Genomic DNA, 115,343 nt, shown 5'->3' on the forward strand with positions numbered 1-115,343 from the left:
TTGTCGGGGGCAATTTGTTGGCAGGTTCACCCTGTACCCAACGGCAGCTTTTAGACTTAGCGATCGCCATAGAAGGACATCCTGATAATGTGGCTGCGGCAATGTTGGGGGGATGTCAGTTATCGGCAACAAGATTAGATGGTAGTTGGGAGATTTGTGCTATTGCTTGGCATCCAGAGGTGGCGATCGCTGTGGCAATTCCCAATTTTGAACTATCGACATCCGAGGCTAGAGCCGTTTTACCTCAAACAGTACCCATGGCTGATGCGATTTTTAATGCTTCCCATTTAGCTTTTCTAACTCAAGCCTTAACTAAGGGTAATCCCCAGTGGTTACAGACTGCGCTACAGGATCGCCTCCATCAGCCCTATCGCGAAAGTTTAATTGTGGGCTTAAAAGAGGTTGAAAAAGCAGCGATCGCCTTTGGAGCTTACGGCATGGTAGTTAGTGGGGCAGGACCAACCCTATTGGCAATTGGTCATCCGCGTAATATTGAAGGAATTGCAAATGGCATGGTTAAAGCTTGGCAATCAGTAAATATTGTAGCCACCAAAAAAGTGTTATCCATTGCCACCAGTGGCACTACTTGTACTGTAAATTAGCTGTAAATTAATAGTCCTGAGTTAAAATCTAATTAACAACACTTCATAAATTATCTATGACCAAGCTCCAGTTCCTTCTGGTTACAAGTCTGATCACCTCTGTTATATTACTGTTGGCTGGTAATCGAGACACTAATACCATTTTCCCCATTGCGATCGTGATTGCACTTTCTAGTCTTGCCAATCGCTATATCTCTGAAAATCTTTGGGATAAGGTAGCTGTATGGGCAAATAATGTTACAGGTCGAAAAATTTTTCGGACAAAGCTAAAACGACTACCTCCTTCAAAATCTAGGCGGCTACGTTAAAAGATATATAAATTAAAAAATGGAGCGCTGCCCTTCGGGGCTAATCCCAATAATAGTTAGCTGACAGTCTAAAACCTTATAGCCATACTTTTCGGCAACTTTTTGGCTGATTTCTAAGATTTTGTCGTTCTTAAACTCAATTACAGCATTAGTCTTAACACAGACGAGGTGATGATGGTGATGGGGACGAGGTTGATTGATTTCATAATGCTTATGATCCTCAGTAAGTTCTAGTTCCCGCAAAATTCCCATCCTTGCCATCATTTTGACAGTACGGTAAATCGTCGAGAGGCTAATATCTTCTCCTTGGTCTTTGAGACGATTATATAGATCTTCTGCACTTAGATGTTGTCCTTCAGGTAGGTTTTTAAATGTATTTAAGATTACTTCTCGTTGTGGAGTCATTCGCCAACCTTTAGCATTAAGTTCAGCCCTAAGAATTTCAGGAGTGTAATCTGTGGTGGCAGAAGTCATACCGTTCTCAATAACAAGTTCTTCTTGATAATAGCTGATTTTTTCTTGTTTTGGCACAAAAAAACCGCCCATTGAGATAGCTAAAAAGGCGGCTAAAAAATATAATTCTGAAATTTTTAATTCCTTAACTTTTAACAATCATAATAAAGAGCGAATTCATAGGGATGGGGACGAATACTCATACCTACTGCTTCACTCCGTTTATAAGAAATCCAGTTCTGGATGAAGTCCTCAGTAAATACGCCACCTGCTAGTAAAAACTCGTGATCATCTTCTAAGTTAGATAGAGCTTCACTCAATGAGCCAGGAGTTGAAGGAATCTTGGCTAGTTCTTCAGGTGATAGTTCATAAATATCCACATCCAGAGAATTACCAGGATCAATTTGATTCTTGATTCCATCAATTCCAGCTAGGAGCATAGCCGAAAATGCTAAGTATGGATTACTGGTAGCATCGGGGCATCGGAATTCTAAACGCTTGGCTTTAGGGTTGGTTCCTGATAGGGGTATCCGAATGGAAGCCGAACGATTACCTTGGGAATACGCAAGGTTCACTGGTGCCTCAAAGCCCGGAACCAGACGTTTGTAAGAATTAGTTGTAGGGTTGGTGATGGCTAATAGAGCGGGTGCATGTTTTAGCAGTCCTCCAATGTAATGGAGAGCCATTTGACTAAGATTAGCGTAACCATCTCCCCAGAAAAGTGGGTTGCCACCTTGCCAAATTGATTGGTGAGTATGCATTCCAGAACCGTTATCACCAAATAGAGGCTTAGGCATAAAAGTTACAGTTTTGTTGTATCTTTTAGCTACATTTTTAATGACATATTTATAGGTCATTAGATAGTCTGCTGCCTGAATCATACTGGCAAATCGGAAGCCGAGTTCTGCTTGCCCCCCTGTTGCCACTTCGTGGTGGTGTTTTTCAATGGGAACACCGCATTTTGCCATAGTTAGCAACATTTCTGTGCGAATGTCTTGAAAAGAATCCGATGGGGAAACAGGAAAATAACCTTGTTTGCCTCGAATTTTATGACCGAGATTACCGCCAGGTTCTTGTCTACCAGTATTCCATGAACCTTCGCTAGATTCTACTTCATAGTAACCAGAGTTAATAGTTTGGTCATAGGTGACGCTATCAAACATAAAAAATTCTGCCTCAGGACCAAAATAGGCAGTATCACCAATGCCAGTACTAGAGAGATAGTCTAGGGCTTTTTTGGCAATGTTACGGGGGCAGCGATTGTAGTCTGCTCCAGTACGAGGTTCTTTGATACTACAAATCATGCTGAGAGTTGGTTCTTCCATAAATGGATCAATCCATGCTGTTGTAGGATCGGGAACCATCGCCATATCAGATTCGTTGATAGCTTTCCAGCCACGAATACTAGAACCATCGAAGGGAACTCCATCGGTGAAAGAGCTTTCATCAATTTGGTTATAGTAAAAAGAACAATGCTGCCATGTACCTGGCATATCAATAAATTTGAGATCAATAATCTTAATGTCTTGCTCTTGAATTAATGTCAAGACTTCTTGGGGAGTCTGAGCCATGCTATTTCCTTGGAATGATTGGTTAATTACCAGTCTTCATAGTATGGAGGATAAATTAAGGTTTTTGTATTTGTTTATACAATTTTATCTAAGGAGGAGGATACTTAAAGTTTAAAGACTATGTAATTTCGGCTTAAATCATTGCTATTACTGCATATCAATTTTTATGGATTGCTTAAAATTTATGAAAAGATTTATCAAAACTAGCTAAATTGCAAGAAGATTGATCAAAATTAAAAAATAATAAACACAAAGATGCACCACCTTAGCAGTTGCAGTGAGTTTATAATAGGTAGTCTTCAGAATGTCATCTTCAGCAAAGAAAATCTCTTTTTGTACCAAAATATTGCCAGTATCGATTCCATAATCTACACAATGAATTCTTACGCCTTTCCGGGTATTTTCCAAGAAGCTCCACAAGCTTGGATTTGCTCCTCTATTTTAAGGTATAAATTATATATTATATATGTATATTAATTATCTGGTGTTGCATAATGAAGAATGGGTTCAAGCAAGAGAGATGCAATGTCCAAAGTGTGGGTCTGAACAAATACGCAAAAATGGAATTAAGCAAGGCAAGCGATGCTGCACATTTGTAGCTGAATGTGGTCGCCAGTTTACAAATCCCACAGAACAAACAAAAGCATACCCAGAAACTACAAAACAAACATGCCTGAAGATGTATCTCAATGGGATAGGGGTATTGAAAGAGTTATGGGAGTACATCACACCACAGTAATTAATTGGGTTAGACAAAAAGGAGAAAAGTTACCCGATTCTATCACTCCTGAAAACTTGCCAGATGTCGGTGAATTAGATGAACTTGAAACTTTTGTTGGTTTAAAAAAACAAGATCTGGCTATGGACAGCAGTAGACCATTTTTGTAAAGGTATCCTTGCATTGACAGTAGGTGATCGCAGTGCTAAAACTTTTGAGCCATTATGGGCAATCGTGGCAGCATGGCAATGTTATTTCTACGTCACTGATGGTTGGACTGTATATCCAAGTTTTATCCCTAACGGCGATCAAATTATTCGCAAGATGTACATGACCAGAGTTGAGGGTGAAAATTCTCGGCTACGCCACTATCTTGCAAGATTGCATCGTAAAACCTTCTGTTATTCTAAGTCTTTGGATATGTTGCGTTACTGCTGATTCACTATCTTAATGACCCTTCTATCTGATTCATATTTTTGTCTGCAACGCCCATATTTAGTTGCACAATACTTTATATATGCAACTAAATTGTACGTATAAAGTATTGACTTGATCTGTTAATAAATAGCTAACTAATTCTTGCTTCAATTTTACGGAAACCACTGAGAAAGTCCTGTAAACCTGAAGTTTCACCGAACTTACGCACAATTAAAATCGAAGCCTGACATTTCAATGCCAACTCATCGCCGTAGATGCCTAAGGTCTGACGTTCTTGCCCTTCAAGGGTAATTCCCGTAATTGTTAGATCAAAATTGCTACAGGCAGATACTACTTCATTAATATCAGCTTCAGTCTCAGAGTTAGTAACCACAATGCGATCGCCTAAGGATTGAGGTAGTTGAGCCAAAATTGTCGAGATTTGTGTATCTAAACTAGGATTAATCACCATAATTTCCATACTGGCATGGCTAAGGTTGCCAAGAATTCTGATTCCCAGTTCCAAAGCTAGATCATCGTGAATATCTCCACCATAGGGAACAAGTAAACTGTGCAAATTGCCGCGATCGCTATCTAAAAATACAGCTATATCTACTGGGGCTGTGCGTAATATTTCTCCAACTTTACCGCCCAAACGATTATTACTAAATACAGGTTTATGCCAACCCATCACAATTAAATTCATATCTGCGGCAACTTTTACGGTTTCCAGTGCCACATCTTGGCAAATTTGCGCTATAGGATTTAAATACTGGCGAATTGAAGGAGGTTCAATCGTAGAAATCACCTGAGTCAGGTGATCACGGCGCAGTCGTAGATTATTCTCGGTTTCCGTGGGCATATTTTGGAATAAGTTATCAGCATCAACCTGTACCAAACTAAAAGGATAAACCCTATGATTTTTTTGTTGAGGATGTAAAGCGATCGCTGTGGCAATGGCAATTAAGCCTCTTTCGGTATTAGGATTTGTTACAGGCACTAAAACCTGATAGTTAGGGTCAATATTTAATTCTTGCGCTAATTCATCACCTAATTCATCAATATGAGGCTTGCTATGGATAAAGTCTAAGAGGGGTGAAGTCATAAAAGTTGTAACCAAAGCCATAATCACCAACATCGTGAATAACACAGGTGAAATCACTTTTAAGTTCAAGCCAATATTCAAGACAATTAGTTCTGTTAATCCCCTAGTATTCATTAACCAGCCCAAAATCGTAGCCTCATGTTTGGGAACTTGACACATCCGAGCAGCCACATAGGTCCCAAAGAATTTCCCCGCGATCGCCACTACTAAAATCAACCCACAGATTAGCCATAGTTGCGGAGTATTCAATAAACCAATTTGTGTTCGCAGCCCGCTATAGGCAAAGAAAATGGGCAGGAGAAAAATTAGGACAAACTCTTCGGTTTTTAAAGATAACTCATGCATTAAACCTTCGTTTTTAGGCATAATCACTCCCAGTAAAAATGCGCCAAAAATTAAGTGAATCCCAATCAATTCCGTAATTAGGGCGGAAATTAAAACCCCCATATAAATTACTGCTAATAACGACTGACTGATCCGCTTAGTCCGTTCATAGTGAGCATCTAATCGGGATAAAAACTTTCTGCCAACGGTCAGCATCAAGGTAATATAAGCCACAGCCAAAACAATCGTGGAAATGGCACCCGTTACCGTATTTGTTGTCGCCACAGCGATCGCCATCGCCAATAGGCACCAGGCTGTAACATCATCAACTGCTGCACAGGTTAGAGCCAAATTACCAAGGGGAGTATTCTGAAGATTTTTCTCGGTAATAATTCTTGCCAATACAGGAAAAGCCGTAATCGACATTGCCGATCCCATAAATAGACAAAAAGCTGCAAAGTTTACCCCAGATTCAGAGAGTAAAGGATATAAAAATACTGAAAGCAAACTACCCAGTAAAAATGGCAACAAAATACTGAAGTTGGATATGAGCACAGCAACTTTACCTTGTCCCCTCAAATACTTAGGATTTAACTCCAAGCCAATTAAGAACATGAAAAAAATTAAGCCTACTTGTGCCAAAACATTCAAAAATGGAATTGAAGATGTAGGAAATAGCCAACTCTCAACTTTAGGATTAATTAATCCCAATAATGAAGGCCCTAATAAAATTCCTGCCACGATCTCGCCAATGACCAAGGGCTGCTTGATCAGCCTAAATCCTAGCCCTACCAATCGCGAAAGCCCAATAATGATCAGAATTTCAAAGAGAACTAATACCACTGCTTCCATCGCAAGAATTTAGTAAAGATTATGAAATAGTAGGGCTGTTTTAGTCTTCCCTAACCCACATCCTCAACCAGACGAGACCCTGAATACACCACACCCTTTTTAATATCAACAGTTAAGGGTTCCCCATCTCTAATTTTGTGGGTGGCATCCTTAACACCAATCAAGATGGGAATTCCTAACTTGCGACCTATGACCACGGCATGGGAGTCCAAACTAGAAACCTCTGTGATTATTGCCGAAGCTTTACGAATGACTTCAATATAATCTGAGGTAGTTGCCTCAACCACGAGAATTTCACCCAGATTAAAATCCTTAACATCTAGGTAATTATGAGCTACCCTAGCCCGACCCGTAGCAAGACCAGAGCCAACCCCTAAGCCTCTACCCACAACCGCGGATACAAACTCAACTTTAATTAAGTCCGTTGACCCAGATACCCCTTGGAGCGTACCAGCAGTCATAACCACTAGATCGCCCGCCCTTACCAATTGCTGTTCCTGTGCCAAATTTAAAGCAGCCTCAAAGTTCTGCCTTGCGGAGGGTAAAGATAACACCATAAGCGGATGCACACCCCAAACCAGTTGTAACTGTCTCGCCACATCAACCTGAGAGGTAATTGCTAAAATGGGAATGGGTGGACGAAATTTACTAACGTTGCGGGCTGTGGCTCCAGATTTGGTTAAGGTTAAAATTGCTGATGCCTCTAATTGGCTAGCAATATGGCTTACAGCCTGGCTAATGGCATTCGGTACGGACTTACCAAAGGTTTCAATAGAAGTAAACTTAAATTCTCGTTCAGTTCGCACCGCAATCCTTGCCATAGTTTCCACAGCTTGAATGGGGTAATTACCTGTGGCAGTTTCGTTAGAGAGCATAACCGCATCGGTACCATCGATAATGGCATTGGCAACATCAGAGATTTCCGCACGGGTGGGACGAGGATTGTTATACATGCTATCTAGCATTTGAGTGGCGGTGATTACGGGAATACCTAAGAGATTGGCGGTTTTGATCAGACGTTTTTGCAAAATCGGCACATCCTCGGCAGGCACCTCCACCCCCAAATCACCCCTAGCTACCATTACGCCATCACAGACTGCCAAAATTTCCTGCATCTGGGCGATCGCCTCATGTTTTTCGATCTTGGCAATGACTTTGACATTTCTACCACTTTTAGCAATTAAATCTTTTAACTCCAAAACATCCTCTGGGCTACAGACAAAGCTTAATGCTACCCAATCCACACCCTCTGCTAAGCCAAAAGTTAGGTCAGCCCGATCTTTATCGGTCATAGCTTTTACAGACAGATGAACATTGGGAAAATTTACCCCTTTATTATTGGATAAGACCCCAGGAATCACGACCGAACAGCGTAGCTCTCCCGCTTCGGGATCAACTTCATCTACTTTGAGTTCGACTTTACCATCATCTAATAAAATTACCGCCCCCACGGGAACTTCCTGTGCCAAATTATCGTAGGTAACTGAGCTAATCGTTTGAGTACCAGGAATAATGCGGTTAGTCAGGATGAATTTATCACCTTTTTTGAGAGTAATCGAGCCATCGGCAAACTTTCCCAACCGAATTTTAGGTCCTTGCAGGTCTTGAAGAATAGCAACGGGTTGATTTAGCTCTACCGAAACCTGGCGGATATTACAGATACTACGGTGATGATCGGCATGGCTACCGTGGGAAAAGTTAAGCCTTAGTGTGGTTGCCCCCGCTTCAATTAAGGCACGAATCATTTCAGGGCTACTGGTAGCAGGTCCAATAGTAGCAACAATTTTAGTACGGCGGATTTGTTCTTTGGCTAGCATGTAGATATTACGTGGTTGTTAAGACTAAGGGCTTATTCTTCAATGATTAAACATAGCAAGAAATGTTTGCTAATTACTTTATTAATTCTGATTTTAGGTAGCTAAAGTAACTATAATTCCCTAAGCCGCAGCCAAGGGTAAAATCAAACGACTGAGAATGCGGTTGTCTTCTAGTTTATATAGGGATAAATCCCCTCCAGCTTCGTGCATCAGGCTTTGACAAATTGCTAAATGTAATCCTGGCGGTTGATCTAATACTGAAGGAGCCAGAACATCAGGAGATCGTCCCTCATGCATTTCCATTAATAAGCTTGGATCGATTTCGCCATTATCTGTAATTGAAACTTCTAGCGATCGCTCATCAATTTGACGACACCATATATCTACCCTCCCCCCAACTGCCGACCGTCCACAGGCAAACAGCAGTAATTCATGGATAATCATTTCAATTTTGGCAATGTCTCCAGCAATCACCACACTAGCTTGATTATGCACCTGTGACCACATTTGGCGTTGTTTAATAATGGCATCTACCCGTTCCAGTGACCGCTTTAAAAGACCAGCTAAAGGCGCAGTTTCATAGTTGGGGCGTAACCGCCATTGTTCTTTACGGATAATTTGGGGAAGGGGAGATAAAGAGGCTTGTAGTTGCTTAAGAGAATGTTGGAGGCGCAAATTACCAACGGCATCAGCGCCATCGGTGCGGGTTTCCAGTTCTAGGAGTCTTTGTACTCCACTTCCAACGGAGCGATAAATATCCTCAATCCGCCTTTGTTTGTACCAATTTAGTCGCTCTAGTTCGGTGCGCTGGTGCTGTAAAGTTTCAACAATTACTAGGTGTCGCCGTGACCATGCCAACTGATTGGTAAGCATACTATAAGCCTGTAATTGCCGATCTAGCCATCTACGTCCGGGTTTATCTGCTACCAACAGCATACCCGTGGGCTGATGTTCAGGGGTAGTGCGGAGGGCGATCGCCAAGATTTGACCAATACCACGAGCATTTAACCACTGTAGGGTTGGAGGCAAGAGATCATGAACGGATAAGGGCAAAATTCCATCGGTCTGAATTGTCCACTGCACTAGGGGATCGCTTTCTATGGGTAGTAGGGTTTCATTAATATTTAAGCGAAAATCCTCATGACTGGCAAAACTAGCAGCGATTTGCCCTCCGATTCGTCCAGGTAGCCAAGTGATTAGAACTGATAAGGGAGCCTGCATGACCTGAGCCAATAACTGAGCGGCGGCGGGATGGAGCTTTTCTAAGGTATTCGCCTGTTGTAAAGTCACTAGCCCAAACTGGACGGCTTGGTGGAGTTTTTGGCGATCGTCGGCTTGTCTTTGTATATAACCTTGATGGAGGATTAATCCCACTTGCTGGGCAACGGCTTGGACAATTTCCCGTTCTGGTTTTGACCAAGTGCGTGCTGACTCATGCCCCACAGCCAAAATACTCTCAAGGGGTTTACCTAAAGCGGTGTTACTAAGTAAGAGCGATCGCACCTCCATGTCCATTAAAGTAGATCGCCAAGACACAAATCTGTAGTCAGTTTCAAAGTTCTCAATCGAAATTGTTTCCGATGACTGCTCCATCATGTGCCAATCTACGGCTGATAGCTCCGCAAAAGCCTTGGGCATTGGTCTTCGGTTTTTAGGATGATGCTGAAAATAAACTTCAAAGCTACCCGTATCTTTATTGTGTAAAACTACCCAAAATCTTTCGGCACTTAAGCGTTGACACAACTGTTCCGCTGCCATTTGCAAAGACTCTTGCCAGTCAGCATCCGTATAAATTGCCTTCGCAATCCCCGACGTTAACACCTGATCAGAGGCAATGCGTTGTACCATCGACTCCATCTCTTCCAAGGGTGCTGTTAGGGCAATTAATTGAGACGCGCCTTTAAGATAATTTTTTTCAATGTCTGTCCACAATCTTGGTTCATCGTTTTCAATACTAATAAAACCAATTAATTCAGTTTGAAAAATAATTGGAGCGGCAATCAACGACTCTGCCCCAAACTGCTCCATTACTCTGGTACTGATGTCGCCTTTAGTCATGTTGCGAGCATCTACGACCACCACCAATTGATCCTTAACCAGAGCCTTGTATAAATCGGGAGCTTCTTGCACAGTGATGCCTGCTGTATTTTCGTTGCGGTTACCAGCAGCTAGGTTTTTTTGTTTATTAACAGTACGCCGCCAAAAATATTGATGTTCCCGCTCAAACCAATACACATGGGTACGAGACGGCATAATAAAGTTATGGGTTTTTTGGACAACTTCCTCTAGTCTTTCATTGAGACTGTGGAGCGATCGCAATTTATCTAGTAGGGAAAGAATTGGCTCATCTGGACGTTTAACCTGTTGATAATGTACATCTGACTCAAGACGTGACAGAGTGGAACCAAGGGTACCTAATAATATTGATAGGCGGGCTCTCTCTTCTGTACGAGAAGAAACATTCCATAGCCTAGAACCTAATAAAACTAGTCCACAGGAAACATCTTTGTGATAAATCGGAAATAGCAGGGTACCTTGAATATCAAACTTAATCGCTAATTTTTGCCATTCCCCACTACGTTTCTCCTGTCTTAAATCAGTAATAGGGATCGCTTTTTTCATGACTATAACTTGATCCAGTAAGTCACCGGGTTCAAGCACAAATCTTTCTTTTAAAAACTTAATTTCCCCTGCGGGGGTAACTCCACCCTTACCCACAAGTCGATGATTGGAGCGATCATAGAGGGCAATCCAAATTAGCTGATGATCAAATGTATCTTTTATATAGTCAAGAGTTGTGGCAATCAGGGCATCCACATTATCTTCCTCTCGAAGACTTCTGAGTACCCGTCCCAAGTTTATAAGCTGCTGATCCCAGGCACTGGATCCAATTTGAGTCATATAATTATGCCCTAAACTCTTCTACATGGCAGACAGTTCAATTTCCAGACTTTAGACCTTATTTAAACTAACTAAAAAATCAGCTTAAGATAAAAATGTAGACTGTACTTAATACATACTAAAACACATACAGGCTGATAATGCTATAAGCCATCAACATAACTCTATTTTTTATCTGTTTTTGAGCTAAGTTTGATCTAAGGTGTGACGACATGGGTAAGAAATTAGGTGAATTGGACAATGATGCATCAAATATATGTGGTGAGTTTTTTGGGCAAGTGTTAATGAACTAAGTTGACATCATCAAGACTGGATGTAACATTGGTTTAGTCTCTACAGCATTTCTTAGTAACTTTCAAAATTGAATTCCCAAATAAATCGCTAAACTCACGCTAAATCCATGATGTGGTCACGTCGCCAAATTATTCAAACCCTACCCCTATTCTGCTTAGGAGCCTGTGTCAGCACCCAGACTAGTCAAGTTACACCATCGGGTAAAACCAAGATTATATTTTGGACAATGCAGTTAAAGCCAACTTTTAATGACTACATGGCAGCATTAATTAGTGAATTTGGCAAAGTCAACCCTAATGCTGAAGTGGAATGGGTGGATGTACCTTGGGCGGATATGGAGCAGAAAATTTTAAGTGCGATCGCCTCTGGCACTGCTCCCGATGTTGCTAACCTTAACCCTCAATTTGCTACCAAGTTAGCAGAAAAAAATGCCCTTGTGGATATGCAAACTGCCATTCCTACTCAAGCTCAGGCTTTATATTTCCCAAATATTTGGAAGGCTAATCAATTAGGTGCTATTACCTTTGGACTACCTTGGTATGTCTCAACGGACGTAACTATCTATAATCGTGATTTATTTACTAAGGCGGGTTTAACCCAACCTCCCCAAACCTATGCCCAACTGGTGATTGCTGCCCAACAGATCAAAGCTAAAACGGGGAAATATGCCTTTATGCTGACTATGGATGGGACTCAGGTACTAGAATCGATGGTACAAATGGGGATGGAATTACTCACTCCCGATCGCAAAGCAGGATTTAATACCGATGTAGGCAAAAGTGCCTTTAAGTATTGGGTAAATCTGTTTGAGCAGAAATTAATTCCCCGTGAAGTTTTAACGGAAGGACATCGAAAGGCGATCGAGCTATATCAGGCAGGAGAGTTGGCAGTTTTAATTACTGGTCCACAATTTTTAAAGCTAGTTGCGGAAAATGCTCCAAATATTGCCAAGGTTTCCGATGTGGCTGTGCAAATTTCTGGGGATACAGGCAAAAAAAGCGCGGCGGTCATGAATGTAGTGGTGCCAAAAAGTTCTCAATCTCAGGATTTAGCATTAAAGTTTGCCACATTTTTAACTAATGATGCTAATCAACTTAGTTTTTCTAAGGTTGAAAACTCTCTACCTTCGACAATTCAAGCGGCGGCTGATCCTTACTTCTCCCAATTACCCAAGGATTCATCACCATTTACCAAAGCTCGCATTATTAGCGCATCTCAATTAAAACAATCAGAAGTATTAATTCCCCCTGTTAAAAATTTAGAGAATCTGCGTAAAATTATTTATGAAGAATTACAGTTAGCTATGCTAAAACAAAAAAGTAGTGATGAAGCGATCGCCACGGCAGCAGAACGTTGGGATCAGCTAGTCTAGATTTATTATGTTATATATTATTTAGTTCACCAAGTCTTAACAGGTCTTAACTAGTATTGGCAAAAGGATAAACTTAAAATGCGGCTATAGAGGTAAAAACGGTGTTCAAGCAAATACGATTATTCAAGATTAACCGAGGGCTTTATACTCATAAAGTAACCGATCACTATGCTGTTCTAGGGCTACCTTTAACAACAACTGACAGCGAGACCTTTCGTAATAAGTATTTGCAATTAGCTAAGCAGCTCCATCCCGATTTAGCTCCACCTAACTCTCCTGATACTGAAATTGCTGAGAAGTATTTGGCAAAACTAGTTAATCCCGCCTATAAAGTCTTGTATAGCGATCGCGATCGCAAAGAACACCTTGCTACCCTAAGATTGCTAGGACAGAGACTCAAACTTAAAGGAGAGCAGCCTGAACTGCACTGTGAACTTGCCAAAAAGTTACTGAAATATTCCCATGAACAAACCTACGTTAAATATTTTGAGGAAATTGCCAGCCGTCAGTATGAGTCTTTAGACCAAGTTTTAGATCGGATTGCGGATTTGAGTGAACTTAACTTGGTGTATGTAATGACTCAAGAATTAAGCTTTATAGATGATTATGTGAATATACCTCAACCTGAACCCGAAGCACCTAAGGTCTCACCCGCCTATCGTAATTTGCAGCTAGCAGAGTTATTTATTAGTAAACGGCAGTGGGCAGAGGCATTGAAAGAGCTAAAAAATGGGGAAAAGCTTGATCCCAATAATGCTAACCTCCAAGCTCAGCTAGGCTTTGTGTATATGAATCAAAATATTACGCTCATGGCTAAAAATAGCTTCCAGAAAGCCTTAAAACTTGATCCCAAGGAACCAACTGCCCTCAAATACATAAAGCAAGTTTCTGGCACTACTCAGCCTGCAAAAAAAGATGAAAAAAAGGGTGGATTCTTTGGTTGGGGGAAAAAATAATTAATTAGCTTAACCTCTAAACTTTAATGTAACTTCGCAAATATAGCCATATTGCTTTATGATAGATAGTAATTGAAAGGGAGTAGCTACTAGCACAAAAGCTAGACCACTTGGATCAACATACTGGCGATCGCCTGGTTCAAGTGACAAGTTTAATTTCTCAAGACTTGGCAGCGAGACTTTCACTGAGTTCCACACCTGATGTGGGCTTGGTGAGGTCTTGGTTATCTCTTCAAGCTCAGTCAGGAGTTTTTGAAAACCTGAAGGAGTTTGCAAGGGTGTTAACAGCTTTCACAGCAAGTTTATTACTAATCACTATTTCTGAATTGGGTGATAAAACTTTTTTTATTGCCGTGATTTTGGCTATGCGCCATCCCCGTCGGACGGTGTTTTCCGCAGTGCTGGCAGCGCTTGCTTTGATGACCGTACTTTCGGTTTTATTGGGACAGGTCTTAACACTTTTTCCTAAACTATACGTTCACTATGCCGAGATCGCCTTATTTGTGATTGTTGGCGTAAAGTTACTTTATGATGCCACACAGATGACAGCGCAAGCGGAGCAGGAAGTAATCCAAGAAGCGGAAGAGGTGGTGGATATTCAAGATTCTCCTAAATCGGTAGCTACAATTCCTATCTTTGGTAGGTTTTTGGGTAATATTTTAGCCCGCTATACTTGGTTAGGTGTTTGGGCGCAGGCGTTTGTGATGACATTTATTGGTGAATGGGGCGATCGCACCCAAGTAAGCACGATCGCTTTAGCCGCCGCATATAATCCGTTTTTTGTTACCTTTGGTGCCATTTTAGGACATGCCATTTGTACAGCGATCGCTGTAATTGGAGGTGGTTTAATAGCTGGCAGAATTTCGGAACGAGTAATTACAGGAGTTGGAGGCATACTATTTTTAATTTTTGGGGCGATCACCTATTTACAGGGAGTTTAGTATGTTAGATTTTGCTAACAAGGCAATATTTTCTGATTCATGCAGCAGCTAATTTATTTAGAAATTCCTAATCCTGGTACTAATTCTGTTAAGAAATGGCTTCAATCTAGCTTTATTCCCCTATCTGGCAACAAGGTCTTAACTCCTGATGGGTTTTTAATTGCATCTGGTGATGCTGAGGTATGCGTATTTGTCTGGTCTTTACAGCGCACTACTTACCTGAAGGCTTTTCGCTGGACAGAGGCAGCTTTAGCAGATGAACAGAACATTCTTAAAGACCTTACCAATCGAATTCGCCTAGCATTTCCGTCTCAATATCCTGCACCGAGGGCAGCGATCGCCCAAGAATTAGCTAATGGGGTATCAATTTTTACCGCTTTAGAGTCAGACTATCCCCTCACGGTGAAATATTTTCAGAAACTCCCCAATGGAGAATACGATCTAAATCGGGTGTACTGGTGGGAAAAGCGGTGGCGAGATAGTGTCTGTAATCCCCAAAAGCCGAATCAGGTGATTTTCCGTAATACTGAATCCAACTCAGTTCAAGAGCCTGAATATGACTTGATCTATATTGGTGGGGCATTAGGCATAATTCACGCCACAATGATGGCAAAACTGGGCTATAAAGTCTGCTTGATCGAACGCCTGCCCTTTGGGCGCATGAATCGGGAATGGAATATCTCTAGGGCTGAGTTTCAAGGGTTGGTAGATTTTGGACTATTTACCCAAGCGGAATTTGAAAGCATTATTCTGAGGGAATATGTGGATGGGTTTAATAAGTTTTTTGATGGTAATAATCCTAGTAATGCTAAAGCGGCAGTATTGCATACACCCACGGTTCTAAATGTGGCGATCGCTTCTGAAAAATTACTAAAAATTTGTGGGGACAAGTTAAAAGAATTTGGCGGTAAGATTTTTGAGCAAACAGAATTTGATCAAGCTGTAGTTAGTAATTCTGGGGTTACAGTTAAAGCTCATAATTTGCTCACCCAAGCAAGCTTGGAACTTACAGGACGGTTACTCATTGATGCTATGGGTTCTGCCAGTGCGATCGCCCAACAGATTAATAACGGCAGAGCGTTTGATAGTGTGTGTCCCACCGTAGGCGCAGTGCTGGAGGGCATAGACCCCAGTGTATGGGATCAAAAATATGGCGATGTCCTCTTCAGTCATGGGGATATTTCCCGTGGGCGGCAACTAATTTGGGAGTTATTTCCCGGTGCTAATAATGAAATTGCCATTTATCTATTTCACTATCATCAGGTCAATCCTGCAAACCCCGGCTCATTGTTGGAAATGTATGAGGATTTCTTTGCTATTCTGCCTGAATATCGGCGGTGTGATATGGAGCAGCTAGTTTGGAAAAAGGCAACTTTTGGGTATATCCCCGGACATTTTAGTCTTGGTGCCAATGCCCGACAGGTATCTTTTGATCGGCTATTAGCGATCGGGGACGCTGCCTCTTTGCAATCTCCATTGGTATTTACAGGATTTGGGTCTCTAGTCCGCAATCTGCCCCGTTTAACCGATTTACTGGATACTGCCCTTAAGCATGATCTACTGTCCGCCGATCAGTTGCAGCATATTACCGCCTATCAAAGTAACGTAGCCGTGACATGGTTATTTTCTAAGGGCATGATGGTACCTACGGGTAGAAATTTACCCCCAGAGCGAATTAACTCCATGCTCAATTCATTTTTTGGAGTAATGGCAGATCAAGAAGGTAGTGTGAGCGATCGCTTTATTAAAGATCGATTAGGCTGGGGTATGTTTAATCGCTTGGCAATAATTGCTGCTTTTAAAAATCCTAAAATTATCACTTGGATTTGGGATATGGCAGGAGCGCAGGATATGGCAAGGTGGTTAGTTAGCTACTTTTGGTTCACTATTGATGCTCTGATGCACTTTTTGCTGGCTAAATCGCTGCCTAAATATCTCAGTCAAAATCAAGGATGGCTAGAGTCCAAATATCCTAAACTTTGGCTTAAGTTGCTCAGTTGGAGCTATGGCATTAACTATTCCATTGGCAATCCCACAATCAAATCTTAGAATCGACTCAGCATCTGTTAGTTTTTTATTTTAGGTTTTTATTTCTATCAGCAAATTAAGTAAATTATGAGTGAAGCAGTAACTTGGTCAACAGAGGCAGAAGCTAAATTACAAGAAGTTCCCTTTTGGGGCAGATTTTTGGTGCGAAGGGAAGTGGAAAAATTTGCGCGAGGCTTGAATAAAAATGAAGTATCAATAGATGTATATAATCTGGCAAATCAAAAATGGCAGCGAGAAAAACCTAAGGATTAGGACTCTGGTACTTTCGTTAATTTACAGTCTAAATATCTCGCAATAAACGAATTTGTGCCAAGGTAAAAATTACGGGAATAATTCGCGCATAATTGGTAGCGATCGCCCGCCAGCCTAAATCCGCAAAAAATACCCCCCATAAAGCGGGAGTAATAAAAGAAAAAGCAGTTCTAGCTACAGCATACTTAGCCGCAGTTGATGCCATTCCATACTTGGCAATATTAGTCGAGATATAAACCTGTAATTTATTAGCGATCGCTGTACCACCTAATTTAATCGCCTCTTGACCCACTTGATAGGTTGCTAAATGAATGGCAAATTGTCTAGCTAGAAAACTCATCACGGCTGGTTGAATCACTGTACTAAGAGCGATCGCCCCCGAACCCTTAAGTACTAACCCTAGGGGATCATTATGGAGGTGCTTAGGCAAACTTTTTTGTAAATCTGACTCTGTTAAAGCTAACTGCATAGAATCATTTAAGCGTTTACGTTCCCGAGGTGATAGCTTCTGCCAAGACTTTTGAATTAACCCCAGAAACAACTCTGCTTCAATTTCTGCCACAGTTTGAGACTTAGAATAGGTAACAGCTAAGTGCTGACACACCATCTCTAGGACTTGACGGTAGCTAACTTGGTTAGTTTTACCTTTTAAGACCGTAAGCCCGTCAGCCGCTAAGAACTTAAACCTCTTGGCGATCGCCTCAATTAAATCTAGCCTATCTCTACTTTTGAGCTCATTTACCTTGGGCGTAGCCACATAATCAAGGGGATTAAACTTGCGCCTGAATAAAATATCCGCACAGTAATGCAGTTCCTCGTCTGTTGCTAACTCTAAAGCCTCAGTTAACTCATCCATAGATATACCCAATATACCTGTGGGGAAATACATCCCCCTTGCCAACACTACTTTTTCGTTGCCACAATTACTAAAATTACAAGTAGTAATACCACAGCTACACCAACTCCTCCTAAAATCAGAGAAATCAGAGATTGCTGCTTGCGTTCTAGGTTTCTAATTTTTTGACGATGTTCGTTATCGATCGCCTGCTGTTCTTGTCTTAATTCTTGGGTAACACGATTAATAATCTGCTGCACATCCCCACTAACCAATGCCACCGCCGATTGTCCCAATTCAGGTTGAACCCCAGTAACCAAGTTATTAACTGCTTGTAGTCGTTCTTGGATCAGTGTTAGCTTCTCATCGATATGACGAGCCTCCGATTGCAGTTGGGCAAATTGGTAACTTTGTGCCTTAACCTCTTCAAGGGTACTTAATAGGGTTTTATGCTCTTTTTGTAAAGCTTCCAAGGCATCTAGCCCACCCAACTCACCAACGGTACTACCGACAACACTAGCAATTTGCTCAATATCCGCTTGCACCTCAACTACTTCATAAGCTTTGCGCTCTGTATGCAGGGTTAACTGGGAGACCAATTTAGTATCCTTCTGAAATTGTGCTACCGAACCTTCTACAGACTTAAACTCTGCTTCTAAGGTTTGCAGTCTTTCTTCAATTTGCGGATTCAAGTCAGAACCTACTGATGCCTTAGCATCTTCTAGCTTCTGTTGTAGAGCATTAATAGTTTCCTGTCCGCCAATCTCTTGCACAGCAGCTAAAATCGCCTCACGATGTTGGGAAACCTCTGCTTCAACTTGCAGCGATCGCGCCAGAATCTCCTCAGTTTTATTAATGCCACTGGCAATTGTTTCTAAGAGTTCTTGCAGTTTTTCTGTACTATCTGAATTTATAGGTTCTGTCACTGACTAATCTCCACATTCAACAAAGTTTGCAACCCGAAGCACGAATGGCATAATACCAAATCTTGCCTAGTAATTTAGCGCATATATCCCTCAATTAGCTAGACCTTTTACACTTAGAGTCATAATTTTTATAATTACTCCACAGAGAATTCATAACATCAACTTATTTTTACCAACCAAATCACAGTAAATAATACGACTGCGTAATTAATATTTACATTTTGTTACAAATACTGTAATATTTTAGATGTGTATAAACGGTAAAAAATATGACTACGAACAAAATTAATTTTGCAAATACCAATGTCAATCCAACTGGTCAAGGCGTATTTGGATTTAGCAATTTTGCCGAGCTTTGGAATGGTCGCATGGCAATGATCGGATTTGTGGCAGCTTTAGCAGGGGAAGTAACCACAGGGAAAGGTATTTTAGGGCAAATTGGCATTAATACTAGCGGTGGTGATGTTCTTGTTGCTCTTTTTCTCGCAGGATTCACAGCCGCAGCAATTATTGGTTATTACGCCGTCAAACTCAGTAATGTTCAAGCCATAGCCTCTGAAAATAGCTAGATTTTAGCCCCGTTGAAAACTCAAAGCCTCTCTGTGCCAAAGCTAAAGCTGTACTAAAGAGAGGTTTTTTATTTTTCTATTCTTTCTCGATACGGTTTAGAATTGAATATAAGTGATTTTGAGGGTAGATATTGTGCTTACACTGCGAAAATCCGAAGAAAGAGGATTTGCTAATCATGGCTGGTTAAAGAGTTACCATACTTTCTCTTTTGCTAACTATTACGATCCTGCTCATATCGCATTTCGGTCTTTAAGGGTAATTAATGAAGACTTTATTCAGCAGGGAATGGGATTTGGTACCCACTCGCACAAAGATATGGAAATCATTACCTATGTGCTAGAAGGTGCCTTAGAGCATAAAGATAGCATGGGTAATAGTTCGGTAATTTATCCCGGTGAAGTACAGAGATTAAGTGCTGGTAAAGGCATTACTCACAGCGAGTATAACCATTCTCAAACTGAACTTGCTCACATTTTGCAAATCTGGATTCTACCCGATCGCAATGGGATCGAACCTAGCTATGAACAAAAAACCTTTACCACCGAGGAAAAGCAGGATCAATTAAGACTAGTCGTTTCCAAAGATGGTCGAGACAACTCAGTTACAGCACAACAGGATTTAAATATCTATGCCACAGTCTTGAGTCCCAATTCTAAAATTGCCTATACAGTTCCCGAAAATCGCTATGGCTGGCTGCATATTGCTAGGGGTAAAGTCAGTATTAACGATCTGCTTTTGAGTGCAGGGGATGCCGTAGCAGTAGAAACTCCTCAAACCCTAAATATAGTTGCTGAAGCCGAAGCCGAAGTCTTAATTTTTGATTTAGCGTAAGGAATTTGCTTATTGAATTCAAATTTTATTCATTAGTATCTGTGACTCTCCAACTAAGTTTAAGATTAATCCAAAAGTTCCAGACTGTTACTACGGCGATCGCCAGTAAGTTAGCTGCTAGATAATGAATATGCAGAATATTAAAAAATAAATTTAGTAACAGCACATTTAGCCCCAGTCCAATTAAGCAGACAATATTAAACTTGATAAATCGCTTAGCCTTAAACTTCCATGCAGTTTGGCGTGAGCTTAAGTCTTTAAATGTCCAAGCGTCATTCCACAAGAAATTATTAATAATTGCCACTTCTCCAGCCATAAATTTACTTCTGGTCAGTCCCCATCCTAAAGAAGATGGATCATGCAACAGGTACAGCACTGCCATATCCACAAATACGCCGCTAAAACCCACCAAACCAAATTGGAGAAATCGCCTAAACTCGCCTAGAGAAAAACGTAACCGTAATAGGTGGCTAATATATTCTAGGTATTGCTTCCAGGTTACTTTGCTTGTGCCTTCCTGCCGTTCTTGGAATACATAACCCACCTCCGTAACTTTAGAAATGTCTCCTCGTGCTAGCACCTCAATTAAAATTTTGTAACCAATGGGACTGAGTTGGCGATCGCAAACTGAATGCCGCCGCACCACAAAATATCCACTCATGGGGTCTGAGACTCGACCAATGACTCCGGGTAAAATTACTAAACCCAATAACTGCGCTCCCCGTGACAAAAATCTCCGTACCAAGCTCCAATTGCTCACTCCGCCTGTATCAACATGACGACTGGCAACAGCCAAATCCGCACCACTTTTGATCGCATCTAGTAATTTTATTAATCGTTCTGGGGGATGTTGAAGATCGCCATCAATTACTCCCAAAACTTGCCCTTGGGCATTTTGCCAACCTCGAATTACAGCCGTAGATAGACCTCTTTCACCGATCCGCCGTAAAACCTGAAGTTGGGGATAATCACTGGTCAAAGCTTCAGCCACTTCCCATGTGCGATCGGGACTGTCATCATCTACTACTATTAGCTCGTAATTATTGGGCAAAAATTTATCTAGTAACTCTGTTAAAACTGGTACTAGGTCTTTAATATTCTGAGATTCATTAAAAGTAGGAATTACTAAAGAAAAGTAGAGCGATCGCCCATTCACATTGGATGAATTAGGAATTAGTAAAGAGGAGGATAGATTACTGGACATGGGAGGGTGATTTTTATTGCAGAGCAACCGCCATACGACATTAACTTATTTTTAGACTGGATTGCCTTGACTAGAATTAATTTTGGTTCAACAAACTTGTTCTACTACTTCTACTCACAATTTATCAGAGCCTCAATATCTACAGAGACGATCTTATCCAAATTGCGTGTAATCTTTGCGATCTCCCAATTCCACCAAGCTATTTCAAGTAGCGATTGGATTACTTGATCATCAAAGCGTTGACGGATACACCTAGCTGGATTACCACCAAAAATCGTATAAGGTGGAATATTACTTGCTACTACTGATTTTGCTGCAATGATTGCTCCATCTCCTACCTGTACTCCTGTCATGATTACTGATTCATAACCCATCCACACATCGTTCCCAATGACTGTATTACCTCTGTATGGTAGGTCTTCAGACTGAGGCTCAACTTTTTCCCAACCGTTACCAAAAATCTGAAACGGATAGGTCGAGAATTTGCCCCATTCATAATGAACTTTATGCTTCTTGCCAAAGCGCAAAATTTTCCAATGATTAACTGATCGCCAACAAATGGGAAGTGGTATAGGACGTTACGCTCAAAATCTTCCGAGTCTTCTGGGTCATCGTAATAGGTGTAATCACCAATAATGATATTGGGATTCGATACAGTGTTCTGAATGAAGCAGATTTGCGGAAATCCCTTCATAGGATGTTTATCTTTCGGATTAGCTCCGTACAAAATATTTTCCAAATTTTAGAAATACCTTAATTCTCACTAACAACCCAAATTTACTGCTTCAAGCTGTAATCCAAAGTACTATAACTAAAAATTTAGCCCAAATCAAAAAACACTTAAAATTTCAGCTAATAGATGATAGTATTAAATACAGCTTGTTGTTTTTGTTACATAAAAAGTGAATAAAAAGATTATCACAGTTTCTTGTGGCTGGCATCTAGACATCAAGTTAGATGAAAAAAGACAGTCTGATCCTGCTCTATCTTGGGATGACACCTGCGAAGGACCCAGTATGGTCTGATCGACCTGATAACTATAAGGGTTGTTTTACAAAAAAGTTTTAAACAAAACTACAACGCAACCTTGGTCGATCGCTTCTTGAGATAGAAGAAAAGCTAAAGCTAAATATTTTTCCAAATCCCAAATCGAATAATCTGTAATTGCACTTGATTAGGTTACTAGTTTTTCGATGCAGTTACTAGGCAGTTAATGATTTTATCGTTTCTGTCGTTATAGATTTATGCCGATTTTGTGCCGACTGGATGTAATTATCTCCAGCAATTATCCCCCAAAATTTACCAACCAACAGGAAAATAACCATGAAACGTGAACAATTACTGAACGAAACCGTAGAGCATATTGATATTAAAGCTTTTGATGTCGTGGGCTTAGTCGATGCCATGGGACAAACTGCTTTTCAAGGTAGAAATCTTGGTCGTGCGGCTCGTATTTATGACACCATGATCGCTGATCCAGACTGTGCCATTATTTTATGTCTTGCTGGTTCATTGTTTAGCGCAGGCTTAAAGGGTGTGGTCTATGATCTAATCGCTAATAATATGGTTGATGCGATCGTCTCCACTGGTGCCAATATTGTCGATCAAGATTTCTTTGAGGCACTAGGTTTCCGCCACTATGTAGGCGATCCTTTAGCTGATGATACCGTACTCAGAGAGGCACATGTTGATCGCATTTATGATACCTACATTGATGAAGATCAGTTGCGGGTTTGTGATATGACGATCGCCGAAATTGCTGCGGCTTTACCCCCTCGTCCCCATTCTTCCCGTGAATTTATCCATGCTATGGGTGCATACTTAGATTCGAATGCTCGTAATCGTCACTCTGTAGTACTTGCTGCCTATCAAAATCAAGTTCCAATTTTTGTGCCAGCATTCAGTGATTGCTCCGCAGGCTTTGGCTTAGTTCACCACCAGTGGTATTCCCCTGAATCTCATCTAACCATTGATTCTGTTAAAGACTTCCGTGAATTAACTCAGTGCAAGTTGGCTTCTGCTCACACTGGTTTGTTTATGATTGGAGGCGGCGTACCTAAAAACTTTGCCCAAGATACCGTTGTGGCGGCGGAATTGCTCGGCTTTGAAACTGCTATGCACAAATATGCGGTTCAAGTCACTGTTGCGGATGAACGGGATGGTGCCTTGTCTGGCTCTACCTTACGAGAAGCTCATTCTTGGGGGAAAGTAGATATTGCCACGGAGCAAATGGTATTTTCTGAAGCCACCTTAGCAATGCCTTTAATTGCTGGGTATGCCTACGGTAAAGGTAACTGGCGTGAACGTTCTCCTCGTAACTTTGCAAAATTATTCCAGCAACCTCAAGTCCTTGCTGTGGTGTAGTTAAGCTTAGTTTTATTCCTAGGAGCTAAATGCTATTTTTCTGCCCTTGGCTCCTAATTAATATCTTTTGCTAGAGCTTTCCGTGTGATCGACCATGACCATAGCCCTAAACCTAAAACGATCGCGCTACAAATAAACATTACCAACTGTAGTCCTTTCACCTCTCCAAGTGCTGAAATAGAAGCATCTAGGGTGACAGCAGCGATCGCTAGGGGTAGGCTAACAGCAATATTTTCCGCATTATTCAGGAGTCCGAATACTTTTCCACGCATATTTTCTGGTGTATATTTTTGAATCACGGTGAGCATTGGCACTCCTACCAGTGAGCCGTTAAATCCGAGAATGACCGCTAAAATTAACGCCAACCACAGGTCTTTAACTAGGGCAAAAAAAATCAGCATTAATGCCATCCCAATGAAGCCCACTAAAGGTAAGGGTCGGTGAGCAAAGCGATCGCCAAAATGCCCTAAAATTAAAGCCCCGATCGCTAAACCAACTCCAGCAGCAGCTAACAGAAAGCCAAAATCCGTACGGTTGTTAGTAATAATTTCACTGAGGTTAATGGATAGCTTCAGCATTGCGGCAAACACGCCATAGAAAATGACTAACTGCAAAATCGCACCGCTAATTAGGGGATTGTGACGCAGATACTTTAACCCATCTTTCAGGTCTTGCCACACATTATGTAAATGGTCACGTTTGGGAATGACTTCATTTTTAGGCAGAAAAAATAATACTAATCCTGCCATGAGATACATCCCTCCCACCAAAAGCTCCTGACCAAACCTAATCCCTGCAAACAGGTGTAATAAGGGAGAGCCAATGGCAAAACCGATAATCATTGCGCCCATCATCGTTAAGGTAAACAGGGCATTAGCAGACATTAAACAGGACTCTGGTACCAACAATGGAATGGCGGACTGCTCTGCGGGTGCAAATAATTGGGTAAAGATGGAAATGATAAAAGTTACGGTTAACAGTAAAATCAACATCTTGGGCAGAAAGGGAATGATTAACACCAAAAGTCCGCGCAAAATATTGCAGACAATCATGACCATGCGCTTAGGATATAAATCAACGTAAATACCCGCAATGGAACCGAATAGGATTGCTGGCACCGTTGAAGCAATCATAATCATGGACTCACGACTATTAACTGGTACCGAGTAGCTAACGTAAGCCTCGGAAGTAGCGATCGCAATTAAGAGAATTAATAAAACCTTATCCGCCAACTGAGAAATTAACTGCGCCGACCATAGATATAAAAACTGGCGATCGCCCAGCAACTGCAAAAATCCATTATTAGAAATCATATTTCAGAGATCGAGGATTCACGGACTTAGCACCAGAATTTGTCATGTTACCTAAAATTACCAAAATTAACCTACTTAACCGCCGAAAGCTGTCGTTTTTTCTTCCTCGATTCTAACTCAGGCGATACCCTCGGACGCAAAAGCACAATCTGAGACATCTCTCGTCCACAGCGAATTAATAGTCCTGCTACAAATAAATTAGAAATCATAGAACTGCCACCGTAGGTCATAAATGGAAACGGCAGCCCCGTAGTTGGTAAAACTCCTGTAGCTACACCAATATTAATAAATGATTGCCCGACCAATAAAAATGTCGTTCCTATGGCAACTAGTCTAATGGTGGGATTTTGGCACTTCAAAGCCACCAGTGTGCCTAATGTGGCATACACAATCAACATGAGGATTAACAGCACACAGCCAACCAAGCCAAATTCTTCTGCAAAGATCGCAAAGATAAAATCCGTATATTGAAATGGTAAAAACAGCTTTTGCCGTGACATCCCAAACCCAGTTCCCCAAATACTACCCGAACCAATTGCCATCAAACTTTGAGTTAACTGAAAACCATCGCCCTGCTGTGACTGCCAGGGGTCTAAAAAAGATAAAACTCGCCGCCGTTGATAGTCTTTAAAACTGACGCTGAGGGTTGCCACCATAACCCCCAAACCCATAGTGCCTAATAGCTGTCCCGTTGGGAAATTAGCAGCAAGGGCAATAATCCAGAGCGTAATTCCACACAGAGCCGTCATACTCAAGTTTGGTTGCAGCAGAATCCCTGCCAAAGTCATCGCAAATACTCCCAGCCAAGCCACCTTAGCTTTAGTTGTAACTTGGTGCCATTGGGAAAATAATTGAGCAGCCTTGAGTACTAAAAACGGCTTAATTAATTCTGACGGCTGAATTGTCGATTCTCCTAGAGCCAGCCAACGGGTAGAACCATTACCAGTTGCACCAATGCCACTAATATGGGTAGCAAATAAGAGGACTAGACCAATACCTAAGCCCAGATTTACGAGGCGGAATGTAATTTTTAAGGGTAAATGAATTACCACATTAAATGCCACTAGACCAATGGCTCCCCACAGTAGCTGCATCTTAAAGAAGCGGGTAGGATCACCGTTATTGACAATATCGGAATAGGCATAGGACGCCGAAAATAGCATTGCTAAACCAATAAATAGCCAAATGAAGGTTAACCAGCGCAACAGGCGAGCCTCGATCGCCCAATCATGGACAGATTTATCAAAAAAGGGAAATAAACGCACGGCAAACTAAATAAAGATAGCTATAGCTTTGGGATTGTTGGCGAATTTGTCAAGGGATTATCTAAAGTTTCTATGTAAATAGCTGAAGAATTATGTTGACAACTTCCTTGTTCCAATTGTTTGGGTTATGTTTGTATAATCAATCACTTATATCATAGATGTCTTACCCCATAGACGTAAACATCCGCACCGAAAATTCTATGCCTAAACCATCAGAAATTTCTAACTTGGTAATTATTGGCTCCGGTCCTGCTGGATATACAGCGGCAATTTATGCAGGACGCGCCCGCCTTAATCCCATAGTTTTTGAAGGTTTGAAGATGGGCTTACCAGGTGGACAGTTAATGACTACCACAGGTATAGAGAACTTCCCTGGATTTCCCACGGGGATTATGGGACCAGAGCTGATGCGTTTAATGAAAGCCCAAGCTCAAAACTCTGGAGCAAGACTATGGATGGAAGATGTGATCTCCGTGGATTTTAAGCAGCGTCCATTTACGGTACGATCGGCTGAACGAGAAACTTTAGCCCACAGTATCATTATTGCGACAGGTGCCACTGCCCAACGCTTACATTTACCCAGTGAAGACCAATTTTGGAATAAAGGGATTTCCGCCTGTGCGATTTGTGATGGGGGGATTCCCAGATTCAAGGATGTGGAATTGGCAGTGGTTGGTGGTGGAGATACGGCAGCCGAGGAGTCAATTTTTTTAACTAAGTATGCTTCTAAGGTGCATTTATTAGTGCGAAGCGATCGCCTCAGAGCCAGTAAAGTTATGCAGGAAAGAGTACTTAACCATCCTAAAATTCAAGTGCATTGGCAAACCGTACCCACCGATGTTTATGGCAATGACTGGGTTCAAGGCTTAAAACTTAAAAATACTGTTAGTAGTGTGGAGCAAGATTTAACAGTGGGTGGATTATTTTATGCGATCGGGCATAAACCCAATACAGCCCTATTTATTGATGCGATCGAGCTTGATCCTACTGGTTATATTGTCACCAAGGGTAAATCTACGGCTACTAATGTTGAAGGAGTCTATGCTTGTGGAGATGTGCAGGATCATGAATATCGTCAAGCAATTTCTGCCGCAGGAACTGGCTGTATGGCAGCTTTAGAAGCAGAACGTTGGCTTTCTGGCACAGGCTTACTGCAAGAGTTTCTACCAGTATCCACACCCGAAGAAACCATAGAAAATGATGTTATTGAATTTAGTTTAGGATGACTGAGCCTAATTATTTTTCGGGCAGCGTAAATTGCAACTTTGATTGATTTTCTCAATGATTTATTTCGTTAAATGTGATCGCAAAGGTTTTAATTTCAAAAGGTGTAAAAGTACAACTAAATTGAGCCTGATTGTGAGAGATTTCCGATAACGGATGTTCCAACAAATCACACTCACATACAGATTGGATTGATTTAGCAAAAGTAATAGATTCATTAACAGTTTCTCCGCAGGATTCATAAAATCTCACGATCCAATTCAACCCGATTTTAGATCGCAAGTCAGATTGCTTAAAGGCAGAGAGAATAATATTACTTGAGGTGTTTTTGATAAAACTAGATATATGAAAAGAGTTATTTTGAATCACTAAAGGATTATTTAATTCATAGCCCAATTGATGAATCTTAGCAGCTTGAATATTGCCTTGATGGGGAACTAACCTATAGATAAATTCATGAACTCCTCGATCAGAATTGGGACAGGGAAAATTAGGACTACGCAATAAAGATAACCTGATTTGATTGTGCTTAGCATCATAGCCATACTTACAATTATTTAATAGACTTAATCCAACGCCATCCGTACTTATATCTCCCCAAAAATGAGCAGGAACCTCAAATTTAGTCTTATCTTTTGTACTGCGGGCGATCGCTCCCATTGGAATATGATAGGTGGCAAAATCAGAGCTAAAACTTAATGGAATAGTTGCCTTGACTAAAATATGTTCTTCTTGCCAATCCACCCAATTTCTAATCGTAATATAGGGATTAAAGGCATCCAATTGAATTTCTTGAATAAACGTAGAATTTTGAAATTTCTTAATAATTTGCCAAGATACCCTAAGATTTCCCGATTCATAGATACTGATTGCTTCAAATTTTAGTCCACTTAATTTTTTATCCTCATAATTAGGATCAATATTCCACGCATCCCAATACTGTCCTTTATCTTCAAAAAATTCCAATTCACAGTTATTACTTAAAAGATTATTATTAAACCTCTTATCATAAATCTGAGATATTTCACCTGTTTTAATATCTAAATCAACTTTAATATATTTGTTTTCGATAGTTGAGTTTGTAATTACTAAATCAGGATTGATAGTTTGACTAGAACCATCATCTTTAACTAACCTAAACTGAGAACTTCCTAATCCTTCTATATCATTACAGTTAAATATCAGTCCATTTTTAGTTTTTTGTGTCAATAATAAATCTAAGTTATTATGCTGTTGAATCAAGTAATTATCTGAGCTATCGATTTTTATTTCTATAATTTCACTTCTTACCCAATTACAAAAATTCCAAATATACAAATCATCATTTTGATTAACCACTTTTGAAATATTAAAAAATTCATTACTTATATTATTAACTTGACCCCAAGTTTGATTGGCATCTATAAATACTTCATGGATAGAAGTTCCGGGTAAAATATCATGAAATTGATTAAGTAATAAACCTTTCCATGCCTGATCTAATTTAAGTTTAGGGTATTTTTTATTTTTAACTAAAGTAGCGATCGCTAAATATTTCTCTAGATTACCTAATAAAATTTCTGATTGGCGACATTGCAGTTTTTGATCAGATTTTGAAGTATATGTACCACGATGAAATTCTAAATATAACTCATCATGCCAAGTGGGAATATCAGGATTAGATTGCTTTAACTGCTCAATAAAATCACTAAATTTAGTAGGAATTAATTTGTAGAATAACTCAGACTCAGACCATTCTCGCCCAAGATTTAACATATCCGCAGTTGGTCCACCACCATGATCTCCAACCCCATAAAGCCAAAGATGATCTTTAATATGATGTTTAGCTTCAATATTAGTTGCATAATTAGCGATCGCCACAGGCTCAATGCCTAAACCCAATTCATTACAAAAATAAGTAAAAATTTTACTACCATCCAATCCCTGCCACCAAAATACTTGATGCGGAAATTTATTAGTATCATTCCATGTTAATTTTTGGGTAATAAAAGCTGCAAATCCACTTTTTAGTAATATTTGGGGAAGCTGAAAATTAAAACCAAAAGTATCGGGTAAGAAGGCAATTTTTACATCTTGATTAAATTTATCCAAAAAATATTGTTTGCCATAAATAATCTGTCGGATTAAAGATTCTCCGCTAGGTAAATTACAATCTGGTTCAACCCACATTCCACCTGTCAGTTCCCATTGATTCTTCCGAACATGATCTTGAATTTGGATAAATAATTCTGGATATTCTTGTTCGATCCATTCATAAAATAAGGCTGTAGTTTGATTAAAAATCAATTCTGGATAATGTTTTTGCAAATCTATAACCGAATTAAATGTGCGGTTTATAACTTCTTTAGTTTCTGCGATCGCCCACAACCAAGCCACATCAATATGAGCATTTCCTAGAATATAAATTTTTCGATCTTGAAAGAACTTTGATAATAATTTAACTAGTGATCTCCTAATATTTGCTAGCTGATTAAATATCTGATTATTGATTACACTTGAAAAAATTAACTCTAATTCTGATACTATTTGATCTAACTCGAGTTCATACTCAGTAAGTAATGGCAGGTACGCAGAAATTACCCCTAATTCTTCCGATAACTTATAGGGATCACAGGGTTGATGCGGATATGAAATCACTAGCTCCGACTTCTGTAAGGCTCCTCGATCATGTTTTGGGCTAATTAACCTAATTTCCAGCTTAAAGTTTTGATCTTCTTGGACATTTTCTGCAAGTAAAAGTCGGCATTTTTGATCAAATAAATCCCCTTCTTGAACCTTAGCTCCATTAATAAATATTTCTACTAAGGATGCCCACCATATTAGTTTTAATCTGATCGTTGTTCCTGTTATATCTAAATTATTGAAATATTTAGGAACTCTCCATGTTTGGGTTAAATGAATTACAGCATCACTTTGTTTGAAAATCAGGCTATCTTTTTCACCTATAGGAACTACTTCCTCCCTTAGGTCTTGATGCCAGTTACCAATTAAATTAATCTTTGATAATTCCTCAAGCTGACTAATAAGCTTCCCCAGTCTTATGAAAATACTCACGGTAATTACAGCCTAGTAGCAATACTAAAACCGTGGGAATCGGTGCCGCAGGTGTGGAGAAGTTCGTAGCGATCGCCTAATTGTTTAACCTGTTGAGTTTGACGTACACTAGGCTTCCAAGGCATAGAGTTGGTATAGCAATAGTAGGTCTCAATCCCGTCAATCCCCAAAGCTGCGGCGGCAGGAACTAATTCTTCAGGCGACCGGCGATACCGAGCAGGATGTGCCAAAACCGCAATTCCTCCAGCATTATGAATGGAATTAATCACACTTTTTGCCTGATAATCAATACCTGCGGTGGTTTTACCTTGTAAATATGGCTCAATAAAAGGATGAGTTGGATCAAAGCCATAGCCTAATATATGCACTTCAGTAAATAGTAAACTGGCGTTAATCTCAATGCCAATATGGAGGTGAGGGAGTTTAGAATTAAGGCTATAACTATGGTTTTGCTGCAAGATTTGGTGGGCTTGGTAATATCCGTCTACGGTGTGGTGATCGGTAATGGCAATATGGGCAAGATTTAGGTTAATTGCCTGATTCACAACTTCATGGGGCTGCATCTGTCCATCGGAGAAAACCGTATGCAGATGAAAATTTAACAAACTAGGACAGCTATGGGCATGTACTGTACCAAAAATTTGTCTAAGCTTAGTTGCTGTGAGTTGTGGGGATAAGCGAGTTTGACTTATCATAAAAAGCCCTGGTGACTGTCAATATATTAACTTATCTTAACTTAGTTAGAGTGTAAATTAAGGAAATTAATGGTAACAAGTATTAAATGTCCTGATATGTACTATCCACTATTTAGTCCTAATGTTAGACCAAAAGGGGCTGGCTAAGGGTTCTCCAATAAAAATTCCCTGCCCAGGTTGTTCTACACTTTTAAAAGTTCAGAGGTGATAAAGTGAGGTAAAAATGAGTCTGTTGCCAAATCTCTCACCCCTATGGATTTCTCTCAAGGTGTCTGTGATTGCTACAGTTATTACCTTTTGCCTTGGTGTTGGGGCAGGGTATGGCATGTTTTATTATCGAGGACGAGGGCGATCGCTAATTAATTCTCTATTCCTAATTCCTTTAGTCTTACCGCCTACGGTTGTGGGATTTATTTTACTTTTGCTATTGGGAAAAAATGGAGTGATCGGGCAACTAATTTCGCGCTTAGCTATCCAAATTGTTTTTACTTGGTATGGAGCCGTCCTTGCTGCGATCGTGATTGCCTTTCCGTTAATGTACCGAGCATCCCTTGGTGCCTTTCAGCAGATTGATCCGCTATTACTTGATGCTGCCAGAGTTGAGGGAGCTTCTGAGCTAGAAGTTTTTAGCTATATCGCCTTTCCCTTGGCACTGCCGGGGATATTATCGGGAACGGTGTTGGCATTTACCCGAGCTTTAGGAGAATTTGGGGCAACTCTGATGCTAGCAGGCAATATTCCCGAACAAACCCAAACCATGCCTATGGCAATTTACTTTGCTGTCGAAGCGGGAGAATTTAAAGAAGGAGGTTTTTGGGTAGCTTTAATTCTGTGTATTTCATTGACTGCGGTTTTTACCCTTGATTACTTAAATCCAAAATCTAATTCCTATCAAAATTAAATCAATGTGGTTTTAGAATGAAGCTACTAAATCTTTAGTCCCAACTTCATTTCCATTTTGGCTTCGAGTATTAACAATGATTAAAATTATTGACCACACTCGTTATAACACCGATACAGCCGTAGTAGTGGCTGTATATACACCTAAACTAGTCTTAGATAAAACTTCTCAAACTTTGTACGTCACGGCAAAAGGGGCATGGTTTTTAGTAGAGAGAGGTAGAGATGTATTCCTGAAAGAACAAACCTCTACCTTAACGGTAATGACATCGGATCAAGCCTATGGTTGGCTAGAATCCCATGACTGTATAGATGCGATCGATAGGTATTTTTCAGAACGTATTCAGGATGCCTAGGAGCATTAATGAACTGAGTTAGGCAGCAGGCTGAACCAAATTTTCCGCCCCTTCAATAATTTTGGCTGAAATAATTTTATCGCCCAGTTTAAGCTTTCTCAGGACTTCAGTTCCATCCTTGAGATAACCAAATGCCGCATAATTGCCATCAATGAGGTTTAAGCCTGCTGGGGTTAAGTCCGATTCAAATAAGTACAAGAAAAACTGAGAAGAACCACCGTTTACATCTTCGGCGGGATGTGCCATCGCGATCGTACCAAATGCAGAAAAAGGTAATACTGGAAGTGTCCGAGCTAAGCCAAGATCACTGAGGGTAAATCCATAGAATGGGACTTCTTTGTCAGGAATTTTAACCTCCATAGGAACAGTCCGCACTTTGCCAGTATTTGGATCAATAAATCCATCGGCGGCACCGGGTGGGTCACCTGCTTGGAGGAAATAATCATCATCGGCACGATTAAAGCTGAGTCCGTCATAAAATCCTCTTTGCACTAGATCGGCAAACTGCCCAGCATTTACGGGGGCATTATAGCCATCCAAAACTATGGTGATCGTACCTTTGGAGGTTTCCAGTTCTACGGTGGCTCTACCTTTCAGTTGAGGGAGATGGGCGTATGCCTCTGGGACTGTGAAGGGAAATTGGGTGACCATCAGCGCTTCAAGATTACCGACATATTCCAAAGCTTGCTCAACTAGGGGTTTAACTTTATTCCGCTCTTTGTTGGTGATCGCTTCTTCAAGGGGAGTCAGAGCATCATTTAGCTTTTTCAGGTTTTCCAGTCCTGCGGCTTGATCGGTCACATTTGCCAGTAATTTCTGTTGATCCTGAGCCAAAATAGTTTTAACTCGCTTTAAGTCCTTAGCAATGCTATTCCACCGTTTGAGATTGGCTTGGCGAGGTTGTGCCTCTAGGGTAGTTTGAACTTCACGGATTAACTCATTTTTGATCGGTAAGGCATTGCGTAAAAGAATTCTGGAGTCTTTGATGGCACTATTAGCAGGCAGTTTTGCTTCTACAGGCTGAGGGCTGATGGTAATAAAAATTGTGATGATCAAGGCGATCGCCACCCATAGCTGAAAAACCCTATGCCCAAATCTATGGGAAAAACTATTTGATTGGTAACTGGGATTTAAGTATTTGATTAGCATTCTAAAAATTAGGTTGAAAATTATATGAACTAGATATTTAATTAAATGTTTAATATTGTCGCTAAATTTACTCTTTACTTAAAATGCTATGGCTGAAGTGGTGCGATCGCAAGTAATTAAGCCACAATCACATCCCGAATTCGTAAACTAGGGGAGCCACAGCCCACTGCTAAACCATTCTGCCCACCTTTACCACAACCACCAGATTCATCCCAAAAAAAATCATTGGCGATCGCTTCAATATCTCCTAGGGTTTGAAAGACATTTCCCGATAGGGTGACATCTCGGACAGGCTCTGCAATCTTACCATTCCGAATCATCCACGCCTCCCCTGCGGTAAACGTAAACATTTCACCGTTGGTCATACCTCCCTGCCAATTTTTGGCATAGACTCCTACGGGAATATCATTAAATAAATCTACCACTGGGGTCATGCCTCTGCCAATCCAAGTATTTGTCATCCGCACAATGGGCGCATAGTGATAATCTAAGCACCGTGCATTTCCCGTAGGTGCCTCTCCTAATTTCCCTGCGGTTTCACGAGAATGGAGCCGACCGACTAAAACCCCATCTTTAATTAACTGGGTAGTTGTGGCAGGTACGCCTTCATCATCATAAAAATAGCTACCTCGATGTCCCAAAATCGATGCCCCATCAAAAATCTGTAAATCCTCTGTGCCGAACCGCCGTCCCAGTGCCATAACTTCTAACAGATCGGGATTTTCATAGATCATATCCGCCTCAGATAAATGCCCAAATGCTTCATGCACAAACAACCCTGCTAGCACTGGATCGATGACTACGGTATAAGTGTCACCCTGCACCACGGGTAAGTCCAACGCCGATACTGCCCGGCTAGCAGCCGATTTTACTTGAGTATCTAGTCCTTCTAAATCTGTAAAAGCCAATCTTGATCCGACGGTTTCTCTGGCAGTTTGTACTACATCCCCTTTTCTAGCGGTTGCCCCAAAGCGCATTTCTAAGTCACTCCATGCCTGTTCAATTAAAGTGCCTTCGGAGTTAGCAATAATTACAGTTTGAGTGCTGTCGTTGTAGCTGACTGAGTTACTGACAATTTGATCGGATTGCGATCGCAAAATTTCATCATAGTGAAAACATAGATCACGTTTTTGTGCCAAAGTTGCTTGAATGGGAATTATCAAGGACTTTTGATCCCTAACTGGTGCCAAAGGTGCCAAATTATTTTCATCATTACCCACCCATCGTGCCGCAGCGATCGCCTCTTGAACTCTTAACTCTAGGGTATCTAATTTATTAAAACTGCTTAATCCCCAACCACCACGATGATATGCCCTGACCTGTCCACCCACAGATACACCTGTACTCAGAGTCTCAACTTTCCCACTCCGCAACAAAATCTCTGTACCTTCCATTGACTCAAGGCGGATTGCCAAAAAATCCACCTGAGATTTATATTTTTGGATCAGTGCCTCAATGACATCGGGTACCCATTTCTGATTGAAGTTAGAATTCACCATGATTACTAAAATATTTAATCGTTTTTACATCCTAGACTGCAAAGCGAATTTTAGATATACTGAAAGACCTGAAAAATTTAACCGTTCTTCAACTTGATCTGGCTTTTAATCTGGCTGTTAAGATCAAAAGTTAAGGTTGCGTCAAGGTTCTCAAAGGTTCTAGGGTCTAAAATACTCAAAATTCAAAATTTTCGCTCTATAAGAAAAACAAAAAGGACAAATCCATGGCAAAAAGTGATGTGCAAGTAATGCTAACTAAAGATGTGGTCAAATTAGGAAAATTAGGCGACCTAGTTAATGTTGCTCCCGGCTATGCTCAAAACTACCTACTACCTAACGGCTTGGCTGTGCGTGCTACCGCAGGGATCAATAAGGAAGTAGAAAGACGCAAAGAAAAGGAGCGCCAACGTTTAATTGCCATTCGTCAAGAAGCAGAAGGACGTAAAGCTACCCTAAGTTCAATTGGGACTTTAATCGTGAAAAAAGCCGTAGGTGACAATAAGTCTTCAATTTTTGGTAGCGTTACAGATCGAGAAGTAGCTCAGCTAATTTTGGCAAAATCCACCCTTGAAATCGATCGCCGTGAAATCACCGTACCCGACATCAAGCAAGTTGGTACTTATGATGTTGAGATCAAGCTCCATGCTGAGGTTACTGCCACTGTTAAAGTTCAAGTTGTCCCTGAATAGTTAAAGTAATCTAAAAATAGAAGGGGTCGGAGGGCAACACCCCACAATGGGTTTTAGTTTTTCTGCTCTCAAAAAGTTTTTACTTTTCTTTGACCTACCTACTTACTTAAGAGGCTGATTAGGAATTACCACTAGATTTTTCGACAAAATCCGAGGGTGCAATATCTTCTAAAAATTCACGAAATGCGCGTCGCTCTGCTTCATCAGCTGCCTGATCCACGGGGATAGATGCTTCAACCACTACTTCTTCCATGACCCAAATCGGACAGCCTGCTCTTAGGGCAATGGCGATCGCATCACTGGGACGAGCATCAATTTCCTTTTTGACCTCACCTACTTTTACCGTCAAGATGGCATAGAAGGTGCTATTTTTCAGGGAGTGGATCACCACTCTCTCTAGTTTTGCGGACAAAGCCCCAAATAGGCTAACGAATAAATCATGGGTCATAGGACGAGCAGAGGACTTAGGATCAAGAGCCATAACAATCGCTTTTGCCTCAGATTCACCAATCCAAATTGGTAATGCGCGACGTTGGGTACCATCTCGTAGTAAAACAATAGGGTTATGACTGACAGCATCAACGGCAATTCCTGCCACCTTCATTTCAATCATTTTGAACAAGCCTCTCGAAATACCTGAACACAGAGTCAATTATACTTCTAAACTTAGGTTTCAAACTTGAAGGTACTATGAATTAGTCGCAATTTCAAATTCAAAAAATTTGAAGTTCATTCTTATATTTTCACAACTTTGGCACATTTACTCGTAGAGGTAATCACCTAGAAGTATCACGGCAGAATTATATACCAAAGCTTAAAATTTAGTCACAAAACTTAAATCCATAGATTAAAATAATCTTAAAATTTGACCATATAGCTATGAACATTGAAATTCCTACTTTTTTAAAACCCTTAGTTACATTTGCCCATCCTCTCTTAATGTTTCTCACCCTAGCTTTAGCCCTCTATGCAGGTTATTTAGGACTTCAGGTTAGAAAAATTCGTACTGCTAAAGGTGATGAAAAAAAGACTCTGCAAGAAGAAGCAGGTGGAACCCTTAAAGCTATTAAAGATAAACACTATATCAGTGGTTCACTTTTACTGGTTGGACTGGTTATGGGGAGTATTGGGGGAATGGCAGTAACTTTTATAAATAATAATAAGTTATTTGTTGGTCCTCACTTAATTGCGGGCTTGGGAGTAGCGGGTTTAGCAGCCCTATCAGCATCCTTAGCTCCCTTGATGCAACAGGGTAAAGATTGGGCAAGATATACTCATATTAGTATCAATACTCTGTTAGTCGGAATTTTTGCATGGCAAGCAGTCACAGGGTTTGAAATTGTTCAAAAGCTCCTAAGTCAATTGGCAAAAGCAGCTTAATATAACTTGATTAAGAACTTAATTAGGATCGGGTAACTTATCTAGGCAACTAGATTTAGCAGCTTCTAGGAAAGTTTGAATGCTCTCCACTAGGTTCAAGTGTCCACAGTGCGGGCAACTCATTTCAGAGCCAACTTGGGGTTTGATGTCAGCAATACTCCACCATTGATCACAGCGATCGCATCGAAAATGATATAAGAACTCTAAGGATACTTTCATGCTTGCTTGAATTTACACTTATGTAATTGTCATTCATGTATAAGTGTAATTGTATAGATGTAATTGGGTGATAATTAAAAGTAAGTTATCAGTTTAAAATGCTACAGCCTATTTGATGAATAAGAGATATGTTGGGCGCCCCACGCAGGGGCGGAACCCCTGTATCCCGAAACCCATAAAACACAGTAATCATATCCCTTACCCCTTTTCCTATTGATAACCGATCAGCTAAACCAAAAAGAGAAAGCTAAACAGAGAAATTAGACACAAAGATTAATGAATGCCATCGCCTTTTCTTTTTTCTCTGATCTTTTATTAGTAGCAGCACTGGGTTTTTTAGGTAGCTTTGGTCACTGTGCGGGGATGTGTAGCCCGATCGCCCTAGCATTTTCCCTAAATCAGCAAGGTGTCAGTCAGTCAAGGATTGCCGCATTAACTTTTCATCTCTGGCTCAATGTGGGCAGGTTATTAAGTTATGCCATTATTGGTGGCTGCATTGGCGCAATTGCTCAGGTATTAGTAGTAGGTGGTCAATTAGCGGGGCTTGATAGTTCGGTTAGAAGGGGCATAGCGATCGCTACGGGGATAATTCTGATTTTATTTGGACTATCACAGCTAAATTTTAAGTTGGGTTTTAAGTTTTTAAAGTTCAATCTTTTAGGTTTAATAAAACCGCTAAAAAAGTGGCGTATCCATGACCTGATGGTAAATCTTATGGTCAAGTTTCCGCAAAATCCTTTGTGTTTAGGGTTTACTTGGGGATTAATGCCCTGTGGATTTCTATATGCGGCTCAAATTAAGGCGGCAGAGGCTTCTAGCTTTGGGGCAGGAGCAGCAATAATGTTGGCATTTGGGATCGGAACTTTACCCGTAATGGTGGGTGTGGGGGTATTTAGTTCACAACTTAGTAGCGATCGCCGAGGTCAACTGTCTCGATTAGGGGGCTGGCTTACGGTAGCGATTGGGGTAATTACGGTCTTGCGAACTGGTGATACGATGGTGGACTATAGTGGTCACGGGGCTTTGATCTTGATGAGTTTGGCTCTAATTGCTCGTCCGATTAAAAAACTCTGGGATTTTCTCTATCAGTACCGCCGAGGGTTAGGAGTGGGAGCATTTGCCCTTGCTTTAATTCACACTCTACACATGATTGATCATAGTTGGGGTTGGAATCCTCGCGCTGTTCTATTTATGCTACCTCCCCATCAAGCTGGAATTTGGTCTGGAGTCTTTGCCCTTTGTTTAATTGCACCTGCGGCTATGACTAGCTTTGAAGGAGCTGTGCAATATTTAGGTGCTTACTGGAGACCAATTCATTTATTAACTTTGCCAGCTTTTATCTTTACGGGCATTCACATTGTGTTAATTGGTTCCCATTATTTGGGGAAATTAACTTGGGGGCTAGATGCAATCATTCGAGTACTGTTGCTTTTGATGTTGATCATAATAGTTTTGGCAGTGCGATCGCCTTGGGTTTGGCAGCTATGCCATTTATCAGATTTGTATAACCCTGTACCCAGAAAATGAGCATGATTTTAGAGATGCACTTCTTTCCCACTTTAAATGTCAATGCAACTTATTTCAAACGATCTTGAATTTTGGCTAGTGCTGCTTTAGCACATCCTTCATCAATCAACCCATTGGGAGCGCCACTCACCCCGATCGCCCCAATTGCAACATCTCCAACTCTAATAGTTACACCCCCGATCGCATAGGTAACATTAGGTAATTGAGTTGGTGGTACTGTGGATGGAGGATTTTTAGCTAGTCTTTCACTAACTTCCTTGGTGCCACTTTCTTTGAGTGCCAAGGTCAGGGAAGCAGCGGAATAGGCTTTATAGTAGGCGTTATTCAAAGAGTGAACTGGTGCGCCATCGCCTCGTAACAGTGCTTGTTGAACTCCATCAAGATCGGCAACTACAGCTACTACTTTGTAACCCCTCTGCTGACAGATTGCAACTGATTCTCCCACAAGTTCATTAGCTAGTGCTGCTGACAGTTTCGGCATATTGATTATGCCTTGAGCCTGAACGCTGATTATGGAAGTGTTAAAGACAACCACAAAGGTAAAGGCAATAGCTTGTAATCTAAACGCAACTCCTGACATTAGCTTTCTCCCGTTGATTTACTGCTCTCAGAATAAAGGAAAAACCTATGTTCTAGTAGGAGTATTCATATTTTGTATATATTCTGAAGTTAAACTTTATTTTTCTAAGGGTAAGCCCGTTCAGCTAAGATTATATCTACCAAATTAAGACCAAATTAAGGTTGCTTGTCCATGCGTCTATCGAAAATGTTATGGGTGACTCTGCGTGAAGACCCCACCGAAGCTGAAATTAAAAGCCATAAACTCCTATTACGGGCAGGATATATTCGCCGTATTACCAGTGGAGTCTATGCTTATATGCCTTTAATGTGGCGGGTATTGCAAAAAATTTCACGGATTGTCAGAGAAGAAATGGACGCAGCAGGCGCACAGGAATGCTTACTACCTCAAATTCAACCTGCGGAGCTATGGCAAGAATCTGGGCGGTGGGAAACCTACACAAAGGCTGAAGGCATTATGTTTTCCCTAACCGATCGCACTAATCGAGAATTAGGCTTAGGTCCAACCCATGAGGAAGTTATTACGGCGATCGCCCGTGAGACAATTCGTTCCTATCGGCAGTTACCCTTAAATCTGTATCAGTTACAAACTAAATTTCGAGATGAAATTCGCCCTAGATTTGGCTTAATGCGGGGTCGGGAATTTATTATGAAGGATGCCTATTCTTTTCATAGTTCTGAAGTATCCCTAAAGGAAACATATCGGGCAATGGATCAAGCCTATCGTAATATCTTTAATCGCTGTGGTCTAAAGTTTCGGGCTGTGGATGCTGATTCGGGAGCGATCGGCGGTTCTGGTTCCCAAGAGTTTATGGTACTGGCAGAAGCAGGCGAGGACGATGTTCTCTTTACTGAAGACGGGAAATATGCAGCAAATATGGAAAAAGCCATATCTCTTCCTGCGGATTTAGTGCCTTCAACCTTTACGGAATATCAAAAACTTCTGACTCCTAATACCGAAACGATCGCCAAGCTTGCCGAAGTTCTCAAATGCTCTGCTACTCAGATTCTCAAAAATGTCCTATACGAAGTTACCTACGATAGTGGCATTACAGTTTTAGTATTAGTAAGCATTCGTGGTGATCAAGAAGTGAATGAAGTAAAGCTGCAAAATGAATTAGTTAAGTTAGCAGGGAACTATGAAGGTAAAGCACTTCTGGCTCTAAAGGTTCCCGATCCTGAATCACAAAAAGTATGGAGTTCTCAATCTTTGCCTTTGGGTTATATACCTCCAAATCTAGATGATTCGTATATTCTAGACCCTAGATACATTTCTCATGATGAGCTAGAAAAGCTAATACCTTCAACTAGTTATGAATACAATAAAAGTATAGCAAACCATTTTTATGATCCTGATAAACAAGGATATGATCTAGTTCGAATGATTTCTCGTTTTGAAGGGAATATCATCAATGATTCTCTTAATAAAGAAAAAACAGAAGAATTTCCAAACCGCTTGAAAGCCTTTAAAGATACTAGAAGTAAGATTAAGGTACATCCTCAGTTTCTGCGTTTAGTCGATCGCACTGCGGTGGAGTTAAAGAATTTTGTCACGGGTGGAGATGAAGCTAACTACCATGTGGTTGGGGCGAATTGGGGTAAAGAATTTCAATTGCCAAAGCTGATAGTGGATGTGAGAAAAGCAAAGGCTGGCGATCGCTCTATTCACGATCCTAGTCAAATTCTCCAAACTGCTAGAGGAATCGAAGTTGGGCATATTTTCCAATTGGGAACGAAATACTCTAAAGCGATGGGAGCAACTTTTACCAATGAGAATGGCGAAGAACTACCATTAATTATGGGCTGTTATGGACTAGGTGTATCCCGTTTAGCACAGGCGGCAGTGGAACAATCCCATGATAAAGATGGCATAATTTGGAATGTGGCGATCGCTCCCTATCATGTTATTATCTCGGTTCCTAATGTCAATGATCCTGCCCAAATTGAAGTGGGAGAGAAGTTACTAAGGGAACTAAATCAAGCGGGGATTGAAACTATCCTAGATGATCGTGATGAAAGGGCGGGACTAAAGTTTAAAGATGCCGATCTTGTCGGTATTCCCTATCGTATTGTGACGGGGCGGAGTCTGGCTGAAGGCAAAGTGGAAGTAGTAAATCGTGCCACAAAAGAAGCAAAAAATATTGCGATCGATCAAGTGGTAGATACTTTATCAGCGATCGTTTTCTCTACATCTAGGGAATAGAGAATTTTAGAATAGAGATAAAATTCAATAAATGGTGCTAGATAGGAATAGTATGGATAAATTTTAGAGAAGATTCACGAATTGCTTCTTTCTCAGATTGAGACTTCTTATCATAGGTACTAACCATTAGCGAAACCCGTCCATTCTCTGCAAAGCTCTCACGGTGCTGATCGATAAAGTGCCAATATAAATAATTAAATGGGCAGGCTTTATCCCCAGTTTTTGATTTGACATCATATTTGCATTGAGAGCAGCAATTGCTCATTTTATTGATATAGTTGCCGCCCGCCACATAAGGTTTTGACGCTAAAATTCCGCCATCGGCAAAGGTAGACATCCCCAAGACATTCGGAAGTTCCACCCATTCATAGGCATCAACATAGGCAAGCCAAAACCATCGATTAAGCTGACGGGGATCGGTATTTGTGAGATTACTAAAATTACTCAAAATCATTAATCTCTGAATGTGATGGGAATAGCCATAATTGATAACATTACCGATCGCATCCTTTAGGCACAGTAAATCAGTCTGAGCATCCCAATAAAGTTGAGGCAAATTATTGGTAAATCTAAAATAGTTACTTTCGCGAGCCTCTGGCATCTTGGCTTCATAGTAGATTCGTATATATTCTCGCCAACCCAGAATTTGGCGGACAAAACCTTCAACGGAATTTAGGGGAGCAAGATTTTGGTGATAAGCAGCGATCGCCATTTCACAGAGTTCTTGGGGCAGAAGTAAACCGTTGTTGAGATAAATTGATAAAACTGAATGAAATAGAAATGGTTCCTCAGTTTTAATCGCGTCTTCGTAGGCTCCAAAATTTGCCAACCGAGTTTCGATGAATAATTTCGCTAGTTCTAACGCGCGATCGCGCGTTACGGCATAATTAAACTTATCCAGTCTACCAAAAGCATTTGGCAAATAATTTTGAACAAATTCAATTACTTCCTGTGTAATTGCATCAGGCTCAATTTCAGGGATTGTTGGAATAGAAAGATTTTTGGGTAAAGACTTACGATTTTCTTTGTCATAGTTCCAATTACCGCCAATCGGTTTACCATCTTCCATCAAGTAATTAGTTTGCTTGCGAAGCTCTCTATAAAAAGTTTCTAAGCGATATCCTTTTTTGATTTTTGATTTAAATTTTTCCGTATTTGCTATAAAAAAATTATTAGGGATTACATTAATCCGATCTCCAAATTGTTTGTTTAGTTCCGCCATTTGCGATCTTGTATCCCATTCTGAGGGAAGCATATAGGTTAAGTTTATATGTGGATATTGATCCAAAAAATCAGCGATCGCTTTGGCATAGGATCCTTCCGTAGATAAATTTAGGACTGGAAATCCCAGTTGTTGACAGGCGATCGCAAAGTGTCTTTGAGCGCTGAGAATATAAACTAATTTTTGCTTATGATGGGGAATTGCCGTGGCATAGCTCAGGGATTCGACAAAGATTAGTAATGGCTTTTGGTCAAGCAGTTCTTGAGGAAACACCGCTAGATTTAGCTGGTCATAGAGAATAAATATGGCGCGATCGCATTGAGAAGAGATATTGGGGGCGCTCTGCATATTTTTAGTTCTTCTTCACTTACTTTGATTTGTATACCTCTGCTTTAAGCTTTGCCTATACACTTATACCATTCGTCGTCTATACTCCTCAATTATCTAAAATCTTCTCCACCACTGCCACCACTGACTGAGATAAACTCTGAAACTCATAGCCCCCTTCTAAACCCAATAAAATCCGAGAAGTTACACCTAGGCATAATTCTGTAAATACGCCATAGTCTTGGGGCTGTAGATTCATACTGGCAAGGGGGTCTGCAGAGTTGGCATCAAAGCCAGCACTAATAATTAGTAAATCGGGCTTAAAATCCTGTAAAAATGGAATCACTCTTTGGGTAAAAACAGGTAAATAGGTAGCGATCGCACTTTCAGAAGGTAAAGGCAGATTCAAAATATTTTCATGTCCGCCCCGTTCCGCTTGCCACCCTGTACCCGGGTAAAAAGGAGCTTGATGGATCGAAATATAGGCAATTTGGGGTTGATTCCACACAATATCTTGGGTACCATTACCATGATGCACATCCCAATCTAGGATAGCTACTCGTTCGACTCCGTACTGTTCTAGGGCATAATTAGCTGCGATCGCCCCATTGTTAAAAATACAAAATCCCATACCTGAGTCTCGAACTGCGTGGTGTCCGGGGGGGCGGGAAAGGATAAATACAGGCTTATCACTTTTTAGGACTTGATCTACCCCATCTAGCCAAGCACTTACCGCTAATTGGGCAACTTGATAACTGTTTTGAGAAAGTACGGTGTCCGCATCTAGCATCCCATGACCTTGGGCAGATATGGCTTTAACTTGATCAATATACTTGGAGCTATGACACTTTTCGATCTCGGTTCTCAGCTTTTGTAAGTCACGGATTTGGGGTTGTTGCCATTGCAGGCGATCGCTCCAAGGTTGGGTTTTTAAGGCAGTAGTGATTGCGGTTAAGCGTTCAGGTTTTTCGGGATGAAATGCCCCTGTTAAATGCTCTAAAAATTCGTCACTGTAGATAATTTGCATATTTTTAATCAATTGCATCGAATAAATTACTAAGTAAATTGCTGCATAAATTTAACCAGTGCCTGTTCTTGGTAGGTCTTAGCCAATTGCCGTAACTGCTGGGCAAAATCCGCAAATTCTGGTTCTAATATATCAGCTTGTTTAATCAACTCCCGCAGATTCCCACGGCGTAGCAGTTCCCGTAGGTGATTCAGCACATCAGCCGCAGGAGGGACTATTACTTTAGAACTTAGGATGGTTGCAGCAGGAGTATCAGCATAAATCCATTCCACATGGAGATAAATCTGAAGTAAATATAGGAGTTCCTCCGCTTGCACAGGTTTAGTCAAGAAATAATCAGCTCCAACATTAATGCTTTGTTGTTGATCGGACTCAAACACACTGGCAGAAGAGGCAATGATGGGGATATTTAGCCGTCTCCGTTTTAATTGTCTAATTAGCTCAAACCCATCCATAATCGGCATTAATAGATCGGTAATCACAAGGGCAGGGTTAAGATTCTCTACCTGAGTTAATCCCTCTTCCCCATTAGTTGCTTCAAACACCTCAAAGCTCAGTGGTTCCAAAAGATTGTGAATGATGATCCGATTATCAGCAATATCGTCAACAACTAAAATTTTGTATCCTTTTTGCTTACAGCCAACTATAACCAACGGCTCTAATGCCGAGTCTGCCCATTCCGTTGACAGTGGCATCTCCAAATCCAAAGTAAAACTGCTGCCAGCTCCCAATGTACTGTTTACCTGCAATTGACTACCCATAACCTGGACAATTTTTTGACTAATTGCCAATCCTAGCCCCGTACCTTCCGTCATTTTTTGGCGATCGCCCACCTGTTCAAAGGGTAAAAATATCCTACCGATTTGGGTTTCACTCATGCCAATCCCCGTATCTGCAACTTGAAACCGCAGTTTACATACTCCCCCAGCAATTCCTAGACAATCTACCTTTAAGCCCACCGCACCGCGATCAGTAAATTTAATGGCATTACCCAACAGATTAATTAATACTTGGCGCAGTCTTTTTTCATCTGCATAAACTCCCTTAGGCAGTTGCGGTGAGAGTTCATACTTAAACTCTAAGCCCTTCTGCTCAGCCCGAATTTGACAAATTTCCCTTACACCTTGCAAAAAGCCATGAAAATCAAAATGGTTAGGCGAGAGTTCCATACCCCGAGCTTCAATTTTAGACAAATCCAAAATGTCATTAATCAAGGTCAGTAGATGATTTCCACATTTATAAATAATTCCTGCCCCGTTTAGTTCCTTCGCATTAAGATTGGGCGATCGCAGCAAAATTTGAGCATACCCCAGAATGCCATTGAGAGGAGTTCTCAGTTCGTGACTCATATTAGCAAGAAATTCACTTTTGGCTCTATTTGCCGTATTAGCCGCATCTTGATTTGCCTCTGCCAATTCCTTGAGAATAGTTAACTCTATCGTACGATCCTCAACCCTTGCTTCTAATTCTTCATTACTGGATTGCAACTCTGTAAAAGATGATCGCAGCCGATCTGCCATAGTATTAAAGGATTCTGCCAATGTATCTAATTCATCTATGCCACTTAACTTGACGGTTTGATCTAAATTCCCTTCAGCGATCGCCCTTGTAACATCATTTAACTTGCGAATAGGAATAGTCAACCAATAGGCAGTAACCACCCCAAAGCCGATGGATAATACCAAAGCACCTAAACACAGCAAAAATGTGTCACTGGTATAGGCACCAATACTACTAATAAAATCCGACTCTGGTGCCACCACCACAATCAGCCAATCCAAACCATATTGATCTTGCCAAGGCTTGATTTGCATAAAATGTCTTTGCTCATTTATGGTTATTTGTAGTTCTTGCAGTTGCTGAATATCTTTCAGAGCCGAACTACTAAGATATTTTCTGCCCACTGTCTGAATTAATGGATCACTACTTTCGGCGGCGGGAATTCTTTGTGCCTTACCATTCACTAAACGTAGGGGGATACCACGGGAACTAGCAACTAATAAGCCTGATCGCTCCACAATAAAAGCTGAACCTGATTCACTGATCTTTAAGCCCTTGAGGTATTCACTAAACTGAGTCAAGACATAGTCCGTACCAATTACGCCGATTAAATTAGCATTAGGATCATAAATGGGATAGCTTGCGGAAATTGATAGTACGTCTGGCTTATCATTCCACGCATAAATTTTGCTCCAGATGGGATGTTTGGCGGCGATCGCATCACTAAACCATGATTCCAGAAATATACTAGTATCTGATTCAGAGCTAATTAAATGTAACCGCCGTCCTTGAGGATCAATAGTGTAGGTGTTGTACTTTCCTCCCGTATTTTTAGAAACTTCATGCAGTATTAAAGTGCCATTGTCTAAGCGTTCTACTCCGATATAGTCACCATTAAGCGTACCAAAATTGTTATAGCTGATATTAAATATCTGCATTTGCTGGAAAAATACCTGTCCCACCTGCTCAAAATTATCTAAGCGTAAGCTCCCCGCATTAATGGCACCAAGATTAAGCTGATTAACTTGATGGGGAACCTTTAAATAATCATCTAAACTCCGACTAATGCGATCGCTAGCATCTAACCGTAACTGCTTAGCAGCTTTATTGACTGCCGCCTGCCCATAACTTAGAGATAACCAACCTGTAACGGCGATCGCCACTGCCACTTGGATCACAAACGGCAATGCCAACATATTTTGTAGAGAAATGCGCTTTGATAACTTTGGAGCCATCTACAAACTGCCCATCTAAACAGCTAGAGGCATGATATTACTTTTGGGGTCAAAGACTCTGTATTCTAAGCATCACCAGTAAGTTTATTCGTGTTTATTTTCGATTCTTCCAATATCCAACTTCTCTACTACAATGCATCACAGCTAAGATGAGAATGTAGTCTTGTTCAATTGTGTAAAGAATTCCATAGGGAAACTTTTGTGCCATGCACCGTCGAATATCTTCATCAATTGCAGCATAGCGTTCAGGTGATTCTTTAATCCGAAAAATTGCATCTTCGATCACATTGATAAATCTCTGGGCGATCTCAGTTCTCTGCTGGGAGTAATACTGAACTGCATCAGAATATTCTGCTAGTGCTTCAGGGTGAAATACATACTTCATTACGCAAGTAACTGTCTTACCTGAGCTAGTGCATCTTCCCCCACAACAGCCTGAACAAGACCATCCCGAACTTGATCACGTCTTTTTTTTGCTTCAGTAGTCCATGTTGCTTGAATAGTTGGATCAACATCAAATTCTAAGCTTTCAACTAATTTTTCTGCTATTAGTCCTCTGGAAATGCTAGGAAGAGATAATAATTCTTCTGTTAGTAGCTCGATTGATCTCATAAATTTCCTCAAAGTAATGAGCCTTTGGTTATGTAGTCTAGCAAAAACAAGTTTAATATCTGCAACATTGCCATTTCACAAAAAATTAATTAGCGATCTCCTCCCTAAAACCCAAAACAGCATGGTTGTCTCGACAAAAAAACTATAAACAGCTATTGCCTCTCCAATATCGGGATAAGATCAATATTACAAGTCAAAAATTTTTCCTAACTATGACCGCCGATTCCCAAATACTAAGATTTTCCCCTGCTCAAATTAAAGCTGAAGGTTTAACCCTTGATGAATACCAAATGATTTGCGATCGCCTCGGTCGAGAACCCAACAGGGCAGAATTAGGAATGTTTGGGGTGATGTGGTCAGAGCATTGCTGCTATAAAAATTCCCGTCCTTTACTGAAACAATTTCCGACTACAGGTGAAAGAATTCTCGTGGGACCTGGGGAAAATGCAGGCGTAGTCAAGATTAGTGATGACATTGCCGTTTGTTTTAAGATTGAAAGCCATAATCGCCCTTCTGCCGTCGAACCCTATCAAGGTGCAACCACTGGTGTTGGTGGGATTTTGCGCGATATTTTTACGATGGGTGCCAGACCTGTTGCTATTTTAAATTCCCTCAGATTTGGGGAGCTAACCGATCCGTGGGTACGCAGCCGAGTGCGAGGCATTGTCAGTGGCATCGCTGGCTATGGTAACTGTACGGGTGTACCTACCATTGGCGGGGAAGTCTATTTTGATTCTGCCTATAACCGTAATCCTTTAGTCAATGCTATGGCGATAGGGATTCTGGAAACTAAGGAAATTGTCAAGTCTGGGGCAGCAGGAATTGGTAATCCAGTTTTATATGTTGGCTCTACAACGGGCAGAGATGGGATTAAGGGGGCAAGTTTTGCTAGTGCCGAATTATCCGATAAATCCCAAAGCGATCGCCCCGCCGTCCAAGTCGGTGATCCATTTTTAGGGAAATTACTAATTGAAGCTTGTTTAGAAGCATTTAAAACAGGGGCAGTGGTCGCAGCACAGGACATGGGCGCAGCAGGTTTAACTTGTTCTACTTCAGAAATGGCAGCCAAAGGTGGTGTGGGTGTGATTTTGGATTTAGATAAAGTGCCAGCACGGGAACAGGGGATGACTGCCTATGAGTATTTATTGTCCGAGTCCCAAGAACGGATGCTATTTGTAGCACAAACTGGTAGGGAAGCAGAATTAATCGAAATCTTTCATCGCTGGGGACTTCATGCTGTGGTGGCAGGAGAAATCATCTCGGAGCCAATTGTCAGAATTTTACACAAAGGCGAAATAGTCGTGGATTTACCCGCCTCTGCCCTTGCCGACAATACACCGCTTTATCATCGAGAATTAGCCCCAACTCCAGAATATGCAAAACAAGCTTGGGAATGGAACGAGAACGATTATAGCCGTTGGGTAATTGCTACTGGGGAAGGATTATCACTTATTGATTGGCAACTTAAGTATTTAGCTAAACTAGGCAGCGATCCTACCGATCTGAGTCAAAATGAAATTTTATTAAAGTTGTTAGCCAGTCCTGCGATCGCCTCTAAAGCATGGGTTTATAAACAATACGATCATCAAGTGCAAAATAATACCATCCTGTTACCCGGTCATGGAGATGCGGCAGTAATTCGGTTAAGAGCGCAAGATTTTGGCGTGGGTGAGGCTAATTTAAATCCAGAATTACCAACTATCGGTTTAGCTGCCACAGTGGATTGTAATGCCCGCTATGTCTATTTAGACCCCTACGAAGGGGCAAAGTTGGCAGTAGCCGAAGCTGCGAGAAATCTCTCCTGTGTGGGCGCAGAACCGTTGGCAGTCACTGATAATTTAAACTTTGGTAGTCCCGAAACAGCGATCGGTTATTGGCAATTGCATGAAGCCTGTCGGGGAATTGCTGAGGCTTGTCGAGAATTATCTACCCCTGTGACCGGGGGCAATGTTTCCCTGTATAACGAAACTATTAATTCTGAGGGTAAATCCCAACCTATTTATCCCACTCCTGTAATTGGGATGGTGGGCATTGTGAATGACATTACAAAAATCTGTGGACAGGGCTGGCAAAGTGTTGGGGATGTGATTTATCTAATTGGGAGCGATCGCACAACTTTAGGTGCATCAGAATATTTGGCTGTAATTCATAATCAAGTTACGGGCAGACCTCAACCTCTGGATTACAACTTAGAACGAAAAGTTCAGCAAGTATGTCGCTATGGTATTAATCAAGGCTGGATCAAATCTGCCCATGATTGCGCTGAGGGAGGTTTGGCAATAGCGATCGCCGAATCTTCAATTACAACAAATCTCTCGGCTCAAGTTAATTTAAAAAATCTTAGAGCAGATGGTGATCCCGTAACATCTTGGGATAATTTATTATTTGGCGAAGGATCAAGTCGGATTGTTGTATCTGTTTCTGAGAGCGATCGCCTAGCATGGGAATCATATTTACAAACAGAGCTATTTGGTAATTACTGGGAACTGGGCTGTGTGCAAGATGCAACGCAAAATCTGGAAATTGCCATTAATGATCAAACTGTGATTAACTTGGCTCTGGCAGAACTAGCTGATCCCTACAATAATGCTATTTCTCAATGGTTTGCCTAGGATTTACTCATATTGATGGTTCTTTAGGTCGTCTAGCCAAGGAGGAAGATTTGCTCTGGCAAGGTGGTGTTGATGAGGCGATTGTCTTACTTTTCAGGTTGTATAGTAGGGTGGTGATCTAGGAGTAGTGAAATGCGTCAAATTATTGCAAGGCGTGCATTATGGTCGTGAATAAAGGCGAAATTGAAGAAATTAATATCACTGAAAATATTTGTACCAATCCTCAACAGGATTACACCCGCAAGCTCATTAATGCTATTCCTAAAGTTCAGTTTGCTTAGATTAAGAGTATTTGCTACTTTATAATTACTTTTTATAGCTCCAAAATCATTGGTGTGTGTAAACAATTAGTTTGCCAAAGCCATGATAAATTGCACCAATGAATTAGTTCGGGCAAAATTGCTACTGAATATACAATAATGAAAATTAAAGTCAAAAATCTTGGTACTTTAGAACAAGCTGAATTTATTCTGGGTGACCTAACAATTATTTGTGGCTGTAACAATACTGGAAAAACTTACGCCACTTATGCACTTTTTGGCTTCTTATTTACTTGGAGTAAGCTGTTTTTGATAAAAATTGATGATAAAAAGATCGAAGAACTACTTAGCGATGGGGTAATTCGTCTTGATCTACAAGAATATGTTAATCAAGTGGATCATATAGTGACTCAAGGTTGTATAGCATACACCCAAGAATTACCAAAGATTTTTGCAGCATCGACTGAAAGATTTAGAGAATCAAAATTTCAAGTAGAATTAGATAGCCAAAATATAGTTTTATCTAAAAGATTTAAGTCGGAAATTGGCTCTGGTGAGGTATCCTTTTTTTCGATCACCAAAAGTGAAGAAAGTACAGAATTGGTTGTCACTTTATTGGTTGAAAAAGAGAAGGTAAAAATTCCCGTTAAAATCATTGAGCGTATTATTACTGATGCTCTTAAAGAGATCATTTTCGATCCGCTTTTCCCTCGCCCTTTCATCGCTAGTAGTGAACGTACTGGTGCAGCCATTTTTCGGAAAGACTTAAATTTTGACCGTAATCGATTGATTGAAGAAATAAGCCAAGCTGGACAAAATATTGATCGAATTGAATTACTACTTAAAGATTATGGAGATTATGCCCTGCCCATAAAAACAAATGTAGATTTTATTCGGCAACTTGAAAGCATTGTTAAAAAAAGTAGTTTTATTGCTGATAAGTATCCCGATGTACTAGCAGATTTTGCGGATATTATAGGAGGGGAGTACGCTGTAACTCGCAATGATGAGTTGTATTATCAGCCGAAAGGTAGACGAATTAAGCTTTCTATGGATGAAAGTTCTAGTGCAGTACGTTCTCTTTTAGATATCGGGTTCTACTTAAGACACGAGGCTCAACTCGGTGATTTACTAATAATAGATGAACCAGAATTGAATTTGCATCCCGAAAATCAGCGTCGTGTTGCAAGACTTTTTGCCCGATTAGTTAACCTCGGAATTAAGGTTTTTATGACAACGCACAGTGATTACATTATTAAAGAACTAAATACGCTGATTATGCTCAATCATGAAAAACCTCACCTCAAGAGAATTGCGAAACAGGAAGGTTATCGTCAAGAGGAACTGATTTCTACTGAAAATATCAAAGTTTATATTGCGGAAGTAGCAGATATAAAACTAGAAGGTAAAAAAAGAAAAACTAAATGCCAAACTTTAACTGCAGCGGATATAGATCCAGAATTTGGCATTGAAGCTCGTAGTTTTGATACCACCATTGAGACAATGAATCGCATTCAGGAAGCAATTGTTTGGGGTCAAGATTAATGTCTGATATTGCTATCTTCCAAGAGCTGATCAAGGAAATTGCTCTAGTTCCATTAACTGATAATAAAGTTGTTCTCAAAGAACCTGAACTTTCTGATTGCTTTGTTACAATTCATGGAATGCCCGATGAAGATGAAGTTATTATCATTAAAGCAGATACATTTAAGTCACCAGATTCAGTCTTTAAAGGGGAGCATGGTGAATGTAAACGTGCTGATTTCATTATTGTGGCTGATACTAACACTAAAAAGGTGATTATTTGTGTGGAGCTGAAAAAAACAAAAAATGACGAAAAGTCCATTATTAAGCAATTGATTGGAGCTAAATGTTTTGTTCTATACTGCCAAGAAATTGGCAAGTCATTTTGGAGGCAACCTAACTTTCTAAGAGATTATCAATATCGTTTTGTGAGTATTAACCATATAGAGCCTGTTTCATATCTCATGAGTAGCAATTCTTTTTAGCATCAAACGAATAAAGCAAAGATTGAGTTTAGCTGTAGCATTAACGAGAGTTCTCTCAAAGTTCTTAACTAAGATTTTGCATCTTTCAACCCAAGCATTTGACCTTTCAATTACCCACCTTGTCGGCACAACTACAAACCCAGACAGACCTTTTTCTGCCTTCTGTTGCTTTGATACCTTAGGAGAAATTTCAAACCTAATCTTAGTCATAATCTCAGGATATATCTTCTCTAGTTCTTGGATCAGTTTCTCGATATGATAACCACTATCCAGCAATATCGTAGTTAGCGTAATGTCATCTGGTTTCGATTTGAAGTAATCAATGTTAATCGTTAACATCTCAATCAGTCCTTGGTCATCTGATACATTTGCTCTTGTTAAATAGGTAAAGAAAGGAAATCCCAGAGTGTCAACGGCTAAATGTCTTTTGATCCCGTTAGTTGCTTTGTAGGAGCAGAAGCCCTTGGATTCTATACTTGCATTACAAGTATTTTTCACTGCTTGTGAGTCAATGATGATTAAAGTTGTCCATTTTGATTTTTTTTGACTGTTCACGGGCTGTTGAATGCAAGGTTTCCATAATCGCAGTAAATGTACCTGTATCTTTCCACTCCTTGTAGTATCGATAGACTGTAGAGAATGGTGGTAAGTCTCGGGGCATATCTCGCCAATTACAACCGTTTTTGAGTTGGTAGAGTATGCCGTCTAAAATTTGTCTTTTTGTCCAAGTTGGCGGTCTAGTTTGCTTTTTCTTTGGGAGCAATGGTTCTATAATTTCCCATTCTTTATCTGTTAGGCTACTTGAGTATGGATTTAGCATTTTCTAAGTATCATACATCTTGCTCATAATAGATATGAAACAGGCTCTATAAGTATTGCTAAAACAAAGACGCGTATTGAACGTTTTGCTGGACTTCATGATCGTCCAGATCGAATGTTGAAAATCAGTTCTCCCCATCATCTTGAATTTAATCATTTGGCTGGTCGGAGTCAATAGTTGAAATTTTTAAGATGTTGCAATATAGCTTGATATTTCATAAAGCAATTAGCCATTCTGGGAATATCAAATTTTAGTTTGGTCCAATAACAAAAAATCTGTGGAATGATTAAGAGGACTATACCCGTAGGTTCATTAATGCAATTCCTAAAGTTCGGTTTGCTTAGGTTCTGCTGCTCAGTACAGGAGAAAAAGATTAGTGTCAAATAGTGTACGATTATAATTTTGCTTGCAGCCTATGCACTGAAATAACGGGCTTCAGGGTGATAGGCAACCAAAGCCGTAGTCGATTGTTCAGGGTGCAGTTGCTCGCTTTCATCCATAGTTAAACCTATCCGTTTAGCATCGAGTAAGTCTAGAAGTTTGTACTGATCCTGCATATTTGGACAGGCGGGATAGCCAAAACTATAGCGAGAACCTCGGTATCTCTGTGCCAAAATATCCCGAATATTATTGGGTTCTTCGGCACTAAAGCCTAATTCCGTTCTTATACGAGCATGAGTCCACTCGGCAACTGCTTCTGCCATCTGCACAGCTAAACCATTAAAGTACAAATAATCAGTATATTGATTTGCTTGAAATAGTGATTGAGCAAAGTCCGTAGCAATTTGTCCCACCGTCACCGCTTGCAAGGGCATTACATCCATAATTCCTGATTCTTTAGGAGCATAAAAATCAGCAATACATAATCTACGGAGCGATCGCTGGCGTGGGAACTTAAATGAACTTATAACTTGAGTATGATCTTCGGGATTATAGATAATTACTTCATTCTCCACCGCCTGCACGGGAAAATATCCATACACACTAACTGGCTCTAATAAATTCTCTTCGAGGATGCGCTTTTTCCAATAATTCAAGACAGGATAGGCTTTTTCTGCTAGGAAGGCATCATATTCTTCACGGGATTGTTCTTTTGGTTTGCGGAATTGCCATTGACCAGCGATGAGAGCTTGGAGGTCTAAATAGGCAAATAAATCTTCTAAAGGAATATTGTTAATAATTTGCGTTCCCCAGAAGGGCGGAATAACCCTAGGAATATCGGCAGAGATAGTTTCAGAGCGAGTAGTATCTTCCCCTTCAGGAATATCGACTGCTGAGATTTCTACTTCTTCTTTCGCTTCTGACTTCTTTGGCATCTTGAACATATTGTTAATGTCAGATTTGCCATTGAGAAATCCTGTATAATCATCCCATTCTCCTGCCAATTTAGCAGGCATATAGGCATCCATAAAATTCAAATCAGAGAAAGCATCTCGACCATAAACCACCTTCCCGTTGTAGGCATTTTGGCAGTCTTCGTGGACAAATTTAGGAGTGAGGGCAGCACCACCCAAAATTACAGGAACGCTAATCCCCCGTTTATTAAATTCCGTAAGGTTCTCCTTCATGAACGCTGTAGATTTGACTAATAGCCCACTCATAGCGATGCAGTCAGCTTTATGTTCTTCGTATGCCTGAATGATATTCTCAACGGATTGTTTAATGCCGATATTGACAACCTTATAACCATTATTGGAAAGGATAATATCTACTAGGTTTTTACCAATATCATGGACATCACCTTTAACTGTGGCAATCAGGAATACCCCCTTATTAGAGCCTTCCACCTTATCCATAAACTGCTCTAGGTATGCCACTGCTGATTTCATGGTTTCCGCCGATTGCAGCACAAAGGGAAGTTGCATTTGTCCCGAACCAAATAATTCTCCCACCACTTTCATCCCATCTAGGAGTAAATTATTGATAATATCTAACGGAGCATAGGTGTTTAGGGCGATAGCCAAATTCTGTTCTAATCCTAGTCGTTCGCCATCAATAATATGTCTTTTTAACTTCTCTTCAATAGGTAAATTATCGTCTTGGGATTTATCCCTTTTAGTGGTTACGCCTTCAAATAATTTAGTAAATTCTCCTAGGGGATCGTAGGTGCAAATATCTCCTTCAAACTTGCGTTCATCGTAAACTAGTTGTCTTGCTACTTCCAGTTCCTTGGGATCGATGCGATTAAGGGGAAGAATCTTACTGGCATTGACGATCGCTGAGTCCATTCCCGCCTTTTGCGCCTCATGGAGAAATACCGAGTTTAAAACAATCCGAGAAGCTGAATTCAGTCCAAAGGAAATATTAGAAACTCCTAAAATAATATGGCAATCGGGCATAGCCGCTTTAATCCGACGGTTAGCTTCAATGGTTTCCGCCGCATTTCTCCGATCTTCGGCGATTCCTGTGGAAATAGGTAGAGCCAGGGTATCAAAAAAGATTTCCTGTGGAGCTAGTCCATACTCTTTTGTTGCTTGTTTGTAAGCTCTTTGGGCAATTGTAAATTTCTTGTCTGCCGTTCGTGCCATGCCCTCTTCATCAATGGTACCAATGATTACTCCCGCCCCGTATGTTTTTGCTAATTCTAAAACCTTACAAAATCTGGGTTCTCCATCTTCATAGTTAGTGGAATTAAGTAAGCACTTGCCCCCTGCTAACTTTAAGCCCGCTTCCATTTTTTCCCATTCGGTGGAATCCAGCATTAAGGGAATCGTGACATTGGTAACTAGGCGAGAAACCAGTTCGTGCATATCCCGCACCCCATCCCGTCCCACATAATCAACGTTGACATCAAGAATATGGGCACCTTCTTTAACCTGCGATCGCCCTAAAGCCACTAACCCATCCCAATCTTCAGCATTTAATAAATCTCGGCATTTTTTAGAACCACTAGCATTCAAGCGTTCCCCAATAATTAAAAAGGAATTATCCTGAGTATAGGGTTGAGAGCTATAAATAGAAGCAGCAGATGGAGTTATTTGAGGCGATCGCACCTTGGGCTTTAATTCATTTGCTAGTTCAGCTAAGGCTTGAATATGTTCAGGACGAGTACCGCAACAGCCACCAATTACCTGTACCCCTAAATCTTGAACAAAATAGCTAAGATGTGCTTTGAGGTCTTCAGGCGTAAGTTTATAAAATGCCTTACCCCCCACATTTTCAGGTAAGCCCGCATTAGGCACACAGGACACTACAAATTTAGAATGCTCTGATAAATATTTAATGTGATCGGTCATCTTATCGGGACCAGTGGCACAGTTTAAGCCCAGAATATCAATGTTGTATGGTTCTAAAATAGTTGTAACCGCATTGATCTCAGTTCCTACCAGCATTGTGCCCTGCACTTCCATCGTTACCGATACCATAAGTGGCAGTCTAATCCCCCGTTTTTGGAATACCTCCTCGATCGCATTTAGGGTAACTTTAATTTGCAGAATATCCTGACAGGTTTCCACTAGTAATAAATCCACACCACCATCAATTAAGCCCTCCACCTGCTCGATAAAAGACTGCTTCATTGTGTCAAAATCTATGTGCAGTAGAGTTGGCAGTTTGGTAGTTGGACCAATGGAACCTGCCACAAATCTAGGTTTCTCAGGGGTAGAAAATTCTTGAGTTAGGGATTTTGCTAATTCTGCGGCTTTTTTACTGAGTTCATAGGCGCGATCGCCCAAATCATATTCCCCTAAAACAATAGAAGTACCACCAAAAGTATCGGTTTCGATTACATCGGCACCCGCAGCTAGAAAATCTCGATGTACCTTTGCCACTGCCTCTGGCTTAGTAATTACCAAATATTCATTGCATCCTTCATACTCTGCTCCACCAAAGTCCTCAGCAGTCAAGTTTTGTAACTGCAAATTAGTTCCCATAGCTCCATCTAGCACAATTACAGGGCGATCGCTGCTATGAAGACGTTCTAGGAAAAGACTTTGCATATCGAACAGAATTAACGATTGGATTTCACATTATTTTAACTACTTTTAACAGGTTTTAGGAGCAAAAAACTATACTAACGTCTCAACTCAATCACTTTATGCAATTTACTGACTATATGCCAACCATAAGCTTAGGCAGTCTGAACACTAAGAAATCCACCACTCAACCTTAAAAAGAGTTTTACTTTTATAGAACTCAGACTTTTCTATCATGGCTTTGAATTAGTAAAGTTAAATTGGCTATTTCAATGTGATGGAGAACTAGAGTTGATCATCAGGTTTGGCAAATCTTCTTTCTCTGCGTTCCCGCCAATTACCTCTGGCTTCGCTGGCAGCTTTGGATAATTGCGATCGCTGTTGGGGCGTTAATATTTCTCGTATTGCTAACATCTGCTCAAAACGTCTTTGCTCATTTTGCCTACGCAGGTTTTGGATTTGATTAAATTTTTGGGTTAGGACTTCCCTCGTAGCAGTTCCATCCATCATGCCTCTTAATTCCCGTTCCTTTTCTCTTAGTTCTTCCATTGCAGTTCTTCGAGATTCCTTTCCTTTTTGTAAGATCGATTCAATTTGCTGTTTTTGGCTATCAGAAAGGTTAAGAGCTTTGAGAACACTGGCAGGAGGAGGAGAAGGATTATCGGCAATTTGGGAATTAGCGGGTAAAGTGGGGATCATGGCAATAGCGATCGCTCCACTGCACATTCCACTACAAATTAGAGATAAAAAACTAGATTTCTTGGTTTTCATAATTTAGGTTCACAATTCAGAAGGTTAATAAATTTGGAAAATATTTGAGGAATAGCTAAAACTAATAGTTAGAATAGTTGGCACTGCTGAGGAGAGAGTAGTTAGTGGTAAATTCCTCTCCCGCAATGCTCCAGTTACTGACTAGAGACTTTTCTGTTTTGAGGCTGTCATTTTCATTCAAAGCCGTTTGCAGAGGTCGAGACTGATTAAATATTACTAGCCCTAATGTGGCGATTATTGTTGCACCCAATATTCCTAGCTTTTTATGATTAATCTCAGGTCTAGTGATCCCCATTGTAGAAACTTGCTTCATGATGCTTAACTGTAAATTGCTAGAAGCGGGAGGAGCGATCGGCTGATTTTGCTTAATAAACCTAACTAGATCACGATCTTGATCTTGATTAAAGTCTTCATTAAAATTGGGATTATTCATACTTCAACTCCTTGGGATTCTAAAAATTTGCGTAACGCACCACGGGCATGAAACAGGCGAGACTTTACTGTGCCTATGGGAATATTTATAATTTCGGCGATTTCCTTTTGGGAAAGCTCTTCTAAATCATGCATTACCACAACGGTACGATGTTCTAAGCTCAAACTCGCTAAACCTTTCTGGACTAAGTCTCGATAATGCATATTGCTCAGTTCCGAGGTTTTATCAACAAGCGATAAATGTATATCTGCCAGTTGGTTAAGGTCTTCTACCTCAACATTACGAGAGCGGCTTACGGCATAACTGCGGCGGCGATCGCAAGCTACATTCCAAGTAATCCGATATAACCATGTGGAAAACTGGGCAGTTTGTCTAAACTTGGCTAACCCTTTCCAAGCTCGAATAAAGACTTCTTGAACCAAATCATCTAGTCCATCATTGCCACACAACTGATATAAGGTTGACCTAACTTTTTGTTGATGCCTTTGATATAGCTGACTAAAGATGTGGGTATGTCCCTGTAAGCAGAGTCTTACAAGGTAATTATCTGACTCAGGTTGATTTTCTAGGGCTATTTTAGATGAAACCACACTAACCATTGATTCATAAATTTAGAGCGAGTTTTTTACATCGAACTTAATTACTAAGACTAGGTGCTTGATTATTTGGTTCAAATTTTTTTAACAGATAACCATCTATTTTTGCCCCCTTTGTTCTTGAAAACTGCAATAATCCCCCATGTAAGTGTAAATTGAGATCAATCTATAAAATTTTTATGAATTATCTGTACTTGCATGGTTTTGCTTCTAGTCCTAAATCGGGGAAAGCAATATTTCTCCAAGAAAAATTTGCCCAAATCGGACTAGCTCTAAATGTGCCAGACTTAAATCTAGGTAATTTTACTGAGGCTACTTTAACCAAGCAATTAGACTTTTTACAAACTGAATACGGAAAAGCTCCTCTAGTAGTAATTGGTTCCAGTTTGGGTGGATATTTAGCATTACAAATGGCGATCGCTAATCCCAAAGTTGAAAAATTAATATTACTGGCACCCGCTTTTAAGTTTAGTCAGTGTTTAGAACGGGACTTAGGAGCAGATGCGATCACACAATGGCAAACCATAGGTACCAGAGAAATTTATCACTATGGCTTGAATCAACCTTTAGCCCTGAAGTACGAATTTTTAACCGATGCTCAAACCTACCTACCAAAATCCTTAGATCGAGAATTACCAATTTATATAATTCATGGCGATAAGGACACAGTTGTCTTACCAGAACTAAGCCAAGAATTTGCGGCTAATCATCCCTACGCTACCCTTGAAATTGTCGAAAGCGATCATAGCCTTGGGAATGTGGTTGATTTAATTTGGGAAAGAACAAAGGCTTTTTTAGAATTAGCTTAAAACTAGAGAAAATCCCATTGATCACAAATTGCGGCTTGTCCATAATACACACCTTGAGCATCAATCAGATTCCAAACGATCGCATTTTGCAGGAGAAATCTTTTACCACTTTTAGAAATTCTGACTCCACTATAGTTATTGATGTAACCTTGCTCAGATACTGTTTTTAATAAAAGCGATCGCTCTTCTTGTAATATCGGTTCCGCAGATTGACGAGATGGTAACTTTGTAAGCTCTTGCCAAGTCATTTCAAATAGGTGTAAAGCAGTTTGATTCCCGTAATTAAAGATTGGATCAGGAGCAGTATTGTGGGAAAGCAGCATAAATGGGGCATAGAAAATACTTTTTGCTAAATCTTGATCAGAAATTGCAGCAGAAAAAAATTCTTTCCCTATAAGTCGCTTAAAACTAAGCCTCAAAAGCTCTACATGATCAGTTAAGTAGTAATTATCTGAACTTGGTTCACCCATTTTGCTTATTTCTTTCTTAATTTTTTTCTTAATCTTAAAATGGAATCCGACTAATTTTGTCAATCCATTCTTCACTGTCCTATGGATTTAGCAGATACAACCCTAGTTTTAACAGTAGAAAAGATAGGCGATCGCTAATTATTTATATGCCCCTAGTTTTGATTCTGTGCGATTATAACGAATATCATGAATTAAATAATGCACCGTCTCGCTACTATTCCCCAAAACGGGCAGAACAATAATACTCAGCCCGATAATGTCATCTTTGTAGAGCAACAACCTGCTCCCATTGTGATTATCACTGCGGCAGATACGGATATTCAGACCCTAGCGGCGGTTATTGATAATTTTCCAGAGGGTTTTCCAGAGATCAGAGTTGTAAATTTACTACAACTGCAACAGCAAATTGTCATAGATACTTATGCTGATGAGGTTTTAGCCAAGGCAGAGATTATTATTTTACGGTTAATTGGGGGACAATCCTACTGGAGCTATGGTTTAGAAGTTGTAAAAGCTGTGGTTGAGCAGACAGGTGCGAGTTTATTTATCTTACCGGGGGATGAGCGTCCCGATCCAGTCTTGACCAGCCATTCTACGGTGAACATGCGATCGCTAAATTTAGTTTGGCAATATTTCATAGAAGCGGGCGTTATTAACTATTGGAATTTATTAAAATATCTCGCTACGGAATTTCTGAACTTATCCTTTGCCTATGATTTTCCTCAACCAGTGGCTAGGGTGGGAATATTTGGTGATTATGTTAGGGCGAATAAGGGGAGAGATGTGGGAATTTTATTCTATCGTTCTCATTATTTGGCTGGAAATACCAAAGCGATCGCCTGTTTGTGTGAGGCATTAGTTAAGAAGAACTTGAATCCTTTTCCGATTTATGTCTCTTCTCTCAAGGAACCTGATGTTCAAGCCGACTTACTGCAATATTTTGAGGGCATTGATTTAATCTTAAATACCACCAGCTTTTCCCTTGCTAGCTTAGAAACCGATAGTCCCAAAGTTGATCTATGGCAAAGTTTGAATGTGCCAGTATTTCAGGTGATTTTTAGTGGCAGTGGACGGGAAACATGGGCAACGGGAACTCAGGGATTAACCCCAAGGGATATGGCAATGAATGTGGCTCTGCCTGAGGTGGATGGCAGAATTATTACCAGAGCAGTATCTTTTAAGATAGGACAGAATCAAAATTCGATATTACAAACCGAAGTTGTGGTTTATGAACCTGAGCCATCACGGATTAACTTTGTTACTGAGTTATCGCAAAAATGGATAGAGCTAAAATCTACTCCGATTTCAAGTAAGAAGATTGCTTTGATCCTTGCCAATTATCCCAATCGAGATGGCAGACTTGCTAATGGTGTGGGCTTAGATACGCCAGCTAGCTGTGTAGAAATTCTGAAAACATTAAAAGTTCATGGTTACAGCACGGGAGAAATTCCTCAAAGTGGTGAAGAACTGATTAAATTATTAACATCAGGCAAAACCAATGATCAAGAGGCATCTAGCCTTCGTCCCATCTATCAATCTTTATCTTCTGAAGATTATCGAATCTATTTTAATACCTTACCTGAGCCAGTGAGATCGGGAATTTTGACTCGGTGGGGTTCCGACTTTCCCAAGGATTTCGTAATTTCTGGCATCCAATTCGGCAATATTTTTGTGGGCATTCAACCGTCACGGGGATATGACCTTGATCCAACCTTGAACTATCATGCGCCCGATTTGGAACCAACCCATAATTATGTAGCTTTTTATTATTGGATTAGATCAAGATTTCAAGCGATCGCTCACATTGGCAAACATGGAAACCTAGAGTGGCTACCGGGTAAAAGTATTGCCCTGTCAGAAAATTGCTATCCCGAAGCAGTATTCGGCGCAATGCCTCATTTTTATCCGTTTATTGTTAATGATCCGGGGGAAGGTTCTCAGGCTAAGCGGCGATCGCAGGCAGTAATTATCGATCATTTAACTCCACCCATGACTCGGGCAGAATTGTATGGAGGTTTGCAGAAATTAGAATGTTTAATTGATGAATATTACGAAGCAGAAACCCTTGATCCCTCAAGGCTAGGCATGATTAAGGAACGATTGATTGCCATGATCAAACAGGAAAATCTGCATTATGAGTTGGGAATTTCTAGTGATCGCCTTGAGGATTCCCTTAATAGTATTCTCACAACTACCGATGGCTATCTCTGTGAATTAAAAGAGGCACAGATTCGAGATGGTTTACATGTTTTTGGGCAATGTCCCCAAGGTTTGCAGATACGAGATTTAATTATCGCTATAGCTCGAAATCCTACGCCTAATCGCATGGGTTTAACTAGGGCGATCGCTCTCGATTGGCAATTGGATTTTGATCCTTTAACTGCTGATTTAGCTGCGAATTTAGATAAATTAACTTCTAATTCTTCTCATCCCAAATTACAAAACTGTCGAATTGTGGGAAATGCGGTAGAAGCGATCGAAACCTATGCGGCTCAGCTAGTTGATAATATCCTTACCACAGGTTCTATATGTGATAATAGTTCTGAAATTACTAAGGAATTAACCTGGATTAGCGATCGCCTGCTGCCAGCATTACAAAATACTAGCCAAGAAATCGCAAATTTATTAAGGGCATTAAACGGAGAATATATTGCCAGTGGAGCATCGGGCGCACCCACCAGAGGTAGACCAGAGGTATTACCCACAGGACGCAACTTCTATTCCGTTGATATTCGTGCCATTCCCACCGAAACCGCATGGGATATTGGACGCAAAGCTGCGGATCAAGTAATTGAGGCTTATACCCAAGAACATGGCGAATATCCGCAATCCATTGGCTTATCGATTTGGGGAACTTCGACAATGCGGACTGGTGGAGATGACCTAGCAGAGGCTTTAGCACTATTGGGAGTTCAACCTGTGTGGGATGGAGTATCACGGCGGGTGATAGATTTTGAGATTTTACCTTTATCCATTCTCGATCGCCCTAGAGTAGATGTAACTTTGCGAATTTCTGGCTTTTTTCGGGATGCTTTTCCTAATTTAATTGATTTATTTGATCGGGCTGTGCAGGCGATCGCTAATCTTGATGAATCTGCTTACGACAATCCCATCGCTGCAAAATTTCAAGTGGAAACGACACAATGGCAAAAGTCTGGGTTAACCATTGAAGAAGCTCAGGAGCGATCGCTCTATCGAATTTTTGGGTCCAAACCTAGTGCCTACGGAGCAGGATTACAAGGACTAATTGAGTCACAAAATTGGGAAACTGATGCTGATTTAGCCCGTGCCTATATTAACTGGAGTGCTTACGCTTATACGTGCAAATCCGCAGGAAAATCTGCCCCTGAAGCATTTAACCAAAGACTAGAAAACATCCAAATTGTCCTCCAAAATCAAGATAATCGAGAACACGATCTCCTAGATTCCGATGACTACTATCAATTTCAAGGTGGGATGACCACAGCCGTTAAAACTTTAAAAGGTACTAATCCGTCTATCTATTTTGGTGATAATTCTCGAATGGAACAGCCTAAAGTGCGAAACCTTAGCAGTGAAATTGCCCGTGTCTATCGCAGTCGGGTCGTTAACCCTAAATGGATTACTGGAGTCATGCGTCATGGCTATAAGGGAGCCTTTGAAATGGCAGCCACAGTGGATTTCCTCTTTGCTTATGATGCTACTACCAATTGTGTGGAAGATTTTATGTATCAAGGCATTGCTGAAACTTATCTTTTTAGTGCTGAAGTTCAAGCATTTCTACAAAAATCCAATCCTTGGGCATTACGAGACATGGCAGAAAGACTCCTTGAAGCAAATCAACGACACCTTTGGCAGGATGCTTCCCGTGCAACCTTAGAAAAGCTGAGAGCTTTAGTCAATGAAACCGAAGGTGTGATTGAATCTCGAGGATAAAAATTGTATGAGCCAGTATGTTTTCTCGTGACTCGTCGCTATTTCCAATAAAATCTATTGTCTGTTTTTAGAAATAGTTCCCAAAATTCATAAAAGATTCACAAACCTTCATGGTTTTTGTATTATGGGTAAGGTGTTTGGAATGTGGGTATGCAAAAATTTTCTCCGCAACTATTCTATGCAGGTAGTATTGGGTTAACTACTGTTCTTTCTAGCCTTTTAATTAATCAAGCTGCGATCGCTCAAAATATTGGTAATCTTGCGGACACCTGTTTTATGGTTACTTCATCGGGTAAACGCTTAGATTTGGGACATCTCTGTACTAAAAATCCCCAAGTAGTTATTAAACCTAAACCAGTCCAGAAAGTAGCAGCCATCTCTAACTTCCCCACATCTAATTTTCCTACTTCTATTAACATTAATGCTTTTCTGAAAGTGATCCGCTATGCCGAAGGTACAGATGCACAGGATGGTTATCAAATTCAATACACTGGTGCAAGGTTCTATAGCTTTACGGATCATCCCCGAATAGCAAGGTGTGGCAATATTAGAGGTAAATCCGTCTGTTCAACGGCAGCAGGGGCATACCAATTTCTTGATACCACATGGGATGACGTAGCTTCCTCCATTGGCGCACCAGATTTTAGTCCAACTTCCCAAGATCGTGGAGCAATCGAACTAATCTATCGGGCAGGAGCATTGCAGGACATTGAGTCGGGAAATATTGCTAGGGCGATCGGTAAATTAGCACCCGTTTGGGCAAGCTTTCCCCGTTGGGATGGTGATATGGAAGGTGCCTATGGACAGTCTGTGGTTTCCATGAATGAGCTATTACAAGTATTTCAATATTATCAACAGGCAGAGGCTTCTAATTTACGGAATATAAAGCAGTCCATAAGATAAGTTCATACAGTCTTTTGTAAGCTTGTGTAGTAAGGGGTTCACCTCTAAAACTGGGAAGACTATTTATTCAGCCCCAAACTTATTTTGTAAATAAATATTGCACATAATGTAAAGAATTGTAATAATATGTAAATGTAAATTAATAATTTCAAAACTAATATGGTTGCAAGTTTAGAATCAGTTCCAAATTTATTTCCTAGTACCCAAGTTGCTAGTGCTGTCCCAACAACGATCGCCGCATTTGACAAGCTTAATGTTGAAGATCGACTGGCTTTACTATGGTATGCCTACACAGAAATGGGTCGCTCTATTACTCCAGCAGCTCTCGGTTCAGCTCGCATAGTTCTAGCACAGGGTATTTTAGAGCAAATTAAACAAATGTCTCCTGCGGCTCAAACTCAAGTAATGACCGATTTGGCATCGGGTGCCGATACCCCAATTAGTCGCTCCTATGGTTCGTTTAGTGTGAATACAAAATTAGGTTTTTGGTATGAGTTGGGGGAAATGATGCAGCAGGGGCTAGTTGCTAGAATTCCTGCGGGCTATGAAATTACCCCAGAGGCAAATGCTGTTCTTGAAACTATTAAAAACCTAGATGCTGGTCAACAGATTACTGTGCTGCGTAATACTGTAGTTAACATGGGTTATGATCCAGCCCTAAATGACTATAAACGACCTGAAGAACCTGCTGCCAAACCCGTAGCATTTTCTCTAAGGAGTAAGTCCGAGATTTCTGGTATTTCAGAATATGCCGTTTTAAGCTACATCGAAAATATGAACGCATTTGACTTTAGGGCTGCTGTTTCATTATTTGTAGCAGATTCACCTGCTCTGCAGCCACCTTTTCAAAAACCAATTATTGGACGTGAAGCAATCATTGCTTATATGAACGAAGAGTGTCAAGGCTTAAAGATGATGCCCCAGCAAGGGATTTCCGAAACTCTGCCCGATGGTTCAAAGCAAGTAAAAGTTACGGGAAAAGTTCAAACTCCTTGGTTTGGTGTCAATGTTGGCATGAACATTGCTTGGCGATTTGCCCTTAATCCTCAAGGTGAGATTAAGTATCTTGCGGTTGATTTATTGGCATCTCCCCAAGAACTTCTAAATATGCAACGGTAAGTTTGAGTAATCCTAAGTAACCAATAAAGGTAAGTATCGAAAGGCTGTAACTCTGAAATACTTACCTTTTTTATTACAGTTTTTTATGGATTTGTGTAGTACTAGTACAGGGGTGGAACCCCACACCCCAACATATCACTTAGTCGTGAAATAGGCTGTAACTTGTAACTAAATTAAAACAAACTTGTTAAGGCTCGACCCATATTGGCTGGTTCTAGGGCATCCATTGCTGCTGTAGGTTCATAACCACAATGTACCATACAGTCTGCACATTTTTTATTACCACTGGCACGCCCGTACTTACTCCAGTCAGTATCTTCCAAGAGTTCTTTAAAAGTGTTGTAGTAGCCTTCATTTAAGAGATAGCAGGGTTTTTGCCAGCCCAGAACACTATAGCTGGGACTGCCCCAAGGGGTACATTCGTAGTCTTTTTCGCCCGTTAGAAAATCTAGGAAGAGTGGATTATGATAGAAGTTCCATTTTTTCTTGCCTGCTTTAAATGGAGCTAATATTTCACGGAACAAGGCACGGGTTTGTTCCCTTTGCAGGAAGTGATCTTGATCGGGTGCCCATTCATAGCTGTAGCCGGGAGAAATTTGCATCCCATCTACGCCTAGTTCAGTCAGAAAATCAAAAAATTCTTGCATTTCCTGTGGATTGGCACCTTGGAAAATCGTACTGTTGGTATTTACCCTAAATCCTCTAGCTTTCGCAGCTTTGATCGCTTTAACAGCGGTATCAAATACTCCTTTGCGATCAACGCACTGATCATGCCATTCACGCATACCATCCAAATGGATCATAAAAGTGAGGTAAGGAGATGGGGTGAACTTATCAAGGCTTTTTTCCAACAAAATGCCATTGGTGCAAAGATAAATAAACTTACGCCGTTTAATTAAGCCCTTAACAATTTCGTCAATTTGAGGATGCAGTAGCGGCTCGCCACCGGGAATAGAAACTACAGGTGCTCCGCATTCTTCTACGGCTTTGAAGCATTGCTCGGGTGTGAGATTTTGCTTTAGAATTTCAGTAGGATGTTGAATTTTGCCACAGCCACTACAGGCTAGATTGCATCGGAATAGAGGCTCTAGCATTAAAACTAGGGGAAATCTTTTATTACCTTTAACTTTTTGGGTGACTAGGTATTTTCCGATTTCAAAAGCTTGTTTAAGTTCAATTCCCATAACTTCTCACACTTGATTAACTAATTGTTTAGATGAATTGTATTTGTTCAGATGAATTTAATGCCAAATTTTAGCTGAATTATCTGCCTAATCATAACTAATTAAACATAGCCATTAGATTTAAACCAGTTTACAGCATCTGTTAAAGCGGTAGCGATCGCCGTTTGGGGCAGACCTAACTCTTTAATTGCTTTAGCAGGATTATAGTACATGACTTGTCGAGACATTCTAACCCCATCTATGGGAATGCTGGGAGATTTGCCCAATAGAGACAAAACTTTTTCATCGATCCATGCCACGGAGAACGGTAGCCAGTAGGGAACTTGAACTTGGGGTGCGGGTAATCCAGTAATTTGGGCGAGTTGATCAAGAATAAATTTTAGGGTGAGGTTTTGATGTCCGAGAATATAGCGATCGCCTGTAATTCCCTTTTCATACGCCAAAATATGTCCGATCGCCACATCTTTAACATTAATAAAATTTAGCCCAGTATCTAAATAAGCAGGCATTTGTCGCCGCAGAAACCGCAAAATAATATCGCCTGTGGGTGTGGGTTTAATATCATATCCACCAATGGGGGTACTTGGATTAACAATCACAATATCCTGCCCTGCTTGCACTGCCTTATGCGCTTCTTGTTCTGCCAAGTATTTAGATTTTTTATAATTACCCACTAATTTTTCCATAGGACTTTGATAGGTTTCATCGGCAGGTTCACCATTAGCTTTGACCCCGATCGCTGCCACAGAACTGGTATAAATGGTACGGGGAACTTCAGCTTTACGGGCTGCCTCTAAAATATTGCGAGTACCTAGGACATTATTTTGATATAGCAAGTCTTTATCTTTTTGCCATAGGGAATAGTGAGCAGCAACATGAAATAGTACGTCACAATTTTGCAGGTGTGTCCATAGTTGAGGATCATTGAGGTCGCTTGAAATAATTTGAATATCAAGGTTGTCTAGGTTAGATTTGGGACTTTGCGATCGCACTAAGGCTTTAACTTGGTAATTTTGCTCAAGTAAGCTGCGGATTAAATTGGCACCGACAAAACCAGTTCCCCCGGTAACAAAAGCAGTTTTAGCCATTTATTTGAAATTTTTCAAGGTATTGAATTATTATTACCCATAAAAATGACCCAAGCCTAAACCTGAGTCTGAAGAGGAATTTAAGAGGAATAAAATATATCTTGGTTAATCTACTTTTTTAATAACTTCTTAGTCAGCTTTTTAGCTGCAAACAAACCACCTAAAACCCCAAGCCCCAGAGCAGGAGAGAACTCAAAGGGAACAGCAGTAGCAACATCGTAAATAATCGTACCATTCCAAGTGCGGGGGGTGAATGTGTCTGAAAAAGGATAGGCTTTGCCAACTCCAAGGTCAAGTTGAAGGTCTGCATTACTATAAGTGTTGGTACCATTTGTGTAGGCAAGCCGATTGCCTTGTGAAAAGGTGACATAGATACCGGTAACGCTATTGGCGTGCAACATAAAATCTTTTACATTTATAAATGATGGAGTGCCTGTAGGATTTAAGGCTGAAACCTTAATGGTGCGGAAAACTTTTTAAGTCTCAGGATGAGACAGTAGTAACACGAGAGAATTCAATACGGTAATCCAACAGCTCTCGTTTAGATTGAGAAGCACAGGCAGGAAGAGGATTGAATTTAGGCAAAATCTGCAATTGCGGGAAAAGAAGACCTTGATAAAGTAAACGCTGAAGTTCACGGAGACCAATTTGCAGAAAACTCAAACCCCTATCATGGTGCCAATCAAGCCAAGCCCTATGCCCCAAACGTACGAGCATGATACCGAGAATCAAAGCAATCAAAGAAGCAGTATCAAGGAGCATAAATAAGCAGGTAAGAGCTTGAGGATTGCGAAGATGGGAATCTGTAACCTTAAAAGCACCAGACTTATACCAAATCGAAGAGTATAGGCTACAGATGGTATAAATATATAAACCGAGTTCAAAGAAAAAAATGGCAGGAGTATACAAATTAGAGATCAGCGAAAGTGAAGAAGAGCTAAAACATATGCTGAGAGTGCAAAAGACCGCATCAGATAAAGAAAGAATTCAGATGCTGTATCTGTTAAAAACAAAACAAGCAAGCACAATCCAGACAGCATCGACAATACTGGGACGGCATCGAGTTACATTGCAAGATTGGTTAGGGAATTATCGCAAAGGGGGAATAGTAGGACTATTAGGACATAAACCTAGAACAGGGCGAAAACAGAGTATTCCACAATGGGCGCAGAAAGCATTGATAAAAAAGCTGGAAGAAGCAGAAGGCTTTGAAAGTTATGGGCAGATCTGCCAATGGTTAGAGAACCAATTAGGAATCAAATCAAACTATAAAACTGTGCATCATCTAGTCCGATATCGGCTGAAAGCCAGACCGAAAGTGACACGTCCAGTCAGCGCAGGAAAGTCAGAAGAGCAAGTAGAAGCATATAGAGCCTGTTTCATATCTCATGAGTAGCAATTCTTTTTAGCATCAAACGAATAAAGCAAAGATTGAGTTTAGCTGTAGCATTAACGAGAGTTCTCTCAAAGTTCTTAACTAAGATTTTGCATCTTTCAACCCAAGCATTTGACCTTTCAATTACCCACCTTGTCGGCACAACTACAAACCCAGACAGACCTTTTTCTGCCTTCTGTTGCTTTGATACCTTAGGAGAAATTTCAAACCTAATCTTAGTCATAATCTCAGGATATATCTTCTCTAGTTCTTGGATCAGTTTCTCGATATGATAACCACTATCCAGCAATATCGTAGTTAGCGTAATGTCATCTGGTTTCGATTTGAAGTAATCAATGTTAATCGTTAACATCTCAATCAGTCCTTGGTCATCTGATACATTTGCTCTTGTTAAATAGGTAAAGAAAGGAAATCCCAGAGTGTCAACGGCTAAATGTCTTTTGATCCCGTTAGTTGCTTTGTAGGAGCAGAAGCCCTTGGATTCTATACTTGCATTACAAGTATTTTTCACTGCTTGTGAGTCAATGATGATTAAAGTTGTCCATTTTGATTTTTTTTGACTGTTCACGGGCTGTTGAATGCAAGGTTTCCATAATCGCAGTAAATGTACCTGTATCTTTCCACTCCTTGTAGTATCGATAGACTGTAGAGAATGGTGGTAAGTCTCGGGGCATATCTCGCCAATTACAACCGTTTTTGAGTTGGTAGAGTATGCCGTCTAAAATTTGTCTTTTTGTCCAAGTTGGCGGTCTAGTTTGCTTTTTCTTTGGGAGCAATGGTTCTATAATTTCCCATTCTTTATCTGTTAGGCTACTTGAGTATGGATTTAGCATTTTCTAAGTATCATACATCTTGCTCATAATAGATATGAAACAGGCTCTATAAAAAAACCTTGCCAGTATTATAAGCATGATTGCTTGGTTCGGCATTAATATAATCGGACTAAATGGCAAAGTGAGATTCTTTTGTCAAGATGAAACACGAATTGGGTTAAAGACAATTAGTGGAAGGAAGATCACAGCAAGAGGAGTCAAACCCAAAGGTAAAGTTCAGTGGCAGTTTAAGGCAACTTACCTCTATCGAATTGTAGAACCATCAACAGGGGAAAGCTTTTTCTATGAATTTACTCACCTTAATAGTGAATGCTTCCAAGTATTTCTGAACTTAGTAAGCGCATATTTTCAAGGTGACATCATCGTTATGCAAGTGGATCAAGCAGGAGCACACAGAGCAAAACGGTTAAAGATTCCTAAAAATATTATTTTGCTATTTCAGCCTGCCCATGCACCTGAGACTAATCCCATTGAAAGAGTGTGGCAGCATTTCAAATTAGGGTTGAGGTGGAAACTGCCAAAAGATCTTGACCAGTTGCGTGCATTAATGCGGGAAAGGTTAGAAGTTATGACTCAGGAGGTAATTGCTTCGATTGTTGGGTGGGATTATATTTTAGAGGCTTTATCTGTAGCTCGTATTTAAAGTTTGGTATTACTGACGGTTGGACTGTATATCCAAGTTTTATCCCTGATGGTGATCTGATTATTAGCAAGACTTACATGACCAGAGTTGAGGGTGAAAACTCTCGGTTACGTCACTATCTTGCGCGATTACACAGTAAAACTTTCTGCTATTCCAAATCTTTGGATATGTTGCGATACTCTATACGATTGCTGGTTCACTATCTTCATGACCCCTCTGTCCTTTCTTCTATCTGATTCATACTTCTATCTGCAACGCCAGTTTTTTATTTAAAACCAAATATCAACAGGAAACCTTCTAAAAAGTTCAACAGTTCCGAAAAGTATGGCAACAATAGTCATCAGGGCAATCATCTGCCCTTTTTTTGTGCCTTTACCTTCAAGCCATCGCTGATAAATTCGGCTAACCCATGGCACAGCGAACCAACCAGTAATAGCAACACTACAAAAATTCCCAAATAACATCCATGTCGGAAAGTCAATATAGGTCGGACGTTTCAGGAGCAGGGTAAAAATCATTACCGTTGGATATAAAACCACTAAAACTAGTAAGTTAATTTTCCACACTGGCGAAGGTTTAGTGAGATCCCGACTAAGCCAACGGGCATAGCCTTCGGCATTAGTATTACCCTCAAATTGATAGCCTTTGCCTTCCTCTAATTGAAGTAAATCACGTCTCTCTTTGCTTTCCAACCACTTCAGGCAGTTTTCAGCGTTATTGAACCGTAGTGACGTTTTAAAAATGAGAATATCTCCACCTTCATGGACAAGAATAGGTGTATCTTCGCTAATATAACCCTGATAGCCCATAGCCATCTTTTGGAGTTGTGCCTGAGAGTCTAAAAATTGCTCACGCATCAACGGATCAACTCGGTGAGTTAAATGATATTCAAAATATTCGCTAAGTGACTGCTCTGATGTTTGACTGGAATCCATAGCACCATAATATGCCTTTTTATTAAAATTGGTGATTAAGCTATTAGGCTACTAAAGTTTCAACTTGCTCTAATGTTTCACAGCAGAGATAGTAACTAATTTTGATAAGTAGAAATATATTGCAATCGCAAATTCTTAATTAAAAAGCGATTAATTTGATCAGATTTTTTGATCATACTTAAGCATAGATTGCTAATAGCTAACAAAAACTTGATCAAAACGGTACTAAGATGAAGTTATTAGACTCTCAAATTAGACTAAATTCGCACCTATGTTATCAGCCTACCGTAATCATGTTAGTGATCGCCTACAGTTAGGAAATATTCCCCCTTTACCACTTACTCCCCAGCAAACCTCTGAGCTTTGTGAACTTTTACAAAATCCCAGTGCCAGTGAAGAACCTGTAGAGGCAGAATTTTTATTAACATTGCTAAGCGATCGCATATCTCCGGGGGTTGATCCAAGTGCATATATCAAAGCAGGATTCTTAACAGCGATCGCTAAAAGTGAACTACATTCTCCCCTAGTTTCACCCCCCTATGCGGTAGAACTTCTAGGAACAATGGTTGGTGGCTATAATGTGCATTCCTTAATAGATTTACTTAGTCATGAAACCCTAGGGGCATTGGCAGCAAAAGCACTTAGCAAAACTCTATTAGTATTTGATGCATTTAACCAAGTTTTAGAACTATCCCAAACTAATCCCTTTGCCAAACAAGTAATTGATAGCTGGGCAGCCGCCGAATGGTTTACAGATCGACCATCCCTAGCTGAGAAAATCACCGTCACCGTGTTCAAAGTGCCAGGAGAAACTAACACCGACGATTTATCTCCTGCGTCCCAAGCCTTCTCTCGTCCTGATATTCCTCTCCATGCTTTAAGTATGCTGGAAACAAAGATGCCTGAAGGCTTAAACACTATAGCGGAACTAAAGAAATTAGGATTTCCCCTTGCCTATGTGGGGGATGTAGTTGGGACTGGCTCTTCGCGCAAATCGGCAATTAATTCAGTGCTTTGGCATATTGGACATGATATTCCCTTCACTCCCAATAAAAGAGCAGGTGGGGTAATTCTCGGTGGAGCGATCGCCCCAATTTTCTTTAATACCGCCGAAGATGCAGGAGCATTGCCTATTCAATGTGATGTTACTAAGCTGGAAACAGGGATGATCATTGATATCTATCCCTACGAAGGTAAAGTCACAGATCATCATACGGGCGAAACTCTTAGCACCTTTACCCTTGCACCCATCACCATTGCCGATGAAGTTAAAGCTGGTGGCAGAATTCCCTTAATTATTGGTAGAAGTTTGAGCGATCGCACCCGTCATGCCCTTGGACTAGAACCCAGTGATGTATTTATCCGTCCGTTACATCCCGAAGATTCTGGTAAAGGATTTACCCTAGCACAAAAGATGGTAGGTAAAGCCTGCGGAGTGAAAGGCATCAGACCGGGAACAGCCTGTGAACCAATTACCACAACTGTCGGCTCCCAAGATACCACTGGACCCATGACCCGTGATGAACTGCAAGAGCTTGCCTGTTTAGGTTTCAGTGCAGATTTAGTATTACAAAGCTTCTGTCATACGGCTGCCTATCCCAAACCTGTGGATATTAAAACCCATAGAGAACTTCCTTCCTTTTTCTCAGAACGGGGGGGTGTGGCTCTGCGTCCGGGTGATGGCATTATTCACTCTTGGCTCAACCGCATGCTTTTACCCGATACGGTCGGTACAGGTGGAGATTCCCATACTAGATTTCCCATTGGCATCTCTTTCCCTGCGGGTTCGGGGTTAGTTGCCTTTGCGGCTGCCTTGGGGGTTATGCCTTTAGATATGCCTGAGTCTGTATTGGTCAAATTTACGGGAGAAATGCAACCGGGGGTGACCTTACGAGATTTGGTAAATGCGATCCCCTATGTGGCGATTCAAAAGGGATTACTCACCGTTGCTAAAGAGAATAAGAAAAATATTTTCTCGGGTAAAATCTTAGAGATAGAAGGACTTCCTCATCTCAAGGTGGAACAGGCTTTTGAGCTTTCCGATGCTTCTGCCGAGCGTTCTGCCTCTGGTTGCACAGTTAAATTAGATCCAGAGCCGATCGCTGAATATCTCCGTTCTAATATTGCCTTGATGCAAAATATGATTGCTAGGGGTTATCAAGATGCTAAGACCTTAACTCGGCGCATAGCTAAAATGCAGGCATGGTTAGATAATCCTGTGTTGTTAGAAGCTGATACTGATGCGGAGTATGCGGCAGTAATTGAAATTAATCTGGATGAAATCAAGGAACCAATCGTAGCAGCACCCAATGATCCAGATAACGTGAAGCTGCTTTCAGAAGTGGCTGGCGATCCAGTCCAAGAAGTCTTCATTGGCTCCTGCATGACTAATATTGGACATTATCGGGCGGCGGCTAAGGTGTTGGAGAACGAACCTCCTGCCAGTGTCAGACTGTGGATATGTCCACCCACCAGAATGGATGAATATCAACTGAAGCAAGAAGGCGTTTACAGTACCTTTGGACTAGCAGGTGCCAGAACCGAAATGCCTGGCTGCTCCCTGTGTATGGGTAATCAAGCAAGGGTTGGCGATAATACCACTGTTTTCTCTACTTCCACTCGTAACTTTAATAACCGCATGGGTAAAGGGGCTAGGGTATATCTAGGTTCGGCAGAATTAGCGGCAGTATGTTCCCTCTTAGGACGAATTCCCACGGTGGCAGAGTACTTAGAGATCGCTAACAGGAAAATTAATCCCTTTGCCAATGATCTATATCGCTATCTCAACTTTGACCAAATTTCTGGTTTTATCGAAGATGGTAGAATTATCCCCTTAGATCAAATGCCAAGAATAGAGGATATTTTAGGTATCCCAGCCAAAGTGTAGTTACTCCAATTTCAGTTCTGCAGGAGGTCTAATTTAGACAAATCATCAATTTCAAAATACTGATGAAACTTCTGGGTAATTTCCAGATGATACGATCGCCCGTCCCGATGTTTTTGAATGAAGCCTTGATCCACTAACTCTTGAATTTGCAAATAGGCACTGGAGCCACGAATTTGAATTACATCAGCTTGACTAATGGGATTATTCAGGGCGATCGCCGCTAAGGTGCGTAATGTTCCCCGTCCTAGATCGGTGGGAATAATTTTCTGGACTAGGTCACTAAACTGAGATTTCAGGCATAATGCAAACCCTGCATCACTTTCAACAATTTCTAAAGCACTATTTCGATAAGCATAGTCGGCAATCAAATCAACCAATCCATCTTCGATGAGATTACGGTCACATTCTGCAACAATAGTGATCGCATCTATGGTCATGGGTTGCCCCTTGAGGTAAAGGATTGCTTCAATTTGTTGAGAAATATTAGTCATGGCATAATAAACACATCAAGTAATTCAGATGATTAATCTATGCCCAATAGCATAATGTATCAAGAAGATTGTTATGTAGTTCTTTCGCCTGAACTCACAGAGCAGTTTGTGTCATTGTCTGAGTTAGAGGAAATTCTTAAAGATTTACTGCTCAAGATACCATCTCAACTCCCCCAAGACCTTAAAAATATTCCTAGTCTGGAACATCAGGTGGAACGTTTGATTAAAACTGCCTGCGAATTAGATTGTCATGAACTAGGCAAATGGCAATGGTATGTAGTGAGACTAGACAAACCCAAAATCACCCATTAATTCATTTAAAAATAGTTCTATTTTTGCAACTAAAACTGATGAATCATCTCTAAATGGGTTAAGGATTGCCAAAGCTTGCTCTAGGGAACGTACTGCTTTGCCATGAAACTGATACCGATACCTAGATTCACAGCAGAGACTATATATAACTGCTAAATCATAGAGAGTGCGAGCTTTCTCTTGGGGAGTACCATAGTTATCAAACATCATTAATGCTTCTAAAAGTTCATCGGCGATCGCTTCAATACTTTCTTCGGTAACTTCATCCATGCCTTTAGCTAACCGAGCCGTAAGCACACGGGCTAAGGTACGTTTCCCCAATCCTAATCCATGTTGATTTTGGAGTTTTTCAAATCTGGGAATGGCAAACTGTTTTACATATTCCTGAGCTTGGGGAATATTATCTATCCCAATCTTAGCTTCAGCTAAATTTAGATATAAATAGGCAATTTGCTGTAAATCTAGGGGTTCTTCTAGCTGGGATAAAACATCTTTAATTACTGTAATAGCTGTTTCCCATTGTGCTTGGGCAATCGCTACTTGACTAAGTCCAATAAAAGCCTGAACCCGTAAATATTTGTCATCAAGTTCAACGGCTATATCCAAGCTTTGTTCAAAATACTCTTGGGCGCGCTGATACTGATCTAGTTGCAAATAAATCCGCCCTAAAAGCTCGCAGTTATTAGCTCGGCTGGTACGAGAAGTTGATTTCTGTAAGTAAGATAAAGCAGTCTTAAAGTCACCAAGCCCGATATAAGATTCTGCCAAGTTACGTTCCAATGTCGATAGCATTTCTGGCTCATTAGTGTAACTGCTACAGATTTGATCAAACTGGGCGATCGCTTCGTGAAAGTTACCCTCCTGCAAACTTAAAAGCCCTTGGGCATAAATAACATAGCTTCTTTGTTGATCCGTGGCTTGACGTGGATGGGCGGATAAGCTAGGAACAGACTGGCTATGACTACTATCTAATTTCTCTCTGTCTAATTTTTTTAATATATAGATTGATCTATCTAAAAGTGACTTAGCTCTACCTAGGGCAGGAATTTGCCCAATTTCAATTAACTCTATGGCTAATTCAGTTAGAGCTTTAGAAATTAGCACCTCATCATTCAAAGACTCAGCCCGTTGAATAGATTCCTCAAAACAAGCGATCGATTCGGCTCGATCTTGTCTCCGCAATAATTGCCCCTGCTTTAGAAGCTCACTTGGTTGCATAGACTACATTCCCTTTGCAAATATCCCTCATCTAATCTTACAGTGATTTTATCGCTCTTGTATAAACGGATATTAAGTAAATTGTGATTTTTGTCAAAGATTTATTGAGAAATTCTGGTATTTCCGTGAAAGCCTGTTAGTTTGTTAATCCATAAATCAGATTTTCTTATTAAATTACATTTAACTTTAATCATAAAAAATCATCAAATTATTAAAATTAAAACTATTAAACCCATGTATAAAAACTCAGACCCTGTGATATCAATTGTTACTGCTGCTGTTGGTGCAGGTAGTGCAGCTTATATTAGTGTTAGTCAAGGACAGAGTGTATTAACAGGCTTAGGAGTAACTGCGATCGCTACGGTTATAGCCGTAATGGTTGATAGGTTTTATTATCGGTAAGTAATATCCTAAAATATCTAACAAATATGTCCAAGTAATATGTCTAAAAAATATGTAATGTGGGGATCATACTGTGATCAAGTTCTAGAAAAAAGAACACCCCACCGCCAAGATCATTTAGATAATCTGCAGGCATTAAAAAATAATGGGCAGTTAATTACTATCGGTCCAACCCAAAATTTACAAAAAGTATTTGCTGTGTATGTAGCTGATACCGAGGCAGAAGCTCGCAGTTTGATTGAAGCCGATCCCTACTGGCAACATCAAATTTGGACTGAGTATGAAATCTATGAATGGGTGCAGGTTTTTTAGACAATTTTTTGGGGGTTATAGCTTAAACTTGTCTTTAAGTCGCTCACTAATCAATTACTAATCCGTTACTAAGATCAGGGATAAAGCCATGAAACAGAGAGTGAATCTGACTTTTCCTAAGTCCACAATTAGTATCCCTCTATCCTATCGCTTGGCAATAGATTTTAATATTGCGGCTAATATTATCCGTGCTCACATTGCCCCTAATCAAGAAGGTAAAATGGTGATGGAGCTTTCCGGCGACATTGATCATTTAGAATCTGCCCTAGAATGGATGCGATCGCAGAATATAGAGGTGTCTTCCGATAAAAGAGAAATTGTTATTGATGAAGACCAGTGTGTCGATTGTGGACTTTGTACAGGGGTTTGCCCAACTACAGCCTTAAATTTAGACCCAATTAGCTTTCGTTTGAATTTTAGGCGATCGCTTTGTATAGTTTGCGAACAATGTATTTCCGTTTGTCCCGTGGAGGCAATTTCGATTAATCTATGAAAAAGTAAACTAGACTACCATACCAACCTGAATAAAAAGCCAAATCTAAGACGGGAAATAGCCATGGCGTTTACTAGACTTTTTTGTGTACGGCTTTTTTGTGATCAGTGATAAAAATACAGTCATAATATATCTATACAAATGGTGTATTGTAAAAATGACCTTAAGACTTGTTTCTAAATTCCATAGTTATTTGGCATAGTGATTTGGCAATGTTAAAGCCATAGGTATTAGTAGCAGATGGTAAGTACTCAGCAAATAATTTTGTCAGCTTACTATGATCATGAAATTTGGTCATTAAATTTTTAGGAGTGTGTGATTTGGATAATCGTCATATTCAGTTTTGTGATTCCCCTGACTTGGTAGATTTTAAGCAGTTACAGGAGTTACTCAGAGTCAGTGCATTTTGGGCAAGGACAAGAACCATAGAAGACTTAAAAGTGGCGATCGCCAATTCCAATCCCGTAGTTACAGTGTGGGATGGCGTAAAGTTAATTGGTCATGCTCGTGCTACTAGTGATGTGGTTTATCGGGCAACAATTTGGGATGTGGTGATTGATCCAGATTACCGAGGTACGGGCTTGGGTAGAAAGTTAGTGCAGACCGTTTTGGCACATCCGAGAGTCTGTAATGTGGAACGTGTGTATTTAATGACTTCGATGCAACAGAAGTTTTATCAACATATTGGGTTTGAGCTTAACTCAAGTACGACTTTGGTTTTACATAATCAACGGGGATCAGAAGTAGAAGTTTTACTAACGCAGTCATCTTTATCTGGGTGATTTATCTGAGTAGTGTGATGGGATTGTTGGCAAGTATTACTGGCTAAGGAGTTGGGTCTCAAGGACTACTACGGGTATAAGCTGATCAACATGAATTTCGCCGACTCCTAAAAACTGAGCTTGGGCATAAATTCGCCGATAGTTATTCCCAGAAGTACTTGCAGAAGATAAATTAGAATCCAGGCTGATATATCGACTATATTGATTAGTGCTTAGAGCCTGTCCTTGCGTCCAACGTTTTGCCGCATCTATCGGTAATTCAATCATGGCAAGATTTTGCAGAGCCGCATCGGCAGAGATTAAACCATGGCTAGGCTCTGAAGTCTCAGGGATTTGGGCAATTTCAGTAAAAGTTTTGCTGTCAATAAGATCAAATCCATTGCTAAAGGTGCGTTCCAAGCCTGATAAAGTTGCTCCACATTTTAGTAACTCTCCTAAATCACGAGCGATCGCCCGAATATAGGTACCACTACCACAGGCAATCATTAGGTCTAATTCGGGAAAACTTCCTGATCGCCATGCCAAAACTTCAATTTTATAAACTTCTACGGTTCTAATCGGTACTTCCACGGGTAAACCAGCACGCGCTAAATCATATAACCGTACTCCATTGACTTGAATGGCACTAAAGGCAGGTGGACGTTGTTGAATAGTGCCTTGAAATAGGGGTAAGAGCCTTTCAATATCTATTAATTTAAGGTCTGGACATTCCTTTTGAGTCAAAATTTCCCCTTCCATATCATCAGTATTGGTAATAATTCCAAACCGTATCGTTGCTTTATATGCCTTGCCTTCAGGGAGAAATCGCAGCAGTCTTGTACAATTACCAATGGCGATCGGTAAAACTCCTGTTGCCATTGGGTCAAGGGTGCCACTATGTCCTACTTTTTTTTGATTAAGAAGTTTACGAACTCGGCTAATACAGTCGTGGGCAGTAATTCCTCTAGGCTTATGCAGATTTAAAAAACCATTAATCACAGAACAACTATCCTTAGAATCTTTAAAAATTAGCGATTGCTTCGCCATGCTCCTAAAGATTTACCATAGTCTTCGATCTCTTTTAGAGAATCTCCTAAACTCATACAGCCTGTTTCACTACCAATAGAAACGTTGGGGTGTGGGGCTGCGCCCCTGTACACCAAAGCCCGCTTAGAATAAGCCTCAGTATAGTCAGGATCGCCTTGATATTTAATAAGAAATAAGAACGATAGAATAAAGTACCAAGATTTTTAACCCTATTAGCCCTAGCATAATTGCCAAAGATTTATAACTGAGCAACTGAGATCAATCCTAGTAGAGATATCCTAGAGTCAGCCGTCTAAATTTTAGCTTTTATTTTGTTTTAATTTAACTTCAGGCTAGGTTACTATACAAATTAGGAAGTAGCTTAACCAAGAATACGAGTTGATTAGCTCTCAATTACTGTAAGCACTAATAGATTCAATTTGAAGTTGGAAATTGCCTGCGGTAAATCGAGGGTTTAAAGCACCGTCATACTCAAATTTACTTAGCATTAACTGAAAAGCATAGATTTGGGCAGGATTAAGAATAGCCCCCGCCACAGTTTTTGACCGAAATATGGGCTGCATTTGGGTAAAAGGAATCCGAACAGTTATCCAGCGTTCCCGTTCAGTATCAAAGGAAATACTAAAGGCAACTCCATCCCATCGAGTCTCACCCCGCACTAAAAACTTATACCTTTGCCCATCTCCTTTAAGCCGCAGTTCAATTCCTGTATATTGAGCGAGATTTAGTGGGGGTTCAAAGTTGCGAGTCCGCACTGAAGCAAATCCGCCTGAGTTGGCAGTGGATACAACTCCAGAAAATATGGCTCCACTACTTGATACGGTAATATTACTTTGGCTAACCCCGCCCATAACCACATCATCGATCGCCCCCCAAGCATCTTGTGAGTTTTTTGATGGATCACGAAAGTTAAATAAGGATAGATTTGATGACAATGGCTTAATCCCAGGACTCGTTACAGCGTATTTATCAAGAATAATCGGATCAGCATAGGCTTTACTATCAAGGTTGTTTAGGGCTGGATTCCCCATGATTGTTTGAAACCAAATGTTATCACTCAAAATTGGAATAACGCCAAAATAGGCAAGGGTTTTGACAAATCGCCCTAGATGCCAAGATTCTAATGCTTTTTTTTGTATTTTATGCAATGGTTTTAAGTTTATTGCCAATGGATGTGTCTTAATGTTTTATTTTACTCCTTTCCCACTCAACAAAAAGGTGGAAAATCACTGAAATCAAAGTAAATCAGGACTTATGCAGTATAGAAGAAAAACCTAGATTTAACAGGGGTTTGGGGCAAAGCCCCAAATGAGGGCGCAGCCCTCAAACTCCCTTCTACCAGCACTTTATAAATTTGAGTGTGTAAGTCCTAATAAATATCAAAGTAAATAGAGGTGGGGCAAATACAGAAGTGATGTAGTATAATTACCTAATAATTTTCTAGGTAAAGGCTGTGACCCAAAAACATATTGTGATCATCGGCGGCGGTTTCGGAGGTCTATACGCAGCCCAAAAATTACAAGGAATTGATGCTCGAATTACCCTAATTGATAAACGTAATTTCCATTTATTTCAGCCCCTTCTGTATCAAGTTGCCACTGGAGTTCTGTCACCTGCTGATATTGCCTCACCTTTACGGGGAGTACTGGCAAATCAAAAAAACACCACAGTCTTGATGGGAGAAGTTAAGGATATTGATCCCGACTCCAAGAAAATCTATGTAAGTGGTGGTGAAGAAATTGACTATGATTATGCGATCGTGGCAACGGGAGTCAGTCATCACTATTTTGGCAACGATCATTGGTCACAATGGGCACCTGGACTGAAAACCGTAGAAGATGCTATTAATATTCGGCGGCGTATTTTAGATGCCTTTGAAACTGCGGAAAAAGAAACCGATCCAGAAAAGCGTAAAGCTCTACTCACTTTTGTCGTCATTGGCGGAGGCCCCACTGGAGTTGAATTAGCAGGGGCGATCGGGGAGTTAGCAAATCATACTCTCCATGATGAATTTAGCAATATCAATACTACGGAAGCAGAAATTCTATTGTTAGAAGGGTTTGAGCGGATATTACCTCCCTATGCTCCAGACTTATCTGCCTCTGCCACCGATGCTTTAACGAAATTAGGTGTAACCGTTAAAACAGGAGCGATTGTTACTAATATTCATGACCATGTAGTTACTTTCCGTTGTGGCGATCGCACAGAAGAAGTTACAGCACAAACTATTCTATGGGCAGCAGGGGTCAAAGCTTCCGCCTTAGGGGAAATTCTGGCAAAACGGGCGGATGCACCTCTTGATCGAGTTGGTAGAGTTATGGTTTCACCAGATTTATCCGTACCTAATCATCCCAGCTTATTTGTGATAGGCGACTTGGCTCACTACGCCCATCAAGATGAAGGTAAGCCCTTACCTGGGGTAGCACCCGTTGCCATGCAGCAGGGAGAATTCATTGCCAAATTACTTAAAGCCCAAATCCGCAACTTACCTTTACCCCAATTCCGTTATGTAGATCGTGGTAGCTTAGCAGTAATCGGCAGAAATGCTGCGGTAGTGGATTTACGGTTTATGAAGCTCACAGGTATGCCGGCTTGGTTAATTTGGACTTTTCTCCATATTTTTTACCTAGTGGAATTTGATAACCAATTAGTAGTAATGGTGCAATGGGCTTTTAATTACTTCACCCGCAAACGTGGGGCTAGAATCATTACTACCAAGTACTCTCAGCAGGTCACAATTCCTGAAGTTTCGATTCCTGAAGTATCAACCACCTAATTTATTCTAAAAATTTATAATCCAGACTCTTTTTGCCATTGTTCATAGGAAATACGCGGAAGTTCAAAGCGATCGCTTGTTCGGCAATAGTAAGCAGGAGAACCCATTCTACCAATAGGTGCAAATCCATTAATATGGTAGCGATCGCCGAGTAAATTATCATCAACGTGAAACATGACAACCTGCCCAATAATAAGCGTATAAATACCAAGGGGCTGATGGCTGTGAAGCACACATTCTAGGCTGGCTTGTGCCTCTGCCACTCTAGGTACTTTAATCTGCTTTGAATCCGCTCCATGTAGCCCAATAGCCGTGAGTTCACTTTCTGCCTCAGGAAAATTAGCAGCAGAAATATTCATAGCATTTAACAGGTCTTCATTTACTAGATTAACCACAAACTCATGATTGTCAAGAATATTTTTACCTGTATCCTTGATGCTGCCATCATCTTTATTTCCAACACTGATAATGAGGTATAAGGGATTACTACCTATGGCGTTAAAAAAGCTAAATGGTGCCAGATTGATTACTCCTTTTGAATTTTGTGTAGTTACCCAAGCGATCGGTCGCGGCACAATAATATTGGTTAAAAGTTTGTAACTATCTGAAGCAGAAATGGATTTTGGATCAATGTGCATAGCGATATAAACACTTTAGGGTCACTTTTGGGTAGGCATCTTGAGTATAAGCCTATTGAATTATTAATTAAATAGTTTGGCTCTGAGGGGATCAATTTAGCTCAGGTTAATCTATCTAGTACATATCAAGAAATAAAGTAACCTGTGCATATGTCAAAACAAAGCTTTGGGCTAATTGGTCTAGCCGTTATGGGCGAAAATCTTGCCCTAAATATTGAACGTAATGGTTTTTCGATCGCTGTCTATAACCGCAGTCGGGAAAAGACAGATACATTTATGGCAACAAGGGCTGCTGGCAAAAACTTTAAAGCCACCTTCAGTATTCCTGAGTTTGTCGAGTCCTTGGAAAGCCCACGCAAAATTTTGATCATGGTTAAAGCAGGTGCGCCTGTGGATGCGGTGATTTCCGAGCTTAAGCCTTTACTCGATGAAGGTGACATTATTATTGATGGGGGCAACTCCCTATTTACCGATACCGATCGCCGTACCATTGAGCTAGAAAAGGATAATCTCCAATTTATTGGCATGGGGGTTAGCGGTGGTGAAGAAGGAGCCTTAAATGGTCCCAGTATGATGCCGGGTGGGCAAAAAACCGCCTATGCCGAGATTGAACCAATTGTGACCAAGATTGCGGCACAAGTTGATGATGGTGCCTGTGTTACCTACATTGGACCAGGTAGTGCAGGACATTACGTCAAAATGGTACATAATGGCATTGAATACGGGGATATGCAGCTAATCGCCGAGGCTTACGACTTACTTAAAACTGGATTAGGACTAGGAGCGCAAGAACTCCATGACACCTTTGTAGCGTGGAATTCTACGGAGTTGGAATCTTTTTTAATTGAGATTACTGCGGATATTTTCACCAAAATTGATGAGGAAACAGGCGAACCCCTAGTCGAAAAGATTTTAGATAAGGCGGGACAAAAGGGAACGGGTAAGTGGACTGTGGAAAGTGCGTTTGATCTGGGTGTGCCAATTCCGACGATGATTGCTGCTGTTACCGCAAGGGTTGCTTCTTCCTATAAAGATGAACGCATAGCTGCTTCCAAAATTCTAGGGAATGCCACGGGAAGCTATACAGGCGATCGCACCGAATTTATTAATGCGGTTAGGGATGCTTTGTACTGTTCCAAGATTTGTTCCTATGCCCAAGGGATGGCTTTACTGGCTGCCGCTTCTAAGGCATATAACTATAATCTCAACTTAGCGGAAATCTCGCGGATATGGAAAGGTGGATGTATTATTCGGGCGGGCTTTTTAGATAAAATCAAGAATGCCTACCTGCGTAATCCTGAACTAAAAAACCTACTTGTTGATCCAGACTTTACCCAAACCATTATAACTAAGGAACGGTCCTGGCGTTTGGTGGTGCAAGCTGCGGCTCAACTGGGAATTGCTGTTCCTGCCTTTAGTGCTTCCCTCAGTTATTTTGATAGCTACCGCCGCGATCGCCTCCCGCAAAACCTAACTCAGGCACAACGGGATTACTTTGGGGCGCATACCTACGAGCGGATTGACAAGCCTGCGGGTGAATTTTTCCATACTGAATGGACTAAATAAGAATTCACTGCTAGATAGCCCGATATATATTGCCACTGTATATGTACCTGATTCTCAAGGTTTATAGAGGTGGCTTTTATTATGCTTAGGTTAAAGCTCAAGGGCTGCAAAGACTTCTGCGAAAGCTCAGTAATCAAATAGGTTAATATTTAGAAGCTAAATTTATAGCTAAACTTAAAATTGCAATGGCACAAGAAACTACATTACCTATCTTGGTTAAGAATCTGACTGAGTTAAAAACATGGACAATTCAAAATAGTGAAGAACTCTATCGGATTAATGGCTGGGGTGAACCTTACTTTAGTATTAACGAAGCAGGTCATGTTACGGTTTCTCCCAAGGGCGATCGCGGTGGTTGCATAGATTTATTTGATTTAATTAATGATCTCAAGGAAAGAAATTTACGGCTACCGATTTTATTGCGGTTTTCAGATATTCTGGCGGATCGGATTGAACGGTTAAATGCTTGTTTTGCCAAAGCGATCGCCCGCTATAACTACAATGGCGTGTACAGAGGTGTATATCCAGTTAAGGTCAACCAACAACGACAGTTAGTCGAAGAATTAGTTAACTATGGCAAGTCCTTTCAATTTGGATTAGAAGCGGGCTCTAAGCCTGAACTCCTAATTGCCTTGGCAACGCTCAAAACTCCCGGGGCATTACTAATTTGCAATGGTTATAAGGATTTAGAATATGTCGAGACGGCAATATTGGCACGCAGGTTAGGGCAAACTCCAATTATTGTCCTAGAACAACTTGAAGAAGTGGATTTAGTAATCAAAGCTGCCAAAAATCTCAACATTCAACCAATTTTAGGAGTAAGGGCAAAATTAAGTTCCAAGGGGATTGGGCGGTGGGCAGATTCCGCAGGCGATCGCGCCAAATTTGGTCTGAATATGTGGGAAATTTTAGAGGTACTGGAAAAACTCAAAGCCGCAGATTTATTAGGTTCACTACAACTTTTGCATTTTCATATCGGATCGCAAATTAGTTCCATCGGCGTAATTAAGGATGCTCTGCGGGAAGCTTCGCAAATTTTTGTGCAGCTATCAAAAAGTGGGGCTGACATGAAGTATATAGATGTGGGTGGTGGTTTAGGTGTGGACTATGACGGTTCTAAAACCAATTTCTACGCCTCCAAAAACTACAATATGCAGAACTATGCCTATGATGTAGTCGCCGAGATCAAAGAAGCCTGTGCCGAAAATCATATTCCGATGCCAACTTTAGTCAGTGAGAGTGGTCGGGCGATCGCATCCCATCAATCAGTTTTAATCTTTGATGTTTTGAATGTGAGTGGGATTCCTAGTCATGATATTCCGCCTTTAGAGGAAGGAGAACATTTAATTATTCGCAATCTGTTTGAAACCCTAGAGCAGATTAATGTTGATACCTACCAAGAGGCTTATCATGATGCTACCCAATTTAAAGAAGAGGCAGTAAGTTTATTCTCTTTTGGTTATTTAAATTTATCCCAACGGGCAAGGGTAGAAAGGTTGTATTGGGAGGCTTGCGATCGCATCTTAAAAATTGTGCGTCAACAAAACTATGTCCCCGATGATCTGGAAGACCTAGAAAAAATCATGGCAACTACCTATTACTGTAATTTTTCTGTATTTCAATCTGCCCCTGATAGCTGGGCGATCGATCAGTTATTTCCGATTATGCCCATTCATCGCCTTAATGAAGAACCCACCTGTCGAGGCACGATCGCCGATCTAACCTGTGATAGTGATGGCAAAATTGATAAGTTTATTGATCTTAGAGATGTCAAATCTGTTTTAGAGCTACATCCATTTGATCCCAACCAGCCTTACTTTTTAGGATTATTTTTAGGCGGTGCTTACCAGGAAATTTTAGGCGATCTCCATAACCTTTTTGGTGATACCGATGCCGTACATATTCACGTTACCCCCAACGGCTACCAAGTTGAACATGTGATTAAAGGTGACACTATGACTGAAGTACTGGAGTATGTTCAATACAGTCGAGATGGATTGCTAGAAAGTATGCGCCGTGAAACTGAAAAAGCCTTACAAGCGAAAACCATTACCCTGGAAGAAGCACGATTACTTTTACAAAAATACGATCATAGCTTGAGTGGGTACACTTACTTAAGTTAGCTTTGAGTTAGCTAAATTTCATAGTGCCAAACATCTTCACGATCAGCCATAATCACCATAAAATGCTGATGTCTTTGAATCAAACCTTGACGTTCAAAGTTATTTAAGATTCTTGTCATCGTGACTCTGGTTGTACCAATAATTTCTGCTAATTCTTGATGTGTAAGCCGTAGATTAATTTGTTGTCCGTACTTTTCTTCAGAGTCAAATTCGGTTCCGAATCTTTTTGCCAGCCAGTTCAACATGTGCATTACCGCTAATTCCGTCTGACGGCAGAGAATAATCTTGATAAATTCCTCGTTACGCTGCATTTGGAGGATTAACTCTTTCGTATATCGAGGTAATAGCTCTTCGGAAAGAACCTTTAGCCTCACTTCTGTTAAGCATTCAATTTGGTAGGGCTGAGTGGTCGATAAAGCTGCACCAATTAAATCACCCTCTCCCCAAATACCAAGGGTAGCCACATTCCCATCTTCAAAGTAAGTGGTAGTACGCACAACTCCCGATTCTATCTGCCAAAGTCCATTTACAGGAATTAGAGATCGCCGCGTAAACTTATGGCTGATATTTCCAGCAAGTTTTAAACCTACTTTAGTTGAAGTAATAGTCATGGCTTTGATAAACAAAAAGTTGGAGGTATATCATAGTACGATATTTACTGTGCATTATAGTAGTTTTGATTTCGGTTCTTTTAAACACAGTTTTGAACTTGGTTTTAAAAATATTCAGGATAATCCGCACCCCATAACCAATACATAACAAATAAAAGCAGTCTAAAATTTAGCAATTCACTAATTCCTGGGACAGCTAAAATCTTGGAATCTTGTTCAGCTATGCCATAGCAGTTTTCTGCAAAATTAAAAAGGTACTGTAAAAATTAATGCAAAGGAGTTAGCTTTTAATCCTAGAAGCTTGATAAAGTTAAGTTATATTAATACCCACAAAATTCATTAAATTAAAAACTAACTACAAACCTAATGGAATCATCTTCTATCGTCTATTACGTCTCCATGAATCCACCCTATTTTTTGTTTGGTGCCTCTCTAGTCGCAGCTTTAGCAGCAGGGAAAGCCTTTGAAGCAACTTTACGAGAATTAGTACAACAATGGGCAAAAAATCGATCCTCTCGCACTTTCTTGAATTTAAGAGGTTTTTCAATTCAAATTCCATACCTCGCCATTACCATTAGCGTTGGGGTATTTTTGTCCTGTGGCTTAGAAATTTTTGGATTCCCTCCTGAATTGGCTTATCCAGTTTCCATAACCCTAACAATTTTTAGTGCGCTATTTGTATGGAGACAACTAGGAACTTTATTAGTAGAGCTAGAAAGGGGTGGCTCCGCAGCTATGGATTTAGATATGTTTGATATTTAGTCTGATATTTAATTATTTAGAGAATCTATTGGGGCTTTTGTTTAGCTAACATGGAATTTATTGCCGTTCTCAAAAGTCGAAAATTACTATCTCTATTATTTTTAGGCTTCGCATCGGGCTTACCCTTATTTCTAACTAGTCGTACTCTCCAAGTTTGGCTTACGGAAGCGGGGGTTGATTTAGGGGTAATTGGTTGGTTGAGCTTGGTGAGATTACCTTATACCCTCAAGTTTCTATGGTCACCATTTTTAGATCGCTTTGTGCCGCCATTTTTAGGACGCAGGAGGGGCTGGCTAGTTTTAACCCAAATTGGTTTGATGATAGCGATCGCCTGCATGGCATTTCAGAATCCCAAACAAGCTTTAAATATATTGGCGATTAATGCGTTGATCATTGCATTTTTAAGTGCTACGCAAGATATTGCTGGGGATGCTTATCGCACCGATGTTTTAGAGACTGCGGAACTGGGTTTAGGAGCTTCTACTTGGATTCTAGGCTATCGGGTTGCCATTTTAACCACAAGCTCGGTGGCATTGGTGCTGGCAGATTATTTACCGTGGTCAGTAATTTATTTACTCATGGCGGTATTAATGGGCGTGGGCATTATTGCGGCATTTTTTGCTCCTGAACCTATTGATCAAGAGCGATCGCCTGATTCCTTAATTGATGCTATTTATTTACCTTTTCAAGAATTTTTCCAACGTAAGGGCATAATCTTTGGCATAGTGATTCTTGCCTTTATCTTGCTCTTCAAATTTGGGGATTCTTTACTAGGTAATATGGCAACCCCATTTTTAGTAGATATTGGCTTTAGTAAAAAAGTGATTGGCACCGTACAAGGGGGTTGGGGATTTGTAGCAACTACGGTTGGGGTAGTTTTAGGTGGGGCAGTTTTAACTAAAATTGGACTTAATCGAGCTTTATGGGTCGTGGGAATCTGCCAAGCATTAAGTAATTTAAGCTATTTGGGCTTGTCCCTAGTAGGAAAAAGCGAGACGGCATTATTAATCGTTGTCAGTATTGAAAATATTTGTGCGGGTATGGTGGCATCGGTATTTGTGGCGTACTTGATGAGTCTATGTAACCAAAAGTTTTCCGCCACTCAATTTGCCTTACTCTCTAGTTTAATGGCGGCAGGTAATGATATTCTCTCCGCCCCTGCGGGTGAGTTGGCAAAGATTTTAGGTTGGTCAAACTTTTTTGCAAGTACGATCGCCCTATCTGTTCCGGGAATGCTATTACTATTTTTTGTAGCTCCTTGGTCGCAGCGATCGCTAAGGCAATCTGAAGAATAACGCTAAAAGGAAGGAAAAAGGAAAAACTTTAAAGTAGAAATTACCTTCAAGAATTAGGAGATTAGCCCATGACCATCTACGAAGCCACCATTACAAAACCACAAAAATTGCCTGAATCTTTAGTTCAGAAATTCAATCAATTTATCGAATCCTTAACTAGAGACTGTAAATTAGATTGGGTAAATCGTAATTGATTGAGCCAATTTGTGGAATTTTCTTCAGATAACAAAGCATCTAACTATTCTGAACCACAAGAATTATTTCATCCTTTAATTAATTGGCGTAATTGGCGATTAATTAACTCTAATTAGCAATCGCAACTGTGTTGATCTTGAGTAACCTAGAGCCGAGATTTTATCATGGACAAGAAATCCCCGCCCGTAATCGCTCGTCAATTTAATCTTTTCTTAGGGAAAGATTATAGTATCAGGGAGGATAGGGAGGAGGAAGGTAATTAAAAATCCTAAAACCTTTAATTAAATCTGATTAGCGATCGCCACACCCCAACTCCAGAAATCTTTAGTACCCTAATCATGGCTTACGGTAAAGATTTATCATGTCTTTATACAATTCATTCAAGTTGTACTTTGCTCAAATAGGCTTTACATGACCAAAATGACATACTGATAGTTATAGATAGGATTGAGTAATAATCTCACCAGATCTACTTTAATTTTATTACTGTGGAAAAATATTATGGAAAATGAAATTAAAGATAATTCAAGTGCAGCCGTTGATTCATCAAGTACCAAAACAATTCCTCTTAAAAATCTACTCCAGCAAAACGAAGAGATTAAAGAAAATGTAGAGGAATCGGCGGATCAACTTAGTTCAGTAAATGCAGTTCTCACAAATGATGATAAAGTTATCCCCCCATTTCCAAGTATTGAAGAGGTAATTGCTCAAAACGAAGAAGCTGAGAGAAAGGTAACAAAAGCGGCGGAAGATCTGGAGCAGGTTAATACCCAACTCGCCCAGCAAGTAGCTAAGAGCATCGAAATGGAGTCTAAACTGATGCAAACGAAGCAAGATATATTTGAGTTGCGTAACGATTTATCAAAATCCCAAGCAAAAGAGAAAGATGCACTACATATCGCACTTCATGATCCATTAACGGGGCTTCCAAACCGTTTGTTATTGGAACAGCGTCTCGATCATGGATTGATTCAATCAAGACGGCATGGTTGGAAACTTGGGCTTATGTTCATTGATTTAGATAAATTTAAGAATATTAATGACTCTTATGGTCATGATATTGGCGATCAGGTGTTGATCACTGTGGCAAAACGGTTACAAGATTTTGTGCGTGGTGAAGATATCGTTAGTCGATGGGGAGGTGATGAGTTTATCTGCGTCCTCTTGAATATTAAGCTAGAAGATGAAGTAATTAACCTTGCCCACAAAATGGTTGCTCGGATTTCTGAAGACTGTGATTTTAATGGAACTATTGTTCCTATAAGTGCCACTATTGGGATTGCCATCTGCCCTAGAGATGGAGAAACGGCTGACATCCTTTTTAAACAGGTGGATAGAGCTATGTATAAATCAAAAGGAACGAACAAGAGTGTGATGCTATTTAGTGAATCTATTTTGGATATTTCTGGTGTGAAATAGATATTAGTAACTTACCTTGTGGAGTAACAATGGGATAGGTATATAAATATAAAACTTCTTGCCCCATACAGTGACTACCCAATTTGTTCAGTTGGTAAAACGACTGCCACAGGGCTATATTGTTTTTATAGTTGTTAAATGTTAGTGTCAACTGCAGTGGATTCATTTAGCAAAATTCTGATCGTAGGTAAGAAATTCTTGGCGGTAATTACTCATAATCTATACATTGATCTACTAGACCTTAAAAAGTAAAGATGAATTTTCCATTCTTGGTTTACATAGTTGATAATTAAGTTAAGTTTAATTAAGCAATTATTAACAGAGTTAAGTATGAAACAATCGTGGAAAACTTTTTTACTATGGTCGCTCCCCATATTAGCGATCGCATTTTTTGCCTATCAGAGCTTTTTTGCCCGTCCTGCGGTACCGCAAATGAGTGTTAATGCTGCTAATACTCGTATTAGTTATGGCAGATTCTTAGGATATTTAGATGCTCACCGTGTCCGCAAGGTGGATATTTACGAGGGTGGGCGCACTGCCATTATTGTCGCAACCGACCCCCAATTAGAAAATCGGGAACAAAGAGCGAGGGTTGATTTACCAGCCTATGCCCCCGAACTAATGACCAAGCTCAAAGAAAGTGGCGTGGACTTGGCTGTGTATCCGCCCAGTAATAACACCCAGATTTGGGGATTTTTAAGTAACTTAATTTTTCCCATAGCTTTAGTCGCTGGTTTATTTTTCCTATTTCGTCGCTCTAGCCAGATGGGTGGACCTGGGCAGGCTATGGATTTTGGTAAGTCTAAAGCCAGATTTTCCATGGATGCTAAAACGGGTGTACTTTTTGATGATGTGGCGGGTATTGAAGAGGCAAAAGAAGAACTACAGGAAGTCGTAACTTTTTTAAAAAAGCCCGAACGCTTTACGGCTGTGGGTGCCAAAATTCCTAAAGGGGTATTATTAATTGGACCGCCCGGTACTGGTAAAACCCTCTTAGCAAAAGCGATCGCTGGAGAAGCAGGCGTACCATTTTTCTCCGTATCTGGCTCAGAGTTTGTCGAAATGTTTGTGGGTGTGGGAGCTTCCCGTGTCCGTGATCTATTCAAAAAGGCAAAGGAAAACGCCCCCTGTATCATCTTTATTGATGAAATTGATGCTGTCGGTCGCCAAAGAGGTACGGGCATTGGCGGTGGTAATGATGAACGGGAGCAAACCCTTAACCAAATCTTGACGGAAATGGATGGCTTTGAGGGTAACACTGGCGTAATTGTAATTGCCGCAACTAACCGCCCTGATGTTTTAGATTCGGCACTATTACGTCCGGGTCGTTTTGATCGCCAAATTTCCGTTGATCCTCCAGATATTAAAGGTCGTTTACAGGTATTAGGTGTCCATGCTAAAGGTAAAAAGATTGCCTCGGATATTTCCCTAGAAGCGATCGCCCGCCGTACCCCCGGATTTAGTGGAGCCGATTTGGCTAATCTTTTAAATGAAGCGGCAATTCTCACTGCCCGTCGCCGTAAAGATGCGATGACTATGCTAGAAATTGATGATGCTGTGGATCGGGTAATTGCAGGACTAGAGGGTAAAGCCTTAGTTGATAGTAGAAATAAACGCCTAATTGCCTACCATGAAGTTGGTCATGCGATCGTGGGTACTTTAATCAAAGATCATGACCCAGTGCAGAAGGTGACTTTAATTCCTAGAGGACAAGCGGCTGGTTTAACATGGTTTACGCCTTCCGATGAGCAATCCCTAATCTCTCGCTCTCAGATTATCGCCAGAATTACGGGGGCATTAGGTGGTCGTGCGGCAGAAGAAGTAGTATTTGGTAATGATGAAGTGACAACGGGTGCAGGTAATGATCTGCAACAGGTTACTAATATTGCTAGGCAAATGGTCACTCGGTTTGGGATGTCCACTATGGGTTCAATGTCGATGGAGGCTCCGAATGCGGAAGTATTTTTAGGTAGGGATTTAGTATCTCGCTCAGAATATTCCGAAGATAGTGCTGCCAAAATTGATCGACAAGTGCGGGCGATCGTCCAGAGTTGTTATCAAACTGCTCTAAAAATCATGGAAGATAACCGTGAGGCAATTGATCGAATTGTAGATATTTTGATTGATAAAGAAACCCTAAGTGGTGACGATTTTAGGCAGATAGTTGCCGAATATACGGTCGTTCCTGAAAAAGAAAGATATATACCTCAGCTTTAGGTTATATCTTGCTAATTAACTGCTGAAATTTAGCTAATTTAGGTTACTTAGTAATTAAATACTATTAATAAGGGTGTGGGATTTTTCTCCATCCTTTTTTTGTAGCTTTTTATGATTTTTGACAATTTAGATTAAATCGGGAAAATTCTGGCTCACGACTTTATCGATCTATATATTTCACATCAATCACATCATCATCGTCGTCATATTGATCTTTATCGTAAACAGAATCAACATAATTAGACTTATAGGCTGAGGGTTTAGGTTTTTGCGGGTTTGGTAATGGCTCTGGTGGGAATTCTTCGTCAGTTTCTATTTCTTCCTCTTTGGGGCTAAGCCAAAATCCAATGAGGTTAACAATAAATGCCGAGATACCGCCAATCAGAAAAGCTGCCAAAATTGCTAGGCTTAAAGGGATCGGAATAGTGAATTTACCAAGAAAATAAATTGTGACTAGGGGTTGCAAATTTTGAAATACAAGAATAAGGGTACAGGCGATCGCTATAATCCATACCACCAAATTCACCAAATTAAATATGCGGTTCTGCTCGTTCATGTGCATGTCCAACGTTTGATTAAGTCAGAGTCAATATCCAGTTGATCAAATACCCTTGCCACTACAAAATCAACCAGATCATTAATAGTTTGCGGTTGATGATACCACGCAGGAATCGCAGGAACAATTCTGGCACCCGCCTCCGCTAAAGCAGTTAAGTTGCGTAAATGAATTAGGCTTAAAGGGGTTTCCCGTGGGACGATAATTAGCTTTCGACCTTCTTTGAGGTGGACATCGGCGGCTCGTTCTAATAGATCGGAACTAATACCTTGGGCAATTTTAGCTACCGTTGCCATACTACAGGGAATTACCACCATACCCAAAGTCTGAAATGACCCACTAGCAATATTTGCCGCTATATCTCCCCAAGCATGACAAGTTAGATGACCTCCTGTTTCTTGGCATTGCGATCGCCAAAATTGTTCCTGTTGTTTAGGGTTGCTAGGCATTTTTCCCTCCGTAATATTCTCAGAATTCCAGACAGATATTGCACCCTTAGATACTACTAGCTCAACTGTATAGCCTGCTGAAAGTAAAAACTTTAGGGATCGCACCGCATAGATCATGCCCGATGCACCTGAAACTCCTACGGCGATCGTTTTATTACTCTCTGACATCTAATTTTTTCTAAATTTTCCTAAATATTTAAGTTTTTTTGAATTTTTGCCATAGATTTCTATAGCTATATTGCAATCTTAAGCCTGCCGTATAGGTTTTGGTATAATAAATTACCCAAAATCGAATCTTTTTCGTTTTTATCTGAAAAATTTACTGAAACACTTAAATACTTAAATATAAGTAAATGCTACAAGTTAACCGTCCCCGCCGCCTCCGCCGTAATCCAGCCATTCGTCGCCTAGTCAGTGAAACAACTTTAACCGTCAATGATTTCATCTATCCTCTGTTTGTAATGGAAGGTGAAAATACCAAAGTTGAAGTATCATCTATGCCCGGATGCTATCGCTACACCCTAGATTTATTATTAAAAGAAATTGCTGAAGTCTATGCCCTCGGCATCAATGCGATCGCCCTATTTCCCGTCGTACCCAATGAGAAAAAAGATGACGGTGGTACTGAAAGCTATAACCCCAATGGGCTAATTCAGAAAACTGTAAGCGCAATCAAGCAGGCAATTCCCGATATTTTAGTCATTACGGATGTCGCCCTTGACCCATTTACGACCCACGGACATGATGGCTTAGTTGATGAGAATGGCATTATTGTTAATGACCCCACCGTTGAAGTTTTGGTTAAAATGTCTTTGTCTCAAGCTGTGGCTGGGGCAGATATGGTTGCGCCCTCAGATATGATGGATGGAAGAATTGGGGCAATTAGAGATGCTTTAGATGCCGACGGATTTGAGGATGTGGCTATTCTTGCCTATTCTGCTAAGTATGCTTCTGCCTATTATGGTCCATTCCGAGATGCTCTGGAATCCGCACCTAAGTCGGGAGATAAGAAAACCTATCAAATGGACCCAGCCAATAGCCGTGAGGCATTAAAAGAAGTTTATTTAGATATTGCTGAAGGAGCAGATATTGTTATGGTGAAGCCCGCTTTAGCTTACTTGGATATTATTGCCAAAGTTAAAGATGCTACGGATTTACCTGTAGCTGCCTACAATGTTAGTGGGGAGTATGCCATGATCAAAGCCGCCGCCGAACGAGGTTGGATTGATGGCGAAAAGGTCATGCTAGAGACCCTTACCAGTATGAAGCGGGCAGGTGCAGATATAATTTTGACCTACTTTGCGAAAGAGGCAGCCCAGATTTTGCAAAAGCGTCCTTAAAAATTACCAAGAGTAAAAAATCTATGGATGCCAATCAACTGTTAGAAAGCTATGAATCTGGAGATAGAGACTTCAGCCGTTCTAAGTTACGGGATGTCAATCTTACGGGGGCTAGCTTAAACGAGATTAGCCTAATTGAAGCAGATTTAGGTTCAGCTAATTTAGAGCTAATTCGGTTGATTGGGGCAGAACTTAACTTATCAAACTTAAATAATGCCAATCTCAATGGTTCAGACCTATGCCAAGCCAACCTCAATGGTGCCAGTTTAAATAAGGCTACTTTAACGGGAACTAATTTAAGCGAGGCTATATTAATAGAGGCAAATCTAAGTGAAGCAATCTTAATTGAGGCAGATTTATCTGAGGCGTTTTTAACGAATGCTAATTTGACCCATGCTGATCTGAGGGGTGCTAATTTAACCAAGGCTTTCTTACGCGGGGCAATTTTAAGCGGTGCCAATTTGGTAGGGGTAAATTTAACTGATGCCGATTTAACAAGGGCAAATTTAAGTGATGCCGATCTAACCGATGCTAACTTGAGTGGAGCTAATCTGACAGAAGCAAAGCTCAATTGGGCAAATATCTGTCGAGTCAAGCTAGGGGGAGCGAATTTAGTGGGGGCATATCTAGCGACTGCAAAAAATATTGAGACTGTGGAATTGAATGATGTAAGTAATATTGCAATTAGTGAAATTGTCTAAAAATAACTAAAAACCACATGAAAACCTTTCTAGTATTAGCGATCGCTCTGGTTTTATATTTTCCGATTTTATGTTTTTCTCCCGTTGCCTCTGCTACGCCGCTATCTTTTAGTCATGGTGCGCTTAAGGGGCGAGATTTTTCGGGTCAAGAATTGCGGGGTTCAGGGTTTGCCAATGCCAATATGGAAAATGCTAACTTTGAGAGAGCAGATTTACGGGGTGCGGTCTTCAGTGCTTCAATTTTACGCAATGCTAATTTAAGGGCGGCAAACTTTACTACGGGAATGCTGGATCAAATAGATTTTGCCAATGCCGACTTAACTGATGCCATTTTAGTTGATACTTTGCTATTGCGGAGTACCTTTGATTTTGCCAAGATTGATGGGGCAGATTTTACCGATGCTTTGCTAGATGGGGCGCAGATTAAGTGGTTATGTAGTAAAGCAAAAGGAACTAACCCATTTACAGGAGTTAGTACGAGGGAATCCTTGGGTTGTGATTAGAACTTCAAATTTGGCTGAGTATCCACTCTACAGCCTTGGGTAAATGATCGGCAGTGTAGTCTGGTTGCACGGGATGTTGATAGTCTCCTGCTAATACTTTTGTCCCAAAGCCACTTTTCACTAAAATTCCTTTGCAGCCTGCGTTATTTGCCAGATCAATATCTGTGGCTTTATCCCCCACCATAAAACTGCGCTTTAAGTCCAAGTCATGTTGCCATGCTGCCGCAACTAGCATTCCCGTATTCGGTTTGCGCCAAGTTGACCAGTAGTTCAAACTAGGATTTATTCCACCTTCAGGTTGGCTGAGGCTAGGACAGTAATACATGGCATTAAGATATGCCCCTGCTTCAGATTGGAGGAGATATTGTAAGCGTTGATGTAAAGCCTCGATATGCTCTAGGGCATAATAACCACGGGCGGCTCCTGCTTGATTGGAAACTAGACAGCAAAATAGATTGTGATCATTGAGTGATCGCACAGCTTGAGCCACACCATCGATAAGTACTAAATCCTCAAGATTATGAATGTATCCAGCTTCTTGATTTAATACGCCATCGCGATCGAGAAAAACACAGGGTTTAAGAGGCATTATGATTAAGTCTTTTAAAGTAAATTTCCCACACAGATAAAATCTTAATTTAGAAAACAGCAAACTCGGTAAGTTCCCGACGCTCAATCGGCTTAAAGCCCAGTACGATCTGATGTTTGGGTATGCCAAAAGCAATTAAATCATCTGCAATTCCTGCTTCCGTTCCATCCTGCTGAATCCAAAGTTTATTGTTGATAATATCTATATGTATTAGCGTTCCATAAATGCGGCGACCATTTTCCCATCCCAGTTCAATGAGTAGATACCGATCATGATCTTTATCTATCACTGCCTCTAAGTGAATATCCTCAGTTTCGCCCAAAAAATTTATGTAATCATTAAAAACTTTCTGGATCGCAATTTGAAAATTTGTTAAGGGGAAATCCATTGTGTAATAACCTCTGCTTTAGGATTAAATGTAACTAGTCGGATCAGCTTATCTTCGAGTAAAATTTGACCTGCTTCTTCCTCAAATATTGACTTATAGACTGCATCAGCAACTGCCAAATAAAGCTTTCTATCAGGTTCGTATCGAATTAACAATCGTTCGTAAAGAATGAATTGACCGAGTGCATCTTCTAAATCTTTTATATCTGATGCCTGAGTAAAACTTTTGATTTCAACAGCAATTTTTTCTGATCCCCGATTTGCAGCAATTAAACGCTCAGCACCTAAATCTACAAATAAGTTTTTCCGTGTTAACCGAATCCGCAAAGGATCATGGGTAATGTCCCAATTTGATTTGATTAGGGCATTCTTTACACAATCATGATAAATATCCTTAGCGGGCATTCTAACTATTAACTTTCTGAAGTAGGCGTAGTTGGTGATGCAGATTCAATTTCAGGAACAGTTTCTGTATTTGGATTAAATTCATTTGAACTAATAGCAGAATTTTCTTCTGAAGTTGTAGGAGAATCCTCTGTAGATATTTTAGGAGATACTACCTCAGCCTTAGCAATGATCTCTTTAGTCCGAATTAAAAGTTGTTCAGTTATAGCATCCTGATTTACTATGTCTCCCTCAGTGGGTGGGGATTCAGGCTCTGCCGTAGGAACTGTAGGTACCTCTAAATTAGTTACAACTGGCTCTGGGGGAGTAGGAATTGGAACTTCTATAGAGACTTGAATTGCTTCCGTTATTGGTGCTGATTGGGGAGCCTCTATATCTGGGGTAATAGGAACTAAGGTCTCTACTAAATTAGTTACTTCAGATTCAGGAGATTCTGCTTGTGGTTCTTTTCCATCTGATGTTAAAACCTCTGTATCGCTTGTATTATTAACTGGATTATCAATAGCAACTTCTGGGGCGATCGCATTTGGTGCAGATACTGGCTCAACTATAGGGATAGGTTCTTCTGGGATAGTTTCAGAAACTGGTTTTGGTTGAGTAATTTCTGGTGTTTTTACTTCTGGTTTAACTGTGGGAGTATCTTTCCGTGATTGTGTTTGATCTTTAGGTTTCGGCTCTAATATCGCTTCTTGAATATGAGAATCTGAAATCAAGTATAAGAGGCGTGGCGATCGCTTACCTAGACTAGTAAAAGCCGAATTAATATTCTCTATAGGTAAAGGGTTGAGTTGATTTAAATCAGCCTCGGAACGCAAAAGCACCCTAATTGCCACCGCTCCCGCTTGCAAAAGTAAATTACTTACTAGAAAAAACGCTAACCACCAGATAATTCCAATAATTCTTAAACCGTCGGGTAATGGTAATACATTTTCAACCAAAGGCGCCCCCGCATAGATTTTACAGAAAATGGCATCAATTAAAACCCCGAGGGCGATCGCTACTAAAACCGTTTTAAATTCCTTAACAACCGTTAAAATGCGACGTTCATTATCATCGGTTAACTCTAGGGGCTTGGCAAATAACCATACACTAAATGGCGATAGGGGCTTCCACCACTGCAAAATTACTGGTAAAGCGATCGGGGGCAACCCTAAAACTGTAATCTCTAACCATTCAGGTAAAACTGGATCACCAACGCCTAAGCCTAGCATTCCTATAACTAAGGTGAGTGGTACTGCTGCTAGCAAAGCTATGTGAAACCATAGGAAGGGTTCTGCTTTTTGATAGTTGGAATTTAAGACATTGCCATTTGATAATTCTTGTTGAGCCATTTAGGTTATCCAAAGAGCGTATAATTTTAAGTTACCACGGGATAGCCTAACTCATGTCTGAAACTAAAACTTCCATAGCGCAGTACTATCATGAGCGCACTAAGTATGACCCTGAAACTATTGCTACAAAGGGAAGAGCTTTGGATTGGGATCAGCAACCTTCTGCCTTTAAGGTTTATCAAGTTGGTAAGGTTTACGATCTAAAGATGTATCTGACCGAAGATACTCCAAATAATTTTATTGCGGAAAAATGGCAACGACTCTCTCGGCTTTTGCTTTGTAGCTATGGACTAACCGCTAGAATTCGCACAGTCAACGGTGATATGTACCTGCGATCGGCACCATCGGCGGGGGGACTCTATCCAGCAGAAGTATATATTATTGCTAATAATCGCTCATTTTTACCGCCAGGTATTTACAACTATCAGCCTCAAACTCATGCCCTTGTGCATTTTTGGGAATCAGATCAAGTGTGGGAGCGTTTACAAGTTGCCTGCTTTACCCATCCTGTATTTAGGATTACGGATTTTGCGATCGCCACTACAGGGGTATTTTATCGATCAGCATGGCGGTACCAAGATCGGGCATATCGGCGCATTTTCCTTGATACAGGGCATTTATTAGGCAATATTGAACTGGCAGGAGCAATTAATGATTTCCGTCCTTACCTACTCGGTGGCTTTGATGATCAGGTAGTGAATGATTTGCTGTATTTAGATAAAACCCAAGAAGGAGCGATCGCTATAATTCCCATCCTTGATTTAAAAGATGATCTACCAGCAAACTCATCTCAAATTGCCCAAATTTTGACTACTGCCCCCACTGCCCTAGCTTCTGGCACAAATACTGACTATCCCCGCCTTGCCGATGGTGAACTCTTAGGCTACTTACATCAAGCTACGGAAATTCATAGCGAAATCCAGGGGGCTGGATCGGATTTGAAAATCGCAAAATCCCTAAATAACTTTGAGGATAAGTATAATTTTCCTTTCTGCACCAAGGTTTCAACTGTTACTAATTCTCTTAACTGGGGCACAGAATTAGAGGACTTAGAAAGTACAATCCTAAAACGGCGTTCTACCCGTGCTTTTACAGGGGAGCCTTTAAGCCTAGAACAGTTAAATACGATTTTAGATTTTGTCTATCAACCCATTCACTACATTAATCAGGGTTTAGATGGCGAGCCAGATTATTTCGATCTAAGTTTAATTGAAACCTTTATTGCCGTGTCTGCGGTTACAGGACTGGAAGATGGTTGCTATTACTATGCCCCAATTACTGAAGAGTTTCGCCAAATTCGCTTTAAAAACTTTCGTAAAGAGTTGCATTTTCTGTGCTTAGGACAAGACCTTGGACGAGATGCGAGTGCGGTGATTTTTCATACTGCCGACTTAAAAAAAGCTATAGAAAAGTATGGCGATCGCTCCTATCGGTATTTACATTTGGATGCTGGACATTTAGGACAAAGATTAAATTTGGCAGCGATTCAGTTGGGCTTGGGAGTTAGCGGAATTGCAGGATTTTTTGATGATCAAGTGAATGAGGTTCTGGGTATTCCTACGGATGAGGCAGTTTTGTATATTACGACTCTGGGTTATCCAAATTAGTTGCTATTTTTAGGATGTTTAGAAAGAGATCTCCATTGTAACAATAAGCAAAGCCTTGTGTCTGTCCGCTAAAATATACCCATAAAGTTTGGTTGATTACTGGTTGATTAATAATTATGTCCGATCGCCTAAAAACTTTCCGCAAACTCATGTCGTCTTTTGAAGGTAGTTCTAATCCTCAACGGGCGATCGAAAAGGGATTTTATATTGATTTACCTAATAATCCTGTAGGGGAAATTGCTCGGCGGGTGGAATTGCGTCCATCATCAGTGCATCTTTTATTGGGCGGCATCGGTTCAGGTAAAACCACCCAATTACTACTGGCTACAGAAAGACTCAATACCCTAGAGGATATAAAAGCGATCTATGTTGATATCACTCTCTACACTGATATATCTGACCTTCAACCTGGTGCATTAATAGCGATCGCTGCATTAGAACTTCTGAAATTATTAGATGAAGAGAAAATAACTTATCCAGAACGATACAGAAAAACAATAAATGATATTGCGCTTGGATACACTGAAACTAGAGAAGTTCTTTCTTTAGAGCAAATGATTGCACAAAGAAGTATAAGAATGACTATAAACGCTCCAAGAACTGAAGTTATTCAGCACAAAGGGCTTTTAGAAAGAAAAACAGAAAATGGTAGTAATGATCTAACAAGAACATTTTTTAAAATTGGTGAGAAAGTTAGAGAAACACTTGGCAAAAAAATCACTTTCTTTTTTGATGGATTGGATCGACTTAGTAACTCTCAGATTTTTATTAATTCAGCGTTGAAAGATGCGATCGAGATGAAGAAGTTTGGCTTTGGATCTGCACTAGTTGGTTCTGTAATTACAGCATACAAAGAGAGAGAAACTATTGAAAGCTTTGCGGGTGAGTTGTACTACATACCATATTTAGATGTTGAAGAACATGATGAAGCCTCTAAATTCTTTACAAATATTTTGGCAAAGCGAGATACCGATAATTTTATTACCGAGTCAACTAGAGCATTATTAATTTCTAATTCGGGAGGGGTTTTACGCGATCTAATGTCATTAGCTCAATCTGCCATTGAAGAAGCTTATTTTGATGGCTCTGAAAATATTGATTTAGTTCACGTTGAAAAAGCAGTTTGGTCTTTAACTCGTTCAAAAGTGGCAGGTTTAACTAAGGAAGGGTTAGAAACCATCAAACAAGTTTTAGCAGGGAAAAATTTCTTTCCCCAAACCCCAGAAGATTTGGAACTATTGGTTGGCGGCTATATTTTAGAGTACAGATTTCCGTTTAGACGCTTTGCTGTTCACCCAGTTATAGCCAAATATATTTCAACTCAAATTACTGTGAGTGTTGTAAGTGGATAAATTATCTTTAGATGAGTTATTGATTAAAAGGATTATCCATCTTGATAGTAATATTTGGGCAGTGCTGGTAGTGAAATCTGAGGATATACCCTCTACAGTTGTGGACTTACAAGATACTCTGGAAATTTTTATTAAGTCTGAGATTGCCGTTATTTCTGGTCAAAATGGCGTAAGAGAACTCATAGAACAAGTTAAAAAAGCAGAGCAAGACTATATCCTACTTTGGCAATTAGAATTATGGCAAACTGCGGACTGGAAATCTTTTGATGCGTTACGAAGCCGTTTGGATAAAGGTGACAAAGGCGGACTAATTTTGCTTACCGAGGAATCTACATATTCGTTGCTACATAATGCGCCTAATTTTGCTAGTTGGCTAGGTGCAAAGGTTTTTTACTTTGAAAAAGATGCAGAAATATTAACTGAGGAAGAAGCTCATATTCGACTTAGTGCTTTACAAGAGTGGACTGGAAAATCCAATGATGAGGTAATTAAATTAGCTGAAAACCTTCAACTTCCTCACGATCCTGAATACGCCGAGTGGTTAATTTTACTAAATCGAGGAGATTTGCTTGAGCAACAAAAGTAGCTGGAAGGAAATGTGTAAAGAAATTCAGAGTCGCTCATTTGATCACACTCCACTTGAAGTAAAAAATGCCAAGACTTTAAGAGCAGAAATTTTAAACATTCTCAATTTAGCTTCAGGTAAAAAGATTCTATCCAATAAACCTGATGAAATCATTAAATTACTAAAGCTTCAAGATTCATCTGAAGTCAAACAAAAAGGATATTCTGAAATTTTGGGAGGAGCCAAGAACTTTAAGCGTAATCCAGAAATTCCACATTTCAAGCTCCATAGCGGCTGCTGGTTCGATTTTGCAATTACCCTTGATGAAACAATCACACCTGCTCAAATAATTGCTTTCGATTTTGAGATCCGCTATCCTCCTGAAGTTTCAAAATGGTTTTTAAGATTTGATCTCAACTTGCCAGATCATGACAATGATGTCAAAAATATGCGCTTTCACTTTCATCCCAGCAATGATGACATCATGATTCATAGCCCGCCGATGTCACCGCTAGAGATCCTTCATTTATTTTTGTATGGGATAGAGATTCCTGAAAAGCAACGTTCTTAGCAAGTTTATTTCCGACCTGAGTTAGGTCTTATTTATGGCGTTTTATCTCAAGCCACTGTTGCAAAATTAAAGCTGCTGCCTTGCGATCAATTAGTGCCTTGTTATCTCTTGGCGAAATTCCTGAGTTCATCATCATTTGCTCTGCTTCAAAGGAGGTAAGGCGTTCATCCATAAACTCTAAATCTAGTTCTAAATGTTTAGCGGCACTGTAGGCAAATTTCTGTACATGCTTTGCCTGATAGCCAATACTACCGTCCATATTGTAGGGTAGCCCCACAACTAAGATATTAACTTCTCGTTCTATGACTAATTGTTGAAGTTCTGCCATATCCTGTTGCCAAGACTTGCGAAAAATAGTTGTGATCCCGTGGGCAATCAAGCCTGTGCGATCGCATCCTGCCACACCAATCCGTTTACGACCCACATCTAAGCCTAATGCTGCTACGATCAATTACTTTTCCAAATAATTTATAAGCTTATTTTACATCTGTAATTTATACAAAATTTATACGACTAATATTGAGAGTTATCTAGCTTGAAGCCTAATTATACCAAATCGAGGAGTATAGAGCCTGTTTCATATCTATTATGAGCAAGATTTATGATGCTTAGAAAATGCTAAATCCATACTCAAGTAGCCTAACAGATAAAGAATGGGAAATTATAGAACCATTGCTCCCAAAGAAAAAGCAAACTAGACCGCCAACTTGGACAAAAAGACAAATTTTAGACGGCATACTCTACCAACTCAAAAACGGTTGTAATTGGCGAGATATGCCCCGAGACTTACCACCATTCTCTACAGTGTATCGATACTACAAGGAGTGGAAAGATACAGGTACATTTACTGCGATTATGGAAGCTTTGCATGCAACAGCCCGTGAACAGTCAAAAAAAATCAAAATGGACAACTTTAATCATCATTGACTCACAAGCAGTGAAAAATACTTGTAATGCAAGTATAGAATCCAAGGGCTTCTGCTCCTACAAAGCAACTAACGGGATCAAAAGACATTTAGCCGTTGACACTCTGGGTATTTAACAAGAGCAAATGTATCAGATGACCAAGGACTGATTGAGATGTTAACGTTTAACATTGATTACTTCAAATCGAAGCCAGATGACATTACCCTAACTACGATATTGCTGGATAGTGGTTATCATATCGAAAAATTGACGACTGATTTACAGAAGGTTTATCCTGAGATTATGACTAAGATTAGGTTTGAAATTTCTCCTAAGGTATCAAAGCAACAGAAGGCAGAAAAAGGTCTGTCTGGGTTTGTAGTTGTGCCGACAAGGTGGGTAATTGAAAGGTCAAATGCTTGGGTTGAAAGATGCAAAATCTTAGTTAAGAACTTTGAGAGAACTCTCGTTAATGCTACAGCTAAACTCAATCTTTGCTTTATTCGCTTGATGCTAAAAAGAATTGCTACTCATGAGATATGAAACAGGCTCTACATTGCAGAGGATATGAAGGCAGGTGATATATTCACCAATGAAAATCTCAGGGCAATTCGTCCAGGCTTTGGTTTGCCACCAAAATATTATGATGTCATCATTGGTAAGCAGATTTCAAGGGATGTAAAACTTGGAGAGCCTCTAAGCTGGGATTTATTGACATAAGACTTTTTACTTAATTACAGCCTGCAACGGATACAGTATAAGTATTACCAATGGCATTAATTCCACCAACAAATACATTGACCTGAAACGGCTCGCCCTGCGATCGGGGGATGCCTTCTAACCTTAGGGGTTGTCGTACTTTAACTGCCACATTGTCTCTTTTATCTACTTCCGTACTGCTATTGTCGCTGTATTTTAGGTTTAATTTCACATCATAGTTGGCATTATTTTCAGGAATAATAGTTGCTACATAGCGATTAAAAGAACGCCCACCCGTCACAGCAAAATCAGTATTCCAATTATTATTAGTTACGAGTGTACTAATAGGAGAAACAGTTTTTTGTACTTTAGTACCATTAGCTCCGATGACTTTAAGGGCAGAACAGGTTTCAGCTTGGATAGGAAGAGCAAAAGATAAGCCTAGAAGTAGTCCTGTAAGTCCTAAAACCGTGATTTGTGTTGAATTTGATAACATATAAATCTCCTTAAAATTATAAAATTATGCGATATTTCAGAAGCATTTTAGGCTCTTGATAAAACGGCTTGGAGTTTTGCTTCGTCATCATAGGAAAGCGAAGTTTTCAGAACTTTACCTTCAAATTTGCTGAGGTCTTCTAAGACTTTATCGGAAGTGGCTTTTCTCACTAATACAAAAATTGCAGAGGTACCGGGTTCGATCGCTTTGCCCACATCTCGGATAAAGTTATCATCAATCCCAATATCTATTAATGATCCTGAAACTGCGCCTGCTAATGCCCCAACTGCCCCAATTGCCCAACCCAAGAGGGGATTAAAAAAGATTAAACCAAATAGTAGTCCCCAAAATCCCCCACTTAATGCGCCTGAAGTCACAAGTTCTTGAGTTTGTTTGATTTTTACTTTTCCTTCATTGTCCCGAATTACGATCGCCGCATCTTCTAAATCTATTAAATGTTCCCGTTGGAGCTTTCGGAGTTCTAGGATTACCTGATCAGCCGTGAATTCATCCTTAAAACCAACCGCAATTAGACTACTCATATATTTTCCTACTTAGATTATTGGAGATGATTGGAAGCGTAAATTTTCCTATTCATTTGTTACTCAACCAAAGCTGCTTTCCCAGCTTCAGGAGCGCGTAATTCTTCCAAAGATAGCTTCGGGGTTTCTGTGTAAACTGAATCCAGCAAAATTTCTAGGACATCAGCTTCACGAGCAATAGCGATCGCCTGATGGGTAATTAATTCACCGACATTAAGAATCACCTCGTCATTCCGATCAAGAATAACCCTAGTCACTGCACGACCTAAAGCCCCATTAATTCTCTTATCTTCAATTACTTGAGTTCCATGCTCCTGGAGATTGCTAGCAGTTTCTTTAACTTTTTCCCATAACCCTTTAGCTCCATCTTTAACCTGTGTCCCCACATCAGAACCCGTAGTTTTTAAGGCATCAACTGTGGTTAATCCCACCGCCTCTAATAGAGCTTGTTCTTGATGATGGGTTTTAGCTCTAGCAATTACTTGGGGAGTGACAATTTGTCCTTCTACTGCCACAACCGATCCTTCAGATGTAAACACTGTCCTATGCACTCGCCGTCCTTGAGACTGTTCTAAACTAATATTGGCAGTCATACCTACTACAGCATCAGTTATCTTCTCTCCTAATCTGCCCCTGACATTACCGCCTGTGGTTCGATAGAGTTCGTCGATCATCCCGTGGTTACGAGCCACCAGAATATCGGCTTGATTTACAACCTGACCTTCTTGAACTATGATTACGCCTTCGGGAGTTATCAAGGTTTTTTGAGCAATTTTTCCTAAGATAAAATCTTCCTGCTCTTCAGGATTGACAACAGCATTTGTCAGCTTAGTATTTGCCATCTGCGTAACTTCTTGTAACTTCTCTCCTGTCAGTTGGGCAGCTTCTTGAGCCTTTTCACCTGCAACATGGGCTATCTCTTGAACTTTGCCACCCACTGTTTCAAGGGTTGCCCTAATTCCTCCCACTTGTTCTTCCATTAATTCAGCAGTTTCAGAGGGAACAAACGCCACATCTTCACCAATTTTTATGGTATTGGGAGCAGGCACAAAAGAGCGACCAGAATAGGCATCAGCAAAAATACCTCCCGAGACTTCGTAACCTTCAATCACCCCACTAATATCATCAAAGTAAAGGTCAATCATAGTTCCTAAATCACGACCATCAACAGTCATAATCCGAGTACCTCTAAGAATATTATCCCTTGTTAGGATATTCTGAATTGCAGGATAGTTAGTGGCTGGGGAAATAGCATCCGCAGAGGGAACAATTATTGCATCAGAACCGATCGCAGTGATCATACTTAAAGGCACCACCAAAGCATCACTAAACCAGCCTGCTTCATCTACTAGAAATCCTAATAGTAAATTACTCTCTTGATCAAAAATCAAATCTACAACTGTCTTCAGCTTTTCTCCAGAGTCAAAGGCAACTACTGGCTTACCAATCATATCTCTACCATTTCGCATTGTAATTACTCTCCAATTCCTTTTCTGTCATAAACTAAAACTGATACCTACTCAAAAAGCAATTCTAAAATTTTCTCTTTCACCAAAGATGATCTTAATTAGTAGAATTATTAGACTTATTTATTTGTACTGGCATTTGAGTAGAAGTGCTAGTTGGTTTGGGTTCTTTACCAGTATCGGGAATAATATTAATTACACCGAAGTATTCCAATGCTATTGTGCCAAGGGCAGCAATCAATAGTCCTAAACCAATTGATAAAGCTGGATTAAATTTTTTTCCTACAAGTCTTGGCATATATCCTCTCGATTAAATTCAATGGATAGAATGGATAAATTTAGAATTACTTACCCATTAGTTAGCGAACTGTAAGTATGGAAATTCGTTTTCTAATGGATAAGTTAACTCAGAAATACTGGAATGATTCCCAATATTACTTTTGATGTTCCTTGTGTTCTATGCTATCTTTCACAGACTCAATCACATCACTTGCCTTGTGTTTGGCTTTCTCTACGCCTTTACCAATAGCATCTTTAGCCCGTTCAGCCGCTTCTTTAGCTTTCTCAAAATTCTCCTTAGTACCTTCGGTCACATTCTCTACTAAGTCTCTAGCATGATCTCCTAAATCTTTATTAGAATTATGTTCATCATGAATATCGTGATTTGCTTTTTTGGCTGCTTCTGCGGCTTGATCGATTTTGTTATCTATACTCATAACAGTTTCTCCTTTGTTAAATTGAAAAATCTATTTGGAAATTCAAATCTTGAGTTTTACTGTCCAAAAAATTCCTTGACAGAATCAACAGCCTCACCCACAGCATTTCCAGATTTGTTTGCTAATTCTTTGGTTTTATCCATAACTTCATTAGTGCGATCGCCAATGGCATTTTTGGTATTTTCCGCCGCAGTTTTGAGATTACGGACATTTTGTCTATTTGTAGCATCTATATCTTTAGCTGCTTCACTTGTGTTATTTCCCATTTCTTTAGCAAGGTCATTCACTTTGGCAACTACCTTATCTCCTCTACCATCATGAAGATCACGGGTTAATTCCTTGGTGGTATCCGTTGTTTTATTAGTTGCAGTATCTATTTGCTGACCAAAGCTAGCTGCGATCGCATGAGAATTAGAAAATGTAAATTGCAGAATTAATGCTAAAGCTACCCCAATTACTAAATTTCTAATCAAACCAATAGTATTTTTAATATTAGTCATTTATTTCACCTCTTTGTGTAATCTATTGACATCATCAGCATTACATCCTGTTGCTTGAAATCATGTTTGATGGTTGTATAAGTTGCACAAGTTGTCTGAAATTGACATAAACCTTCACGTTTTGCCTTACTATCTATTCAATTTCCGATAAATTCTAGGGTATAGACATCCTTGAGCTTTATATAAAAACTACGACAGATAAAGTCATAAACATCATCTATCGTACTTATTCAAATAACTCGAATTGGAAGATCACCTAGGGACTAACTTACTTAATACTCAATAGGAATTAAGCAATTCACTGACCATTAGTAGTTTTCGTAGGTGGAACTACAAAATTAGGAGTGGTGGTAGTAGTAGTGGAAGGAACATTAACATCAACCTTGGGGACAATTACCGTAGGAGGAGGAACGTTAACCTCAACCTTAGGAGCAGGCTGTGCAGGTATATTAACTTCAACATTTGGAGTTGTCTGGGGTGTGGCATCTTTAGTTGTTGTGTTATTGCGCTCAATCACGGTTGATTTATTCTCTTTAATTATATTAGTTGCTCCTGGTAATACAATTGTCGAACTTGGGCGATTATTCAAATAATATAAGCCTGCTCCTACTCCCGTAGCCAAAATGAGTAAAACCGCAATAACTAATCCAGTGGCACTATTATCACTCCGCGCCCTAGAGGTAGTTTGTTCAGTTACTCTATATCCATCTACAGGCGTGATCGGATTAGATGTTACTTTTCTAGTAGTGATTTCTTTTTCATCATCCATGATTTTTAATAATCTCCATTTTGTTGTTAAGTGAATGAGAACTAATTACTTCTCATTATTCATTTATGTTCTAAGCTGATCTGATGAGACGTAATCCAAATAAGAGGATCACGGCACCAATTGTGGCAACGATCAAACTGCCTAGCAATCCGCCGCCCGCAGAGACGCCAAAGGTACTGAATATCAGCCCGCCCAGTAATGCGCCAATGATGCCGACTACAATGTCACCCACCAAGCCAAAGCCGCTGCCCTTGACTAACTGTCCTGCTAGCCAACCAGCCGCCATGCCAATTAAAATAAACCAAAGAATATTCATATTTTTTCTTTCTTGCCTTTCAAGTGTTTGAATTTACGGATTTTTTACTAACTGTTACCACAAGCCTCGAACTGGCGGATTGACAGGTGCGGGAATAGGAGCTGGTGCATTATAGGGAATTGGGGTGACTTGACGAATCACTGGTTCTCTATAGACAACTGCTTGTGGCTCATACATCCACATTGCCCCAACCACGGGAATAGTTGCTAGACAGCATTCAGATTTATACCAAATCCGTTTTCCTTCTTCTAAACCTTCACTAGCAGGACTTTCTGTAACTGTACAATATCTGCGAGTTTGGGAAATTGAAAATGCTCCCTCTTTCAGTAGTCCATCACTGATGGCATCGACATAGGGTCCACGATAGATACCTTGAATCACATTGCGATTATAAAGATAGACAGATGATCCTACTTGAAGATTATATTTACTAAACATCCAATAGGGAACGTAGTAATTATGGGCTTCTACTTCTCTTCCTTTAAAGGTAATGATATTGCCAGAAATATTCTGAATTACCTGTGGTGAAGAACTATCTATAAACTCACCTGTTTCTGCTTGGGCTGATGTCACTCCGATTAATGCCGTGGAGGCGATCGCAATTGACATCGTAGTAAAAAAGTAACCTAGACTTAACTTTTGCATGACCTTAATCCTCCAAAAACTTTAATTTCAGTGCATGAGTTGCTGCTTGTACTCTTTCACGATTGCAGGAAAATGATTGATGTCATGATTGACGAGAATGAAATGATTAATGTAAACACAAAACTTATTAAATGCTTAAAAAGCTGAAATCAGAGTGGAGCGATCGCAAATTTGTAAAAATTATTTGATCAAAAATCAATCATATATTTTATGTTTGTTACATTTTTTAGCTTCACACCATAAATATTTTGCCGATTTTTGTATAAAAACTTAATATTTGGGGTGATTTAATTACGATTATTTACTTTTGTAAACACATGTTACTTAGGTTTGCAGGTATAACTTAATTACCCACACTAAATACATCTACCGATAGTCGGGGGGAAATAATGGCAAAAAGATCGCTTAGGGCATCACCCTCAGGCATAAAAAAAGCCAAGCAAATGTTTGCATTAAAAGGCTGGACTCAGGAATTTTTAGCAAATGAAGTAGGAATTAAAACTCGACAACCAATTTGGCGTTTTTTTGCGGGACAACCGATTGAGAGATATACATTCTTTGAAATTTGTGCAATCCTTGACTTAAATTGGCGAGAAATTTGTGACAGTCCACCTGCAGAAGTAATTGACCGTGAAGGGGAGGATGGGGATGGATCAACACCTGCTGCTCCAATTGATTTAGATACTCTGGTTAATACAGTGCGATCGCAGCGTCAAGACAAAATTCAGCATCAATGTGGCATCCTACAATTATTAGACATCAACCGTCCCGTTGCCATTAACAATATTTTTACGGATGTCAATATTTTAGAGCAAATCGCCAGCCAGCAATGGTTAGATACATCAGCTTTGGGTAATCTTAATCCTGAAGATATTGATCGCTTTGGGTTAGGAAAAATTACGGCATCTCAAATTTCGGGAATGGACGCAGTGGAGAAATATAGTAAGCTGCGAGTATTAGGTAAGCCCGGCTCCGGCAAGTCAACATTCCTCAAACATCTAGCAATTCAATCTAATCTGGGCAGGTTTGCGGCTCAATACGTCCCGATTTTTATTACGTTACGAGACTTTGCCGAAAGTGGTGAGGATCATGAACAGGTGGATTTATTGAAATTTATTCATCAAGAGTTTATATCTGCCGATATTCCCCTGATGGCAACGCTGAAAAGGCTTTTACAGGAAGGTAGAGTCCTGCTGCTCATTGATGGTATGGATGAAGTTTGGCATGAAAAAGAACACATGGTATTAAATGAAATTCGCCGCTTTGCTGATAAATATCATCGCAATCGCTTTGTGGCATCCTGCCGTACTGCCTCGCAAAAACTGTCACTAAAAGGCTTTACGGACGTGGAAATTGCTCCGTTTACCCACACTCAAATTAAGGCGTTTGCCCGCAAGTGGTTTGTGGAATTTAGCCCTACTAATAGCAGTGATGGCATAGCGAAAGCAGGGGAATTTATGAAGAAGTTGCAACTTGCGGAAAATTGGCGATTTCGGCGACTGATTACTACACCTTTATTTCTGCATCTTGCCTGTTCTATTTTTCACCGCCAAGAGAAGTTTCCAATTAAGCAAGCTGAATTTTACAAGCAAGGCATGGATTTGCTATTGGGGAAATGGGATGAAGTACGGGGGATTGAACGGGATCAAATTTACAAGGGATTTTTACTACCGCAAAAGGTGAAATTATTAAGTCAAATTGCCCTAGCCACCTTTGAACAGGGACAGTATTTTTTTGAACAAGGTGTAGTTGAGCAGCATATTACCGACTATATGCAAAAGCTCCCCAATGCTAGTAATGATCCCGAAGAAATCCAAGAGGTCAGTGAATCAGTGTTACGGGCGATCGAATCTCAGCATGGACTCTTAGCAGAACGGGCAAGGGGGATATTTTCATTTTCCTATTTGGCTTTACAAGAGTATTTCTCAGCCCGAAAAATTGTGGCGAGTCATAATCTGCAAGCATTGGGAGAATCTTTACAAAGACTTGTCAGCCATATTAGCGATCCCCATTGGCGAGAAATCTTTTTGCTTACTGCCAGTATGCTGCGTAGTGCCGATGGCTTAGTGGAATTAATGAAACAAAAAATTGATGCCATTGTGACTAATGATCCCTATTTACAGCAATATTTAACTTGGGCAAACCAAAAATCAGCAAATATTGAAACGAAAATTAAACCCAGTACAAGTCGGGCATTTTATCTAGCTCTGTCCCGTGCGCCTCATCTGATTCATGATTTTTCCTTAGCTTTTACCTTAGATCAGGGAGCAATTTTAGATGCGGGACTGGAAGAATTACTAGAACAATGCATTAATACTGGCAATAAAGACTTTGCCTGTATCCATTCCTGTGGCGATGCCCTTAGTAATATTTTGGGGACTGTATTGGACTTGGGATTTCATAAGTCTTTGGAAGAACTTAGTAAGCAATTACCCGATCAGAATCATACTAAAGCTAGTTTTGAGAACTGGTGTGCTAATAACTACGAAGCTTGGGTAGCACAATTAAAAAATGTGGTTACTTCCCATCGCAATATCAGTAATGAATGGCAATTTAGCACCGAGCAGCAGCAAATTTTACAACGCTACTATGATGCTAATCAATTATTACTGGATTGCTTAAATAGTGATTGCAAATTAACACCCGACATTAGAGAAGAAATTGAAGCAAGTTTATTATTACCACAGAAGGAATTAGAGAAACGAGAGTGGGCATGAATAATTTTTCTTAAACTCAAAGCTGTTGTTTAATTTTTAATCAAACATTGTATTAAAAACACTAGATTAAGAAATGTATAGAAATCAATCAAATCAACCATGTTATGAATTAAGTCGAACATCATCCTCAGAGAATAAGCCAGTGAGGAATTTTACTTATTATTAATATTTTGTTAATACTGTTACTAATACATAGGGATTACGAATATGTCTAATGATAATTTACCTAAGGATTCTGTATCTGAGACTGTACCTAAAACTGGATATACGGTTAATAATGACGGACTATTAAATAATTATGCGCTTGAGCCAGAAATGTACGAGGAAGATGGCGGGGCTTTATCAGAATCAAGCGATCGCGTGACTGTTGTTGATATATTTCCTTCAGTTTTAGAAGCTAAAAATGCGGTATTGGAGATGGGACATAAGGGGCTGCGAGCGGATCAAATTTCGATTGTGGGAAAAGACTATCAAGAATCTGAAAGCTGTATTAATTGGGACAAGATTACTGCGGATGGTGGCTTGGCAACGGTTTTAGCTGAATTGGGGATTAGTGAAGATGCCATATTGCAATTTGAAGGTGCGATCGCCGCAGGTAATTTTTTAGTCATTGCCATTGGTAGCGATCGGGAAGCTAGTCAAGCGCAACACGTTCTGGAAAACATTGGTCATTGTATTCAAGGTTGAATTCAAAATTGATGCGTAATTGCCTAGAGTTTAATCGAGATATTGGGAGAGACAGAAAAAATGACAAGTGAGCAAACAAATATTTATTTTGATGAGATTGAGATGGTTTTAATGGAAAGTAGCTCTCTCAATGAAGTTTTAGTGGATAGAGAAGTAAATGTGCAGGGTTTACAAAATTTTCTGACCTCAGATGGTAAATACTTTCCTAAATTCGGTACTAGATTTGATCAAATAGTTCCTGTAATTGCAGTTTTTTCTTCTTTGCAAAATGCGGAAAGAGTAGTACTAGCATTACAAAGACAGGGCTTAGCTTCCTATCAGGTTTCCATAGTTACGAAAAAAGAGCTAGATATTAAACTCTCAATCAACTGTGAAAATATATCCATATCAAGTGAGTTCTTGATCAAGATTTTAGGTGAACTAGGAATCAGTAAAAATGCCACTTTGAAATTTGCAAATGCGGTGGATGATGGCAAATTTTTGGTGATGGCGATCGGTAGCAATCGGGAAGCTAGTCAGGCGCAACACGTTTTAGAAAACATTATTCATTGTATTCAAGGTTGAGAATTGATCTGTAATTACCTAGAGTTTAATCGAGATATTGGGAGAGACAGGGAAAATGACAAGTGAGCAAACAAACGTTTATTGTGATGAGT

At 40.2% G+C, this 115,343-nt stretch carries 113 protein-coding genes and 3 pseudogenes (2 of these 116 only partly in view); 57 read left to right on the top strand and 59 right to left on the bottom strand.

The features are described 5' to 3' along the window. Positions 1 to 602, top strand: the 3' portion of a protein-coding gene (gene thrB / locus SYN7502_RS09585; protein WP_015168639.1) for a homoserine kinase. 307 nt of this gene lie to the left of the window's left edge; 602 of the gene's 909 nt are visible here — the last part of the coding sequence; its start codon lies beyond the left edge, outside the window; the stop codon is at positions 600 to 602. A gap of 56 nt (positions 603 to 658) precedes the next feature. Continuing rightward, complete coding sequence (locus SYN7502_RS09590; RefSeq protein ID WP_015168640.1) at positions 659 to 910, top strand: hypothetical protein; 252 nt, start codon at positions 659 to 661, stop codon at positions 908 to 910. 12 nt (positions 911 to 922) lie between these two features. Here the strand turns inward: SYN7502_RS09590 and SYN7502_RS09595 are convergent, their stop codons facing one another. Next, entirely contained in the window at positions 923 to 1,384 is a 462-nt protein-coding gene (locus tag SYN7502_RS09595; protein WP_041430091.1) for a Fur family transcriptional regulator, read from the bottom strand. Positions 1,385 to 1,515: 131 nt separating this feature from the next. Next, on the bottom strand, positions 1,516 to 2,934 hold the full coding sequence (gene glnA / locus SYN7502_RS09600) for a type I glutamate--ammonia ligase (protein WP_015168642.1): 1,419 nt from the start codon (positions 2,932 to 2,934) through the stop codon (positions 1,516 to 1,518). A 520-nt stretch (positions 2,935 to 3,454) separates the two neighbouring features. Here glnA and SYN7502_RS18880 point away from each other — a divergent pair. Further along, positions 3,455 to 4,090: pseudogene (locus tag SYN7502_RS18880) on the top strand (IS1 family transposase). A 130-nt stretch (positions 4,091 to 4,220) separates the two neighbouring features. Here SYN7502_RS18880 and SYN7502_RS09615 read toward each other — a convergent pair. The 3 genes from SYN7502_RS09615 to SYN7502_RS09625 all read right to left on the bottom strand — a co-directional run bounded on the left by SYN7502_RS09615 (position 4,221) and on the right by SYN7502_RS09625 (position 11,068). Next, positions 4,221 to 6,350, bottom strand: a complete 2,130-nt coding sequence (locus SYN7502_RS09615) for a cation:proton antiporter (protein WP_015168643.1) — start codon at positions 6,348 to 6,350, stop codon at positions 4,221 to 4,223. Positions 6,351 to 6,400: 50 nt separating this feature from the next. Continuing rightward, positions 6,401 to 8,167, bottom strand: coding sequence for a pyruvate kinase (pyk, locus tag SYN7502_RS09620; RefSeq protein WP_015168644.1), 1,767 nt, complete (start codon positions 8,165 to 8,167; stop codon positions 6,401 to 6,403). 120 nt (positions 8,168 to 8,287) lie between these two features. Then, on the bottom strand, positions 8,288 to 11,068 hold the full coding sequence (locus tag SYN7502_RS09625; RefSeq protein WP_015168645.1) for a sensor histidine kinase: 2,781 nt from the start codon (positions 11,066 to 11,068) through the stop codon (positions 8,288 to 8,290). A 400-nt stretch (positions 11,069 to 11,468) separates the two neighbouring features. Here SYN7502_RS09625 and SYN7502_RS09630 point away from each other — a divergent pair, with 400 nt between their 5' ends. The 5 genes from SYN7502_RS09630 (at position 11,469) to SYN7502_RS09650 (ending at position 16,932) form a co-directional block, all read left to right on the top strand. Further along, positions 11,469 to 12,734 (top strand): ABC transporter substrate-binding protein, encoded by a 1,266-nt coding sequence (locus SYN7502_RS09630; RefSeq protein WP_015168646.1) that lies wholly within the window; start codon positions 11,469 to 11,471, stop codon positions 12,732 to 12,734. A gap of 101 nt (positions 12,735 to 12,835) precedes the next feature. Further along, positions 12,836 to 13,690, top strand: a complete 855-nt coding sequence (locus tag SYN7502_RS09635; RefSeq protein ID WP_015168647.1) for a tetratricopeptide repeat protein — start codon at positions 12,836 to 12,838, stop codon at positions 13,688 to 13,690. A gap of 278 nt (positions 13,691 to 13,968) precedes the next feature. Continuing rightward, a complete protein-coding gene (locus SYN7502_RS09640) occupies positions 13,969 to 14,631 on the top strand; it encodes a TMEM165/GDT1 family protein (protein WP_041430092.1) in 663 nt (220 codons plus the stop codon). Positions 14,632 to 14,670: 39 nt separating this feature from the next. Continuing rightward, positions 14,671 to 16,680 (top strand): FAD-dependent monooxygenase, encoded by a 2,010-nt coding sequence (locus SYN7502_RS09645; RefSeq protein WP_015168649.1) that lies wholly within the window; start codon positions 14,671 to 14,673, stop codon positions 16,678 to 16,680. Positions 16,681 to 16,746: 66 nt separating this feature from the next. After that, positions 16,747 to 16,932, top strand: a complete 186-nt coding sequence (locus tag SYN7502_RS09650) for a PCP reductase family protein (RefSeq protein WP_015168650.1) — start codon at positions 16,747 to 16,749, stop codon at positions 16,930 to 16,932. 28 nt (positions 16,933 to 16,960) lie between these two features. Here SYN7502_RS09650 and SYN7502_RS09655 read toward each other — a convergent pair whose 3' ends face one another. Beyond that, entirely contained in the window at positions 16,961 to 17,788 is an 828-nt protein-coding gene (locus SYN7502_RS09655) for a YaaW family protein (RefSeq protein ID WP_041430093.1), read from the bottom strand. Between the two features lie 47 nt (positions 17,789 to 17,835). Continuing rightward, on the bottom strand, positions 17,836 to 18,693 hold the full coding sequence (locus SYN7502_RS09660) for a hypothetical protein (RefSeq protein WP_015168652.1): 858 nt from the start codon (positions 18,691 to 18,693) through the stop codon (positions 17,836 to 17,838). A gap of 269 nt (positions 18,694 to 18,962) precedes the next feature. Here SYN7502_RS09660 and SYN7502_RS09665 point away from each other — a divergent pair, with 269 nt between their 5' ends. Together SYN7502_RS09665 and SYN7502_RS09670 are read left to right on the top strand one after the other, a co-directional pair. After that, positions 18,963 to 19,262 carry a chlorophyll a/b-binding protein gene (locus SYN7502_RS09665; protein WP_015168653.1) on the top strand — a complete coding sequence of 100 codons (300 nt, stop codon included), beginning with the start codon at positions 18,963 to 18,965 and terminating at the stop codon, positions 19,260 to 19,262. A gap of 133 nt (positions 19,263 to 19,395) precedes the next feature. Next, positions 19,396 to 20,094 (top strand): pirin family protein, encoded by a 699-nt coding sequence (locus tag SYN7502_RS09670; RefSeq protein WP_015168654.1) that lies wholly within the window; start codon positions 19,396 to 19,398, stop codon positions 20,092 to 20,094. A 25-nt stretch (positions 20,095 to 20,119) separates the two neighbouring features. Here the strand turns inward: SYN7502_RS09670 and SYN7502_RS09675 are convergent, their stop codons facing one another. Beyond that, entirely contained in the window at positions 20,120 to 21,298 is a 1,179-nt protein-coding gene (locus tag SYN7502_RS09675) for a glycosyltransferase (protein ID WP_015168655.1), read from the bottom strand. A 110-nt stretch (positions 21,299 to 21,408) separates the two neighbouring features. Then, positions 21,409 to 21,992, bottom strand: a pseudogene (locus tag SYN7502_RS09680) (CatB-related O-acetyltransferase). Between the two features lie 629 nt (positions 21,993 to 22,621). Between SYN7502_RS09680 and SYN7502_RS09685 the strand changes: the two are divergent. Then, positions 22,622 to 23,662 carry a 1,9-bis(guanidino)-5-aza-nonane synthase gene (locus tag SYN7502_RS09685; RefSeq protein WP_015168656.1) on the top strand — a complete coding sequence of 347 codons (1,041 nt, stop codon included), beginning with the start codon at positions 22,622 to 22,624 and terminating at the stop codon, positions 23,660 to 23,662. Between the two features lie 53 nt (positions 23,663 to 23,715). Here the strand turns inward: SYN7502_RS09685 and SYN7502_RS09690 are convergent, their stop codons facing one another. After that, a complete protein-coding gene (locus tag SYN7502_RS09690) occupies positions 23,716 to 24,975 on the bottom strand; it encodes an MFS transporter (protein ID WP_015168657.1) in 1,260 nt (419 codons plus the stop codon). Between the two features lie 71 nt (positions 24,976 to 25,046). Beyond that, positions 25,047 to 26,240 carry an FtsW/RodA/SpoVE family cell cycle protein gene (locus SYN7502_RS09695; RefSeq protein ID WP_015168658.1) on the bottom strand — a complete coding sequence of 398 codons (1,194 nt, stop codon included), beginning with the start codon at positions 26,238 to 26,240 and terminating at the stop codon, positions 25,047 to 25,049. A 200-nt stretch (positions 26,241 to 26,440) separates the two neighbouring features. Here SYN7502_RS09695 and trxB point away from each other — a divergent pair, with 200 nt between their 5' ends. Then, positions 26,441 to 27,466 carry a thioredoxin-disulfide reductase gene (gene trxB / locus SYN7502_RS09700; protein WP_081581050.1) on the top strand — a complete coding sequence of 342 codons (1,026 nt, stop codon included), beginning with the start codon at positions 26,441 to 26,443 and terminating at the stop codon, positions 27,464 to 27,466. A 52-nt stretch (positions 27,467 to 27,518) separates the two neighbouring features. Here trxB and SYN7502_RS09705 read toward each other — a convergent pair whose 3' ends face one another. Both SYN7502_RS09705 and SYN7502_RS09710 read right to left on the bottom strand, forming a co-directional pair. Beyond that, on the bottom strand, positions 27,519 to 30,518 hold the full coding sequence (locus tag SYN7502_RS09705; protein WP_015168660.1) for an alpha-mannosidase: 3,000 nt from the start codon (positions 30,516 to 30,518) through the stop codon (positions 27,519 to 27,521). Positions 30,519 to 30,523: 5 nt separating this feature from the next. After that, positions 30,524 to 31,213 carry a PHP domain-containing protein gene (locus SYN7502_RS09710; protein ID WP_015168661.1) on the bottom strand — a complete coding sequence of 230 codons (690 nt, stop codon included), beginning with the start codon at positions 31,211 to 31,213 and terminating at the stop codon, positions 30,524 to 30,526. A 223-nt stretch (positions 31,214 to 31,436) separates the two neighbouring features. Between SYN7502_RS09710 and modB the strand changes: the two genes are divergently transcribed. Beyond that, a complete protein-coding gene (gene modB, locus SYN7502_RS09715; RefSeq protein WP_015168662.1) occupies positions 31,437 to 32,114 on the top strand; it encodes a molybdate ABC transporter permease subunit in 678 nt (225 codons plus the stop codon). Positions 32,115 to 32,190: 76 nt separating this feature from the next. Then, on the top strand, positions 32,191 to 32,469 hold the full coding sequence (locus SYN7502_RS09720; protein ID WP_015168663.1) for a hypothetical protein: 279 nt from the start codon (positions 32,191 to 32,193) through the stop codon (positions 32,467 to 32,469). 18 nt (positions 32,470 to 32,487) lie between these two features. On the opposite strand, the gene SYN7502_RS09725 is transcribed toward SYN7502_RS09720, so the two are convergent. Continuing rightward, complete coding sequence (locus SYN7502_RS09725; RefSeq protein WP_015168664.1) at positions 32,488 to 33,618, bottom strand: peptidylprolyl isomerase; 1,131 nt, start codon at positions 33,616 to 33,618, stop codon at positions 32,488 to 32,490. A gap of 116 nt (positions 33,619 to 33,734) precedes the next feature. Then, complete coding sequence (locus SYN7502_RS09730) at positions 33,735 to 35,117, bottom strand: TldD/PmbA family protein (protein ID WP_015168665.1); 1,383 nt, start codon at positions 35,115 to 35,117, stop codon at positions 33,735 to 33,737. 224 nt (positions 35,118 to 35,341) lie between these two features. Here SYN7502_RS09730 and rplI point away from each other — a divergent pair, with 224 nt between their 5' ends. Then, positions 35,342 to 35,806: a 50S ribosomal protein L9 gene (gene rplI, locus SYN7502_RS09735; RefSeq protein WP_015168666.1), complete on the top strand. Its 465-nt coding sequence runs from the start codon at positions 35,342 to 35,344 to the stop codon at positions 35,804 to 35,806. A 118-nt stretch (positions 35,807 to 35,924) separates the two neighbouring features. Here the strand turns inward: rplI and SYN7502_RS09740 are convergent, their stop codons facing one another. Further along, the gene (locus SYN7502_RS09740; protein ID WP_015168667.1) at positions 35,925 to 36,419 is read right to left on the bottom strand and encodes a bifunctional nuclease family protein; all 495 of its coding nucleotides are present in this window, start codon (positions 36,417 to 36,419) and stop codon (positions 35,925 to 35,927) included. A 266-nt stretch (positions 36,420 to 36,685) separates the two neighbouring features. On the opposite strand from SYN7502_RS09740, the gene SYN7502_RS09745 reads away from it, so the two are divergent. Beyond that, complete coding sequence (locus tag SYN7502_RS09745; protein ID WP_015168668.1) at positions 36,686 to 37,186, top strand: DUF4079 domain-containing protein; 501 nt, start codon at positions 36,686 to 36,688, stop codon at positions 37,184 to 37,186. Positions 37,187 to 37,204: 18 nt separating this feature from the next. Here the strand turns inward: SYN7502_RS09745 and SYN7502_RS09750 are convergent, their stop codons facing one another. Then, complete coding sequence (locus SYN7502_RS09750; protein ID WP_015168669.1) at positions 37,205 to 37,405, bottom strand: hypothetical protein; 201 nt, start codon at positions 37,403 to 37,405, stop codon at positions 37,205 to 37,207. A 276-nt stretch (positions 37,406 to 37,681) separates the two neighbouring features. Here SYN7502_RS09750 and SYN7502_RS09755 point away from each other — a divergent pair, with 276 nt between their 5' ends. Beyond that, positions 37,682 to 38,932, top strand: coding sequence for an urease accessory protein UreH domain-containing protein (locus SYN7502_RS09755; RefSeq protein ID WP_015168670.1), 1,251 nt, complete (start codon positions 37,682 to 37,684; stop codon positions 38,930 to 38,932). Between the two features lie 49 nt (positions 38,933 to 38,981). Here the strand turns inward: SYN7502_RS09755 and SYN7502_RS09760 are convergent, their stop codons facing one another. Further along, a complete protein-coding gene (locus SYN7502_RS09760) occupies positions 38,982 to 39,512 on the bottom strand; it encodes a GlcG/HbpS family heme-binding protein (protein WP_015168671.1) in 531 nt (176 codons plus the stop codon). A gap of 171 nt (positions 39,513 to 39,683) precedes the next feature. Here SYN7502_RS09760 and proS point away from each other — a divergent pair, with 171 nt between their 5' ends. After that, positions 39,684 to 41,714 (top strand): proline--tRNA ligase, encoded by a 2,031-nt coding sequence (proS, locus tag SYN7502_RS18315; RefSeq protein WP_015168672.1) that lies wholly within the window; start codon positions 39,684 to 39,686, stop codon positions 41,712 to 41,714. A 37-nt stretch (positions 41,715 to 41,751) separates the two neighbouring features. Here proS and SYN7502_RS09770 read toward each other — a convergent pair whose 3' ends face one another. The 5 genes from SYN7502_RS09770 to SYN7502_RS09790 form a co-directional block, all read right to left on the bottom strand. Further along, complete coding sequence (locus SYN7502_RS09770) at positions 41,752 to 43,284, bottom strand: cryptochrome/photolyase family protein (protein ID WP_015168673.1); 1,533 nt, start codon at positions 43,282 to 43,284, stop codon at positions 41,752 to 41,754. 88 nt (positions 43,285 to 43,372) lie between these two features. Continuing rightward, entirely contained in the window at positions 43,373 to 44,290 is a 918-nt protein-coding gene (locus SYN7502_RS09775) for a histone deacetylase family protein (RefSeq protein ID WP_041430099.1), read from the bottom strand. A 29-nt stretch (positions 44,291 to 44,319) separates the two neighbouring features. Further along, positions 44,320 to 47,025: a hybrid sensor histidine kinase/response regulator gene (locus SYN7502_RS09780; RefSeq protein WP_015168675.1), complete on the bottom strand. Its 2,706-nt coding sequence runs from the start codon at positions 47,023 to 47,025 to the stop codon at positions 44,320 to 44,322. A 94-nt stretch (positions 47,026 to 47,119) separates the two neighbouring features. Continuing rightward, positions 47,120 to 47,410, bottom strand: coding sequence for a type II toxin-antitoxin system RelE/ParE family toxin (locus SYN7502_RS09785; protein WP_015168676.1), 291 nt, complete (start codon positions 47,408 to 47,410; stop codon positions 47,120 to 47,122). Continuing rightward, positions 47,410 to 47,637: an addiction module protein gene (locus SYN7502_RS09790; RefSeq protein ID WP_015168677.1), complete on the bottom strand. Its 228-nt coding sequence runs from the start codon at positions 47,635 to 47,637 to the stop codon at positions 47,410 to 47,412. Before SYN7502_RS09790 ends, SYN7502_RS09785 begins: the two co-directional genes overlap by 1 nt. Before the next feature lie 212 nt (positions 47,638 to 47,849). Between SYN7502_RS09790 and purL the strand changes: the two genes are divergently transcribed. From purL to SYN7502_RS09805, 3 genes are all read left to right on the top strand, one after another. Further along, positions 47,850 to 50,249: a phosphoribosylformylglycinamidine synthase subunit PurL gene (gene purL, locus SYN7502_RS09795; protein WP_015168678.1), complete on the top strand. Its 2,400-nt coding sequence runs from the start codon at positions 47,850 to 47,852 to the stop codon at positions 50,247 to 50,249. 419 nt (positions 50,250 to 50,668) lie between these two features. Then, positions 50,669 to 52,054 (top strand): AAA family ATPase, encoded by a 1,386-nt coding sequence (locus SYN7502_RS09800; RefSeq protein WP_015168679.1) that lies wholly within the window; start codon positions 50,669 to 50,671, stop codon positions 52,052 to 52,054. Further along, complete coding sequence (locus tag SYN7502_RS09805) at positions 52,054 to 52,518, top strand: hypothetical protein (RefSeq protein ID WP_015168680.1); 465 nt, start codon at positions 52,054 to 52,056, stop codon at positions 52,516 to 52,518. The genes SYN7502_RS09800 and SYN7502_RS09805 overlap by 1 nt, the downstream gene beginning before the upstream one ends. On the opposite strand, the gene SYN7502_RS09810 is transcribed toward SYN7502_RS09805, so the two are convergent. The 6 genes from SYN7502_RS09810 to SYN7502_RS09835 all read right to left on the bottom strand — a co-directional run bounded on the left by SYN7502_RS09810 (position 52,489) and on the right by SYN7502_RS09835 (position 59,055). Next, positions 52,489 to 53,073, bottom strand: coding sequence for a transposase (locus SYN7502_RS09810; protein WP_371257757.1), 585 nt, complete (start codon positions 53,071 to 53,073; stop codon positions 52,489 to 52,491). The genes SYN7502_RS09805 and SYN7502_RS09810 overlap by 30 nt on opposite strands. Next, complete coding sequence (locus tag SYN7502_RS09815; RefSeq protein WP_041429164.1) at positions 53,027 to 53,338, bottom strand: transposase; 312 nt, start codon at positions 53,336 to 53,338, stop codon at positions 53,027 to 53,029. Before SYN7502_RS09815 ends, SYN7502_RS09810 begins: the two co-directional genes overlap by 47 nt. Positions 53,339 to 53,751: 413 nt before the next feature. Next, the gene (gene metH, locus SYN7502_RS09820) at positions 53,752 to 57,276 is read right to left on the bottom strand and encodes a methionine synthase (RefSeq protein ID WP_015168681.1); all 3,525 of its coding nucleotides are present in this window, start codon (positions 57,274 to 57,276) and stop codon (positions 53,752 to 53,754) included. 261 nt (positions 57,277 to 57,537) lie between these two features. Beyond that, positions 57,538 to 58,023, bottom strand: coding sequence for a Spy/CpxP family protein refolding chaperone (locus tag SYN7502_RS09825; protein WP_015168682.1), 486 nt, complete (start codon positions 58,021 to 58,023; stop codon positions 57,538 to 57,540). A gap of 61 nt (positions 58,024 to 58,084) precedes the next feature. After that, positions 58,085 to 58,456, bottom strand: coding sequence for a hypothetical protein (locus tag SYN7502_RS09830; protein WP_015168683.1), 372 nt, complete (start codon positions 58,454 to 58,456; stop codon positions 58,085 to 58,087). Then, positions 58,453 to 59,055: a sigma-70 family RNA polymerase sigma factor gene (locus tag SYN7502_RS09835; RefSeq protein WP_015168684.1), complete on the bottom strand. Its 603-nt coding sequence runs from the start codon at positions 59,053 to 59,055 to the stop codon at positions 58,453 to 58,455. The genes SYN7502_RS09830 and SYN7502_RS09835 overlap by 4 nt, the downstream gene beginning before the upstream one ends. A gap of 176 nt (positions 59,056 to 59,231) precedes the next feature. Between SYN7502_RS09835 and SYN7502_RS09840 the strand changes: the two genes are divergently transcribed. Then, entirely contained in the window at positions 59,232 to 59,861 is a 630-nt protein-coding gene (locus SYN7502_RS09840) for a YqiA/YcfP family alpha/beta fold hydrolase (protein ID WP_015168685.1), read from the top strand. Between the two features lie 2 nt (positions 59,862 to 59,863). Here SYN7502_RS09840 and SYN7502_RS09845 read toward each other — a convergent pair whose 3' ends face one another. Further along, a complete protein-coding gene (locus SYN7502_RS09845) occupies positions 59,864 to 60,331 on the bottom strand; it encodes an MEKHLA domain-containing protein (RefSeq protein WP_015168686.1) in 468 nt (155 codons plus the stop codon). A gap of 198 nt (positions 60,332 to 60,529) precedes the next feature. On the opposite strand from SYN7502_RS09845, the gene cobN reads away from it, so the two are divergent. The 3 genes from cobN (at position 60,530) to SYN7502_RS09860 (ending at position 66,268) form a co-directional block, all read left to right on the top strand. After that, a complete protein-coding gene (cobN, locus tag SYN7502_RS09850) occupies positions 60,530 to 64,246 on the top strand; it encodes a cobaltochelatase subunit CobN (protein ID WP_015168687.1) in 3,717 nt (1,238 codons plus the stop codon). A 150-nt stretch (positions 64,247 to 64,396) separates the two neighbouring features. After that, entirely contained in the window at positions 64,397 to 65,149 is a 753-nt protein-coding gene (locus SYN7502_RS18320) for a glycoside hydrolase family 24 protein (RefSeq protein WP_015168688.1), read from the top strand. A gap of 159 nt (positions 65,150 to 65,308) precedes the next feature. Beyond that, positions 65,309 to 66,268: an orange carotenoid protein N-terminal domain-containing protein gene (locus tag SYN7502_RS09860; protein ID WP_015168689.1), complete on the top strand. Its 960-nt coding sequence runs from the start codon at positions 65,309 to 65,311 to the stop codon at positions 66,266 to 66,268. A gap of 173 nt (positions 66,269 to 66,441) precedes the next feature. Here SYN7502_RS09860 and hpnH read toward each other — a convergent pair whose 3' ends face one another. The 4 genes from hpnH to SYN7502_RS09880 all read right to left on the bottom strand — a co-directional run bounded on the left by hpnH (position 66,442) and on the right by SYN7502_RS09880 (position 69,449). After that, positions 66,442 to 67,452 carry an adenosyl-hopene transferase HpnH gene (hpnH, locus tag SYN7502_RS09865; RefSeq protein WP_015168690.1) on the bottom strand — a complete coding sequence of 337 codons (1,011 nt, stop codon included), beginning with the start codon at positions 67,450 to 67,452 and terminating at the stop codon, positions 66,442 to 66,444. Between the two features lie 101 nt (positions 67,453 to 67,553). Then, positions 67,554 to 68,540: a hopanoid-associated sugar epimerase gene (gene hpnA, locus SYN7502_RS09870; protein WP_015168691.1), complete on the bottom strand. Its 987-nt coding sequence runs from the start codon at positions 68,538 to 68,540 to the stop codon at positions 67,554 to 67,556. A gap of 110 nt (positions 68,541 to 68,650) precedes the next feature. Next, on the bottom strand, positions 68,651 to 68,941 hold the full coding sequence (locus tag SYN7502_RS09875; protein ID WP_015168692.1) for a PFE-CTERM domain-containing protein: 291 nt from the start codon (positions 68,939 to 68,941) through the stop codon (positions 68,651 to 68,653). 82 nt (positions 68,942 to 69,023) lie between these two features. Next, positions 69,024 to 69,449: a hypothetical protein gene (locus SYN7502_RS09880; RefSeq protein ID WP_041429353.1), complete on the bottom strand. Its 426-nt coding sequence runs from the start codon at positions 69,447 to 69,449 to the stop codon at positions 69,024 to 69,026. Between SYN7502_RS09880 and SYN7502_RS09885 the strand changes: the two genes are divergently transcribed. Beyond that, a complete protein-coding gene (locus SYN7502_RS09885) occupies positions 69,433 to 69,936 on the top strand; it encodes a helix-turn-helix domain-containing protein (protein ID WP_015168693.1) in 504 nt (167 codons plus the stop codon). The genes SYN7502_RS09880 and SYN7502_RS09885 overlap by 17 nt on opposite strands. On the opposite strand, the gene SYN7502_RS09890 is transcribed toward SYN7502_RS09885, so the two are convergent. Both SYN7502_RS09890 and SYN7502_RS09895 read right to left on the bottom strand, forming a co-directional pair. After that, positions 69,920 to 70,504: a transposase gene (locus SYN7502_RS09890; RefSeq protein ID WP_371257757.1), complete on the bottom strand. Its 585-nt coding sequence runs from the start codon at positions 70,502 to 70,504 to the stop codon at positions 69,920 to 69,922. The genes SYN7502_RS09885 and SYN7502_RS09890 overlap by 17 nt on opposite strands. Next, positions 70,458 to 70,769 carry a transposase gene (locus SYN7502_RS09895; RefSeq protein WP_041429164.1) on the bottom strand — a complete coding sequence of 104 codons (312 nt, stop codon included), beginning with the start codon at positions 70,767 to 70,769 and terminating at the stop codon, positions 70,458 to 70,460. Before SYN7502_RS09895 ends, SYN7502_RS09890 begins: the two co-directional genes overlap by 47 nt. Positions 70,770 to 70,845: 76 nt before the next feature. On the opposite strand from SYN7502_RS09895, the gene SYN7502_RS09900 reads away from it, so the two are divergent. Together SYN7502_RS09900 and SYN7502_RS18885 are read left to right on the top strand one after the other, a co-directional pair. Beyond that, the gene (locus SYN7502_RS09900; RefSeq protein WP_015167904.1) at positions 70,846 to 71,412 is read left to right on the top strand and encodes an IS630 family transposase; all 567 of its coding nucleotides are present in this window, start codon (positions 70,846 to 70,848) and stop codon (positions 71,410 to 71,412) included. Between the two features lie 8 nt (positions 71,413 to 71,420). Beyond that, positions 71,421 to 71,648: pseudogene (locus SYN7502_RS18885) on the top strand (IS1 family transposase); the annotation flags it as partial. 33 nt (positions 71,649 to 71,681) lie between these two features. On the opposite strand, the gene SYN7502_RS09905 reads toward SYN7502_RS18885, so the two are convergent. Continuing rightward, positions 71,682 to 72,347, bottom strand: a complete 666-nt coding sequence (locus SYN7502_RS09905) for a putative antibiotic biosynthesis monooxygenase (RefSeq protein ID WP_015168694.1) — start codon at positions 72,345 to 72,347, stop codon at positions 71,682 to 71,684. Positions 72,348 to 72,618: 271 nt separating this feature from the next. On the opposite strand from SYN7502_RS09905, the gene acnB reads away from it, so the two are divergent. Then, complete coding sequence (gene acnB / locus SYN7502_RS09910; protein ID WP_015168695.1) at positions 72,619 to 75,234, top strand: bifunctional aconitate hydratase 2/2-methylisocitrate dehydratase; 2,616 nt, start codon at positions 72,619 to 72,621, stop codon at positions 75,232 to 75,234. 11 nt (positions 75,235 to 75,245) lie between these two features. On the opposite strand, the gene scpB is transcribed toward acnB, so the two are convergent. Next, on the bottom strand, positions 75,246 to 75,725 hold the full coding sequence (gene scpB, locus SYN7502_RS09915; protein WP_015168696.1) for an SMC-Scp complex subunit ScpB: 480 nt from the start codon (positions 75,723 to 75,725) through the stop codon (positions 75,246 to 75,248). A gap of 39 nt (positions 75,726 to 75,764) precedes the next feature. On the opposite strand from scpB, the gene SYN7502_RS09920 reads away from it, so the two are divergent. Beyond that, entirely contained in the window at positions 75,765 to 76,037 is a 273-nt protein-coding gene (locus SYN7502_RS09920; RefSeq protein WP_015168697.1) for a CRR7 family NDH-1 assembly protein, read from the top strand. Here the strand turns inward: SYN7502_RS09920 and SYN7502_RS09925 are convergent. Next, positions 76,011 to 77,255 carry a tetratricopeptide repeat protein gene (locus SYN7502_RS09925; RefSeq protein WP_015168698.1) on the bottom strand — a complete coding sequence of 415 codons (1,245 nt, stop codon included), beginning with the start codon at positions 77,253 to 77,255 and terminating at the stop codon, positions 76,011 to 76,013. The genes SYN7502_RS09920 and SYN7502_RS09925 overlap by 27 nt on opposite strands. A 234-nt stretch (positions 77,256 to 77,489) precedes the next feature. On the opposite strand from SYN7502_RS09925, the gene SYN7502_RS20200 reads away from it, so the two are divergent. The 4 genes from SYN7502_RS20200 to SYN7502_RS09945 all read left to right on the top strand — a co-directional run bounded on the left by SYN7502_RS20200 (position 77,490) and on the right by SYN7502_RS09945 (position 79,244). Continuing rightward, positions 77,490 to 77,657, top strand: a complete 168-nt coding sequence (locus SYN7502_RS20200; RefSeq protein WP_015168699.1) for a hypothetical protein — start codon at positions 77,490 to 77,492, stop codon at positions 77,655 to 77,657. 39 nt (positions 77,658 to 77,696) lie between these two features. Further along, positions 77,697 to 77,969 carry a YciI family protein gene (locus SYN7502_RS09935; RefSeq protein WP_015168700.1) on the top strand — a complete coding sequence of 91 codons (273 nt, stop codon included), beginning with the start codon at positions 77,697 to 77,699 and terminating at the stop codon, positions 77,967 to 77,969. An 88-nt stretch (positions 77,970 to 78,057) separates the two neighbouring features. Next, the gene (locus tag SYN7502_RS09940) at positions 78,058 to 78,462 is read left to right on the top strand and encodes an NIL domain-containing protein (RefSeq protein WP_015168701.1); all 405 of its coding nucleotides are present in this window, start codon (positions 78,058 to 78,060) and stop codon (positions 78,460 to 78,462) included. Between the two features lie 290 nt (positions 78,463 to 78,752). Next, a complete protein-coding gene (locus tag SYN7502_RS09945; RefSeq protein ID WP_246828901.1) occupies positions 78,753 to 79,244 on the top strand; it encodes a GNAT family N-acetyltransferase in 492 nt (163 codons plus the stop codon). 36 nt (positions 79,245 to 79,280) lie between these two features. Here the strand turns inward: SYN7502_RS09945 and truB are convergent, their stop codons facing one another. Beyond that, entirely contained in the window at positions 79,281 to 80,270 is a 990-nt protein-coding gene (gene truB, locus SYN7502_RS09950; RefSeq protein WP_015168703.1) for a tRNA pseudouridine(55) synthase TruB, read from the bottom strand. Between the two features lie 389 nt (positions 80,271 to 80,659). Next, complete coding sequence (locus SYN7502_RS09955) at positions 80,660 to 81,418, bottom strand: CIA30 family protein (protein ID WP_246828902.1); 759 nt, start codon at positions 81,416 to 81,418, stop codon at positions 80,660 to 80,662. A 305-nt stretch (positions 81,419 to 81,723) separates the two neighbouring features. Between SYN7502_RS09955 and SYN7502_RS09960 the strand changes: the two genes are divergently transcribed. Beyond that, on the top strand, positions 81,724 to 83,046 hold the full coding sequence (locus SYN7502_RS09960; protein ID WP_015168705.1) for an NAD(P)/FAD-dependent oxidoreductase: 1,323 nt from the start codon (positions 81,724 to 81,726) through the stop codon (positions 83,044 to 83,046). Positions 83,047 to 83,060: 14 nt separating this feature from the next. Here SYN7502_RS09960 and SYN7502_RS09965 read toward each other — a convergent pair whose 3' ends face one another. Further along, positions 83,061 to 83,684, bottom strand: a complete 624-nt coding sequence (locus SYN7502_RS09965; RefSeq protein ID WP_015168706.1) for a flavin reductase family protein — start codon at positions 83,682 to 83,684, stop codon at positions 83,061 to 83,063. 150 nt (positions 83,685 to 83,834) lie between these two features. Between SYN7502_RS09965 and gnd the strand changes: the two genes are divergently transcribed. Both gnd and speA read left to right on the top strand, forming a co-directional pair. After that, complete coding sequence (gene gnd / locus SYN7502_RS09970; RefSeq protein WP_015168707.1) at positions 83,835 to 85,250, top strand: decarboxylating NADP(+)-dependent phosphogluconate dehydrogenase; 1,416 nt, start codon at positions 83,835 to 83,837, stop codon at positions 85,248 to 85,250. Positions 85,251 to 85,435: 185 nt separating this feature from the next. Beyond that, the gene (gene speA / locus SYN7502_RS09975) at positions 85,436 to 87,373 is read left to right on the top strand and encodes a biosynthetic arginine decarboxylase (RefSeq protein ID WP_015168708.1); all 1,938 of its coding nucleotides are present in this window, start codon (positions 85,436 to 85,438) and stop codon (positions 87,371 to 87,373) included. 11 nt (positions 87,374 to 87,384) lie between these two features. Here the strand turns inward: speA and SYN7502_RS09980 are convergent, their stop codons facing one another. Next, positions 87,385 to 87,984, bottom strand: a complete 600-nt coding sequence (locus SYN7502_RS09980) for a Crp/Fnr family transcriptional regulator (protein ID WP_015168709.1) — start codon at positions 87,982 to 87,984, stop codon at positions 87,385 to 87,387. A 366-nt stretch (positions 87,985 to 88,350) separates the two neighbouring features. Here SYN7502_RS09980 and SYN7502_RS09985 point away from each other — a divergent pair, with 366 nt between their 5' ends. The 5 genes from SYN7502_RS09985 (at position 88,351) to ftsH (ending at position 93,872) form a co-directional block, all read left to right on the top strand. Continuing rightward, positions 88,351 to 88,746, top strand: coding sequence for a hypothetical protein (locus tag SYN7502_RS09985; RefSeq protein ID WP_015168710.1), 396 nt, complete (start codon positions 88,351 to 88,353; stop codon positions 88,744 to 88,746). Positions 88,747 to 88,796: 50 nt separating this feature from the next. Continuing rightward, positions 88,797 to 90,041, top strand: a complete 1,245-nt coding sequence (locus SYN7502_RS09990) for an AmpG family muropeptide MFS transporter (RefSeq protein ID WP_015168711.1) — start codon at positions 88,797 to 88,799, stop codon at positions 90,039 to 90,041. Between the two features lie 68 nt (positions 90,042 to 90,109). Further along, a complete protein-coding gene (locus SYN7502_RS21170; protein ID WP_015168712.1) occupies positions 90,110 to 90,235 on the top strand; it encodes a hypothetical protein in 126 nt (41 codons plus the stop codon). A gap of 502 nt (positions 90,236 to 90,737) precedes the next feature. Then, positions 90,738 to 91,655 (top strand): GGDEF domain-containing protein, encoded by a 918-nt coding sequence (locus tag SYN7502_RS09995; protein WP_015168713.1) that lies wholly within the window; start codon positions 90,738 to 90,740, stop codon positions 91,653 to 91,655. 330 nt (positions 91,656 to 91,985) lie between these two features. Then, the gene (ftsH, locus tag SYN7502_RS10000) at positions 91,986 to 93,872 is read left to right on the top strand and encodes an ATP-dependent zinc metalloprotease FtsH (RefSeq protein ID WP_015168714.1); all 1,887 of its coding nucleotides are present in this window, start codon (positions 91,986 to 91,988) and stop codon (positions 93,870 to 93,872) included. A 160-nt stretch (positions 93,873 to 94,032) separates the two neighbouring features. Here ftsH and SYN7502_RS10005 read toward each other — a convergent pair whose 3' ends face one another. Next, positions 94,033 to 94,428: a LapA family protein gene (locus SYN7502_RS10005; RefSeq protein ID WP_015168715.1), complete on the bottom strand. Its 396-nt coding sequence runs from the start codon at positions 94,426 to 94,428 to the stop codon at positions 94,033 to 94,035. Then, positions 94,425 to 95,045 (bottom strand): flavin prenyltransferase UbiX, encoded by a 621-nt coding sequence (locus tag SYN7502_RS10010; RefSeq protein WP_015168716.1) that lies wholly within the window; start codon positions 95,043 to 95,045, stop codon positions 94,425 to 94,427. Before SYN7502_RS10010 ends, SYN7502_RS10005 begins: the two co-directional genes overlap by 4 nt. A 185-nt stretch (positions 95,046 to 95,230) precedes the next feature. On the opposite strand from SYN7502_RS10010, the gene hemB reads away from it, so the two are divergent. The 3 genes from hemB to SYN7502_RS10025 are packed head-to-tail and all read left to right on the top strand — an operon-like array spanning position 95,231 to position 97,421. Then, positions 95,231 to 96,217, top strand: a complete 987-nt coding sequence (gene hemB, locus SYN7502_RS10015) for a porphobilinogen synthase (RefSeq protein WP_015168717.1) — start codon at positions 95,231 to 95,233, stop codon at positions 96,215 to 96,217. 23 nt (positions 96,218 to 96,240) lie between these two features. Next, complete coding sequence (locus tag SYN7502_RS10020) at positions 96,241 to 96,918, top strand: pentapeptide repeat-containing protein (RefSeq protein WP_015168718.1); 678 nt, start codon at positions 96,241 to 96,243, stop codon at positions 96,916 to 96,918. Between the two features lie 17 nt (positions 96,919 to 96,935). After that, on the top strand, positions 96,936 to 97,421 hold the full coding sequence (locus SYN7502_RS10025) for a pentapeptide repeat-containing protein (RefSeq protein WP_015168719.1): 486 nt from the start codon (positions 96,936 to 96,938) through the stop codon (positions 97,419 to 97,421). Positions 97,422 to 97,425: 4 nt separating this feature from the next. Here the strand turns inward: SYN7502_RS10025 and SYN7502_RS10030 are convergent, their stop codons facing one another. The 4 genes from SYN7502_RS10030 to SYN7502_RS10045 are packed head-to-tail and all read right to left on the bottom strand — an operon-like array spanning position 97,426 to position 100,133. Beyond that, positions 97,426 to 98,010, bottom strand: coding sequence for a D-glycero-alpha-D-manno-heptose-1,7-bisphosphate 7-phosphatase (locus SYN7502_RS10030; protein ID WP_015168720.1), 585 nt, complete (start codon positions 98,008 to 98,010; stop codon positions 97,426 to 97,428). A gap of 49 nt (positions 98,011 to 98,059) precedes the next feature. Further along, positions 98,060 to 98,398, bottom strand: coding sequence for a XisI protein (locus SYN7502_RS10035; RefSeq protein WP_015168721.1), 339 nt, complete (start codon positions 98,396 to 98,398; stop codon positions 98,060 to 98,062). Then, positions 98,383 to 98,802 carry a XisH family protein gene (locus SYN7502_RS10040; protein WP_015168722.1) on the bottom strand — a complete coding sequence of 140 codons (420 nt, stop codon included), beginning with the start codon at positions 98,800 to 98,802 and terminating at the stop codon, positions 98,383 to 98,385. Before SYN7502_RS10040 ends, SYN7502_RS10035 begins: the two co-directional genes overlap by 16 nt. 8 nt (positions 98,803 to 98,810) lie before the next feature. Next, positions 98,811 to 100,133, bottom strand: coding sequence for a low-complexity tail membrane protein (locus tag SYN7502_RS10045; RefSeq protein ID WP_015168723.1), 1,323 nt, complete (start codon positions 100,131 to 100,133; stop codon positions 98,811 to 98,813). A gap of 53 nt (positions 100,134 to 100,186) precedes the next feature. On the opposite strand from SYN7502_RS10045, the gene SYN7502_RS10050 reads away from it, so the two are divergent. From SYN7502_RS10050 to SYN7502_RS10065, 4 genes are all read left to right on the top strand, one after another. After that, positions 100,187 to 101,740: a SagB/ThcOx family dehydrogenase gene (locus tag SYN7502_RS10050; protein WP_015168724.1), complete on the top strand. Its 1,554-nt coding sequence runs from the start codon at positions 100,187 to 100,189 to the stop codon at positions 101,738 to 101,740. Positions 101,741 to 101,856: 116 nt separating this feature from the next. After that, positions 101,857 to 103,092: a hypothetical protein gene (locus tag SYN7502_RS10055; protein WP_015168725.1), complete on the top strand. Its 1,236-nt coding sequence runs from the start codon at positions 101,857 to 101,859 to the stop codon at positions 103,090 to 103,092. Continuing rightward, positions 103,085 to 103,678, top strand: coding sequence for a hypothetical protein (locus SYN7502_RS10060; RefSeq protein WP_015168726.1), 594 nt, complete (start codon positions 103,085 to 103,087; stop codon positions 103,676 to 103,678). Before SYN7502_RS10055 ends, SYN7502_RS10060 begins: the two co-directional genes overlap by 8 nt. Before the next feature lie 10 nt (positions 103,679 to 103,688). Then, the gene (locus SYN7502_RS10065; protein ID WP_015168727.1) at positions 103,689 to 104,228 is read left to right on the top strand and encodes a hypothetical protein; all 540 of its coding nucleotides are present in this window, start codon (positions 103,689 to 103,691) and stop codon (positions 104,226 to 104,228) included. A 28-nt stretch (positions 104,229 to 104,256) separates the two neighbouring features. Here the strand turns inward: SYN7502_RS10065 and ruvX are convergent, their stop codons facing one another. Then, entirely contained in the window at positions 104,257 to 104,679 is a 423-nt protein-coding gene (ruvX, locus tag SYN7502_RS10070; RefSeq protein ID WP_015168728.1) for a Holliday junction resolvase RuvX, read from the bottom strand. Between the two features lie 164 nt (positions 104,680 to 104,843). Between ruvX and SYN7502_RS10075 the strand changes: the two genes are divergently transcribed. The 4 genes from SYN7502_RS10075 to SYN7502_RS18890 are packed head-to-tail and all read left to right on the top strand — an operon-like array spanning position 104,844 to position 105,854. After that, the gene (locus tag SYN7502_RS10075; RefSeq protein WP_015168729.1) at positions 104,844 to 105,155 is read left to right on the top strand and encodes a transposase; all 312 of its coding nucleotides are present in this window, start codon (positions 104,844 to 104,846) and stop codon (positions 105,153 to 105,155) included. Further along, positions 105,109 to 105,270 carry a hypothetical protein gene (locus SYN7502_RS20975; protein ID WP_246828903.1) on the top strand — a complete coding sequence of 54 codons (162 nt, stop codon included), beginning with the start codon at positions 105,109 to 105,111 and terminating at the stop codon, positions 105,268 to 105,270. Before SYN7502_RS10075 ends, SYN7502_RS20975 begins: the two co-directional genes overlap by 47 nt. A 38-nt stretch (positions 105,271 to 105,308) precedes the next feature. Then, a complete protein-coding gene (locus SYN7502_RS10080; protein ID WP_246828904.1) occupies positions 105,309 to 105,677 on the top strand; it encodes a transposase in 369 nt (122 codons plus the stop codon). Between the two features lie 12 nt (positions 105,678 to 105,689). After that, entirely contained in the window at positions 105,690 to 105,854 is a 165-nt protein-coding gene (locus SYN7502_RS18890) for an SAF domain-containing protein (RefSeq protein WP_256377875.1), read from the top strand. A gap of 10 nt (positions 105,855 to 105,864) precedes the next feature. Here the strand turns inward: SYN7502_RS18890 and SYN7502_RS10085 are convergent, their stop codons facing one another. From SYN7502_RS10085 to SYN7502_RS10125, 9 genes are all read right to left on the bottom strand, one after another. After that, positions 105,865 to 106,329: a hypothetical protein gene (locus SYN7502_RS10085; protein ID WP_015168730.1), complete on the bottom strand. Its 465-nt coding sequence runs from the start codon at positions 106,327 to 106,329 to the stop codon at positions 105,865 to 105,867. A gap of 47 nt (positions 106,330 to 106,376) precedes the next feature. After that, on the bottom strand, positions 106,377 to 106,871 hold the full coding sequence (locus tag SYN7502_RS10090) for a DUF1269 domain-containing protein (RefSeq protein ID WP_015168731.1): 495 nt from the start codon (positions 106,869 to 106,871) through the stop codon (positions 106,377 to 106,379). A 59-nt stretch (positions 106,872 to 106,930) separates the two neighbouring features. Continuing rightward, positions 106,931 to 108,340: a PRC-barrel domain-containing protein gene (locus SYN7502_RS10095; protein WP_015168732.1), complete on the bottom strand. Its 1,410-nt coding sequence runs from the start codon at positions 108,338 to 108,340 to the stop codon at positions 106,931 to 106,933. A gap of 94 nt (positions 108,341 to 108,434) precedes the next feature. Next, positions 108,435 to 108,635 carry a hypothetical protein gene (locus SYN7502_RS10100; protein ID WP_015168733.1) on the bottom strand — a complete coding sequence of 67 codons (201 nt, stop codon included), beginning with the start codon at positions 108,633 to 108,635 and terminating at the stop codon, positions 108,435 to 108,437. A 136-nt stretch (positions 108,636 to 108,771) separates the two neighbouring features. After that, the gene (locus SYN7502_RS10105) at positions 108,772 to 109,053 is read right to left on the bottom strand and encodes a hypothetical protein (RefSeq protein ID WP_015168734.1); all 282 of its coding nucleotides are present in this window, start codon (positions 109,051 to 109,053) and stop codon (positions 108,772 to 108,774) included. A gap of 56 nt (positions 109,054 to 109,109) precedes the next feature. Further along, entirely contained in the window at positions 109,110 to 109,553 is a 444-nt protein-coding gene (locus tag SYN7502_RS10110) for a hypothetical protein (protein WP_015168735.1), read from the bottom strand. Positions 109,554 to 109,851: 298 nt separating this feature from the next. Next, the gene (locus tag SYN7502_RS10115; RefSeq protein ID WP_015168736.1) at positions 109,852 to 110,322 is read right to left on the bottom strand and encodes a hypothetical protein; all 471 of its coding nucleotides are present in this window, start codon (positions 110,320 to 110,322) and stop codon (positions 109,852 to 109,854) included. Positions 110,323 to 110,392: 70 nt separating this feature from the next. After that, positions 110,393 to 110,638 carry a GlsB/YeaQ/YmgE family stress response membrane protein gene (locus tag SYN7502_RS10120; protein ID WP_015168737.1) on the bottom strand — a complete coding sequence of 82 codons (246 nt, stop codon included), beginning with the start codon at positions 110,636 to 110,638 and terminating at the stop codon, positions 110,393 to 110,395. A gap of 54 nt (positions 110,639 to 110,692) precedes the next feature. Next, positions 110,693 to 111,283, bottom strand: coding sequence for a hypothetical protein (locus SYN7502_RS10125; protein WP_015168738.1), 591 nt, complete (start codon positions 111,281 to 111,283; stop codon positions 110,693 to 110,695). Between the two features lie 389 nt (positions 111,284 to 111,672). On the opposite strand from SYN7502_RS10125, the gene SYN7502_RS10130 reads away from it, so the two are divergent. The 4 genes from SYN7502_RS10130 to SYN7502_RS10145 all read left to right on the top strand — a co-directional run. After that, positions 111,673 to 114,000 (top strand): NACHT domain-containing protein, encoded by a 2,328-nt coding sequence (locus SYN7502_RS10130; RefSeq protein ID WP_015168739.1) that lies wholly within the window; start codon positions 111,673 to 111,675, stop codon positions 113,998 to 114,000. A 207-nt stretch (positions 114,001 to 114,207) separates the two neighbouring features. After that, entirely contained in the window at positions 114,208 to 114,687 is a 480-nt protein-coding gene (locus SYN7502_RS10135; protein WP_015168740.1) for a hypothetical protein, read from the top strand. Positions 114,688 to 114,747: 60 nt separating this feature from the next. Continuing rightward, on the top strand, positions 114,748 to 115,251 hold the full coding sequence (locus SYN7502_RS10140; RefSeq protein ID WP_015168741.1) for a hypothetical protein: 504 nt from the start codon (positions 114,748 to 114,750) through the stop codon (positions 115,249 to 115,251). 55 nt (positions 115,252 to 115,306) lie between these two features. Further along, positions 115,307 to 115,343: the beginning of a hypothetical protein gene (locus SYN7502_RS10145; RefSeq protein ID WP_015168742.1), read on the top strand. The gene runs 524 nt beyond the window's last position; only the first 37 of its 561 coding nucleotides appear in the window; its start codon is at positions 115,307 to 115,309; its stop codon lies off the right edge, out of view.

The sequence above is a fragment of the Synechococcus sp. PCC 7502 genome, from assembly GCF_000317085.1.
Classification (GTDB): Bacteria; Cyanobacteriota; Cyanobacteriia; order Pseudanabaenales; family Pseudanabaenaceae; genus PCC-7502.

Bases quoted from the DNA above. Each gene is read 5' to 3' on its own strand.
- glnA (WP_015168642.1), bottom strand. From the start codon at position 2,934: ATGGCTCAGACTCCCCAAGAAGTCTTGACATTAATTCAAGAGCAAGAC.
- SYN7502_RS09645 (WP_015168649.1), top strand. From the start codon at position 14,671: ATGCAGCAGCTAATTTATTTAGAAATTCCTAATCCTGGTACTAATTCT.
- SYN7502_RS09895 (WP_041429164.1), bottom strand. From the start codon at position 70,769: ATGCTAAATCCATACTCAAGTAGCCTAACAGATAAAGAATGGGAAATT.
- speA (WP_015168708.1), top strand. From the start codon at position 85,436: ATGGCACAAGAAACTACATTACCTATCTTGGTTAAGAATCTGACTGAG.
- SYN7502_RS10025 (WP_015168719.1), top strand. From the start codon at position 96,936: ATGAAAACCTTTCTAGTATTAGCGATCGCTCTGGTTTTATATTTTCCG.
- SYN7502_RS09905 (WP_015168694.1), bottom strand. From the start codon at position 72,347: ATGGATTCCAGTCAAACATCAGAGCAGTCACTTAGCGAATATTTTGAA.
- modB (WP_015168662.1), top strand. From the start codon at position 31,437: ATGAGTCTGTTGCCAAATCTCTCACCCCTATGGATTTCTCTCAAGGTG.
- SYN7502_RS09860 (WP_015168689.1), top strand. From the start codon at position 65,309: ATGGTTGCAAGTTTAGAATCAGTTCCAAATTTATTTCCTAGTACCCAA.
- SYN7502_RS09790 (WP_015168677.1), bottom strand. From the start codon at position 47,637: ATGAGATCAATCGAGCTACTAACAGAAGAATTATTATCTCTTCCTAGC.
- SYN7502_RS09595 (WP_041430091.1), bottom strand. From the start codon at position 1,384: ATGACTTCTGCCACCACAGATTACACTCCTGAAATTCTTAGGGCTGAA.
- SYN7502_RS09725 (WP_015168664.1), bottom strand. From the start codon at position 33,618: ATGCTAATCAAATACTTAAATCCCAGTTACCAATCAAATAGTTTTTCC.
- SYN7502_RS10135 (WP_015168740.1), top strand. From the start codon at position 114,208: ATGTCTAATGATAATTTACCTAAGGATTCTGTATCTGAGACTGTACCT.
- SYN7502_RS09840 (WP_015168685.1), top strand. From the start codon at position 59,232: ATGAATTATCTGTACTTGCATGGTTTTGCTTCTAGTCCTAAATCGGGG.
- acnB (WP_015168695.1), top strand. From the start codon at position 72,619: ATGTTATCAGCCTACCGTAATCATGTTAGTGATCGCCTACAGTTAGGA.
- SYN7502_RS09690 (WP_015168657.1), bottom strand. From the start codon at position 24,975: ATGATTTCTAATAATGGATTTTTGCAGTTGCTGGGCGATCGCCAGTTT.
- proS (WP_015168672.1), top strand. From the start codon at position 39,684: ATGCGTCTATCGAAAATGTTATGGGTGACTCTGCGTGAAGACCCCACC.
- SYN7502_RS10110 (WP_015168735.1), bottom strand. From the start codon at position 109,553: ATGACTAATATTAAAAATACTATTGGTTTGATTAGAAATTTAGTAATT.
- SYN7502_RS09625 (WP_015168645.1), bottom strand. From the start codon at position 11,068: ATGACTCAAATTGGATCCAGTGCCTGGGATCAGCAGCTTATAAACTTG.
- SYN7502_RS10055 (WP_015168725.1), top strand. From the start codon at position 101,857: ATGTCCGATCGCCTAAAAACTTTCCGCAAACTCATGTCGTCTTTTGAA.
- hpnA (WP_015168691.1), bottom strand. From the start codon at position 68,540: ATGGCTAAAACTGCTTTTGTTACCGGGGGAACTGGTTTTGTCGGTGCC.
- SYN7502_RS10045 (WP_015168723.1), bottom strand. From the start codon at position 100,133: ATGGCTCAACAAGAATTATCAAATGGCAATGTCTTAAATTCCAACTAT.
- SYN7502_RS09940 (WP_015168701.1), top strand. From the start codon at position 78,058: ATGAAACAGAGAGTGAATCTGACTTTTCCTAAGTCCACAATTAGTATC.
- SYN7502_RS09800 (WP_015168679.1), top strand. From the start codon at position 50,669: ATGAAAATTAAAGTCAAAAATCTTGGTACTTTAGAACAAGCTGAATTT.
- SYN7502_RS09665 (WP_015168653.1), top strand. From the start codon at position 18,963: ATGACTACGAACAAAATTAATTTTGCAAATACCAATGTCAATCCAACT.
- SYN7502_RS09835 (WP_015168684.1), bottom strand. From the start codon at position 59,055: ATGGTTAGTGTGGTTTCATCTAAAATAGCCCTAGAAAATCAACCTGAG.
- SYN7502_RS09815 (WP_041429164.1), bottom strand. From the start codon at position 53,338: ATGCTAAATCCATACTCAAGTAGCCTAACAGATAAAGAATGGGAAATT.
- SYN7502_RS09730 (WP_015168665.1), bottom strand. From the start codon at position 35,117: ATGGTGAATTCTAACTTCAATCAGAAATGGGTACCCGATGTCATTGAG.
- SYN7502_RS09760 (WP_015168671.1), bottom strand. From the start codon at position 39,512: ATGTCAGGAGTTGCGTTTAGATTACAAGCTATTGCCTTTACCTTTGTG.
- SYN7502_RS21170 (WP_015168712.1), top strand. From the start codon at position 90,110: ATGACCATCTACGAAGCCACCATTACAAAACCACAAAAATTGCCTGAA.
- hemB (WP_015168717.1), top strand. From the start codon at position 95,231: ATGCTACAAGTTAACCGTCCCCGCCGCCTCCGCCGTAATCCAGCCATT.
- SYN7502_RS10120 (WP_015168737.1), bottom strand. From the start codon at position 110,638: ATGAATATTCTTTGGTTTATTTTAATTGGCATGGCGGCTGGTTGGCTA.
- SYN7502_RS10040 (WP_015168722.1), bottom strand. From the start codon at position 98,802: ATGCCCGCTAAGGATATTTATCATGATTGTGTAAAGAATGCCCTAATC.
- cobN (WP_015168687.1), top strand. From the start codon at position 60,530: ATGCACCGTCTCGCTACTATTCCCCAAAACGGGCAGAACAATAATACT.
- SYN7502_RS10035 (WP_015168721.1), bottom strand. From the start codon at position 98,398: ATGGATTTCCCCTTAACAAATTTTCAAATTGCGATCCAGAAAGTTTTT.
- SYN7502_RS09615 (WP_015168643.1), bottom strand. From the start codon at position 6,350: ATGGAAGCAGTGGTATTAGTTCTCTTTGAAATTCTGATCATTATTGGG.
- SYN7502_RS18320 (WP_015168688.1), top strand. From the start codon at position 64,397: ATGCAAAAATTTTCTCCGCAACTATTCTATGCAGGTAGTATTGGGTTA.
- SYN7502_RS09770 (WP_015168673.1), bottom strand. From the start codon at position 43,284: ATGCAGAGCGCCCCCAATATCTCTTCTCAATGCGATCGCGCCATATTT.
- SYN7502_RS09590 (WP_015168640.1), top strand. From the start codon at position 659: ATGACCAAGCTCCAGTTCCTTCTGGTTACAAGTCTGATCACCTCTGTT.
- SYN7502_RS09655 (WP_041430093.1), bottom strand. From the start codon at position 17,788: ATGGATGAGTTAACTGAGGCTTTAGAGTTAGCAACAGACGAGGAACTG.
- SYN7502_RS10115 (WP_015168736.1), bottom strand. From the start codon at position 110,322: ATGGATGATGAAAAAGAAATCACTACTAGAAAAGTAACATCTAATCCG.
- SYN7502_RS09990 (WP_015168711.1), top strand. From the start codon at position 88,797: ATGGAATTTATTGCCGTTCTCAAAAGTCGAAAATTACTATCTCTATTA.
- SYN7502_RS10105 (WP_015168734.1), bottom strand. From the start codon at position 109,053: ATGAGTATAGATAACAAAATCGATCAAGCCGCAGAAGCAGCCAAAAAA.
- metH (WP_015168681.1), bottom strand. From the start codon at position 57,276: ATGCAAAGTCTTTTCCTAGAACGTCTTCATAGCAGCGATCGCCCTGTA.
- SYN7502_RS09805 (WP_015168680.1), top strand. From the start codon at position 52,054: ATGTCTGATATTGCTATCTTCCAAGAGCTGATCAAGGAAATTGCTCTA.
- SYN7502_RS09755 (WP_015168670.1), top strand. From the start codon at position 37,682: ATGAATGCCATCGCCTTTTCTTTTTTCTCTGATCTTTTATTAGTAGCA.
- hpnH (WP_015168690.1), bottom strand. From the start codon at position 67,452: ATGGGAATTGAACTTAAACAAGCTTTTGAAATCGGAAAATACCTAGTC.
- SYN7502_RS09825 (WP_015168682.1), bottom strand. From the start codon at position 58,023: ATGAAAACCAAGAAATCTAGTTTTTTATCTCTAATTTGTAGTGGAATG.
- truB (WP_015168703.1), bottom strand. From the start codon at position 80,270: ATGGCGAAGCAATCGCTAATTTTTAAAGATTCTAAGGATAGTTGTTCT.
- scpB (WP_015168696.1), bottom strand. From the start codon at position 75,725: ATGACTAATATTTCTCAACAAATTGAAGCAATCCTTTACCTCAAGGGG.
- SYN7502_RS09885 (WP_015168693.1), top strand. From the start codon at position 69,433: ATGGCAGGAGTATACAAATTAGAGATCAGCGAAAGTGAAGAAGAGCTA.
- SYN7502_RS09935 (WP_015168700.1), top strand. From the start codon at position 77,697: ATGTCTAAAAAATATGTAATGTGGGGATCATACTGTGATCAAGTTCTA.
- SYN7502_RS09675 (WP_015168655.1), bottom strand. From the start codon at position 21,298: ATGTCCAGTAATCTATCCTCCTCTTTACTAATTCCTAATTCATCCAAT.
- purL (WP_015168678.1), top strand. From the start codon at position 47,850: ATGACCGCCGATTCCCAAATACTAAGATTTTCCCCTGCTCAAATTAAA.
- SYN7502_RS10095 (WP_015168732.1), bottom strand. From the start codon at position 108,340: ATGCGAAATGGTAGAGATATGATTGGTAAGCCAGTAGTTGCCTTTGAC.
- SYN7502_RS09780 (WP_015168675.1), bottom strand. From the start codon at position 47,025: ATGGCTCCAAAGTTATCAAAGCGCATTTCTCTACAAAATATGTTGGCA.
- SYN7502_RS10125 (WP_015168738.1), bottom strand. From the start codon at position 111,283: ATGCAAAAGTTAAGTCTAGGTTACTTTTTTACTACGATGTCAATTGCG.
- ftsH (WP_015168714.1), top strand. From the start codon at position 91,986: ATGAAACAATCGTGGAAAACTTTTTTACTATGGTCGCTCCCCATATTA.
- SYN7502_RS09740 (WP_015168667.1), bottom strand. From the start codon at position 36,419: ATGATTGAAATGAAGGTGGCAGGAATTGCCGTTGATGCTGTCAGTCAT.
- SYN7502_RS10085 (WP_015168730.1), bottom strand. From the start codon at position 106,329: ATGTTATCAAATTCAACACAAATCACGGTTTTAGGACTTACAGGACTA.
- SYN7502_RS10100 (WP_015168733.1), bottom strand. From the start codon at position 108,635: ATGCCAAGACTTGTAGGAAAAAAATTTAATCCAGCTTTATCAATTGGT.
- SYN7502_RS09875 (WP_015168692.1), bottom strand. From the start codon at position 68,941: ATGTTGCACGCCAATAGCGTTACCGGTATCTATGTCACCTTTTCACAA.
- SYN7502_RS10065 (WP_015168727.1), top strand. From the start codon at position 103,689: ATGTGTAAAGAAATTCAGAGTCGCTCATTTGATCACACTCCACTTGAA.
- SYN7502_RS09745 (WP_015168668.1), top strand. From the start codon at position 36,686: ATGAACATTGAAATTCCTACTTTTTTAAAACCCTTAGTTACATTTGCC.
- SYN7502_RS09985 (WP_015168710.1), top strand. From the start codon at position 88,351: ATGGAATCATCTTCTATCGTCTATTACGTCTCCATGAATCCACCCTAT.
- SYN7502_RS10130 (WP_015168739.1), top strand. From the start codon at position 111,673: ATGGCAAAAAGATCGCTTAGGGCATCACCCTCAGGCATAAAAAAAGCC.
- SYN7502_RS09720 (WP_015168663.1), top strand. From the start codon at position 32,191: ATGATTAAAATTATTGACCACACTCGTTATAACACCGATACAGCCGTA.
- SYN7502_RS10090 (WP_015168731.1), bottom strand. From the start codon at position 106,871: ATGAGTAGTCTAATTGCGGTTGGTTTTAAGGATGAATTCACGGCTGAT.
- SYN7502_RS10010 (WP_015168716.1), bottom strand. From the start codon at position 95,045: ATGTCAGAGAGTAATAAAACGATCGCCGTAGGAGTTTCAGGTGCATCG.
- SYN7502_RS09995 (WP_015168713.1), top strand. From the start codon at position 90,738: ATGGAAAATGAAATTAAAGATAATTCAAGTGCAGCCGTTGATTCATCA.
- SYN7502_RS10030 (WP_015168720.1), bottom strand. From the start codon at position 98,010: ATGCCTCTTAAACCCTGTGTTTTTCTCGATCGCGATGGCGTATTAAAT.
- SYN7502_RS09980 (WP_015168709.1), bottom strand. From the start codon at position 87,984: ATGACTATTACTTCAACTAAAGTAGGTTTAAAACTTGCTGGAAATATC.
- SYN7502_RS10075 (WP_015168729.1), top strand. From the start codon at position 104,844: ATGCTAAATCCATACTCAAGTAGCCTAACAGATAAAGAATGGGAAATT.
- SYN7502_RS09845 (WP_015168686.1), bottom strand. From the start codon at position 60,331: ATGGGTGAACCAAGTTCAGATAATTACTACTTAACTGATCATGTAGAG.
- SYN7502_RS09685 (WP_015168656.1), top strand. From the start codon at position 22,622: ATGAAACGTGAACAATTACTGAACGAAACCGTAGAGCATATTGATATT.
- SYN7502_RS09750 (WP_015168669.1), bottom strand. From the start codon at position 37,405: ATGAAAGTATCCTTAGAGTTCTTATATCATTTTCGATGCGATCGCTGT.
- SYN7502_RS09785 (WP_015168676.1), bottom strand. From the start codon at position 47,410: ATGAAGTATGTATTTCACCCTGAAGCACTAGCAGAATATTCTGATGCA.
- SYN7502_RS09775 (WP_041430099.1), bottom strand. From the start codon at position 44,290: ATGCAAATTATCTACAGTGACGAATTTTTAGAGCATTTAACAGGGGCA.
- gnd (WP_015168707.1), top strand. From the start codon at position 83,835: ATGTCAAAACAAAGCTTTGGGCTAATTGGTCTAGCCGTTATGGGCGAA.
- SYN7502_RS20200 (WP_015168699.1), top strand. From the start codon at position 77,490: ATGTATAAAAACTCAGACCCTGTGATATCAATTGTTACTGCTGCTGTT.
- SYN7502_RS09925 (WP_015168698.1), bottom strand. From the start codon at position 77,255: ATGCAACCAAGTGAGCTTCTAAAGCAGGGGCAATTATTGCGGAGACAA.
- SYN7502_RS09830 (WP_015168683.1), bottom strand. From the start codon at position 58,456: ATGAATAATCCCAATTTTAATGAAGACTTTAATCAAGATCAAGATCGT.
- trxB (WP_081581050.1), top strand. From the start codon at position 26,441: ATGCCTAAACCATCAGAAATTTCTAACTTGGTAATTATTGGCTCCGGT.
- SYN7502_RS09630 (WP_015168646.1), top strand. From the start codon at position 11,469: ATGATGTGGTCACGTCGCCAAATTATTCAAACCCTACCCCTATTCTGC.
- SYN7502_RS10050 (WP_015168724.1), top strand. From the start codon at position 100,187: ATGTCTGAAACTAAAACTTCCATAGCGCAGTACTATCATGAGCGCACT.
- SYN7502_RS09900 (WP_015167904.1), top strand. From the start codon at position 70,846: ATGATTGCTTGGTTCGGCATTAATATAATCGGACTAAATGGCAAAGTG.
- rplI (WP_015168666.1), top strand. From the start codon at position 35,342: ATGGCAAAAAGTGATGTGCAAGTAATGCTAACTAAAGATGTGGTCAAA.
- SYN7502_RS10080 (WP_246828904.1), top strand. From the start codon at position 105,309: ATGTTAACGTTTAACATTGATTACTTCAAATCGAAGCCAGATGACATT.
- SYN7502_RS09710 (WP_015168661.1), bottom strand. From the start codon at position 31,213: ATGATAAGTCAAACTCGCTTATCCCCACAACTCACAGCAACTAAGCTT.
- SYN7502_RS09920 (WP_015168697.1), top strand. From the start codon at position 75,765: ATGCCCAATAGCATAATGTATCAAGAAGATTGTTATGTAGTTCTTTCG.
- pyk (WP_015168644.1), bottom strand. From the start codon at position 8,167: ATGCTAGCCAAAGAACAAATCCGCCGTACTAAAATTGTTGCTACTATT.
- SYN7502_RS10005 (WP_015168715.1), bottom strand. From the start codon at position 94,428: ATGAACGAGCAGAACCGCATATTTAATTTGGTGAATTTGGTGGTATGG.
- SYN7502_RS09650 (WP_015168650.1), top strand. From the start codon at position 16,747: ATGAGTGAAGCAGTAACTTGGTCAACAGAGGCAGAAGCTAAATTACAA.
- SYN7502_RS10140 (WP_015168741.1), top strand. From the start codon at position 114,748: ATGACAAGTGAGCAAACAAATATTTATTTTGATGAGATTGAGATGGTT.
- SYN7502_RS09965 (WP_015168706.1), bottom strand. From the start codon at position 83,684: ATGCACATTGATCCAAAATCCATTTCTGCTTCAGATAGTTACAAACTT.
- SYN7502_RS10020 (WP_015168718.1), top strand. From the start codon at position 96,241: ATGGATGCCAATCAACTGTTAGAAAGCTATGAATCTGGAGATAGAGAC.